Origin of the sequence: Pseudovibrio sp. WM33 (assembly GCF_001623165.1) — a bacterium.
In the GTDB taxonomy this organism is placed as follows: Bacteria; Pseudomonadota; Alphaproteobacteria; order Rhizobiales; family Stappiaceae; genus Pseudovibrio.
In genome coordinates this window covers 73,754-188,836 of record NZ_LMCK01000039.1, presented here as the reverse complement: position 1 = coordinate 188,836, position 115,083 = coordinate 73,754, and the positions used below count along the sequence as shown (strand labels likewise).

The window sequence follows — 115,083 nt, the reverse complement described above, 5'->3', positions numbered from 1 at the left end:
GTTTCCAGCGTACGCCCAATGCCAGAGCTGCTGGAGCAGATGTTCCGTGGCATCGGCATCGACATTGAGCTGGTTCAGGTTGATGATTCAGGCGTTTACGACGACACCTATCTGGCAACCGGTGAAGCGGATCTGTACATGGAGTTCGCCTCCAACAACAACGCAGACCCAACCTACCTGCTGTACAACCTGTTCCACTCCAAAACCCCGTGGGGCTACCAGTACACCGCGCCGGGTGGCAAACTGGACACCATCCTCGACAATGCCCGTCAGGCGCAGAGCCGCGAAGAAGTCATTGAACTTGTTCGTGAAGCACACCGCGAAATCGTGCAAACTAAACTGGCTGCTATTCCAATCCTGATGGTGCCAAACTTCAACCTGTCCCGTCCGGGTCTGAACATCCCAATGTTCGAGCATGCTGACTGGATCGATTACGGTCAGGTTACCCAAACCAAATAAGAGATGCGCAGCACAGATCATTGCAACACCATGATCTGTGCTGCCTTTTCACGAAAGATCAGCACATGAAGCAGTTTGTTTTCAAGCGCACGCTTTCGGGAATACCAACTCTGTTTGGCATGACCCTGATTGGTTTTTTAATCATCGGCCTCACCCCCGGCGATCCTATTGAGATGGAACTGCGCCGCTTGGGCGTGTCGTTCACCGCTGAGCAGGTGGAGGCATTGCGGGTGGAGTATGGCTTGGATAAGCCTCTGATTCAGCGCTACTTTATCTGGTTGCTGGACCTGTTCCGGCTGGATCTGGGCACCTCCATCGCTTCGGGCCGTCCTGTGTTGGAGCTGTTTAAAGAGCACTTGCCGATTACGGCGACGCTGTCCGTTCTGGCTTTCGTCAGCTCACTGGCTCTGTCGCTGGTGCTTGGCACCGTGACGGCGGTTTCACAGCGCACATCGGTCTCTACCAGCCTTTACGTGCTGACCATGTTTCTGGTCTCCGTGCCATCCTTTTGGCTGGCGCTGTTTCTGCTGGCAGTGTTCGCGCTGGGTTTGGGGTGGTTCAACCTGCTGCAATTCGGCAATGCGCAGGACCTGATCTTACCTGTGATCACGCTGACCCTTGGCAACGCGGCAGTGATGAGCCGGCTGGTGAGGGAGCGGATAATCGCTGTTATGAGCGAAGATTACATCCGCCTTGCGATTACTAAAGGCCTGTCCCGTAGAGCTATTCTGGGGCGCCATGTGTTCAAGTCCATTCTACCACCACTCATCACCAACTGGGCCATTTCCTTTGGTTCCCTGCTGGGTGGATCAGTGATCATTGAAAACATCTTCAACCTGCCCGGCTTAGGGCAACTGGCACTGCAGGCCATTGCGGAGCGGGATTTTGCGATCTTACAAGCTTATCTGCTGTTTATGGGGCTGGTGTTCTTTCTGGCGAACTTTGCGGCGGACCTGACGAACCATTGGCTCATGCCTCAGCTCAAGGAGGATGATCATGGCGTACGTTGATAGCGCAAAATCTATCCCCCTCTCGCGGGCGACCAACCTCTTCAGAGGCAAAACCACGTTTTTGCTCGGCAGCTTCTTTCTATCCTGCTTTATCGTACTGGCCATTGGCGGCGAGGCATTTGCACCCAACCCACCCAACCAGATTGACCTGCTGCACCGCCTCAGCGCGCCCAGCCTCACCTACCCGCTCGGCACCGACCATCTGGGCCGCTGCATCCTCTCCCGCCTGATGACTGGCACGGCGTTATCGCTTGGCACAGCGCTGACAACAGCTGGACTTATCCTCGCCATCGCTTTGCCAGTTGGCCTACTCTCAGCCCTCTGCAAAGGCTGGGTTGATGCAGTTTTGATGCGGATTGCGGATATCTTCCTCGCATTTCCCATGCTGGTGTTTGCCCTCGCAATCATCGGCTATCTGGGCGCGTCCCTCACCTCCGCCGTTATTGGCGTCGCCCTCGCCTGGTGGCCAAGTCTGGCACGTTTGGTCCGCACGCTAACACTCGACGCAGCCTCCAAAGAGTACGTTCTCGCCTCTCGCCAATGCGGGCAGAAGCCATTGAATATCATAGCAAAACACATCCTGCCGCAGATCCTGCCACCTCTACTGGTGGTCCTTTCTCTGGAGATGGCGGGCCTTTTGCTGGTGCTCTCGTCCCTCAGCTTCCTCGGCCTTGGCGCACAACCACCCGCTGCAGAATGGGGTGCCATGCTCAACGAGGCACGCCCCTTCTTCGCAGAGCGTCCAGGCGTCGTTCTGGCACCCGGCATCGTCATCATCCTCGCCGTTCTCAGCTTCAATCTGGTGGGCGAAGGCATCCGCTTTCAGCTGGACAAGAGGAAACCCTACAGATGGTAGATATCCCCCTTCTTCAGGTGCAAAACCTCACCATTTCCAACAGTGCCCAGAACAACGAGCCGCTGGTTGAAGGCGTCTGTTTTGATCTTGCGGCCAACCAGAGATTAGGTCTGATCGGTAAATCCGGTTGCGGTAAGTCATTGACCTGTCACGCGATTACAGGCGCGTTGCGTGCTCCTCTGGCAGCTTCAAGCGGGTCCATCCGGTTTCAAGGCAAAGACCTTCTGGCAATGCCGTTTGCTGAGAAACAGAGGATCAGAGGCATAGGCATCTTCTGCATTTTCCAAAGCCCCGGCAGTGCCTTACACCCCAGCTTGACCATTGCAACGCAGCTGCTTGAAACGGCGGGTAACGTCTCTTTGTTTGGGCAGGACGCTCAGCAGACCATCAGCCAGGCACTGGAGGCCGTCTCACTGCCTCAGCACTGCCTGAAGCAATACCCCAATGCCCTGAGCGGCGGCATGAAGCAGCGGGTTATGATGGCTATAGCATTGATTTTAAAGCCAACTGTCCTGATAGCCGATGAACCAACCACCGGTCTTGATGTCATCACCGAACATGAAACGCTAGAGGCGCTCAACGTGGTACAGCAGGAAACAGGCTCCGCTCTGCTGTTCGTCAGCCACGATCTGCGCATTGTCCGCAAAACCTGCACCTCCGTGCTGGTGATGGATGCTGGCCAGCTCGTAGATGCCTGCGACCTGAACCAGCCAGTCGCGCCAGATTGCCACCACGCCACCGCCGAAATCACCAGAGCTATGGAAAGGCTTCAACTATGACCATGGAAGCACGACATCTCTCCATCGCCTACGGCTCCACTCAGGTGCTCTCCGAAGTCAGCCTGACCCTGCATCCTTCCCGGACCACAGGTCTTGTAGGACGCTCCGGCTGCGGAAAATCAACGCTGGCCAAGGCCATGACGGGCATCATCCCGGCACCGCAAGAGACGCTATTTCACAACAACCAGATCTTCTTCCCCGACCTCAGCAAAACCGGAAATATCATCCACTACATGTGGCAGGACCCACTGGCGGCTTTAAGCCCTTTCTTGAGTGCGCTGGACTTAATCTGCGAACCGCTCAAAGCCATCCATAAGCTGCCCAAGGCTGAACGCCAGCGACAGGCACGAGACCTGTTAGATAGGGTTGGGTTGAATGCAACCTGCGCAGCCAAGCGACCACACCAGCTTTCCGGCGGTCAGTGCCAACGTGTTGCACTGGCACGCGCTTTGGCGGTTAAAGCACGCTTTCTGGTGCTGGATGAGCCGCTCTCCGCGCTGGATCTGGTGACGCAGGAGCAAATAACCTCCCTGTTGCGCAAGGTGCGGGCAGAGATGAACATGGGCCTCCTGATCATCTCACACGACCTGCAAACGCTGGCAAAACTGGCCGATGACATCGCGGTGATGGATGGCGGAAGGATCGTAGAACATAAGGAAACACAAGAGTTTTTCGCAGCCCCCGAGCATCAGCTATCTCGCCGTTTTGTCGAGATCTCGAAGTACTCAGCCCCTGCAGCTCTGACACAAACCCCTGCGAATATGCCCGCCTAACCCGGTTTAGGCGGGCATTGTTGTTTGTGGAGCGCTTCTTTTAGGCTTCACGCCTTCTCCGGCTTCCAGTCTGGCTGAGTATCAAAGACCGCAGCTGTTTCTGGCAGAGTATCCCAATGCGGTTTGTCGCGATCGAAGATGACAACCTGAATCTCCAAATCATCCGCGTTGTCCATGGAGCCGAGAGGGAGTGTCATGTGGTCAGGCGCCTTGGTATTACGGCCATAAATCGGACTTCCGCAGCTTGGGCAGAAGGCTTTGGTGACCTGCGAGCCGTTGGCGGAGGTATAGACATACTCACCCAGTTTGCCCGAGATAATCACCTGATCCGCACGGAACATGGCGCCAATCGTGTGGCCAGTACCACTCAGCCGGCGGCATTCCTCACAATGACATTGAGCCGTAACCACCGGATCACCCTCAATCTTGTAGGACACTGCCCCACACATGCAACGCCCGGATCGTTTCATCACGCTCATTACTCCACCAGTTCGCCAATCAATTCACACGCCATACCGGCGATGAGAGGGACAGCTTTTCGCATCATTTCTACAGCTTGCGGATTGGACGCATTACCCGCTTCCGCACGGGCCACAACCCCTTGAAGAATAGCAGCTAATCGGAACATGGAAAACGCGAGATAGAACTCCCAGTTCTCAATCTCGCTGAGCCCACGACGCATACAGTACTGGCGTACATACTCCTCTTCAAGCGGAATACCAAGTGCCACACGATCCAGCCCCGCCAACCCGCGCAGGCCTTTGAAAGATGGCAAACGCCACTGCATGCATTGATAGGCAAGGTCCGCTAGCGGATGGCCAAGCGTGGAAAGTTCCCAGTCCAGCACAGCCACAATCCGCGGTTCTGTGGGATGGAAGATCAGGTTGTCGAGCCGGTAATCCCCGTGCACCAGCGAGGATGTTCCGTCGTCCTCCACCATATTGGCTTCCAACCACTCCATCAGGCGGTTCATGGCTGGAATTATTGTAGTTTCAGAGGCTTTGTACTGCTTGATCCAGCGCCCGGTTTGCCTCTCAAAATAGTTGCCGGGCTTACCATAGTGCATCAGGTCAACGGCATTGGGAGAGACATCATGCAGCGCTGCCAACACGCGGTTCATCTCCGCAAAGATCGCCATACGCTCTTCGTTAGAGCATTCCGGCAATGAAGGATCCCAGAAGATCCGCCCTTCAACATACTCCATCACAAAGAACATTGTGCCGATTGGAGAATCGTCCGCAGACAGATGATAGGTCTTGGGCACAGGCACATCACTGCCCGCCAGAGCCGTCATCACCTGATACTCGCGATCCACCATATGGGCGGATTTCAGCAAGGTTCCCGGAGGTTTAGCTCGCATGACATAGGTCTTATCAGAGGTCACTAGCTTGTAAGTTGGGTTGGATTGGCCACCCGGAAACTTCTCAATCTCCAGAAGCTCACCAAACTCCGGTATCTGCTGCTTCAGATAGGCCTGTAGCGCTGGTTTCTCTAATGTATGCAAGGCGTTCGTCATGGGCTCCCCTCCTCCATGAAACATCCGGTTGCCTGACGGTTCCTCCGTCCCGTGAACAGTCAGGCTCCTTATCGGCTTTTAGGTTCAGGCGTTGGCCATTGCCTTTACCAGCTTGGCGACACCTTCCATGGCACTGTTCACCGGCTCCGCATCCGTGCGGTCAGCAATCCGGCCCCAGTTGGCAGCAATTGCCTCTGGTGTACGGTCATCCTCAGCCAAATGAATGCCTTGTGTTTCAACCATTTCGGCCAGTGTGTAAGTGCCGGCAGCGGCCACAAGCACCTTACGGGTTGGCGCAGCATCAGAGCACAGGAACACCACTGCAGGCGTGATGTTCTCTGGTGCCAGCATCTTCAGCGTGCCAGCATCCATGATTGTTTCTGTCATGCGTGTGCCAGCAGAAGGTGCGATGCAGTTGATGTGAATGTTGCTTTTTGTCCCTTCAAGGCCAAGCGTATTCATCATGCCCCAAAGGCCCGCTTTCGCAGCGCCGTAGTTCGCCTGCCCAAAGTTGCCATAGATGCCGGATGGAGATGTAGTCATGATGATGCGGCCATAGCCCTGCTCTTTCATCACGTTCCAGACGGCCTTGGTGCAGAGCGCTGCGCCATTGAGGTGCACGTCTACCACTTTGTTCCAGTTGGACATTTCCATCTTGGCAAAGGATTTATCGCGCAAAATGCCAGCGTTGTTGATGAGAATATCAACGCGCCCGAATGCTTCTATGGTGGCCGCAACCATAGCGTTGACAGCAGCCTCATCCGTCACATCTGCAGCGTTGGCGATTGCTTTACCGCCTGCTGCTTTGATCTCCTCGACAACAGTTTCAGCAGCGGTTGCGGACGAACCAGAACCATCAACAGAACCGCCCAGATCATTCACCACCACCGCAGCGCCGCGCGCAGCAAGGTCCAGCGCGTAAAGATGGCCAAGCCCACCGCCTGCGCCCGTAACAATCGCTACCTGACCGGCAAAATTTATCGTGTCCTGCGTCATGCAGCTACCTCCTCAAAAAACGTCATTGTCAGCCATTGTGCAACCAACGCGGGGCTTTCGACACCCTCAATCTCAATTGAAAGACCAAACTCCTGAAGGATCTGACCATCTCCCTTGCGGGTCAGATTATCCAGAGTGAAACGTCCCCGAATGCGCTTACCACTGGCAACGGGATGTAAAAAGCGGATTTTATTGAAACCATAGTTGATGCCCATGGTCCGCCCCTTCACATCCGGAAGGGTTTCTATGGCGAATTTGCTGGCGAGCGAGAGCGTGAGAAACCCATGGGCGATGGTACCGCCAAACGGAGTTTCAGCCGCGGCGCGCTCAGGATCCATATGGATAAACTGCTCATCAAAGGTCAGTTTGCCAAAGGTGGAGATCATATACTGATCCACCTCCACCCAGTCAGACAAGCCTATCTGCTGGCCAATCCGGGCCTCAAGTTCTTCTATGGTCAGTTCCATAAGCCCCTCACTGTCCAAACAAATTGGTGCCTGTGGCGATATGAATGCCACCATCCAGCGGGATCACTTCTCCCGTGACATAAGACCCGCCTTTGCCACAAAGGAAGAGCGTCGCACCCGCGATGTCATCAGGGTGCCCGATCCGGCCAAGTGGCACGCCTTTCCCAACATGCGCTGCTTTTTCGTCCGTGCCCGTTGCAAACGCTGTCATGTTGGATTGAAACGGCCCCGGTGCGAAGCCGTTGAATGTAATGTGTTCTTTCGCCAATTCTTTTGCGAGGATACGCGTCAGCTGGTGCACTGCGGCCTTTGAGGCTGAGTAAGAGTAAGCGCCATCCCCAATCGGCGTGGAGCCCATGACCGAGCCCAGATTGATAACGCGGGCCGGATCTTCCGGACGTCCGCTGGCTTTCAACTCCGGCAATAAGGTCTGGGTCAGATGGAACAGGCCTGCCACGTTGACATCCATCACCTTCTTCCACGCAAAATACGGGAAGGTGCCCAGTGGCTCACCCCAGGTGATGCCAGCATTGTTGACCAGAATATCAAGCTTTGGGCTGCGCTCACGCACAGCTTCAGCAAGAGCCAACACGCCCTCTTCAGAGCCAACATCTCCCTGAAACGCTTCAACAGATCCGGCAGCCTCCGGGTTGTTGGCTTTCAGGTTCGCATTGATCTCTTGTGCTGTCTTCTCAACCACGTCCAGCTTGCGCGAGCAGATGAAGACGCGTGCGCCACCTTCTGCCAGTGCAGTGGCAACCATGCGGCCAATGCCGGTTCCACCACCTGTTACCAGCGCTGTTTTGCCAGCGACACCAAACAGTTCATCAAGATATCCCATGAAGACACCCTACCTCCCATAGTGTTCTTCGATCTGCCACTGCATCTCACGCGACTTGATTCAGGCGTTTCTTCATTCAGATACCGCCACCCACGTTTTGGGGAGGCCACCTTAAACCAATGGTCAAGCGTGCTCATCTTCGCGCGCAGTTGACAACATACTCAGTAGTATGTTTCCGTATATCAACAGTTGTAAAGCAAAATTTTTAGCTCGTTTCTTTTGTCTCTCCGGCCTGGGATTTTGATTTTGTGTGGGAGCTCATGATCACCTATCCCTCTGATAATAAGTGGAATTTCCCCACGGGCCTGTAAAGATAAAAGAGCTCAGATGTCTTGGGAGGGTCAATCATGAGCGACATTTTATTAGCCGAACGTCCAGCTATGGACCTTGGGGTAAGCCAGCGTGTAGCGCCACTCATGGAACAAGTGCGCAGCATGGTTCGCGATGAAATCATGCCTCTCGAGGACGAATTTCATGATGAGATTCCGGTGGGAGACCGCTGGCAACATACTCCGCGGCAAACAGAAATTCTGGAAAGCCTCAAGGCAAGCGCACGCGCCAAGGGCCTTTGGAATTTCTGGCTGACAGACTCCAAGCGCGGCTACGGCCTCAGCACCGTTGAATACGCCTATCTGGCTGAAGAGATGGGCAAATCTCCTCTTGCACCAGAAGTATTCAACTGCAACGCCCCTGACACCGGCAACATGGAGGTGTTTGAGCGCTACGGCTCCGAGGCGATGAAAGAAACATGGCTGAAGCGTATGCTGGACGGCGAGATTCGCTCAGCCTACCTGATGACTGAGCCAGACCACGGCTCGTCCGACGCCACCAACATCCGCATGTCCTGCGTGCGAGATGGAGACCACTATGTGCTGAACGGCGAGAAGTGGTGGTCTTCTGGCGCTGGCGACCCGCGCTGTGCGGTCTACATCACCATGGTTCACACGCCAACGGACGGCACCAAGCATAAGCAGCACTCGATGATCGTGGTGGACGCCAACACACCGGGCATCACCAAGCTACGCCCGATGCAGGTGTTTGGTCATGACCATGCCCCTCACGGACACTTGCACCTGCGGTTTGAGGATGTACGTGTTCCTACTGAAAACCTGCTTTTGGAAGAAGGGCGCGGCTTTGAAGTGGCACAAGGCCGCCTTGGACCGGGTCGCATCCACCATTGCATGCGAGCAATTGGACAAGCGGAACAAGCGCTTGAGCTGATGTGTAAGCGCTCCATCAACCGCGAAGCCTTTGGTAAGCAGCTTTACAAACTAGGTGCAAACTTCGACATCATCGCCGAATGCCGCATGGAAATTGAGCAGGCCCGCCTCCTCTGCCTGAAAGCTGCATGGATGATGGACAATGCCTCCGCCCGTGAAGCGGCGTTCTGGATCAGCCAGATCAAGGTTGTTGCGCCGCGCATGGCACTCAAGGTGACGGATGAAGCCATGCAGATGTTTGGTGGTCAGGGTATCTCTCAGGATACCCCGCTGGCAACCAACTGGATGAACCTGCGCACCTTGCGCTTTGCGGATGGCCCGGACGCAGTGCACCGCAACTTCATTGGCCGCTCCGAGCTGCGCAAACATACTCAGGAAAAGATCTGATAGGGCGGGAGAGCCATCGCTCTCCTCATCCTTTGCATCTGCACTCCAAAACAGGGAGAACGCAATGACATCACTTGATGAATTCCGCATGGAAACAAGGGCTTGGTTGGAAGAGAACTGCCCGCAAGACATGCGCAAGACAGTCACCACAGAGAGCGACATCTGCTGGGGTGGCCGCAACTGGACCTTTAAGTCCGAAGCACAACAGCAATGGCTGGAGCGCATGGCCGAGCGTGGCTGGACCGTGCCAAGCTGGCCGAAAGAGTACGGCGGCGGCGGCCTGAACGGTGACGAGGCTAAGATCCTCAAAGAGGAGATGACGCGCATCAACGCCATGTCTCCACTGGAAAGCTTCGGTATCTGGATGCTTGGTCCCGCTCTGCTGAAATACGGCTCTCATGAGCAAAAGCTGCAGCACCTACCCAAGATTGCTCGCGGTGAAATTCGCTGGTGTCAGGGCTACTCAGAGCCTGGATCCGGCTCCGATCTGGCGTCAGTCCAAACCAAAGGCGTGGACATGGGCGACCACTTCCTCGTCTCCGGCCAGAAGATCTGGACCTCCTATGCTGATCAAGCAGACTGGATCTTTGCTCTGGTGCGCACTGAACCTGATGCGAAGAAACACAAGGGCATCTCATTCCTGCTGTTTGATATGGCCAACGAGGGTGTTTCCACCAAGCCAATCCGCCTGATTTCCGGCAGTTCTCCGTTCTGCGAAACCTTCTTCGATGACGTGAAGGTGCCTATGGAGAATGTGGTTGATGAGCGCGGCAACGGCTGGACAATCGCCAAGTATCTGCTGACCCATGAGCGCGAAATGGTCAGCAATCTGGATGCGATTTTTGGCGGTTCCGCTAGCCTTTATGAAACTGCGATCGACTCCATTGGGCTGGATGAGACAGGCCGATTGGATGACCCGCTCCTTCGTGCTGATATCGGGGAGTTCCTGATTGATGAAATGGCACTGACCGCACATCTGGCAGCTGCGAAAGACTTCCACCGTGCTGGCAACCAGCTGGGCGCCCGTTCTGCAGAGCTTAAGTATCTCGGCACAGAACTGAACAAACGCCGCCAGAGCCTCGTTGTACAGGCTGGAGGGCTGGAAGCCTTGTCTGGGCCGGAAGAGAACAACGGCATAGGCAACCAGTCTGCCTCGTGGCTGCGCTCCAAAGGCAACAGCATTGAAGGCGGCACCTCGGAGATCATGCTCTCCATCATTTCTAAGGCAGTGCTGCGCCTGCCATCACTGGGTTAAGGAGAGAAAATATGGAACTTTTCAGCTCTGAAGAAACCCTTCTGAAGGACTCAGCCTCTGGTTTTATGGCAGAAAATGCCTCGGTTCAGGCACTGCGTGATCTGCGCGACCAGAAAGAGGCTCTTGGCTTTAATCAGGAGCTTCACAAAACACTGGCCGACATGGGCTGGTTTGGCATGTTGCTGCCGGAAGACGCTGGCGGATACGACTTTGGCCACCGCGCTGCGGGCCTTGTGGCTGAGGAAATGGGTCGCAACCTGACGGCCTCTCCGTTCCTCTCCACCGCTGTTTTGAGCGCAATTGCACTGCGTCAGTCTGGTGGTGAGCATTTAAGCGAGTGGGGACCGAAGATCGCAACTGGCGACGCAGTCATCGCACTGGCCATAGATGAGGGAGCAAAGCACAACCCCTCGCGCATCAAAGCCACGGCAGAATCGGACGGCAACGGCTTCATTCTCAACGCCAGAAAACGCGCCGTGTTTGATGGTTACAATGCCGACCGGCTGATTGTTGTTGCAAAAACCGGCGAAGACACAGGGCTTTTTCTGGTAGACCCAAGCGCGGCGGAAGTTGCGGTAGAGCGCAACGCTATGCTGGACAGCCGCAATGCGGCGAACATTCAGATCAGCAATTTGCATCTGGATGGCAAGGATTTGCTGTGTCCGCTTGATAAGGGCGCGACTGTTCTGGAAGCCACGCTCCGCTCAGGTCGTTCGATTGCAGCTTCAGAACAACTTGGAGTTGCAAGAGAAGTTGCAGAGCGCACAACGGCGTACCTGAATGAAAGAAAACAATTTGGTGTTCCAATCGGCATGTTTCAGGCACTCCAACACAGAATGGCCGACCTTTATTGCCAGATTGAACAAACAGCTTCACTCATCTCTTCCGCGTTACGCGCAATAGATACAACCTCAGATAAGGCAGAGACTCTTTCCCGAGCAGCCAAAGCCAAGGTTGCTAAAGTTTCTCGCGTGGCAACAGAAGAAGCGGTGCAGATGCATGGTGGAATCGGTATGACCGACGAAGTTGACGTCGGATTGTTCATGAAACACGACCGGGTGTTAACAGAGATGCTCGGTGACAGTGCTCACCATATAGACTTTCTGCTAAAAACACGGGGTCTTTAGCTGTATAATCCGTAATTCTACTTGTGATTATTTCTAAAGTAACTTCATAATTAAAGCCATCTGGTCCACCCCTTTGGATCAGCGAGAGCCAGTCCGCAACAGCATTGCCCGGTGTTGCAGACTGGCTCTTTCTATTTTTGGCTAACCAAAACCATCTCAGATCTTCATACCCGGCATGTTGAGGGAGGATGTGTTTCCACCATCAACTGCGAGGGCCTGGCCAGTGATGAAGCTGGCATCGCGGCTGGCAAGGAAAGCGATTGTTGCTGCAACTTCAGTAGGATCACCGTGCCGACGCAGTTCCGCTCTTGAGCCGAGCCTGTCTTCTTTGCCAACACTGCGGGCGTGATCAAACACAGGTTTTGTCATGCCGGTCTCAATGAGCCCCGGACAAACCGCATTCACACGCACACCATGCTCGCCAAAATCACAGGCGGATGTTTTTGTAAAATTGATGAGCGCAGCTTTGGACGCGCTATAGGCATTGCCGCCAGCGCCGGCTCTGATTCCAGCAACGGATGCAGTATTCACAATAGAACCTTGACCTGAAGCCTTGAGCTGTTCGCGGGTGTACTTGGTGAATAGCATTGCGCCGAGTACATTCACCTCATAAACCTTGAGCCAGTCGCTGAAGTCCTCATGGCTTCCGCCCCACGAGCCTTCGCAGATGACCCCGGCATTGTTGCAAAGAACGCTTATACCGCCAAAGGTGTTCTCAACCGCATCCACACAGCTCTCAACCGCTTCTTCATTCGCAACATCAACGACATAGACCCGCGCACGGCAACCTTCTGGCAACAGCCCCGCGGTTTCATCAAGGCCGTCCTCATTCAGGTCCACCAGAGCGATCGCAGCTCCTTCTTCCGCCAGTCGGATCGCGGTCGCGCGGCCAATGCCGCTGCCTGCGCCCGTAATCAGGGCTGCCTGACCTGCAAATCTGGGTTGCATCTTCATTCCCTCCCGGTTTCCAGAACAACCTTGCCTATCACACGCCGCTCCATGAGGTCTCGAAGCGCCTGAGGAGCTTCTTCCAGAGAATAGCTCTTACTAACAGTTGGGTTGATTTTGCCTTCCTGGAACCATTTAAACAGCTCTGAGAAGTTATTCAGGTCCTTATCCGGCTCCCTCATGCGGAACGCACCCCAGAACACGCCCATAACGGCACAGCCCTTCAGCAGAGGCAGGTTGGTGGGGATTGATGGGATATCGCCAGCAGCAAAGCCTACAACCAATGCGCGACCATTCCAGGCTGTTGAGCGGAGTGCCTGTTCGAAAAGCTCTCCGCCAACCGGATCATACACAACATCAACGCCAGCCTTGCCCGTGATCTCCTTAAGACGCTCTCTCAGATCCTGCGTGGAATAGTTGATCAACTCATCTGCACCCGCTTTCCGCGCAGCTTCCAGCTTTTCAGCGGAACTGGCAGCGGCGATCACCTTGGCGCCCATGACCTTGCCCAGTTCAACAGCCGTGAGCCCGACACCACCGCCAGCGCCCAGCACCAGCAGTGTTTCGCCCGGTTGCAACTGCGCACGTTGCTTTAAGGCATGCATGGACGTGCCGTAAGTCATCGTAAAGCCGGCGGCAACATGAGCAGCCATCGCTTCTGGCCGCTTCATCACAGCTGAAGCCTCAACCACAACCTCCTCCGCGTATCCGCCTTGTTGCAGCAGAAGGGCCATCACGGGATCACCCGGTGCAAACTGAGTGACGCCCTCCCCTACAGCCTCAATTCTACCCGCAACTTCACCGCCTGGAACAAACGGCATTGGCGGCTTGATCTGATACTTACCCGCAATCACCAGCGTATCTGGAAAGTTGACGCCAGCAGCTTCCACCGCAATCCGCACTTGTCCTTTCCTCGGTTCCTTGCGTTCAACATCTTCCACACGCAGAGCTTCTGGTGGTCCGTATTCTGAGCAGACAACAGCACGCATGATTTCCCTCCCAAATCAAAACATACCCGTGAGTATGTTACGGAAACACAGTGAGCGCAACCACAACGCTAGGCGCAAGCCCCCTCCCCTCTCAGCAAACCTGAATAATTTGAGCAAGCCGCTTCGCAATCAGGAAACCACGGTTCATGGAACCTCTCCTTGTTCTCACCATCCGTTTACATGCAACAGCGAAGATATTCCCATGATGAGTGCTCAATCCATGGAAAGACCGGATGGCTGAACAGGATAAGCCCAGCTTAGCTGATGAATTCAAACGCCTGGAAAGCTCACCGGAAGGACTGACGGGATCAACCGCATCCAACCGGCTGAAGCAATATGGCCCCAACGCGCTGGAAGAAAAGAAGACCAGCAAACTGGCTCAGCTGCTTTTGACTTTCTGGGGGCCTATCCCGTGGCTCATCGAAATTGCGGCGATCCTGTCAGCCATCATCCAGCACTGGGCTGACTTCACGATCATCCTGTTTATGCTGATCCTCAACTCAGGCATTGAGTTTGTTCAAAGCAGCAAAGCAGCTGATGCGCTGGCGGCGCTGAAATCATCCATGGCGCTCAAAGCCCGTGTGAAACGAGACGGGAAGTGGGCTGACATTCCTGCTGAGGAAATCGTTCCCGGTGACATCATCAATCTGGAAAACGGAGACATCATCCCGGCAGACTGTATTTTGGAACGCGGACCATACCTTGCCGTCGACCAGGCAGCCCTGACGGGCGAGTCTCTCCCGGTCGATAAGCAGATCGGTGATGTCGCGTATTCCGGTTCAATCATTAAACAGGGCACCATGCAGGCACTTGTGGCTGCGACGGGTGGCAACACATTCTTTGGTAACACGGCAAAGCTGGTTCAGTCCGCGGGCAACATTTCTCATTTCCAGAAAAGCGTTCTGGGCATTGGCAAATTTCTCATTCTCGGCACGGCCTTGCTTGCTGCGCTCATCATCGTCAAACAGCTTTATCTGCAGCAGAGCATTCTGGGCATCATTGAACTGGTGCTTGTGCTGGTGATCGCCTCAATCCCGGTTGCGATGCCCGCAGTTCTATCTGTCACCATGGCTCTGGGTGCACTCACACTTTCCAGAAAGAAAGCCATCGTTTCGCACCTTCAGGCGATTGAAGAGCTGGCGGGGGTGAATGTGTTGTGCTCCGACAAGACCGGAACGCTCACCAAAAACGAACTCACGCTTGGCGAACCAATTCTGTTTGACGCGAAGAGTGAAAAAGAGCTCGTCGTCATGGCGGCCCTCGCATCCAGTACAATAGAAAAAGACGTCATTGATCACCTGATTGTCAGCAAGGCTGAACGAGGCGTTTTGGAGCTCTACAAGCAAAACACATTCACGCCGTTTGATCCCGTGAGCAAACGAACAGAAGCGGGCGTCTCTGGTCCAAGCGGAGCGTTCAAGGTCATCAAGGGTGCACCGCAAGTGGTCATTGATCTTTGCGCAAATGCACCGGAGGAGAAGGCCGCTGCCAGCAGTGCCGTGCACGAGTTTGCCGTCAAAGGCTTGCGCGCACTCGGCATTGCCAAGACCAACGAGAACCATGAGTTACGCCTGCTTGGGATCCTCTCTCTTTTTGATCCGCCCCGCGACGATTCCAAAGCTGTGATTGAAGAAACCCAGAATGCCGGAATCACCGTGAAGATGGTGACAGGTGATGATATTGCCATCGGCAGAGAGATTGCCGGACAACTGGGGCTGGGCACCTCGCTTGAAAGCGCCAGTCAGGTGTTCTCTGAGACAAAGGACATGGACAACCTACCAGCCAACATCCGCGAAGAGATCGTCAACGCAGATGGCTTCGCCCGTGTCTTTCCCGAGCACAAATACGGCATCGTCAAAGCGCTTCAACAGTCCGGAGACTACGTCGCCATGACAGGTGACGGCGTGAATGATGCCCCGGCATTGAAGCAGGCAGATGTGGGTATTGCCGTTTCAGGTGCAACAGACGCCGCCCGATCTGCCGCTGATCTGATCCTGACGTTGCCCGGTCTGTCCGTCATCACGGATGCAGTGATAGAGGCTCGAAAAATCTTCGCGCGGATGATCAGTTACGTTGACTACCGCGTGGCTATGACAATCAACCTGATGGTGTTCGTCTCAGCCAGTGTGTTGCTGTTGGAAGAGGTGCCCCTGACCGCCATCATGATTGTGATGCTCGCATTGCTGGACGACATCCCAATCATCACCATCGCCTACGACAACACAGAGGCCGCACCAGCCCCAATGGAATGGCAGCTTGGAAACATGCTGCGCACAGCAACGGTGCTTGGGCTCATTTCAGTTGTCGAGAACTTCGCCCTGATGATGGCCGCCCGGCATTGGCTGGAAGTACCTGCTGCGGAGTTGCAGAGCGTCATGTTCCTGCAGCTGGTTGTCGCCGGGCATTTGCTCTTGTTTGTCTGCCGGCATGATCACTGGTTCTGGCAGGCGCCACGCCCTTCGGCTAAATTGCTGATGGCAATTATCACCACGCAGTTACTCGCAGTTGTCATCTGTCGATCCGGTTTCCTTGTTCCCGCTATCAGCTGGGACTTGATCGGCATCGTCTGGGCTCAAGCTATCCTCTGGATGTTCGTGCTGAATGTTGCCAGAAAGCTCTGCCGCTAAAAGAAGTGCAACACGCTCTTTTACTCGCCACGCAGACAGACTAGATATAGAGCATTGTCCGCAATTGGAGTTGGCGCGTTGCCGAGCTTACCCCTTCCCTTTTTTACTGCCCTGTTTTTGTGTTTCATCCTGTTACGCCTCATGGTCGGGTATGGACGAAAGATACCGTCGCTGCTCGTGGCGACTATCAGCCTTTATGCAATTCAATCTGTCCTACTCGGTATCAAATGGGGGATGGGTGGGCTCCCCCTCTGGTCGCTCATAGGACTGGCGTTGTTATTGCCGCCCGCGACCTGGCTCTCATTCCTTCAACTCACTGATCGCCTTTCGAAGAAGGCTGTCGGCTGGACGATTGGCGCGACAGCTGCAACTCTTAGCTCTCTCACTCTGGCTCCCGGCTTCAACGCCCCGGTGCTGATTGATCTTACAAGTGTCGTTGTCTATCTCGGTTACGGACTGTTGTTCTTCCGGTCTGCAACGACCAGGCAGTGGGAATGGGCCAGTCATCTGCCCATCGATCAAATGCTCCCGGCACGCCAGACACAGCTGATCGCAGGCGCTATTTTCTCAACCTCCGCACTTGTTGATCTCGTCGTAGCGGCGGACTTTGCCGTGAACAAAGGGACCAATGCAGCAACCATCGTTGGCACTGCAAACCTCTTCATGCTGCTTGCACTGGTCACAATCGCTGTTCTGTTTACTCGCAAACCTGCGGCTACACCGCAGTTGCCAGAACCTGAAACAACGACCGCATCAGCCTCTGAAGAACAGATTGTGCTGGTCGAAGCTCTCGATCAACTCATGCAGAACGAGCATCTGTACCGGGATGAAAACCTCTCCCTCGATAGGTTGGCTCGCAAACTCCGTGTCCCGGCTCGCCAGATTTCGACAGCTGTCAACACAGTGCGTGAGATCAACCTGCCGCAATACACCAATGGGTTCCGAGTGGCTGAAGCCTGTCTGCTGTTAGAGACAACAGACAAGCCCATAACCACGATCATTTACGATGTTGGCTTTACAACGAAGTCCAACTTCAATCGCGAGTTCCAACGTGTCACAGGCAAGAGCCCGAGTGTATGGCGGAAGGAGAGCCGTATCGCGCAGAGTGTGGAGACGGCCTAAAAGATCTCTAGCAGAATGCTCGTGGCGTGCTTCCACCCCTTCGCCAAATTGATGCTGGACACGAGCTTCTCAACATTGATGCGGATGTTTTCCTTTGGAACATCTGCATCAAATTTCAGATAGACCGCAGCCATCTCTCCAACCAAATCGAAGCGCGAAACACTCCCGTCGAAATAGATGACAGACTTCTCTGAGGTGATAGCGAAGTCCTTAAACTGCCCCACAAAGTCGCCCGCTAATCTGTCCATATGTACGCTGATGTTCATCGAATTCGGCAGCCTGAGCGTCGCTGCGGGGTCGCACCACCCAAGCCTCCAGGACCCACGTCTTTCAAACTTAATGGTCATAAGACCATCTTCATTTTTGGATGTTGTAGCGGTTAGAGAGCAGCCTCTTGCATCGCTTGTATCAAGCTTGATGTCGCTTGAACTGCTATTACCTCCGACGATGCGCAGACCCAGATTGCTTCCTGAGATCTCGATTGAATGCACCCCTTCAGGGCTGAGAGTCTCAGAGGTTTCCATGCCTGATGAGAATGTCGCGTAAGCCGCAATCGCTATTACGCCAATCGCGATGAGGGCTTTGATGCCGTGCTTTGTTGCCATTTGATAACTCCATGGTTTGTCTGTTGGACCATGGGAGTTTGGCGGATTGCCTGCGACCTAGAACGCGATTTAGGACCAGAATAGCCTTCCTGAAACACGATGGAGGACTTAGTTACCCTCTATGAGCAGCGCCTTTACCGCCGCCCGCACGTCTGGCGGAAACGGGCACGCATGGCGAGCTTCCCTATCCAGATGCGCGCATACCAGTTCAGTGGTCGCAATCAATTTTTGCGTTTCAGCATTATGCATTTCATGGAGGATATAGAGCGTCTTTTCATGAATGTCCGTCACCCCTGATCGACACACAAGCAGGTCTCCCGCCAGCGCTTCGGCATGGTATTTCGTGGCTTGCTGAACTGCAGCCATACCCCTGTTGTACTCTCGAAAATAGGTCGCGCTTAGCCCGGCTTGTGAGAACAGATGCCAGTTGGCCTCATCGAACTTCTCGGTGTACCACTGAACATTCATGTGTCCCATATGGTCCAACTGATAGGGGTAAACTACACCGCGATAGGTCTCTATCAACGCTCTATCCTCACCTCCCGAAGGGCTCTAATTATTCTCTGACCCATTCCCAGGCCTTGTCGAGATTTGCCATATCGAAGTGCTTTTCACCTATGCCAAGCATGGCCGCAAACGGACTATCAATCGCGACGAGCCACTCCCAAATCTTCCGATCAGAGACGATTGCGATGCGATGAAAACTCTTGATGTGGGTCATCGCCCACTTCAAATCTTCGTAGCCAGCCTCGATGCCCCACTTCGCTCGGTCATTCAAAATCACCAGCACCCTGACATTCGCATGTTTGTCGAGGACGTTCTCAACCTGCGAAATCAGCTCCATTTCTTCGTTAAGATCGACCTTTCCATCCACCTCAAAACCGAGGATGTTCTCCGAACTTTCTGGGAGTTTTTTGATCATTCTGGCACCTCTTTTCCTGTCTGCATGCTACCTGAGCCACGCCTTCCATCCTATTTCATTCGGTGGATAGTTTCGACGTAAATTGGAAAACTCTCACCAATTCGAAAAGTTGACAGCTGTCCACTTTTATAAAAGTGTAACCGTTATCCGCAGGTGAAGCGATTAAGACAGTTGATTACAAATGTAATTTGAAAGCCGTGCCGGTACTCTCCATTCTAGAGATATCTAATAAATATCCCAAGGAGATCACTATGTTTCATCAAGCAGGAATGCACGGATTTCACTTTTTCCCATTCCCAATCACTCTTATTCTCTTGCTCGTAATCGGCTTTTTAATCGCCCGGTCCTACGGTTATTTCGGAGGTATAAACAGCGCCCGCAAGGCTGAACCTGAAGAGCCAAAGTCCCAAACTTCCGAAGCGCTAGACATACTCAGCAGACGTTTTGCGACTGGTGAAATAGATGAGGAAGAGTTCCAGAAGCGATCTCAGGTCTTGCGTTTAAACCTGTAACATCCCGCTAAACATCGGCACTCCTTTCATGCAACCTGAGTGCCGATATCCCTTCCAGACAAATGTTGTCAGTTGGCAACTCACGCGTATTCATCTCTGAAGAACCATCCGTTTGGTAGATCTAAAACCTGCACATCTCGCTCAAAGCCGATAAAACCGAGTATCAATCAGATGCTTTAGGCCCCAGCTTTCCCTTCATTCAGTCCCAGCCAACATACACAGCACACAACTCACTCAACAATCTGTCACAGGTTTCCGGCAGAGCTTTTTTCAGAGCACAGTCAGCTACTGTTGCTGTTTGCAACCACGTTTGCATCAAAAACAACGCAACTCTTGTTAAAGTGTAATAGAGGAAGCCTTTCAATAAACATATGCAGAAAGGACAATTTGAGAGTCATTGCCGGGGCTTCATAAATTATCTAATGCCTCCAATAGGTTGGGCCATAACTTAACCGACACCACGAAGCAGCTAGATCTCTAACTCAACCAAGTCCCAAGACATTTTGTTACATCTGATTTCTTGCGGAAAAGTCAGAGCTGATCCAGTGTTTGGACAAGGTTGAACGCGAACACCGCAGTCGCAATCGGCCGCACACTGCTGACTTCCCACGTACCCCAACACTGAGAAATCAGCAGTGTGCACCTTACAACTCAGTGCAAACTCATCCGGGCGACCATGTCTTACCTTCGAGCATTTTGGAACTCACCATTTACCTTCTGGTTTATCCTTGCGCTCCCGGGGTTAGCTATCATCGGAGAGCTTCTCCGTGAAAGCGACAAGTTGGAGCACCTTCTCCATCCAACTGGAGAGTTTGCCGCTCGTTTTCTGATCATAAGCCTCATGATCACACCACTGATGTTCCTGACAAACGGTCGACGCTGGGTGCGTTGGTTGATGGAACGGCGGCGCTATATCGGCGTAGCTGCGGCCTGCTATTCAGCGCTGCACGTTGCTATCTACTTGCTGGATAAGGGATCCCTTGGCCCTATCTTGCAAGACCTCGTCAAAATCGGAATCTGGACTGGATGGCTGGCTTCTCTCATTTTCATACCGCTCACAGTTACCAGCAACGATTGGTTCATCGCCCAGCTCGGGTCTAGATGGAAGAATCTGCAAAAACTTGTCTACGCAGCAGCAGTCCTCGTGTTCGCCCATTGGGTCCTGGTAGACTATAAAGTTGGACCAGCACTGGTGCATTTCACACCGCTTCTACTCCTAGAGCTCTACAGATATGTGCACGTCACCAATAAACGAAAAGAGCTTAAGCTCTCCGCCCACGCTTAAATCCCAAGCAAGCCTCCAACTAAGTCCGCTTCTTCCCAAAGGCGGGCTTTTCTTTGCTCTCCTTATGTAGTGAGGACAGTCCCTTCAATCGCGGGTAAGCTGCTGAAATGGAGGAGGGTCCATATATGACTACAACCGATTTTCAGAAAATAGAGAGCACAAGCCTTACACATCCAACGGCCTTGAATCTCAGCCTGCCAGATCCATTACCTGATGATATTCAGGAGCTTTTTGGGAAATGTCAGAGCAAACTCGGATTGATCCCGAACGTACTGATTGCCTTTGCACATCGACCAGAGAAGCTCAGGGCGTTTTCTCAGATGTACAACGAGCTCATGCTTGGGGATTCTGGCATTTCCAAACTGGAACGAGAGATGATCGCCGTCACCGTTTCGTCGATCAATTCCTGCTGGTATTGTCAGGTTGCCCATGGCGCTGCTGTTCGGGAGTATTCCAACAAGCCGGAACTGGGTGAAGCTATGGTGATGAACTATCGCTATGCCGATTTGACTGACAAGCAGCGCGTGATGCTCGACTTTTCTACAAAGATTGCGAAGACGTCCTCTGAGATTGTTGAGGGTGACCGGCAAGGCCTTCGGGATGTTGGGTTCTCGGAAGAAGATATCTGGGACATTTGCGAAGTCGCGGCCTTTTTCTCCATGTCCAACCGCATGGCCTCTGCAACAGGCATGCAGCCCAACCCAGAGTATCACTCCGCAGCACGATAGTCTGAGCAGGGGAGGGGAGTTTCAGCTGTCAACTCAGCTTCAAAAAAGTTGACAGCTGTCAACACAGAAAGGCCTTGCCAGTGAATGAGGAGAGGAGTATATCGTGTATCGACGATATACGGAATCAACGATGACAGAAAACACCTGCGTTACGGAATTTGCACCTGCCTCTTTAAATGAAGCAGAAGAAGAAAAGCTCGCCGTCCAGGCCAAAGCCCTGGCACATCCAGCGCGTGTCCGCTTACTGAAGATTATGGCGGCTCAACCCGGCTGCGTCGGTGGTGATCTCGTGAACTCTATCGGTCTGGCGCAATCCACTGTATCCGAGCATCTTCGGATCTTAAAGGATGCAGGCTTCATACTGGCGGAAGTACAGCGCCCGCGCATTTGTTATTCAGTCAATCGGTCTGAGTTGAAGAACTTCAACTTCCTCTTTGAGAGCAGCTTCAAGCTCTAAAATTTGTCGAAATTCATCGTCTATCGACGATAGGCAGGAGAAATCATGGGAAATTTTGAACGCTACCTCTCAGTCTGGGTAGGTCTTGCAATGGCACTGGGGGTAGGGGCCGGCCTCCTTCAACCTGGCCTTTTTCAGATCATCGGTGACTTGCAGGTCGGCGGGATCAATCTGGTCATCGCGGTTCTGATCTGGCTTATGATCTATCCAATGATGGTGCAGGTCGAGTTCACCGAGGTTCGCAATTGCTTTGTGAAACCTAAGGGACTCATCGTAACACTAGCTATGAACTGGCTGGTGAAACCCTTCACCATGGCAGCTCTGGCCGTGCTGTTCATGCGCCATATCTTTGCGCCGTTCATTCCAGCAGATCTGGCGGATCAATACATCGCAGGCATGATCTTGCTTGGCGTTGCTCCATGTACTGCAATGGTGTTTGTCTGGTCTTATCTAACAAAGGGCAATGCAAGTTATACGGTGGCACAGGTTGCAACCAATGACTTGATTATGATCTTCGCTTTCGCGCCAATCGCGGCGTTTTTGCTGGATGTCTCAAACATCATTGTCCCATGGGATGTACTGCTGGTTTCAACCGCACTATTTGTTGCGTTGCCATTGGGGGCAGGGTGGTTGACCCGGCTCGGTCTCAAAGACAAAGAGCACCTTTCTTCATTCAGTGCAGGGATGAAACCATTCTCGATTGCAGGTCTGGTGGGCACGGTGTTCTTGCTGTTTGGTCTTCAGGCGGACAACATCATTTCATCACCAGCAGACATCGTTCTCATCGCGATTCCGCTTCTCATCCAAACTGTCCTGATTTTCTTCGTCACCTACTTCTGGATGCGGAAGTGGCGTCAGCCTCACAATGTTGCAGCACCCGGCGCAATGATTGGTGCGTCCAACTTCTTTGAGCTGGCCGTCGCTGTGGCAATCAGCTTGTTCGGCGTCACCTCCGGAGCTGCCTTGGCAACCATCGTTGGTGTACTGGTTGAGGTGCCGGTGATGTTGGCACTGGTCTCTTATGCCAACCGGACACGCGGTCAGTTCTCTAAAGACGATCAGGTCCCGGCTTCAACAGCCCATTCCAAAACTTAAGCGTGAGGGCAGGGGAGTGATCTCCTGCCGTTCGTCTCTCTTGGTTTTTCGTTCTTCTCTGAGTATGCTCATGGTCTATTGCACCAGTTATTTTATGAGCAACTTATGACCCCCAACAATATTCCCGTTCTCAGCAACGGCGTTTCCGTTTTTCTTTTCGACCTGAATGCAGAGGAGCCGCAAGTCTTGCTTATGCGCCGCGCTGATACTTTGCTCGGCGCCTGGTGTCAGGTCGCAGGCAAGGTTGAACCAAATGAGACCGGCTGGGAAGCAGCATTACGAGAGGTGAAAGAGGAAACTGGTTTGGTCCTCACCGAACTCTGGTCTGCTGATCTGTGTGAAGAATTTTATGTTCCAGAAAAGAACATCATCCAAAAACTGCCAGTGTTCGTGAGCTTTGTTTCCAGCGAAACGCCAATCACCATCAACGAAGAACACGATGCCTATCAATGGTTTTCGTTTGATGATGCCATGGAGCTCTTCAGCTTTCCCGGCCAGCGCCGCGTTCTTGAATATCTCCATGCCGAGTTCGTAACACGCAAAGCAAGCCCACATCTTCGGATCGAGTTACCTGCACTTCAGAATGAAGAGACCAGCGAAGTTTTGAGCTCCTGACACTCCACATTCTCTCTTCATGGAAGTGCCGGAACTCTGGTGGTATTCAATGCTGAACGAACTCATTCTTCTGAGACACGGTGAAAGTGCGCACATGCTGGAAGGTGTTGTGGGCGGTTGGACAAATTCGACACTTACACCTCTCGGCGTCACTCAAGCAAAGCAAACTACGAAATGGATAACTGAGAAAACCGGAAATGAGTTTACTAAAGTCCGGCAATTGCGTGAATTGAACAACGGCGTGGCAAAGGACCTCTCAAAAGCATGGTTGATTACGTAGTTCCCCATGACCCCAAATGGAAAAATGACTTCTGCCATGAGGCTTCTTTGATCAAGGAGGGGCTAGGCAGAATTGATATTGAACTTCATCATATCGGCAGCACCTCAGTGGAGGGTATCCTTGCCAAACCAATCATTGACTTATTAGGTGTTGTATCTGATGTGCATGCGCTCGATACAAAGAGCGACGTATTCGAAGGTCTCGGATATGAGATCATGGGTGCGTATGGTATTGATGGTAGACGGTATTTTCGAAAGATGGATGGGGCGGGGAAACGAACACATCATCTTCATATCTATGAAACAGGATCGCCCCACATTGAGCGGCACCTTGCATTTCGTGACTACCTGATCGCTCATCCAAGCAAGGCGGCTGAATATTCCAATTTAAAGGCGATGCTAACATCAGCGGATACCGTTACATGGGATTCCTATTTGGACGGTAAAGAGCCCTTCATTCTCGCCACCGAGCAAGAAGCACTCGAATGGTTCAGATCGATATGAACTCGCGTTAATCTCCTGTTTCTCGCCCAGTCAGTAAGCGCGCACACCAACACCACACTTGCGGATCCATCTACCCTATCCGCAAGAAACCGGCATTGCAGACCCTTACCCCAGAGCCAGGCCATAAAGCGACTTGTGCAGGGCGAGTTTTCCGTCCTTGGCGCGGTCAACGCAGGCGCGGAAGTAACCCGCCGGCCGCGAAATCCCTTCAGGATCGCGCAGGGTCTTTTCAACCGTCACGACCAGAACCGCCGCCGCCATTTTTTCACCCAGCGTCACAACCGCTTGTTTCCAGCCATCTTCGGACAGGCCAATTGCTAAACGAAGCTGCTCGCCAGACTGCGCAAGTTCAAACCAGCTTGAGAACTGCATGCCCAGCATTTCCTGGGTTTCCGTTGTTGCGCTATCAATCAAACCAATGGAAATAGCAGATAAATGCTCACTTAAACCGTTATCTAACTGACCAGATTGCCGAGATTGCAATTGAGCTGGAGCGTTGGATTTGGCAGAGAATTTGCTTGATTGATCTTTTTCAAGAGCAATCTTCGAAGCTTCGTTAGAAGCGGAGTTGTTATTTAAGGAGCCATCGTTAGATGGCTGCCGTATTTTACTATTTATAGGAGTTTGATGGGTTGTAATATTATAAGGGGTGACATCAATGTCATGGTCGCTTGACATTTGGGCATATTCATTGAAATCAGCGGCTGTTTGCTCATCCCTCGCGTTCTCTTCTGCAAGCTCTTCAACAATCAGTTCATAGAGTTTTGAGATCTTATCTGCGCGCTCCAGAAGCAGCATTGGCGTTTCCATAATGGCAGAGAGTTCTTCCAGGAACACTGTGCAATCCACGCCTTCGCTTTGTCCGGTACGGCAAGCGTCAACGATTGCGCGAGACAACCGATTAACAGTGCGCTTTGCTTCCTGCTCTGCCCGCACACGTGCCTGAAACTCTTCCCCAATCCGTTTGATCTCGTCGATACGCTGACGGGCTGGCGAAAAGTCAAAACCATATCCACGGTCAATCTCACCACTTGCGCCATTGCGGTAGATAAAACGACGACCTGTTGAACTGTCGCGGTATGCCAGTATGCCCACCTCAACCAGTCGCTTAAGTGCACGGATCACGGTGCGCGTGGAGCGGCACACGTATTCAGCCAACTTGTCATTGGAGATCGCGACCAGTGGACGGCGGTCCTGTTTCCAGTCATCTGCCCGTGTCAGGCCGATCAGAATATCGAGAATATGGTAGGCGGTACCATCGATCCCCAGAGCAGGGGCCGCCTTTTTTAAGGTGATCGCCACCTCGGCTTTTGTTGTTTTGACGATGTCATTCGCCATTGCCAGTCGCTGGCTTTCCAACATGCCGGGTGTCATTTTGCGAAAGGACGCAACACCGGTGCTTTGCATAGCTAACCCATTCACCGAGGGAAGACCCAAGGTGTTATCCAAGTAAGATTGGGGATTGAGCGCCCGAAAAAGCAAAAATGCGCCATAAAGGGTTTCAAGAAAGCATTGCTGACTTGATTCGCACCGCGCGTTCGTCGTAGGATGATCGTGCTAAAGATGGTCCTCGACGAGTGCTCTTCACTCTCTTGGGCGACGATTTTGGGGCCTTGCTGATTGCCGTCAGCAGGGCCTTTCGTCATTCAGGGGTTACACCATCAGGCATCCTCCCCCTTCGTGTCTTCAAATTTGGCAATCAAGCCCGGCAGCTCTTTCAGCAAGAAGGAGCCAAAGTCACTCTGCGTTTTGCTATCAACGGAGAAGACGGTTGCTTTGCCAGTGTGCTTGACGAGCACATGCTTGTTTCCAAGCCATTCAGAAGATTTCGCGGCACGGGTATGAGCTGCAACAGCAATCTCACCAGAAGAGGACGCAGAACCTGCCTCCATCTCGCTTGGCGTTTCCTGCAGCAGCTGCAACACTTCGCTAAACCGCTCATCGCTGTGCAGCTCTATGAATGAGTCCAGCGCAAACAGCGAGGCAATCGCTTTTTCGTGGTTTGGCGCCAGCTGGCCCTCGTGGAAGAAACTTGCCATCTCTTCCCAACGTGGCCGCCCGATTTTTGGGGCAGGCCCAATCACACGCAAAAACTCCTCAGGCATGGTTGCCGCCAGCTTGCGGAGTTTGGAAACGAGAGACTTGTCTTTGCCAATGGCTTTGACAATAAGCGTCTGCGGGTAATCTTGCGCAAGGCGGAAAACGAACAGGCAGGTTTCAATGAAACTCAGGTCTTTCCGTTCGTGATTTTCCTGGCCTTGAGCCACCAGCAATTCTTCATCAGAGAGCGGTTTTATGACACCGCGGACGGGCTTGCCCAAAGCGCGGCAGGCTTTCCAACGACGGTGGCCATAAGCAATCTGGTAGATGCCATCTTCATCTGGCGCAGGACGCACCAGAATTGGCACTTGCTGTCCGGTCTCAGCAATAGACTCTTTGAGCGCCTCAAATGCCGGATCAAACGCAACTTCCATACGGTCCGCAACAAAGGAGGGTTGAACCTGTTCCGGGTTCAGTTCCACCACATTGTCAGAGGTCGCCATTTGCGTGTTCAGCGTTTTCAACTCTTCACGCAGTTTGTCGCGTTCGTCCTTGATCAGGTTGATCTCGGCTGCGCCAATAGCACCGGACGACAAACGGGGGCGCGGCGCTGTTGCATCTGCAACCATGCCTGCCATACCGCCGCCTGAAAACAGCGTGTCTAATGCGTTTTTCCGGTCCTTAGCTTTGTTCATAGTGTTCGACCCCAAGAGCTGCGGAGAAGATCTTCAATTTCACGGTTTACCGAATCCATGGATTCAAGCGCACGCTTAAGCGTTTCGCGGCCAATGGCTCCCGGTTCCAGTTCGTAAAGCGATTTCTTTTCAAGGCCCGCATTGGCAACCGCGGTGGATTCCAAAGCTGGCGATGTCAGCACATCCTCACCAAAGAGGGCACGTAACAAGCCAACCACACGGGTTTGCGGGCTGTCATTTGGATTGTGACGGGTCACAAGGAACCGCATCCAATCCAGATTCATTTCGCCGCCATTGTTCTCAATCACAGCCATCAGGTCAGAACTCATGCCGAGGAACTGGTTACAGCTTGCAAGGTCCAGCATCTGCGGGTGCAGCGTGATGAGCAATCCGGTGGATGCAAACAGCGCGCCCAGAGTGAGGAAGCCAAGCTGTGGCGGACAATCGATCACAACAACATCGTAGCGATCATCAACTTCGTTCAGAACGTTGCGGATGCGGCGGAAGAAGATATTTTCGCCGGTAGACGCACCAGAAGCGATCGCGGTTGGAACGATGTGTTCGAACTCAGCCAGCTCAAGGTTGGCCGGAACCAGATCCAGATTGTCAAAATAGGTCGGGCGGATCACGTCACCCAGTGTCCGGCGGCCTTCATCATAACGCAGAGCACCAAACAAGGTGCAGTTTGGCTCAACATCAAACTCAGGCTGCACACCAAACATCGCAGAAAGCGAGGCTTGCGGATCAAGATCAATCGCGAGCACACGGTAGCCGCGCAGAGCCAGATAATGGGCAAGATGCGTGCTGGTGGTGGTTTTTGCGGAGCCGCCTTTAAAGTTAGCGCATGCAATCACCTGCAGTTTTTCACCGTCGCGACGGCGCGGCAGGATATTAACGGCTTCATCGCCCTTTTTACGGGCGGCAAGCACTTCACGGATCGCGTTGATCTGCTGCAACGTGTAACTGCGGCGGCCATTGGCAAGACGGGTTGGCGTCGGGCCTTCTCCGTCCAGATCCAGCTGGCGAATGGTGCTTTCAGAAACACCGATAAGACGGGCAACATCGACAGAAGAGAACGAGCGCAGCAATTTATGCGCTTCAGGCGGATAAAGTTCTTGTCTTAACCGGTGCAGCTGGCCAGAAAGGAGCTGCGAATAACGGGAGATCTTCTCAGACGGAGTTTCCTCACGCAAAAGAGTGTTGTTGCCGTATTCCACTTCGCTTAGCCCTCAAACGGTTCTAGTCATCTACAAACGGAAAGTGCGCCCATATGGCCCGTGTTTGCGTCGAAAGGGTAACCAACCTGTAGTTCAGTTCAATCCCTTTTTGGTTAATCCTCATTAACACTTATGATCATCGCCTCTCCGAGAGACATAATATCTATTATTTTCAATAAGTTATGCTGTTTCAAAAACTCAAAAACGAGGCGTGCATAAAATCGACAAAACAACCGATCCATTTCTCCAGAAACATATTCATGCGTCAGCTCGCTCCGACTCAATCATCCAGCTCCTGATTCTCACGCCTCCTCACTGATCAGTAACACTGCGTGAGGCAGGGGGGATAAGTTTTCTGAAACACCAGAGATAAGCTGAGCAATTCATCGCGTATTGGGGGGAGACATTTTGCGATCTATAAGTGATTTCCACTTAGAGCGTTGCTAATAGTTTCTGCCGTTTATACGCGAGGAAATGAGCCTACAGAGTATAGTTGAGAATATTTTATTAAAATGGCGAATAAACTCCATTTCTGTTCATCAAACTCTAAGTAAGTCTGATTCATATGCTCAGTGAATAAGACCGCACATACACATTTTTGTAAAAATAATCGATAATTCGACATTATTTTCCATAAAATACTCTTGTTTTATTGGAAAGTTATGTCATTCCTACGCAATTTCATTGCTTTTATAGTTCAGATATTGTTTTACAATTGATGTAATAAGAAGGCCAATTCATATTTGCAATTTAACTTGGTCGGACAAGAAAACAAATGACATAGTTTCCATAGCTACGAAAAGAAACGCCGAATTGCATAGATAATAATTGTAAGGCAGATAACTTTGAAAATAGAGGATACCTTAGAAAGAGCCGTAACATCGGTCATTGCACAAAACGTCCCGTCATCCGCCTCTCTCATTGACAGGGCCTACGCGCACCTGCGGGCGGCAATTTTGTCTGGCCAGCTTGAGCCGGGCAGTAAATTGCGCATTCGCGAGATGTGCAGCACATTTGATGTTGGGCCTACACCTGTACGCGAAGCACTTTCCCGTCTGGTGTCTCAAGGACTGGTTGCCACCCAATCTCATAAGGGATTTTATATTCCAGAACTTTCGCAAAAAGAGTTTCAGGATATTATTGATCAGCGCCGCCTTCTTGAAAGCGCAACGGTAAGAACCGCCGTTGAAAAGGGCGACGCTCAGTGGCGCGAAAGCGTGCTGGATGCCTACCATGCACTGCAGGAAATTGAGCGGACATGGCAAGCGTCACGGCGTGATTTCTGGAATGAATGGGAAGAAGCCAACCGCGTATTTCATATGACGTTGGTTGCGGGAGCAGGCTCCAGTTGGGCAAGCCGGTTCCTGCATATGCTTCATGACCAGTGCACCCGCTACCGCGCTGCAATGCGCCGTGCCGGGTTTATTTCAGAAGGCGTTCAGGATGATCACACTCAGCTGATCAATGCTGTGCGCACTGGGGACGGTGAACTGGCCGAGCAAACGATCAAAGCACATGTTGATCGTCTACCCGCTCTTTGCATGCCATCCTAGAGCGCGTTCCGTTTAGTTGGTTTCAATCAAACGACAAGAATTCGCTCCACCAAAGATATTAGAGCGCGATGCGTGAATGTTAATGAACGCAGCGTGCTCTAATGGCTTGATATATTGAAATTATTGTCGGTGAGAGGCTTGGTCTCCCACCGCAATAGCCGGGGAGTGATCCAGAATTGCCTCTGGTGAGCGCAAACGCTGCCAGGTTTGATGAGCATCGGCCTGTGCAGTGATATCCTCATACCCAAGCGCGCTGTAAAACTTCAACGCAGGCTGATTAATGCGGTGCACTTTCAACTCATGCTTGCAGCCATAATTTTCCAGCAAAAACTGAAGTGCCTGTCGCCCGAACCCTCGTTTGTGGTGGGCGTAGTCTATGTACAGCGAATGCAGGAAGTGCTCTGGCGTGAAATACCCAATGAAGCCGATACGCTCTCCTGCATACTTCAAGACCCAGACATCTTCCCCCTCAACAAGGCTTTGAAACTGGCTGGCATCTACGAGGCTGGTGTAATCATAGGCAAACGTCCGGCTCGCCACGCTCTCATAGAGCGCAGCGAGCACGTCGTGGTCGTCAGATGTGTAGGGCAGGATTTGGAGCAAGCCTTGCCTTCCGTGTTCAGGGTCAGGCTTTACTGGCCGTCCAGACATTCTGGTGGCAAAACTTCCGTTTTGTTCTGCGAATCCAGGAAATGATCGAAGCTGTGGTTACTCGCCTGCGTTTCAACCTGCTCATAAGCGGCGCGGGACTGAGAGACCATCGCGTCCTGGAACTTCAGACGCTCACCAGACAGCGGCATCGCTTTCAGGTGATCAGACTGATTCTTGGAAAGATCAGCGATGAAGCCGGTGTAAGAGCCCTTCTGCTTCACGCCTTTCAAAATTTGAGCGGATGGAGTGAGCTCAGGATTGTCCAGCTTGGCCGCTTGTGCGTTCACAGCATCTGTATGGCCTGTACCGCCGTACACTTCATCCATGATTTGAGCTGTCAGACGCATGTCATCAAGAACCTGATGGCCCGCTTCACGCAGTTCCATACCACCATCGCCATAGGCTGGTAGCATCAGGTTTGGCAGACGACCCTGCCAGGCAACCATGCGCTGCTGATCATTGAGCGCCTGCTGCTCTCCAGAGGAGATACATGGAGATGGAGCAAGGGTCATGTGGGTCAGGAAGGCATTGAGGAAATGAGCCTGCTGTTCACAAATCCCAATTGGATTGAGCGGATTGATGTCGAGGGAGCGCAGCTCAATGTATTCGACACCACGGCGACACAGCGCAGCAATCGGGCGCTCGCCTTCCTTGGTGTTTCGCTTAGGCCGCGCAGAGCCGTACAGCTCATTTTCAAGCTGCAGCTGATGCGTGTTGATCTGCTTGTAATCGCCTTCTTCCGCCACACCGATTTGCTCGTATTGGCGCACAGACGTTGCAAGAGCACCGCGCAGGCCCTCAATGTAGTCGCAAAGAGAGTTGTAATGAATGTCCAGCTCGCTCTGCACGACGCTGGTGTAACCCAGATCGCTCATGCGCAGAGACGTTGCATATTCGCCGAAGTAAGTGTCATCACCCAGCATGGAGAGCGTTGGGTGCGGAGATGCCAGATAGCTTTTGTCAACGGCAGGAGAAGCACCAAACAGGTACAGCACCAGCCAGCCATGACGCTGCAGGTTACGGATCAGGCCGAGATACCCTGCACTGCGGAAGTCCTGAAGGCTTCCGCCGGAGGTACACTGCTCATGAAACTCCTGCCAGAGACCATCGGAGATTGAGAAGTTGTAGTGAATCCCGGAGATCGTCTGCATACGCTTGCCATAGCGATGCGCCAATCCCTTGCGGTAGAGCGTTTTGATCTGCGCCGCATTCGAGTTTCCATACTCCGCAATGCGGATCGTCTCATCACCGGCGATTTCCGGCGGCATGGACGCATTCCACAAATACTCACCAGCATCCGTTTTACGCGCCGCAAAAGCTTGTAGTTCTTTCAGAAAATCAAGGCTTTCTGCAACAGAGTGCACAGCAGGTGTGATGAACTCCACCTGAGCCTCAGAAAAATCTGTCGTGATAAATTTGTGCGTTAGCGTTTTACCCAGAGATTCCGGGTGATCACGCAATGACATAAAGCCATCTCTGCCAACACGCAGAGCTTCTTTTTCGATCCCCACGCGGAGTTCAGCAAGACCTTTTCGTACTGCGCTATTTTCCAACAGCTTCAGCGTGGCTTCACCTAATTTTGTCATTCTCGTTCCGTTAATCTGCGCAAAACGGCTATATGGGCTCAAAGTATCCTTGTGCACCTTTCGGTTCACTCTCTCATAGATACTTCCTAATTTCGTGGATGCAAGAGTACAAAACCTGTCGAATTTTCCTTAGTGTTTTATGCGCAACTTCCATCATTAATGCGTGAACCAAGTTCAATTCGAGAATAAAATTAAACTGAGAAAATGAAGAAATTACCTGTCTGACTATCAACATACCAACAAGATGTATTCCTTAACCCACTTCAATAATCAAAAAAAATATACTTTCGTAAAGCACCACCTATCCACGGCCTAAACTGCTGATTTCCCACAAAAGCGTTGGATTATCTTCACCCGCAAAGACATAGGACAGGAAACGGCACACTTGCATGCACCGAAATACAATCCTCTCGTTCATAAATAAACGGAGCATTCCTAAACCGCCTTACAAAGTTCGTGTGCATTTTGAACACTCTATCTGATATTTCGAACGCCGTGCATCACGCTGCAGAGCCAAAAGCTTCCATTAAAACCTTACTCAGCATCTAAACTTTGCTTGCTTTAAGCTGAAGACTTCTAAGTAAAATCACTGTCACTCACCCCACATAAAACAGCGTGTTCCTTGCGAGTATTATCGAGAATTATGGCGTGTCTGCTTGCAAAATCTTCAGTGGATGCAGAGTTGGATAACTCCTTGTCTTTCGGAGAGGCCACCACCGCTCCTCACCATTTTTGAGGTTATCAGCAAAACAACCTCAGCAATTCTTATGGGTGTCGTCATTTGCATGTGCCCGTTACCTTTTGCAGATCGACCTGAAGAGGCTCACGACTTGCAAATCAAACGCCCTTTAAGCACTCTCGCAATCACTCTTCCCCTCTTGGCAGGGTGCGTTTCTGATGAAGAGCGCCTGCCACAGGCCTATTCGCCCACCATCGAGATTCCGCAGGGGGCAACGCTGATTACGGTCAACACCACGCCTGATGGTGCCTTCTGTTTTCTGGAAGGGTATCGGTCATCTATCTTTGTAAAGCACACGCCGGGCCCAATGGTTGTACCTGCCGGATTTGAGAGCAGAAACCTGATTTGCGAGCTGAAAGGCTACAAAACCACACAAGGCGCCGTGCTTCCCGGCCCACCACCGCCAGATGGTGACAAGATCATCATCCAGCGTGTCTTCATACCGGTTGGTGTGACTGTTCCAAATTCCAGCCCCGCAGGCGCTGTTGTGCCAGATGGCTTTGTTGGCACCTACCGCCGCTAACCCAGCACCGCCTCATAGCGGTTTTTAAAGTTGGCTGTGAGGTAATTCATCAATTCGCGCACCCGATGCAGTTGGTGGCGTGTTGGCGGGCTCACCAGCCACAACGGTGTTGTCTGCTTCCACCCAGAAAGCATTTCCGTCAGCTCGCCGCGTTTGATCAGCGCATCGGTGTAAACATCCGCAAGGCGCGCTATGCCCAGGCCCGCCGCAGCCGCCTGACACATAACCCGGCCATTTGAGATCTGAAATCCTTTCTCCGCCTGCACCACAATGCGCTCCTGCCCGCGCGTAAAAATCCACTCCTGCACACTGCCAGAGATGAAAGGAAGGCCCTTCAGATCGGAGGGATGGCAGATTTTTGAGTGCGCAGCCACAAAAGAAGGGGAGGCCACATAGCGTGTTGTGATGGTGTGCAGTTTACGAGCGATCAAGGTGCTGTCTTCCAGATCCCCCATCCGCAACACAAGGTCATAATCCGTCTCCAGCAGATCTTCCCGAATGCTGGAAAAGTCCAGCTTCACTTCAATCCCCGGATTGGCGTGCTGATACTCAATCACCAGCGGCGCAATAAGTTCCTCACCAATCAAACCACCCACGGCATTCATACGAATGGGGCCGGTCAGGCTGTCTGTCGCCTGAGAGGCAAGATCAGATGCGTCTTCAATCTGCTTCACGCCAGTGCGGCACATTTCGTAATAGCGCTCACCAATCTCGGTCAGGCGCAGTTTGCGGGTGGTTCTAAACAGCAGCTGCACATCCAGTTGTTCCTCCAACTGGCTCACCTGTTGGCTTAAACTCGCTTTTGAAAGACCCGTTTCATCAGACGCTAAGGTAAAGCTGCCATGTTCCGCCACAGCTAGAAACGAGCGCAGGCCATTCCAGTAAATATTGTTCATCTCAGCCTAACAATCATTTTGGATTACCCATGTTTATCAGCGTGATCATTTTTGTACAATCGCCGCAACACAACGCAAGTTCATCTTGCTCAAGAAAAAGCTAACCAGGCAGGAAAACAAAATGACAAAGCCACTTATCATTATCACTGGCGCAAGTTCAGGCATTGGCGCAGCGATCGCGACATCTTTCAGCGCTGCTGGTCATCCTCTTCTTCTTCTTGCCCGCCGGGTTGAGCAGATGGAAGCTCTGGGTCTTCCAAACACACTGTGCCGCGGTGTTGACGTAACCAGCCGTGAGCAGCTGATTGCAGCTGTGAAGGAAGCAGAAGAAAAATTCGGTCCAGCAGACGCAATCGTCAACAACGCTGGCTGCATGCTGCTGGGTGATCTGTCCGTTCAGGATCCGGCCGAATGGGACCGCATGATCGACCTGAACGTGAAGGGTGTTCTAAACGGCATCCACGCTGTTCTGCCAGGCATGAAAGCGCGTAAGGGCGGCTCCATTATCAACGTCAGCTCCATCGCTGGCCGCAAAACTTTCCCGGCCCACGCAGCTTACTGCGGCACCAAGTTTGCCGTTCACGCCATTAGCGAAAACCTGCGTGAAGAAGTGGCAGCTGACAATGTACGCGTCATGACCATTGCTCCAGGCGCTGTGCAGACTGAATTGCTGTCTCACACCACCTCTCAGGAAATCATTGACGGTTACGAGCAGTGGAAGAAAGAAATGGGCGGCGTGCTTAACCCGCAGGACGTGGCAAACGCTGTGCTGTTCGTTTACCAGCAGCCACAGAACGTCAACATCCGCGAAGTTCTACTTGCAGCAACAGGCCAGCCTGCATAACGCAGAGCAACCGAGTTTTTGCAGAAGCCGGCTCTCCCGCAGAGCCGGCTTTTTCTTTGGAGCGAACGCTTGTCAATTAGACTCCGCTTTAGGAGTTTGGCACGTCGCTCAAGTGACGGGCAATTGCCTGAAACAGCGCGATCGACTTCATCTTCACCATCTCCTTATCGCGTTGATAAGAGGGATAGGTCGAGGTCTTAGCGATCACCACATTCCGAGCCGGGTTGATGTAAAGGAACTGGCCGTGAATGCCGATGGCGGTGAAATCACCCTGATCGGATTCCAGCGGCAGCCACCACTGGTATTTATAACCAAGCGGAGAAGGGCTCTCCGGATTGTTATAGCCCGGCATCAAGCGCGGCTCATCCGGCGTGACTGATGTGTTGATCCACTCTTCAGACACGATGCGCTCGCCTTTGTGGTTCAATCCGCCACGCTCCAGCACCATCCCAACCCGCAGCATATCGCGCAGGCGAATATTCACCCCGCCAAAGACAACCGGTTCACCTTCCTGATCCACCATGATTTCTGCAGAGGATTCTGCGCCAATCTTGGACCAGAGCTTTTCGTTGAACCACTTTTTGTAAGGTTTGCCAGTCGCTCCACGCAGCACCCAACCCACAACATGCGTATCAATGGAAGAGTAGCGATTGTAGGTTCCCGGCTCCAGCTCACGCGGCACATCCTTGGTGAACTCATCCTGAGAGCCTAGCAGGATTGCAACGACGGACTGGACGATGTCAGAATTCAGATCAGCGTAGTTCTCGTTCCAACGCACACCCGACGACATTTCCAGCACGTCTTTCAGACGAACCCCATCGTAAGCCGTTCCCTTGAGCTCCGGGACATACTTGACGACCTGATCTTCCACACTGTCGATCAGCCCTTCATCCAGCGCTACCCCAACAAGAATGGAGGCCATGGATTTGGACACCGACATCTGAATGGCATGGGTTTCAGCGGTGTTGCCGCGATCATAGTACTCATGGATCAACTTACCATTGTGCATGATGGCAAGGCCGGTGGTGTGAGAATCCAGAATGTAATCTGCCGTAGAGGCTGCCTCGCCCTTGTACATAAAGGTTGCTGGCATCGGCGAAGCCTGATGCGCCCGAGGCAACTCATAGGTCTCATTTGGCGCTTTTACCGAGGTACTGGAATACTCTTTGTAAAGCGATCTGAATTTCTGATCGATGTTCTCAGGTTTGAATGCATCCGCATAAGCCATCACGGCGCGGATCTCGGCAATGTCTTGCCGGAAGTAAAAAGCACCCGCTGCCAACAGCAACACAACAGCCAGAACACCCCAGCCAATCTTCTTCAACATGACGTCCCCCCATTCGCGGTGAAAGGTCAAAACCTCCAGAGCGAACCCAAACCTTACGCATAGGTTAAGCGCTTGTAAAGCGAGCCGCTGGCAACTTAAGAGCGGTGTATTACCCAAATAAACGCAATTAAAACATAATCGCTCACACAACCTTTGCGGGTTTCCTGTTTAATGCAGCCGACCTTCTTTTCTCCAAGTGGTGGGTGCAACTGACATGCAAGCAAAAGCAATAACAACACTTATAGCATTGGGTTTATTCGCATTTTCAACGGGTTATGGCACCGCGCAAATCAACAACTTTGCTGACGACCCGGTCACAAACGAAAACGCCAATCCTCTGAAGTCCGAATACCCCGACATCGTGAGCCCGGTTTCTGATTGTCCCGATATTGCAGAAAAATACCGCACAGGCGGCGCTGGCTCCGATCCACTGGGGTATCCGCCGAATTTTGGTTTCACCAACATGTCTGCTGCCGATCAGGAGGCTTGCATCAAGGAAATCAACAAGGATGGCAACATCAATGAGAAGCAGGAAACCCAGGAAGAGGACAATATCCTACAGAATTGAAGACGGGCGTATGCTTCTATAAGATATTGTTATTGCAGCGGTAAATAGATCTCGACAACGAGATCTTCAGGAGCGGTGTTGGTTGGGCTGTTCCAAAACACCTCATAACACGGGTGGTCCGCGGCCTCTTCACCTGAGTTCGGCAGCCACACCCCATAAAGGTAACAGAAAGCCGCCTGCAAACCTGCATACGGCCCCTGATGACGCAGCACAGCACAGCGTCCAGCTGGAATACTATGTGCTTCAAGTCCCTCAGTATTTTCAAACTGCGGTGGAACAACTGCACCCACACGTGAGCGTAATTCATCTGGTGGGACGATTGAAGGATCGTCATAATAAATGCCAACAAACGGCCCACATTTACGGATCACACCACGAGAAGACAGCATTGCCGCCAATTTGCTATACACAACTCCCATGTCAGAATAGGAACCGCGATGGCAAAGGACCTGCAAGCTCTTTTCAGGCACATCTCTAATTTCAACTGGATGCATTGAAAAGATACTGTTTTTCTCGGAGGCAATCTCAGGAGCCGCGCTTTTATTTTCACGGAACTGGCCGGGTGCAACGCCATACTCTCCCTTAAACGCACGAGAAAAACTCTGTGCACTCGGGTAACCATATCTCTCCGCAATCTCGGTAACAGCTTGTTTTGTCTGGATAAGATCTAACGCAGCCCTGTTCAACCGAATGCGACGTATTGAGCTCGCCAGCGTTTCACCGCGCATGCTCTGGAAAACACGATGCCAGTGAAAGCGCGACATGCAGGCGACATCAGCCAAAGCATCAAGGCTTAGATCTCCATCCAGATTTTCATAGATATATTCAAGAACACGCAGCATTCGCTTCTCATAGGCTGCCTTGTTCTGCTCCACTTTCACGTCCCGTTTCCTCTGCCTGTCATCATTTCCACCCTTACAACACAGAGGGGCTGAACATATCTTGCTATCTTGACCTTAGAGCAGGCACGCAAAGCTGATTCATGAACAAACTCAAGTCATCTTTACTAGCGACTTGCTTTGAGTAGTTCCACCTATTGCTGAATTCTCATGTCAGCTCATCTTACACGCTTTCTTTCAGAAACTGACAGTTCTTTGAGCTCCGACGGTGATTTAGTCACTTTCACGAGTAAATTTCTGAAATTTTACTTATAAAATGGTTGCTTTTCGGGCCTTGGCTCGGATAAAGCGGAGGCAACAATTGGCCAAGTATCGGGCTATGGCCTAATCAAAACAATCTAAGGATTGCAAATGACCGACGCAGCGTTGGCCCCAGCTCCTGTGCTTGATCAGGAAGCCAAGACCGAATTTCCTATTCCAGCAAACGTATTTGCTGAAAAAGTAGTGTCCGTTAAACACTACACTGACCGTCTGTTTAAATTCCGCATCACGCGCCCAAGCTCTTTCCGTTTCCGTTCTGGCGAGTTTGTTATGATCGGCCTGCCAAATGCTGAGAAGCCGGTTTTCCGCGCTTACTCCATCGCAAGCCCATCCTGGGACGAAGAGCTGGAGTTCTTCTCCATTAAAGTTCAGGACGGTCCGCTGACTGAACATCTGCAGAAGATTCAGCCAGGCGACACCGTTCTTATGCGTAAGAAGCCGACCGGCACGCTCGTAAATGACGCCCTGATACCAGGCCGTCGTCTTTACATGTTCTCTACCGGTACTGGTGTTGCTCCGTTCGCATCCTTGATCCGTGATCCAGAAACCTATGAGAAGTTTGAGGAAGTTATTCTGACCCAGACTTGCCGCGAAGTGAATGAACTCACCTACGCGAAGGAACTGGTTGAGGAAGTGAAGAACGATCCACTCGTTGGAGAGTTCGCAGCTGGTAAACTGCGCCTGCACACAGCGGCGACCCGTGAGCCATATCCTTGTCAGGAACGCATCACCACTCTGATCGAAAATGGCAAGCTTTTTGAAGACCTTGGCGTGCCGAAGCTGGATTCTGCGATTGACCGCGGCATGATCTGTGGTTCTATGGAAATGATCAACGACACCAAGGCGATCCTTGAAAAGCATGGCCTTGAAGAAGGTTCCAACGCAGCCCCATCCACATTCGTGGTTGAGCGCGCATTCGTTGGCTAAGCCTTTTGCTTCAGAATTTTGCGAGAAGCCCGCTGTTCATTCAGCGGGCTTTTCTTTTGTCTGCACTTTGCAATCTATGCCTCTTCCGTCACCTTCATTGCCTCTTCAAGCACTTGATTAAAGCGATCAAGTGCCCCCTCAAAACGACCGAAAGTCAGATGCGTGTTGGCGCCGGAGGCAAACCCTTGCTGAATCTCTTCGCCTAACTCAAAATCCTCAGTTAGAGTCGTTGAGGTGATCGCCTGATTGCGGACCCAATGCTTCTGCATTTCATCAGTTTGCGGCATAGAATTCGGGACCAGTGTCGCCAATCGCACCCGCGTACGGTCAACGGCCAGCGGTTCACAATGCACCCAAACGATATGGTCTTGCTGAACAAGCAGCTGCGTTCCCGGCAAGACAGAATAGATGATGTTGGCGTGCTCACGAAGTCTCCATTCTTCCTGAGGTTTATCTCTCAGTTCAAACAGAGTGATGCGCGGCAACACGGACCGCATGTTCCCTCCCAACATCTGATAACTGGACAGGTTCTCCGGGAAATACGGGCCAATTGTTTTGCGATGGGCTACGCGGAAATGATAGGCCTCGATCCCGCCTTCAATCAGCGGCTTCCAATTGGCAGCAATTTCAAAGGTTTCTTCAACCGCAATCCGGTGATCTGCAAGCCCCAGCCAAGACAGGTCATCAGAGAGCGGAGCGAGGCTCTGCTGGATTTCCTGCACATTTGTGGCATTCGGATCAGCGATAATCCAAATAAAACCATGGGCTTCCAGAACTGGAAGTTCCTTTAGGCCATATTGAGAGCGATCCAGATCCGGAAAGCCTTGTTGCTCCTGCGGCACCGCTACCAAGTCGCCTTGGTTGGACCATGTCCATGCATGGTACGGGCAGGAAAACCTTTGTTTACAGCCAGTTTCATCTCTCACCAGCTTAGCACCACGGTGGCGGCACACGTTGAGAAACGCATGAGCTTTGCCCTTGGCATCTCTGGTCAGCAGAACAGGCAGTCCGGAAACGGATCGACTAAGGAAAGCGTTTGCTTCTGACAGTTCTGCTGATTGCGCAGCGGCGACAGGCTTGCTGCGAAACAAAGCGGTCATTTCCTGAGCAAAGCGATCAGAACAGTTGTAACGCATCACCGGGGAGTGCGTGACTTTTTCATCCAGAAACTTTTCATTTCTGGCATCCAAACCAAGCAACTCAGCAATCAAGCTAATTTCTTCATCCCGTGTCATGGCAAACCCTCCACTTACCGATCGGTAAGTATAAACTTACCACTTGGTAAGTTGTCAAGTTTATCCTATACAGATGGAAAGGGAGCAGGATTTGGATCAGCACGCAGAAAGCCCCAGAACACGTTACATCACAACGGCAAGCGCGGTCTTCGCACAGAAGGGCTATCACGCCGCGAGCCTCGCAGGCATCGCAGACAGGCTTGGCGTGACCAAACAGGCACTGCTTCATTTCTTTGGCTCAAAGGCTCGGCTTTATGAGGAGGTGCTGAGCGCGCTTTCTGATCGGCTGCTGCGCTCAATCGAAAACGTCGAGGGGACTACGCCAGAAACCAAGTTACGCACATTCTTCCTCCAGCTCTCAGAGGATGCACTTTGCAATGTGGAGGACACGCAGCTGGTCGCCCGAGCTCTGCTGGATGCCCAGACCACCTCCGAAAACTGGCCAATGAAACCATTTCTGGATGCTCTGGGCGCGCTGGCTCACAAGACGAAGCGATGGTCAAAAGCCTCAGATGCTGAGCTCTTTTGTTGGATTTACCGGCACATCGGATCGATCCAACATTTTGCTATCTCACAGACCACACTCAAGGGCATGTACGGAAAAGAAGCTTTCGACGTGCTCAAAGAGACGCATCAGGCACAGCTCCGTGCGGCACTTGCTGATCTGGAGAAAGATCCGGTTTAGCCGTTCAACTCAAGCCGCTCGTGAATTTGAGCAATCTCATCTTTCCATTGCACTTGTAAGTGAGGGGACTGCCGGTTAGGTCGCCGCGACAGATCCGCTTCCATCAGCGTTTCCAACTCAATCAACCGCTCTAGCAGTTCATCTTCCCCGGAATGATCTGTTTCAGGTGCCGTATCCTCAATCGTCGTCTCAACAGCAGGTTGCTCAATGGCAGCAGCTTTGACGGCTTTCACCTGAACTCCTGCGATCAACGCATACGCGGCATCCACATCGTTTACTTCCTGCAGACGCCCATTTTGCACGACCCAGAACCGGTTACACGTCGCTTCCACCAGATGCCTGTCGTGCGAAACCAACAAGAAAGAACCGTTAAACGACTGAAGTTGGTTTGAAAGCTCATTACGCCCGTAAAGATCCAGATGGTTGGTCGGCTCATCAAGCATCATCAGGTTGGCCTGCACCTGAGACAGAGAGACAAGCAACAAACGCGCACGCTCACCGCCGCTCAATTGAGAGACTTTCTGCGATAGTTGATTGTATTTGAACCCAGCCGCAATAATGGTCTTCTCGCAATCAGGAACTCGCAGATCCACCCCAAGAGCCTCTCCGACTGACACCATCCCCTCAACCAGATTAGCTTCCCCTGGAAGCTGTTGAAGTGTCTGATCATAAAACGCAATCCGGCATCGCGGATGGACTCGCACGTCGCCTGCATCGCTCGCCCGCTTCTCCCAGCAGCAGCGCAACAGGCTGGATTTACCCGTCCCGTTCGCGCCCATAACCGCAATCCGGTCACCGGGCCGCACAGCAATGTCATCGACGTTGTATAGGAACACATCCGCCACAGGCGGCGTCACGTTCAGGTCGTTCAACTGAACCAGCCGGTCGGCCTGAATTTGCTCTCCAGCAATGGAAAGGTTCCATGGATAAGCCTCGACGGCATCAGTCTGGTCGTCCTTCATGCGGTCAACCATCTTTTCCATGGACTTGGCTTTGCGTGACAGGTCCTCGTTGTCGAACGTTCGCCCCCAATCCGCGAGGCGTTTGGCACTGGCCTCAACGCGCTTGATCTCTTTTTCCTCAGAGTCACGTCGTGCGATACGTGCTTGGGTCAAAACTTCATGTTCTGCCAGAGCCTTCGTGCAGGGCAGGTCAAAGGCATTTAGTTTGCGATCCTGAAGAATCCATGTGCGATTGGTGACGGAATCGAGCAATGTTGCATCATGTGAGATCATTAGAAAGCTGCCCTTCCACGATTTCAGGAAGCTTTCGAGCCACATGATTGTTGGCAGGTCCAAGTGGTTGCTTGGCTCATCCAGCAGCAACAGGTTCGGCTCTGTCATCAAAGCACGTGCCAGCATGAGGCGTGTCATCTGACCACCACTGAGATCCTTACAAAGCACTGTGGACTGGTGAGGCTCGAACCCCATTTCCGGCAGCATCACATCCACCTTCCAGTCCATCCAGTCGCGCTTATCCTTTGGCAATGCTTCACGAACCGCCTCAGCCAGCGTCAGTTCCATCAGTTGTTTGGGAAGATGCTGCTCAACACAGGAAACGACAGCAGCACGGGAGACCGAGATGCTGCCCTCGCTAGGCACACCGCGACCAGCAAGGATGTTGAGAAACGTCGACTTACCGCACCCGTTGTGGCCTACCAGCCCAATCCGGTCGCCTGCATTCAGCCCGAAGGACAGGTTTTCAAACAACACACGCTCAGGCGACTGCTGCCACAGACCACTGCCGGTTATCAATGGATTGCTACTGGACTTCGCCACGGGACCGTGCCTCCCAACACATAAAACACTAGGAAACGGATTAGAGAAAAATTACGGAGCTTCCAAGAGGGCGAGAGGTGTAATACAGCAAAGGCACTTCAACTTAAGGGAGAACAGAGGATTTCACGTCACACATAATCACAAAAAACAGTGTGAATCCCTTGAATAACCGCCGCAAACTAGGGGATCTTGCTCACATGCGGTTTGCAGAGCTGTTCTACATTGCAGAAAAGACAGACGGCGTGTCACTGCCATAAATTCCTGGATTTGAAAGAACAGAAACCTCACATGACGACCTCTATGCAACACTTATCAAACCCCAAGCAGAGCATTGGAGTGGTATTCTCTGTTGCCGCATCCGCGCTTGCTCTTACAGCTGCAATTGGCCTTGCCTATCTTGCAAATCCGAACCCGGCTTCAAAGCTGCATCTTGCCAACACTGAAGTCTCACATTGCACCGTTGCCGGTGCTACAGCTGTGTTGGGTCTTCGTGGTGAATGGAACTGCATTGCTGCGCAGTGACCACGAGTTTACTTTGAGTTCTGCGCTCGCATCTCATTGTAGGCTTTTGTAAAGCCGGTGGCTGAAAAGTTGATGCCAACCTTTTTGCCTACTCTGGACATCATCACAAATCGTCCTTGATCTTTTGCAGCTTTCATCGCGTTGATGAAGGCCTCTTCGGTTTTGCCTTCAATCACACAGCCTTGCGCCATACAGCGATTGACCCGCGCAACCGCCTGAAAATCACCAATGTTCACACTAACACCCGGAGCCAACAGAAAATCGAGCGGCAATACATATTGCACCATATCGCTCTTTTCTTTTGGACTGTAGGTGAGTGTCATCAGCAGAATATTCTGGCCACTTTCATTATGAACCACACGCTGTTTAATCTGGCAGCTCATGCCATTCACGGCGGGGTCATAACACTCCAGCATCCAGTCTCCGTGTTGCTGCGTGGTGACCTTGGGACTGCTGGCAACAGCCGCATCGCCTTTGGGGGCTGATTGAGCAAAGCCCGGCGTAGCACCAAGAAAAGCAACAACTCCCAGAGCAAGAGCTGCAATTGTACGAAGGGGAAAACCAAAAATCTTCATTTGAATATCTTGCTTGCAACCATAACGATAGGACTGAGTTATCTATCTCACCAAACTAGTTTTGTTGCAATATTGGAGATTTGCGGGAGGCCTTTTGGAAAGAGCCCCCTGTTTTCCCTAGGGATTTGAAATTATGAAATCTGGAAAAATCAATTACATCGAATTGCCAGCTGTTGATCTGGAAGCCGTAAAGGCGTTTTACACCAATGCACTCGGTTGGACTTTCGAGGACTACGGCCCTGACTACGCTGCCTTCAATGATGGTGACTTCAATGGCGGTTTCTTCAAGGCAGACCTGTCGTCCTCCACCGCAAGCGGTGCGGCGCTTGTGGTGCTTTATGCCGAAGATTTGGAAGCTCTGCAGGACACACTGGTGAAAAACGGCGCAAAAATCTACCGAGAGATCTTCACCTTCCCGGGTGGGCGCCGGTTCCATTTTCTTGACCCGAACAACAACGAGCTTGCTGTGTGGTCAGACAAATAACAGGCGAAGGCATCGCTGACCTGCAATATTAGTGGGGGTGAATTGAGGGATTCACCCTTCTCTATGAATAGGCGTAGCTTCCAAGCGAAATCCAGTTTCTCAGGAGATTCGCGTGCGGTTCGCCAAAGCATCAGACGCCGGTCAGTTCAGCCCCCTCAGCTCTAAAGGGGCTTCCCTCGGAGCTATCATTGCATCTGCAGTGCTCCTCGCCGGATGCCAATCCAATGTTTTTGGACCCGATCCGTCGAACCCTCCTTCTGATGCTTATGTTGTTTCTATTGAAACCAAGCCATCTGGCGCGCAATGCATCTTGGATGGGTTTGCTGAAAACCTGCACGTGAAAAGCCCCGGCCAACTCGTCATTCCAAAGGAATACAAAGACGCGCAAATCGTGTGCACAAAGGAAGGCCACGAGGAAGTTCGCGATGACTGGTACCCCGGTGCGGGCGTAGAAATGCCGACAGTCTCCTGGGTCAGGACACTTCCGAAGAAACAGTAGTCCCTGTCATTTGAACATATTAGCAGCGCTTAGGCGCTGGCTTCAGCTGAGGTCGTGTATGACAACGCGATCTTTTCTGCTTTCTGCACCCTTGCGCCAATAACCACCAGCACAAGTGCGATTCCGCCAAAAACACAGAACGCAAAGGACAATGGCAGCAAGGTTTGATCGTAGAAACGGCCAACAATCACAGAGAGGATGAGCGCAATAAACGTGGTGGTCGCGCCAACCAATGTTGCAGCCAGGCCAGCGATATGCCCGAGTGGTTCCATGGACATGGCGTTCAGATTTCCGTTCAACATCGGCTGACAAAAGAACGCCAGCGAAAGATAAGTCATGAACAACCACAAATCAGGCGTGGTATCAATGAGGAGCAGATACATCGCAAAGCTGAGGCTGGTGACAATCTGAATTGTCAGCGCAGCACGGCACATGTTCTGCAAGCCGATACGTCTGACAATACGGCCATTGACGATGGACGCCATGCCAAACACGACGGCAATTCCGGAGAAATAGAGCGGGAATGTTTCGTGGACGTTGAAAATATCTGCAAACATCGGCTGAGCAGTGCTCAGATATGTCATCATCGTACCAAAAACAAAGCCTGAAGCCGCGGTGTAATACAGCGTCGCCTTATGGCTTACGACTTCTTCAAGACCTTCCCAAAGCACCCTGGGCGTGATTACCCGGCGATTTTCCGGTTTCAGTGTTTCCGGCTGACGCATTGCCAGCCAGATGCAGCCAACAGACGCCATAATCAGCATGATGACAAAGATCGCCCGCCATCCCGCAGCAAACAGGATGCCTTGACCAATCAACGGCGCTAATGTGGGCACAATAATAAACACTGCTGTTACAAACGACAGGATGCGCGCCATTTCCGCGCCGACATATTTGTCACGAACAATCGCCATAACAACTGTGCGGTGAGCACTGGCTCCGACACCTTGAAGCAGACGTCCGAAAATCATCATTGGCAGTGATGTCGCCGTGGCTGCGAGCACGGCACCAATTGCGAAAACAACAGACCCCGCATAAACCGCAGGCTTTCTGCCAAAGCGATCAGAGACGGGGCCAAAAACAAACTGCCCCAGGCTTAATCCAAGAAACAGCGCAGAAATGATGAGCTGGACGTTGTTGGAATTTCCGACATTCAAATCTTTGCCGATGACTGAAAACGCTGGCAGCACGGCGTCAATCGAAAGCGCAGTCAAGCTGGTCAACGTAGCCATGAGGGCAACAAATTCAACCGTTCCCAGGCTCGCACCTGCGGTTTTCGGAGAGTCCGACATCTGGATATTCCTGTTTCAATCCTGGCAGTTTTGCGGGTTTATTTTTAAAAACCCAACACCATGGATCTACCGCGATTGCGGCAAAGTCTGTGGGAGCAATATCTTTCACCTATCAGGCAACAAACGTGAAATCAAGAAATGAGATGAATTGTAATCAATGACGTTCCTTGAGGAGTTAGCACCGAGAATGTCTTTAGTGCGGTTACTTGTGCGAGAGCCTCGCGTCAATTTTGATCCCCTTACGGATCTTTAAGAAGACACTAGGATTCGTGATGTTATTACTCTCCCATATTTGGGGGTATTATGATTTCGATTGACCGTTTTAGAGGCGCACTCCTCACAACAATTCTTGCTGGTCTGGTTTCCATTCTTCTGGCAGTCATTATTTTCCGCATGATTGGGGAGCAGCCAGAAACCAACTCTTACGCCTTACTTGCAGAGGCTTTTTTGCGAGGCCGCTTTGAGGCTTCGCGCTGCTTTGATCTGGACTGTGCGCTTTTCGAAGACAAGATCTTTGTCATATTCCCCCCTATACCAGCCTTAATCGCTCTGCCATTTGTGGCACTGTTTGGTGTAGGGTTTCATCATTTTATTGCTCTGGGACTGATTTGCTTCCTCATTACCGGTTTGGTGTGGTGGCAAATTACGCGCAACTACCAGACGGACTACCGACTGGCTCTATTGCTTGTCGCAGCGTTTCTTTTTGCAACACCGCTGCAATACACCGTGCTCCGCGCCGATGGTGTCTGGTTCTTTGCGCAAGCCGTTGCTGCAATGTTGACGTCACTGGCACTCTGGTCAGCGCTCATCAAGAGAAATGCTTGGCTTGTGGGATTGTTTATCGGCCTCGCATTTCTCACCCGGCAGATGATCATTCTTTACATGCCGTTCTTTTTTGTTCTGATGACGCCACCGGACAGGACCATCTTTGCAATCAATGCTGAGAGTATTGGGTGCCTGCTCAAACTCGCAATCTTTCCTGCAATCGCAATAGGCATCTACTTTGCTTACAATTACGCCCGCTTCGGCGATCCTATGCAAACTGGGTATGCGTACATCTTCCCACCAGAATGGGACGCTCTGGGTGATCCATCTGCGTCATGGATTGAGGATCGTGTTCAAGAGCTGGGCTTGTTCCATCGGGATTATCTGCTCTTCAACCTGATCTACTTCTTCGTGCAAGGGCCGGATGTAGAGTTTTCAGGCAAATACCTGACGCAGATGAGCGGCTTTGGCGACAAGGGCATAGCGCTCTTCATCGGCGCTCCCTTCTTGCTTTACTTCTTCCTCGCCAAATGGAACCGGGAATACCTTTTTGCAGGGCTAACAATCGCTCTCATCGCAGGAGTGACACTGTTCTACCACTCCAACGGCTTTTCTCAGTATTCCGTGCAGCGCTACGTGCTAGACTGGCTCCCGCTCATGATGCTCTTCGTTGTGCGCACCGTGCGACAAGACAACATGGGGATCTTCGCGATGCTTGTGATGCAAGCCCTGTCTCTCAACGTCGCCATGCAAGCGCTTGCTTTTGCGGCAAACGGTTGAGCCAGGTTCTATCGGGCTTTGCGGAAAGTGATCACCTTATGACCCATATAGTTCGTCACCGCTCCAACAGCGATGGCGACGCCATGTGCGAGTGCTTGCGCGATAAAGAGCGGAAGGGTTGTCATGAGCATTGCGTTTAAGCCAACAGACAGCCCAAGCACGATAAGAGCTGAGAAGAGATTCACTCCAAGAAAGATCAGTATCTGCCGTCTGATGCTCTCGGACTTCTGCGCCCCTACAAATACAAAATGCTTATAGAGGGTGTATCCGACACTCATTCCGATGAAATAGGCCAGCAACACCGCCAGCCAAAACGGCATGAATACAGACAGTGCAATCCGCAAAAGCCAGTTTACAAAGGCAGCAAAGCCACCAGCAAACAGAAATCGGACAATCTGCCTGAACTCTGGGCTGGTGTCATAAGAAGATTTCAGCGCAGCAAGGCGAGCGGCAACCATCAGACCAAATAACCTCCGAACCAAGCGAACACAAACAGGATGGCAAGAACACCGCCAAGCACAAGGCTCTGCTTATCCTTCAATGCGAAGACAACGGGATCATCGTTCAGTTCCAACCTCTGGCATTTTAACCAGACCCGGCCAAGCCAAAGGAACAGGATGGGTGGCATTCCCCACAAAAGCATTGATGCGGAGTAAAAGTCTGCATTGAATGCTTCATTGGTCAGGTAAAACACCATAACCAGCGTTGCAGCCAATCCACTCGCCGACCCCAGCGCAAGGAGAACGGGCAAATCTCTGTTGCGATATCCACGGCCCGACATCTCTCCATTTGTGCCAGCCTCCACATGACGGCCAAGCTCCGTATGGCGTTTTGCCAACGACAGCGAGAGGAATAAGTACATGGAAAAGACAAAGAGCCATGGGGAGGGCGGCACATCAACCAGCGTTACACCAACCCCAAGACGCATTGTGAACAACACGGCCAGAACAGCGGTGTCGAGCAATGGTACGCGCTTCAAATAAAAGGAATAGGCAACCGTTGTTACCAAATAAGCGAAAAGCCCCGGTACGACGAAGGGCCCTAACATCGCCGCGATAGCAAAGCTCAGGGCAAACCCCAAAGGGATAGCCAGCATTGCATGGGCAATCTTCAGCTTGCCCGATGCCAACGGCCTTGCCTTCTTGCTCCAATGCTGACGATCTGCTTCAAGATCCCAAAGGTCATTCAACAAATAAGTGGAGCTTGCAAGAATGCCGAGAGCCACAAAGCCCAGTACCGCACTCGCCCATGCTTCAGGGTTCAAAGCCTGACCACCCAGAATAAGAGGCACAAAGAGCAGTGTGTTCTTTGCCCACTGGTGGAGGCGTAAACTCTTCAGGAGAGGCCGAAAAAAACCATCAGGTCTTGCAAAGGTCTTTTCTACCTCCCCACATCGCATCGCTTTTTGAGATAAACTGTCGGAAGGGTGGACGATTAAGGAGCGGACAGCGCTTTTAAAGACAGGCAGATCGGAAATACTATCACCAGCATACGCAAAACCATCCGGAAACCTTTGTTGCAGATAACTCGCTTTGTTGCCTGATTTCAGATTGATCTTGCCGTTGCTGGCGTGAACTTCATTAACAAAGCCGAGCCGACTGGCAACTGCGATAGCCAGAACTTCATCAGCGGCAGTCGCCATATGAACGTCACGTCCTTTACCAGCTTCTGCACGAGCATAGGCAACAACATCTTCGTTCAATGGTAGATTATCGATTTTTAAATCTACGCGAATGGCCAGTTGCTGTTTTACATAGGCGCGCCCGCGAAAGAGCCAATAAAAAACAACGAATAAATTCAAAGGGTTTGATTTGAGGAACAGAATGAGTGCTTCATAAAAGCAGTCCGTTCGTATCAGCGTGTGATCAAGATCTAATATAAGCGGGAGTTGTAATTCAGGTTCCCCCGACCTCTGAAGTCTCTGAATATCTTCCATATGCCCCACCCGAAGACTCTGCCCTACAAAGAGTATGGGTTATGAATACCTAACTAATTACTCTCAAATTTGGTTAATAGTGACTCCGAATGATTCAGATGTTTTTCCTTGGAAATTTTATTGGACGCAAAACTACTTAAAAAGCTTGCAAAGCCTAGGATTGTGCAAGCTTCCTAGCCAAACGATCTAGCTACATTTCCCCCAGGATATGATGCAGCGAGCATTTCTTGCGAAGAATACAATTGAATAAGAGAGAAACTACGTTAGAGTGCGTACCGGGAAATGCGTATCTGCCAGCAGTGAGGGGAACTGAGCATAAAGCCACTCGTGGGGAGCTGCTAATGGGCGAAATAATTTCTATTTTGCGTTGCTCTCAGGAAAATATGCAATTTTTTGGGTTTGCCCTTCAGTTGAGGTGAACTCCAATTCCTATTGAGATAATGTATTCAAATCGGCGCTGTTGGGGAACAGGCGACCGATGTAGTGAGGAGATTCCTAGATGAAATTCAGCAAAAGCTCTCTTTTGGCGAGCGTGGTCGGCACCGCATTGCTATCTACATCTGCATTTGCTGCGGGTGTTCATCCAGAAACAGGCGAGAAACTCGCCGACGACCAGACATTTACATACCGCGTTCTTGATGAGCACTCTTCTGTCGATCCGGCTATTGTAGAGGACGTCTCTGGTTCTGAACTCGTTCGCAACCTTTTTGAAGGTCTGTACAACCAGGACAACCTTGGCAATCTAGTTCCAGGTGTTGCTCTAAGCCACACCGTTTCTGATGACAACCTGACTTATACTTTCAAGCTGCGTGACAATGCGAAATGGTCTGATGGTAAGCCTGTAACAGCAGGAGACTTCGTGTTTGGCTGGCAACGTGCAGCTGATCCCGCGAATGCCTCTCCATATGCTTGGTACATGGAGCTCATGTCTCTGGAAAACGCAGAAGCAATCATTGCCGGAGATATGGAAGTTTCCAAGCTTGGTGTGAAAGCGATTGATGACCATACATTGGAAGTCAGACTGACACAGCCTTTGCCTTACTTCGCTTTAATGACAACACATGCAACAACTTTCCCTTCACCAAAGTGGGCTGTGGAAGCACATGGAGCTGAGTGGATCAAGCCGGGCAACATCGTATCCAACGGCGCATACAAACTGGAAACACACGTTCCGCAGGAAACTGTCAGCATGGTGCGCAACACCAATTACTGGGATAATGAAAGTACCATTATCGACAAGGTTGAAGCCCTTGTTATGAATGATGAAAACGTTGCATTGACCCGTTATCTTGCTGGTGAAACCGATCGTACAGAAGCACCTGCTGGTCAGTTCCCACGTCTGAAAAAAGAATACCCTGATCAGGCGGTTGTCTTCCCGCGCCTTTGTTCTTACTACTACACGTTCAATGTTTCCGATTCAGGTCCTGAAGAGTTCAAAGACGTTCGGGTTCGTAAGGCTCTGGCATACGCAATTGATCGCCGTGTGATCACCGACGCTGTTATACAGGGCGGCCAGTTCCCAGCCTACACCTTTACGCCTGCTGTAACTGCTGGCTTCGAAGTTCCAAAGGTGGACTTTGCTGACTGGTCTCAAGCTGAGCGTGACGCAAAGGCGATGGAATTGCTTGCGGCAGCTGGTTACACCAAAGACAATCCGCTTGAGTTCGACATGGTCTACAATACTTCTGAAGCCCATAAGAAAATCGCGATCGCGATGACCCAGATGTGGAAGCAGAAGCTCGGTGTTAAAGTCAACATGAACAACATGGAATGGAAAACGTTCCTGAATGAGCGTGGTAACCAGAACTTTGAGCTTGCTCGTGGTGCATGGTGCGGTGACTACAACGAAGCGTCGACCTTCCTGGATCTGATGGATTCCGGGTCTGGCTACAACGACGGCAAATTCAACAATGCCGAAGTTGACAAGTTGTTGGCAGATGCAAAATCCTCTACGCAGCCACAGGCTAATTACACACGTATTGAGGAGATCATGGCTGCAGAAATGCCTGTTATTCCGATCTATCACTACACCAATACGTTCATGATGAACGCTCAGTTGAAGAACTGGCCAATCAAAAACGCTGAACAAAACTGGTATGCGAAGAATCTTTACAAAGTTGCAAAGTAAACCAGCAATCAAGAGCACCGGTGTTTCTAACATCGGTGTTTTTGCATGTTTTTGTTGCTGAAACACCCGTTCTTCATACGAGACACTAATAACAATGCTCAGCTACATCCTACGAAGAGTAGCCATCGCAATACCAACATTGCTGCTGCTCATAATAATCTCATTCCTGCTCATGCATGCGGCTCCCGGTGGCCCATTCACATCCGAGCGTCCGCTCCCTCCTGCGGTTCTTGCTAATATTGAGGCCAAGTATGGCCTGAATAATCCAATATACGTTCAAATCATCAATTATATTGGTGGAATCATTACAGAATTCGACTTCGGCCCATCCTTTAAGTACAAGGACCGAAGTGTAAATGACATTATCGCACACGGTTTCCCAGTCACACTGACTTACGGCTTCCTGTCGTTTGCAGTCGCAGTCATTGTTGGAGGCGCGCTAGGTATCGCAGCAGCGCTCAAACAGAACAGCTGGCTTGATTACTTTGCCGTTGGTGTTTCTATCGGTGCACAAGTGCTACCTAACTTTGTTATGGCACCTATCCTCGTCCTCGTGTTCACTCTGTGGCTGGGCTGGTTGCCTGGTGGCGGCTGGAACAACGGACAGTGGAACCACCTGATCCTTCCGGTGATCGCACTTTCGACCAGCTACATGGCATCAGTCGCGCGTTTGACGCGGTCCTCCATGCTGGAAGTGTTGCATACCAACTTTATCCGCACAGCAATGGCTAAAGGCCTGCCGTATAAAGTTATTATCTTTAAGCACGCGCTTAAGCCTACATTGCTGCCAGTCATGTCTTATCTCGGCCCTGCGTTCGTCTCCATGATCACAGGTTCCGTTATCATCGACATGTACTTCTCAACCGGTGGTATCGGGCAGTTCTACGTGAACTCAGCACTCAACCGAGATTACGCTGTGATGATGGGCATCACGATCCTCATCGGTGGTCTCACCATTCTCTTCAATCTCATTGTCGATATCCTGTACGCTTGGGTCGACCCGAAGATTAGATACTGAGGGCTGAGCACATGATGGTAGATGTTCAAAAAATGGAGCAGTTGGCAGACAATCTGGCTGTTCAAGAAGAAGTGCAAGGGCGTTCTCTCTTTGCGGATGCCCGCCGCCGCTTTCTCAAAAACAAGGCTGCAGTAGTCAGCCTGATTATTTTGTGCGCCGTGTTGTTGTTCTCAATCTTCGGTCACATGATTACTGCCTGGTCCAACGAAGAGATCGATTGGGGCATTCTGGGACAGATCGCTGAGCTCGGTGCGCCAAGCATAGAAAACGGTCACTATTTTGGTACAGATCAACTCGGGCGCGATCTGTTCGCTCGCGTGGTCCAAGGAACACAGGTCTCACTGATGGTGGGTATCGTTGGTGCCTTGATTGCTGTGGTCGTTGGTACATTGTACGGTGCAATTGCGGGCTACACCGGCGGTAAAGTCGACAACGTGATGATGCGTATCGTCGATATTCTGCAGTCAATTCCTTACATGTTCGTTCTGATCCTGCTGCTGGTTGTCTTCGGACGTTCAATCTTCATGCTATTCGTGGGTATCGGCTTGATTTCCTGGCTCGATATGTCTCGTATCGCACGTGGACAGACGCTGACGTTGAAGAACAAAGAGTTTGTTGAAGCTGCAATCGCGACTGGCGTAAAACCAATCACGATCATCCTTCGCCATATCGTCCCGAACCTGTTGGGTGTTGTGGTTGTGTACTCAACCCTACTGGTCCCACAGATGATCCTGACCGAGAGCTTCATTTCGTTCCTTGGTCTGGGTGTTCAGGAGCCTAACACCAGCTGGGGTGCGATGATTGCTGAGGGCGCTGGAGCAATGCAATATGGCACGTTGTGGCAGCTGGCATTCCCAATGTTCTTCTTCATCATCACTCTGTTCAGCTTTTTCTTTATCGGCGACGGTCTGCGCGATGCGCTTGACCCTAAAGACCGGTAGGAGGTGAAATCGTGGCACTCTTGGATATCCAAAATCTACGGATCACCTACGACACTCCGGACGGAGTAGTAGAAGCCGTAAGAAACGTAAACCTACAGATCGACAAGGGCGAGACCCTCGCGATCGTGGGTGAATCCGGCTCTGGTAAAAGCCAGACGGCCTTCGCGACCATGGGGCTTCTGCCTCACAACGCGCAGGTCTCCGGGTCGATTAAGTATCAGGGTCAGGAGATCATCGGGCTTTCTCATGAGGGAATGAACAAGCTTCGCTCCAATGAGATCGCGATGATCTTTCAGGACCCAATGACCTCCCTGAACCCGTATTTGCGCATCTCGGACCAGATGGCTGAGACGCTCATTTACAACTCGCCAGACGGCAAGCGCATGAAGAAGAAAGATGCGATTGCTGAATGTGTGCGGATGCTCGAAGCGGTGAAGATCCCGAATGCGAAAAACCGCATTCATCTTTACCCGCATGAGTTCTCCGGCGGTATGCGTCAGCGTGTGATGATCGCAATGTCTTTGCTGTGTCGTCCAAAGCTGCTGATTGCAGATGAGCCGACAACCGCACTGGATGTGACCGTTCAGGCACGTATCATGGATCTGCTGGTGGAACTTCAGGAAGAGTTCCACATGGCGATTGTTCTCATCACCCATAACCTCGGCATCGTCGCAGGCTCCTGTGAGCGCACCATGGTGATGTACAAGGGTGAGGTGATGGAGCAGGGCTCTACCGTCGATATCTTCGGCAAGCCGAGCCATCCATACACGCAAGGTCTGCTAAGCGCCGTTCCACGTCTGGATCAGGACGAAGAACGTCTGGTTACGCTGGACCGCAGCTTTGAAACCCAAATGGCGGAGGGCTGATTTTGAGCACGAAAGAGCCAATCTTATCCGTTCGCGACATGCGGGTGGAATTCAAGATCAAAAAGCAAAATGCTTTGCCTTGGCATCAGCCAGACATTCTGCGCGCGGTTAAAGGTGTTTCCTTTGATCTGGCAGAAGGGGAAACCCTTGGCATCGTGGGTGAATCCGGCTGTGGTAAGTCCACTCTTGCCCGTGCGATCATTCGTATGATCCCATCTCAGGGCGGCGAAGTGTTCTGGCAGGGCCGCGACCTGATGAAGATGAACGAGAAAGACCTTCTGGTGACCCGCAAGGAAATCCAGATGATCTTTCAGGATCCTCTCGCATCGCTTAACCCGCGCCTGACTGCTGGCCAGATCATCGCGGAACCGCTGAAAACGCATTATCCGAACACATCCAAGGATGAAGTGAAGAAGCAAGTGCGTGAGCTCATGGAGAAAGTTGGTCTGTCCGCACGGATGATCAACCGCTATCCGCACGAGTTCTCTGGCGGACAGTGTCAGCGTATCGGTATTGCGCGTGCCTTAATCACAAATCCAAAGCTGATCATCTGCGACGAGCCTGTTTCTGCGCTCGACGTATCTGTTCAGGCACAGGTGGTGAACTTGCTGATGGATCTGCAGAAAGAGCTTGGTCTGTCTCTGCTGTTCATTGCGCACGATCTGAGCGTGGTGAAGCACATCAGTAACCGCATCATGGTTCTTGAGTTTGGTGACATCGCTGAGATCGGCGAAGCACACGACGTGATCCACAATCCGCAGAGTCCTTACACCAAAGAGCTGATCAATGCGGTGCCGATCCCTGACCCTATTGCGGAACGCAAACGCATCGCAGAACGTCGTGCGTTTGAGGCAAAAGCCTAAAAGAATTTGTATCCTAGATACAACAGACGGCGGGGCAAATGCTCCGCCGTTTTTTTATGTTTTGCATTTGAAGATTGACGCTGCCACATTGCGACTCCAACTAATTATATCTGCCCTTCAAGGCCATCATTATGCGCGAAACTCATAAAGGCTCCTGCCTGTGCGGGACCGTTCAATTTCAGATTCAAGCCACGTTCAAGAAGTTTTATTTCTGCCACTGCAGCTATTGTCGCAAAGGAAGCGGTTCCGTTCACGGCTCCAATCTCTTTTCCTTTGATGCAGACTTCGCCTGTACCAGTGGAGAGAATTCCATAAAGTCCTACAATGTGACGTCCACCCAGCACCGCAGAAGCTTTTGCGAAGAATGCGGCTCTCCAGTGCCGACACATGACCGCGAAAACAACTTCCTCGTTGTGCCTGCCGGGTCACTGGACACGCCTGTCGATACCCAGCCGACTGCGCACATCTTCATGGCCAGCAAGGCGAGCTGGGATGATCATCTGGAAGACGTCACGAAGTTTGATAAGTTCCCTGAGTAATCCTAGGCTTTGTCTGTAGCCTGTTCACTCTGCAGGCCTTTCTGCTTCCAGTCCATCCAGAACATTAGCCCCATACCGACCAGAAGCCCCCAGAATGCTGCCCCAATGCCAAAGAAGGATAGGCCGGACGCAGTGATCAGGAAGGTCAGAATGGCGGGCTCACGACTTGGCACGTCTTTCAGCATGCCCTGAACCGAGACGGTGAGTGTTCCAATCAACGCCAGTCCGGCAACTCCGCCAATCAAAATGCGCGGTGCCAGTTCAACCACACCGACAAACCCGGCAGAAAAGATGCCGAAGATGATATAGACAACTCCTGCAATCACTGCGGCCCAATACCGCTTTGCAGGGTCTTTGTGAGCATCTTCATTGGCACATATGGCAGCTGTGATGGCAGCAAGGCTGATCCCGTGCCCACCAAATGGTGCGCTGAGGACTGAACCAACGCCTGTCCAACTGAACAGTGGTCCGGGAACAGGTTGATACCCAAAGGAACGCAGGATCGAGACACCCGGAATATTCTGGGAGGCCATCGTCACGATGTAGATCGGTATTCCAATCCCAATCAAAGCAGAGAGTGAGAACTCCGGCATGACGAACACGGGAGCTTGCACCAGTTTCAGCCAGCTAAGGCTGGAGGTATCTGCATGGAAATAAAGCACAACAAGGAACGCTAAAAGCGCCGCAGGAACGGCCAGTAACTTGTTGATCTGTCCCGCAACAAACCATGCCAATACAACAGGCAAAGCTAGAGCTGGGATCTCAGCCACCGCCTCAAAGGGAACGAGACATAGCGGCAGAATGACACCTGCCAGTATGGCTTGGGCCAGAGTAACCGGGATCAGGCCAACAATGCGGCCCAGGGGCTTCCAAAGCCCAGTTATGACCACAAGTACACCTGCAAACACAAAAGCACCGACAGCTGCTGCAAATCCGCCTTCTGGAAGACCGGAGGTCGCCAACAACGCGGCACTGGGTGTGGACCAGGCGACGGAAATGGGAACACGCTTCCACAAGCTGAAGCCGATACCGCAAATCCCCATGGCGATGGCAAGTGCCATAAGGCCAGAGGTGGCTTGTTCCGCGCTTGCACCAACACCGCTCAATCCATGCAACACAATGGCAAATGAACTGGCAAACCCAACAAAAGCAGAAAGAATACCAGCGCTGGTCGCACTAGCTGAAAGGGAGGAAGACATTAAGGCCCTGCAACAAGCTGTTGGCGTGAACCTCTCAAATTTGGGGAACAGAGAAGCCGCGCGAGGCGTGAGAAGATCTACGGGTAATGCTAACAGCCATGCCGCTGTGAGCAAACCTTCAACCAGCACATTTATTTGAATTTTGCTCAACAAACACCTGTGAGCTTTCATACCGTTGAAAACATTGCAATTTATCGGGGCCCAATTTTCGGGAGAGGTTTTTCAATATTTACGTCAGAAGGCAGGCTGATAGGCTTTTCCAATCTTTGGCGGTATTGCGGATTGGCCTCATGTTCTCACTTGATGATCGGCGCAGAATTCTTGTGACAGGAGGTTCAGGCTTTCTGGGCTCTTATCTCAGTGAGACACTTTTGGAGGCGGGCCACGAAGTGCTGTGCCTCGATAACTTCTTCACTGGCACCCGCATGAATGTGGAACACCTGCTGGACCACAAACGGTTTGAGCTTTTACGACACGATGTGTGCCAGCCACTGTTTGTTGAGGTCGATGAAATTTATAATCTGGCGTGTCCGGCTTCTCCCGTTCACTATCAGTTTGACCCTGTGCAGACCACCAAGACCAGCGTGCTCGGTGCCATCAATATGCTGGGGCTGGCAAAGCGGATTAAGGCTAAGATCCTGCAAGCTTCCACTTCAGAAATATATGGCGACCCGCAGGTTCACCCGCAACCAGAAGAGTACTGGGGCAACGTGAACCCCATTGGAGTACGCTCTTGTTATGACGAGGGAAAACGCTGCGCAGAGACGCTGTTTTACGACTACCACCGCCAGAACAACATCAACATTAGGGTTATGCGGATCTTCAACACCTATGGCCCACGCATGCACCCTAATGACGGGCGCGTGGTTTCCAACTTCATCATGCAAGCACTGACGACCAAGCCGATCACACTGTACGGCGACGGCATGCAAACCCGTTCTTTCTGTTACCGCGATGATCTGGTGGACGGGATGATCAAACTGATGAACGCGCCAGACCACATTTCCATGCCGGTCAACATCGGCAATCCCAAGGAATTCACCATCAAGCAACTCGCAGAGCTTGTGCTGGAGCTAACCGGGTCCAAATCCCGGATCATCAGGGAGCCTCTACCTCAGGATGATCCGCTCCAGCGCAAACCTGACATCACCCGCGCCCGGGATTATCTGGGCTGGCGCCCAACCACAGAGCTGCGCGAGGGCCTGGTCAAAACAATCCAATTCTTTGAACAGCTTATGTCCAAGCAAGGAGAGACAGAGGCAAAGAAGCTTATGCCTGCGGAGTAGGGTAGCTCTTTGGCAAATGTAGTTTTCTACCACCCCATCGGGTGATAGTCGCTGAAGAAGCCGCCGTTTGGTCCGGCTTCTGGCAGTGTGGCCAGCCATATCCCAGTTTCGGCACCTTGCTCCGGTGTCCGTGGCGCAGTTTCGCCGCCCATTCGGGTTGCGACCCATCCAGGGCACATGGAGTTGATCTTTACGCAGGACGGCAGTTCGCGTGAAAGCGCAAGGGTTAAGGCATTGAGCGCTGCTTTAGCCACCCCATAAGCGCCGGGGCCAGCTAATCCTTCAGTGAAAGCCCCCCAGTTGGAGCTCATGTTCACAATGCGCCCGTATTGCCTGTCGATCATAGCTGGAGCAGCGCGACGGATCAGGTGATAGGGACCATGCACCATCACCTGCATGCTTTGTTCAAACTGTGCAGGGTTTTCCAGCATTGGCTCTTCATAGAGCACTCCCGCGTTGTTCACCAAAACATCAATAATTCCAATATCATCAAAGGCTTGCTCGATGGATCGCAAGTCTGCCACGTCCAGATGCACATGCCCGCAGTCAAGCTGCTTGGCAGCCTCCGCGCCTGCCTCCGCATTCCGCGAGCCAATAATGACCTCAAGGCCTTCTTTTTTCAGTCCTTTCGCGATGGCATACCCAATGCCCCTGTTACCACCGGTAATCAACGCACGTCTGGCCATCTGGCACCTCTGTTCAGTTCACACCAACATTCACTTGGAATTAAATAAGTAATTCATTTTCATATTACCATCAAGGTTCACCAATCAGAAAATGATCTGGGTCTTTTCCCTCATCAAAGTCGTAGGCAAAGCGGAAGGGTTCTGGATTAAAGTACTCGCGATAATACTGAATTTTGCCATGAGGTACGTGGAACAAGCCGCCATAAATCTGGTTGTATTCCCGTCCTGTGGTCAGAATCTCGACCTCCCCCGTAAACTCCGCAAAGACCCATTCAGGCGACATCATCGGGTAGAATTTCAGATTGGAGGTGAAATCCGCTTCTCCGGCATTTTCCGGCCACGCGCTGTAGTGCTTGATCAGGTTGGCCTTGCCTTCCACCACATCCGGAAAGCCATCAGGCGAGTAGGGCATATCTTGCACTGCCTTTTCCGACCAGACATCGGCAAGCGCCTCCATATCCTTATTTTCCAAGGCTTTAAGGAATTTAACGACAGCAGCTTGCGCCTTGCGTCGTTTCAGGAAAGCAGGTGGATGAGCTTTGGCTCTGCTCTTGGCTGTCTCCAATATATCGCCATTGCCATTCTCACTCTTCAGAACAAAACTATGCTTGAAGATACGCCAGTGATTACTGCGCTTATGCAGGCGGAACTGATAGAGGCCCTCGACCTCCCAAACCTTGTCACCAACATACAGCTGCCCCGCAACCGAGCACGAGGCGTTGGCGATGTCTTCCTCGATGCGGATATTGAAATCATTGAGAGAATGGCGCATCAGATCGAACCCCGGCAGCAGCTCTGCCCAGTCCATCAACTGTTGTTCCCGTGTCTTCTTATGCGCTGTGCCACCAAGCAGCGAGCTGTAATCCATCTCCACGTGGTCGCTATAAAGCAGGCCAAGGCTCTCATAATCCCCCCGATCAAAACAGTTCACAACGCCTTCCAGCACCGTGGTTATGGCGGCGGTGTCTTTTGCTGTTTCAAGGTCGGACGGGTCGCTCATCAAAGATCCTGTTCAAAGCGTGGAAAGGAAGTGTTCAGCGACAGCTTCCAAAGCCCGATCAATGGGTTGGGTCTTGTCATAAAAGTCAAACTGGCTGACATCCTCAAACCACAACGTGGTCGCCCGGTCACCCATACGCCGCGCAAACTCCTTGGCACCTTTGGGGATCGCGGCAGCCTCACTGTGCACAATCAGGGTTGGTTGATTTTGCTTGTCCGCCGTGTGCACACCATCAAACGTCAGCCATGCTTCCCACGAGGCCAGATTGAACTTGTTGTCAAACTCCGGGATTAGACCGCGGTCTTCCTCAGTGTAGTACTCCACGTCAAACATCAGTGCGGTGTCATCAACTTTACTCGCGGCTACGATGTAGCGCAGCTCATCATGGGTCAGCGCATCGCGGCCCACCTTCATCAAATTGCTGACGCCTTCCACACCGCCGTAAACCTCTGAGATAATTTCCGAATTATGAAGCCATGGAGCAACAAGTGCCAGTGAGTGAACGTGCCGGTTTCCACCTGTTGCAGCGCTCATGTACCCTGCTGAAGCACAAATCCCCAATCCGCAAATCCTGTCCGGATTCACATCCGGGCATCGTCCCATGAAATCAATAGCCGCGCGAATATCATCCGTCTTGCGGACAGGGTCTTCCAGATACTTGGTTTTGCCATCATGTGCAGAAAGACCCCAACCCCGAAAATCGAAAGCCAGCGCTACAAAGCCACGCATGGCGAGCTCAGAGGCGTAGAGACCTGCCATCTGCTCTTTCACTGAAGTCCACGCTCCGGTGACCACAACTCCAGGAAGCTTGCCGTGCGGTGGTCTTTTCTTCGGGAGGTAGAGATCTCCATGCAAGACTTCACCGTGACACTCAAATTCCACGGTCCGTACTTCAACCTTGTCCAGATTATTACCCAGCTTCTTCCTCTCAGGCATTGGCTGATCCTTGGTTCTTTGCGCAACTGTTGAAGACTAGGATCAACCAAAGACCAGAACAGGCCTTTAACAGGCAACATGGGCTTGTCTGCATCGTAAAAACGTAGCTGCACGAACACTGCAAAATCGCTTAAACTCCTAGCAGACCAGAGCCGGACGCAAGGTCACTCGCACAATCCATTGATTGTAATTTAGAATTAGCTAAATTATATATTGCTTTCTTAGCCGGCTACTCCCATATAAGCCGTGTTGCATAAACTAGGCCTGAGATGAACGAGAAAGTCGCGCACTGGAATGCGGTTTATGATGCTCGCGAAGAAGAGTGCCTGACCTGGTATGAGACCCAGCCAACACTGTCTTGTCAGCTCGTCACCCAGCATCTCAAACTTGGCGAAGCATTCATTGATGTGGGTGGTGGCACCTCCAAACTGATAAGCATACTGCACGCTGCAGGCTATGGAGCGCTTGCCTTTCTCGATATCTCATCTGTTGTTCTGGAAGCTGGCAAAGAGCGTCTTGGCGGTGTTGCTGATGATGTGGAGTGGATCAACGCAGACATTACCACCTGGACACCAGAGAAGACCTATCAGGTTTGGCATGACCGGGCTGTCTTCCACTTCCTCACGGAGATTGAAGACCAGAAAGCCTATGTAAACGCGTTGGTTAAGGCTGTTCCCGTTGGTGGCACTGCAATCATCTCCAGCTTTGCTGAGGATGGTCCAGAGAAGTGCTCTGGTCTTCCTGTGCAGCGGTACTCTTCGCGCACACTTGCCGCAAAACTTCAGGCGCTTGCGCCGGGTGTCTTTGCGCTGACGGATGCACAAACGCATACTCACATTACGCCAAAGAAAAACCAGCAGAATTTCCAGACAAGCGTGTTCGAGCGCGTTGCGTAATATGTAAAAGACCGACTTGAGAACCCTGTAAGCCCCTATTAGAACGGCGGAATTCAGTAAGCGACCTATATTTATCAGAAATCATAGATGGCGATTTACCATCATCTTGGCAAAATGTTGTCCCATCATGTGTTTCTAATCAGACTGCTTGCAGAGTTGAGTATGTAGCAGGCAACGATTTGGGAAAGAGGCGAATTATGAGTGATACAAACAGGTCCCACTCCGACTATTCAGAGGACTTCCTTGTACCTGCTTCCAAATCTTCCATTCTCGAAGCCGCTATAACCTGCTTTGAGAAGTTCGGTTACTTTGAGACCACTTACGCTGATATCGCCGCTAACGCTGGCCTGAAGGTAAAGGATGTAACGCAGGTCTTTCCCACGAAAGATCAGGTACTTGCTGAATACATCACCACCTATGAAGATGCCCTGCGCATTCAGTTGGATGACCATGATAAGGACGAGGAAACACAGCTGCAGCAGATTTACTTCATCTGCAAAACAGCGCTGATTTTCCTGCGCACTCACAGGGTGATCACCGCCATCTGGTTTGAATTCTATCGCCACAACGTGGCCAAGGTGGTTCTGCGCCGCTTCTTCGGGCAGATCAAAGCCCGGCTTTCTGATCTGGTCAAGGAAGGCATAGAGCAGGGTAACATCAAAGAGAAAGACGAGCACGACGTGGTGGAAGCTATAATCGCTCTCGTCGAAGGGACTTTGATCATTTCCCGTCTTGAAGAGTCGACTGACTTCGAACAGCGCTTCGACAATTCATGGGCGATCATGGAAGAGGGGCTGCGGGCATAACTCAGCCCCGGCCTTCACCCCAATCATAAACAATCCCCGCTAGCTCACTCAGGGAATTACCCGCATTGAAGTCCTTGTGAATAGACGTCATAAGGGATATTCCGAAGTGGACTAGACGACCGGTCTATTTTTAATTAAAACACACCTTATGAAGATGAAGAAAAGCGAAGCCACAAGACAGCACATCTTGGAAACCGGGCGTAAGTTGATAGCAGAGCAGGGTTTTTCCAGCATGGGCCTGAGCGTACTGTTAAAAACCGCCGGAGTTCCGAAAGGCTCATTCTATCATTACTTCGAATCCAAAGAGCATTTCGGCTGCGTATTGGTTCAACAATATATAAATGAGCGCATGAAAAACTTGAATGGGATGTTTGAAACCGACGCGCTGACCATGCGAGAAAAGCTGTTCCAATACTGGCAATTTTGGGAGAATTGCCAGCACTCTGGGGATGCATCCAAGCATTGCTTGATCGTAAAGCTAAGTGCGGAGGTTGCAGACATTTCTGAAGACATGAGAACACTACTGGCCAAGATGAATTCCAGCATCGAACGACGTCTTGGTGACGTTATCGAAGCTGGCGTTCAGGAAGGTTCTATCGCTCTGATACTGAATGCGAGAATGACAGCTCAGATGCTTTACCAGATGTGGCTGGGTGCGAGCCTCATTGGAAAAGTCACACGAGATAAGAAGCCTCTCCAGAAAGCACTGGAGGTTACAGAAATAATGCTGCCTGCTGCATAAAGCCATCAATCCCTAAGAAACCTAGTCCAACAGACGTCAGACACAAAATCTAAGGTGAAGATATGAAAGTCTTCTATGACACAGACACTACAGCTGAAAACGGACGCTCCGGCACATTAACGTTGAGCGACGAAGCTGCAAAAATTCGAGTGACTCCTCCAGGAACTGAAGGTGCAGGCATTACGCCGGAAGAACTCTTCGCGATGGGCTATGCCTCTTGTTTTGAGTATTCGTTGAAGATGGTCTCTGGGCACAAAGAGTACCCACTGGACTTCATCGATGTCCGAGCCTCTGGCAGTGTGGTAGAAAAAGACGAAGGCGGCTTTGTGCTCGACATTGAGCTGCATCTGGAATTCTCCGGCCTGACCCGTGAACAAGCCGATGATGTAATTCAGGCAGCTAATTCTCTCTGCCCGTATTCCAATGCAATTTGTGGCAATGTGGACGTGCGTGTCTACACCAAGCTGAATTCATAAAGTAATATAATCACAAAGACTTACTTACATTAATTGAGGAACCTGAAATGCCACAGAATACCGAAGTGAACCGCCAGATTGTGCTGGCGGAACGCCCTGTCGGGGCTCCAACATCCAAAAACTTCCGTCTTGAAGAAGCAGCGATCCCGACACCAGGTGAAGGCGAAATACTGCTGCGGACGGTTTATCTGTCTCTGGACCCGTATATGCGCGGTCGAATGAGCGATGCCAAATCCTATGCAGATCCCGTGGAAATTGGCGATGCCATGGTCGGCGGTACCGTGTCTGTGGTGGTGAAATCCAACCTTAAAAACTTCAGCGAAGGCGACTGGGTGGTGAGCCTGGGTGGTTGGCAAGACTACTCAATTTCCAATGGCGAGATGGTTTTCAACCTTGGCAAAAAGCCAGCAATGCCGTCCTGGGCACTGGGTGTCATGGGCATGCCGGGTTTCACCGCCTACGCAGGCCTGTTGGAAATTGGCGAGCCGAAACCGGGTGAAACCATTGCAGTTGCAGCGGCCTCCGGCCCAGTTGGCGCAACTGTTGGACAAATCGGCAAGATCAAAGGTTGCCGCGTTGTTGGCATCGCGGGCGGTGCGGAAAAGTGCAAGCATGCCGTTGATAACCTTGGTTTTGACGTCTGCCTTGACCGCAACTCTCCAACCTTTGCGCAGGACCTGAAAGCGGCTTGCCCGGACGGAATTGACGTTTATTTTGAGAACGTTGGCGGTGCAGTGTTTGACGCGGTCATGCCGCTTCTCAATGCAAATGCCCGTATTCCGCTGTGTGGATTGATCTCTCAATACAACGCAACAAGCCTGCCGGACGGTCCGGACCGTATGGGCATGCTGATGGGCACATTGCTGGTGAAGAAGATCCGCATGCAGGGCTTCATCATCTTTGACAGTTTCCCAAATCTTTACCCTAAATTCGCAGCGGATATGCAGCAGTGGATTGCAGAGGGTAAAGTAAAATACCGCGAGCAAATGGTAGACGGTTTGGAAAATGCGCCGGAAGCTTTCATGGGCCTCCTCGAAGGCAAGAACTTCGGCAAACTCGTCGTAAAAATCGGCGACTGATCTCAAAACGAGAATAACAAAAACAACACGAACACCAATGCCACGGCACTGGTGGCTACTCCCCCTATGCCTGCTGAAAGGTAGATCACAATGAACGTGCTTATGGTCCTCACATCCCACGATAAGCTGGGCAACACAGGCGAAAAGACCGGCTTCTGGCTGGAAGAGTTCGCTGCACCTTACTACGTCTTCAAAGACGCTGGCGCGACAATCACTCTGGCCTCTCCTGCTGGCGGCCAGCCTCCGCTGGATCCAAAAAGCGACCTGCCGGATTTCCAGACTGCCGCAACTGACCGCTTCAAGGCCGATGCAGCCGCAAATGATGCTTTGGCCAACACCGTAAAGCTGGACAGCGTTTCTGCCGATGCATTTGACGCTGTGTTTTACCCGGGTGGCCATGGTCCGCTGTGGGATCTGGTAGACAACACAGCCTCCATCTCTCTGATCGAGCAGCTGTATTCCGCTGGCAAACCTGTCGGCGTTGTCTGTCATGCCTCTGCCGCATTGGTCAACGCTAAGGCGGCAGATGGCTCTGCGCTGGTTAACGATAAGAAGGTCACCGGCTTCTCCAACACAGAAGAAGACGCTGTGCAGCTGACTGACGTTGTGCCGTTGCTGGTGGAAGATGCCTTGCAGGAAAAAGGCGCTATCTACGAGAAGGGCGCAGACTGGGGCTCTTTCATTCTGGAAGATGGCAATCTGATCTCCGGCCAGAACCCGGCTTCCTCTGAAGCTGCAGCAAAAGCAATTCTTGCGCGCATGAGCTAACCCTCTAGCATCCCTCATTATGAGAACCGGTACGGAGTTATGCTCTGTGCCGGTTTTTTGTGCCCCGTCGGCAGGGGGAATAAACCTGCACAGTCCGGTTTGCGTTGCTATGTGCGTTGGTTTGCGTTCTTTACGTTTTGCGTGCGTTGCAAAGTAAAATAAGCCACTCTTACGCAGTCTGCCTGGCGCCCAGCAGGGCGTTGATCACCGCACCCATCTTTTCCGAATAATCCTTCGCATCCGCAGAGGTGATAAAGACCCCATTGGCAGCCAGCAATTGATGATTTTCTTTGAGCTCAGCTCCATTCTTGACATTTGGCGTCAAAATTATAATATAACGCCATATGTCATCATGATGTTGAACTGGTTTGACGAGAGGGAAGATGCCTAGTCTTCGTAAGATTGAACAACCTCTGGCACCCGGTGGGCCGAAGTTTACCGAGGAAGAAGTGCATGCCATGCAGCGTGCGGTGATCAACTTGTTTGAGCGTTGGCAGCTGACGGATGAGCAGGCCACCTTGTTGTTGGGAGACATTGCCAAGCGCACCTATCAACGTTGGAAGACGAGACACTATGGTCGTGTCAGCGTAGACCTTGCAGCGCGCCTGTCCAACCTGCTTGGCATTCACAAGGCGCTTCGCTTGCTGTTCAGCGACACCAACCGTGGGTATGGTTGGGTGAAACGCGCGAACCATGACTTTGGCGGAAAGTCTGCTCTTGAGATCATGATGGGCGGACAACTCACGGACTTAATGCGCGTGCGCAGATATCTCGATGCGCAGCGAGGCAACTGGTGACCACATTAACTTTGGTGGAGACGGACCTGAAAGCTCCTGAAACACATGTCAGTTGGCCCAAGTATTATCGTCTGGTCAACTCGGCTTCCCCACCCATAGATTTGTTCGAAGACATTGCCGATCCGGCAGACTGGGAACTTTTGGCCGCTGCAGAGAGCCGCACCAATCCGCGCCTTGCAGAAACCATCGGCAATCTGGACCTTGTCCCTGTTGAGCGACGGGTCAATGGAACGGGCTCATCCTATCTGATGGCGCCGTTCACCCATGCCTCTCCTGACCGGACTGGTCGCTTCCATGATGGCTATTTCGGCGCGTTTTATGCAGCCAAGTCTTTTGAAACCGCACTATTCGAGACCGTTCACCATACCGGAAATTTCTATGCTGCCACACAAGAGGCGCCGGGGTGGATTGCGCAGATGCGCGAGTTGATCGGCAGTGTTGATGCAAAACTTGCTGACGTAACTGATCCCCGTTTTGACGTTCTGCTCCACCCCGATGATTACAGCGCCTCTCAGGTCTTCGCTCGTAAGCTGCTGGAAGATGGCGGCGAGGGCATTCTCTACCCAAGCGTACGCGACCAGGGCGGCTTATGTATTGCCGCATTTTATCCCGATGTGGTGGAAGCACCGCTGCAGGCCCGGCATTTCAGCTATCACTGGAGCGGTCAAGCGATTGATATGATCAAGGACCTGAACTCAGGCGAAGTTTTCGAGATCGCTGATTAACGCCAACACCCTATAAAATAAGCAAGATTTTCCACGTAGATTCCCTTGCGTCAAAAAATGTAGTTTTGCGGCTTTTATTTCCAGAAAGAACAGCGCCACGCAGGTTTGAGCCACTAGCATCACACTATTGATTTTATAAGGACAATAATTGTGAGCTTTTTCAGCAGTAGCGGCGGAACCTACAGCTTCTCCAACTACAGCGTTGCAAAGTATATAGGCAATGCGTCGTCGTCGATCAGCACTCGTGTCAACCAGAGTGTTTTGTCGCTGGATGATGAGTCGAAAGACAAGACAAAGACGCCTGACCTTAAGCCAACCCCGGATGCTGCTGTTGATGCGCGCGCCAAGCTGACCGATCTTTATGGCGACCTTGATACGACCTCCAGCAAGTACAAGGATGACATCGAAGCGTTTCGTAAGGATATCTTTGATGACCTGGAGTTTGACCGCGAAACCCTCCACCAGATCGCCAGCAATGAAAACGGCTATTTCTCTGATGAAGAGATAGAAGCCGCAAAGCAAGTGATGCAAGAGCAGCTTGACGAGATCCTGAAGAAAGACGCTCCCGAGGATGGACCAACTGCCGACAATTATCTGTCTCTTTTGAAGTATCTGGAGGAAGAAACCTCCGCAGAAGAGCAAAAGTCCTTCGAGTGGGCAGAAAGCAAAGCCAGCGCTCAGGCCGCTTATAAACGACTATCCGGTGGTAAGGAGAGCGACCTCTTTTCAAATGGTCCGGTCGTCAACTTGCTCACCAAAGCCCATGAAGACCTGTTCGACGCGCAGAAAACCAATCCTGACGCAAAACTGGAATCCATGTCCGCTTACGATTCCGCTCAGTACCAGTGGGAACGGAACAACAACAGCTACGACGCTTACACCTCACCGGATGCCTGGTGGAAGTAGTTTTCAGCAAAACCTGACACCCCTGCCGCAAACAGTGGCAGGGATCAGCCAATGCGCTGGCACTGAAGAAGCATAGGGACGTCCTTGCCCCAGAAGTCGATGAACTCTTCCAGAAGGTCAATCCTGTATGGCTTTGCCCCTAGTAACTTCCCTGCTTCTCAATGAATGCGTCTGCTCTATGTTGTGCTTGGGATAAATCTTGAGGCGAAAGTAACTTCGCTACACGATCCATAATTTGCGCAGCTTTATCATTTCCATTTGCTTTGGAAATCGAGAACCAGACATATGCGCTTGTGATGTCCTGCGGGACTCCTTCTCCATTGGCGTGTATTACACCGAGATTATATTGCGCATTGGCTTCGCCCTGTTCAGCAGCTAGACGGTACAACTTCACAGCCTGCGCATAACTTTGCGACACACCTCTTCCATCCACGTACATGTCTCCAAGGTTCTTTTGTGCTATCGCCTCCCCCTGCTCCGCAGCTAGGCGATACCACTTTAAAGCTCGCTCATAATCCCGCGGCACACCCTTTCCCTCGGCGTACATGACTCCGAGATTAGATTGCGCCATAGCGTAGCCTTGTTCCGCAGCAAAATGTGACCAATTTTGCGCTTTGGTATAGTCCCGCTCTACACCTTTCCCTACAAAGTACATGACCCCGAGATTGTATTGCGCAACAACCTCTCCTTGGTCTGCGGCCCTTTGGTACCACTTTAAAGCTTGCTCATAATCCTGCCGCACACCCCTTCCAGCGTCGTACATCCCCCCGAGATTAGTTTGTGCTGTAGAATAACCCTGATCAGCAGCTCGCCGGTACCATTTTAAAGCTTGCGCATAATCCTGCCGCACGCCTCTTCCGGCATCGTACATGGCTCCGAGGTTAGATTGCGCCATGGAATAACCTTGATCAGCTGCCCGCTGGTACCATTTTAAAGCCAGCGCATAATCCTGCCGCACACCTCTTCCGTTTTCGTACCTGATTCCAAGATTGTATTGCGACCTGACATTGCCCTGATTGGCTGCTCGTCGATACCACTTTAAAGCTCGCTCAGTATCTTGCTGCACGCTCAGTCCCTCAGCGTACATGAAACCAAGATTGTGTTGAGCCTTGGCATTGCCGTTTTGAGCGGCTTCGTGGATCGCTTGAAAACCACTGTCTTCAAAAGAAAGAAGAAAATTGAGCCCGAACAAAATGGCGAAAGCCCAGAAAAGTCCTATCAAAGATCGCAACAGCATGCTGCACTCCAAATTCGAGGCCATTAATCTAAAACTGAGTTCGTTAACCCAACAGATGGCAGGTTAAAACGATATTCCACTGACCTTGCAACTGTTTAGCACAAAGTAGCAATAAGTAATGTCATTTGAGCTCACCTCGTGAATCAACTAGAGATTGAAAATGACAGAGTTTGGGTCGTTACTTCTGTAGTGATTAGTTACTTATCTAAACTATGCATTTCAACCAAGGACCACTCAATTCCACTCTTCTGGCATTTGATACGGTTAGCCTGAATTACACCGGCAACCTCATAGATCGCGGTACATACAAAAATGGCCCGGTGATGAAACCAGGCCATTCTTTTGAAAACTGTGTTTTCTCTTATTCAGCCGGGGCTTTTTCCACGCCCTCAGGCTCATCATCTTCGGAGAAGAACTCCTTAGTGAGCTTGAAGACAATCGGGCTGAGAAGTGCCAGCGCGATCAGGTTTGGAATAGCCATCATCGCATTCAGCGTATCAGCCAGCAGCCAGATGAAGCTCAGCTCCGCAGTTGCACCGAAGTAGATCGCAACCACCCAGAGGATGCGGTATGGCTTGAGCGCACGAGGCCCAAAGAAGAAGCCAACGCATTTCTCGCCGTAAAAGCTCCACCCCAGAATGGTGGTGAATGCAAACACCGAGAGCGAGATCGCAATCAGGTAGCCACCAACACCTGGCAGAGATGTTTCGAATGCCAGAGAGGTGAGCGCTGCACCGGAGGAGCCAGAGGTCCACACACCGGATGCCACAATCGCAAGACCAGTGATGGTACAAACGATGATGGTGTCGATGAACGTGCCGAGCATTGCGATCAGACCCTGATTAACAGGGCTCTTGGTTTCAGCAACCGCGTGAGCGATTGGCGCAGAACCCAGACCAGCTTCGTTAGAAAAGACGCCACGGGCAACACCAAAGCGGATCGCAGCCCAAACAGCAGCACCAGCAAAGCCACCTTCAGCAGCAGTGGAGGTGAATGCCTGAGCAAACACTGTCTGCACAGCAGCACCGATGGAATCGATGTTGATGATCAGAACAACAAGGCCAGCTGCGATGTACGCAATAGCCATGAACGGAACCAGCTTGCCGGCGACGTTACCAATGCGCGTTACTCCTCCCAGAATAACAGCAGCGGTGAGTGCCATCAGGACAACAGCCGTTGCTTGTGCCGGAATGCTGAAGTTCTCATTCAGAACGTTCGCAACACTGTTGGCCTGCACGCCGTTACCAATGCCAAACGCAGCAACAGCGCCAAATGCAGCAAAGGTTGGTGCAAGCCAGTACCACTTACGGCCAAGACCGTTTTTGATGTAGTACATTGGGCCGCCAACGAAGTTGCCAGCGTTGTCGCGCTCACGGTATTTCACCGCGAGGACAGCCTCGGCATACTTGGTTGCCATGCCCACAAGAGCAGTCATCCACATCCAGAAGAGAGCGCCAGGTCCGCCCAGGAACACAGCCGTCGCAACGCCTGCAATGTTACCTGTTCCAATTGTAGCTGAAAGAGACGTCATCAACGCATTGAAGGGGCTGATTTCACCACCACCTTCGCCTTGGCGACCTTTCCAGAGCAGGCTAAAGCCCGTGCCCAACTTAAAGATGGGCATTAGTTTGAGTCCGATCTGGAGAAAAAGTCCTACCCCGAGAATGGCTATAAGCATCACAGGGCCCCAAACGATAGAATTGATTTCGCCTAGGATATTCGTCATTGTTTCCATGGTTAGCCTCCCACCATGATTTTTATTATGATTTAGTTTACATCCTCGGCATGCATAGGGAATACATCTACAATAGACCTATTTCAAACTTTTCTATTGTTTTTCAATTAGTTAATTTGAAAATACGTAGTTTACCTACGGTCATCACGAAAAATTTTGGTGAAAATTTCGCGTCTGACGGGCGTAAATTATCGTTTTCAACCGACCACCCGGTACAGTTTTGGAAAATCCATCCCCGGATTCGTAACTTATGAGCACATTCTGATTAACCAAGATAAGAGAGTTGCGGTATTGCCCTAAGGGCAGGGGAAAATTACTCCTCCCGATAGATCTCCTGCTCGGTAAACTCCCAAAATCTCGTCACCGCGCTGTTGCTGGGTGTTGTCGGCAAGCGGGTGAAGAACAGGCTACGCGGGGCAGGGGGATCAAGCGGTAAAACTTTCACACCATCCAGATCCTCAGGCAGCGCAAGTTCCGCAATAATCGAGCATGCAAGACCGGATCGTACGACTGCCAGAATGGATGTGATCTGCTGAATGGAGTGATCCACGCGTGGGTCTGTATCTGACCGGCCAAACCATTTCCGCACCAACGGCTCACTACCGCCCTTAGTCATAATGAAGGGCTGCTTTTGAAAAGCTTCGGCGTTCATGTGCTGCGGCAGATCCATATCATCTGCAGTGATCGCGACAAGTCGGTCACAGGCAATGGGCAGACTCTCGAACTCCTCATCACCATCTAGTCCCGGGACTACGGCCACATCCACCTCACCGCGTCGCAAAGCTGCGATGATTTCCTGATCCTGCGCCTCGCGCAGCTCCAGCGCGATACCGGGGTAGTGGCGTGAGAAGCGCTTCATGACATGAGGCAGGAGCCGTGTGGAGGCGGAAGGGCCTGAAGACCCGATGCGCACGCGCCCGCCTTTGTTCTGGCGCAGATCGTTGATGCTGGCCAGTGTGTTCTCTTCCGCCGCCTGCACGCTCAGGGCATATTGCGGATCAGCTTGCCCTCATCCGTCAGCTGTACTGGTTGAGAACCACGACGGAGCACCTTTACGCCAAGGCGCTTTTCGAGCTCTGCAATAGACTGGCTGACGGCAGACTGGCTCACCCCCAATTGATGCGCTGTTTTGGTGACGGAGCCAACCGCCTGCAACAAAGGCAGAGCGCGCACGGCAAGCTCTGGCAAGCGCATTGCAAAAGAATTGAGGCCATCAGGCTTGGTCATTAGGTATCACCGCATATTATAAGCTTAGCTTATTATTTTATAGTCTCCCATTAGCCTAAGACATAGCAGCAGGAAAGACCAGCCAAACCGTCAGGGAGAGCGCACATGGGGATCGCGATGGCATTGCTGCCAAGTCTGGGCTTGCTGGCTTTGGGCGGCGTGTTTGGCAAACGTCTGGATCAGGCCACATGGCGCGGCATTGACACGCTAAACTTTCAGTTGCTGTTCCCAGCCTTGATGTTTTCCGCCGCAGCAGCTCGCCCCATCAATCTGGATGATGCAGCCATCATTGGATTGGGCACCTGGGGTATTTTAGGGGTTGGGCTGCTGTTGGGGTGGATGTTGCGCCCGTTTGGGCCAGCACGGTTTCTGGATTTTGCCGCTGGCTGGCAAACGGCCTGGCGGTTTAATACGGCCATCGGGTTTGTAGCGATCAGTGCGCTGGATGCGGACAGTGCCTCGCTTATGGCCATCGCCATTGGCTTTGCGGTGCCAATGGCAAACCTGATGGCGATAACGGCTCTTTCCATGGGCAAAGGTCTTGGCCTGCGCAAGGCTGCGGGAAAGGTGGTGCTCAATCCATTCTTTCTGGCAGCCCTTAGCGGTGTTGCGGTGGGTTTGAGCGGATATCCGCTTCCCTCAGTCCTTTCGGAAGGTCTCAATCAACTGGCTCTGGCCGCCATCCCCTTAGCATTGCTGGCGATTGGAGCGACACTTGATTGGCAAGGACTGATGAAGCTGGATATCTATACGGGTGGGTTGAACTCCATAAAGCTGTTGGCCTTGCCCTGCATCGCCTGGTTTATGGTGCACAGCTTTGCCATTCCCAAAGAGCAGGCCTCTGTGCTGGTGCTGTTTGCTGCTTTGCCCACCGCATCAGCCGCCCATGTACTTGCCGCTGCCTTTGGTGCGGACTGCCGGCAACCGGCCACGCTGATCGCCCAGTCCACCTTGCTCTCATGCATCAGCCTGCCGCTTTGGATTGCCTTGCAAACCGGATAAGAAAACGGGCCCTGCGGTGAACCGCAGAGCCCAAGCCATTAGATAAGGAAGGTCATTCGTCATCTATGAGCACATGATGCTCATTTATGCGGCTTGTTTGAAAGCCGTAGGCTTAAATTCCAGAACCCAACAGGCTTCCAGCTTGTTTCTCTTCCATGGCAGGAAGGAGCGGATGCGGTACTTCACCTGACGAAGTTCCAGATAGTCCGGCAAGCTTGCACCGGGGCCAGCAGATTTCTGAATTAGATCTGCCCAATCCCGTGCCAGCTTGGTTGGTTCTTCGACGATTTGCATTCCGTCGCTCTTTTCTCCGGTGGTTTTGGAGATCAGCTGCTTGTAAACGGATGGGTTCAACAGAGCCTTCAAGGCACCACTCAAACCATGCAGATCTTCACCAAAGGCCTGATCATCTTCGTCAGCGATGTTACCGGCATTTTCCTTGTCTTGATCTGTTGGCTCATTCAGCACAACACTGCTGGCTTCTGTGGTGCCGTGTTCAACTTCCTTGATCACGACATTGTACTGATCCTTCTTGCCACCTTCCATCGGTGTGATTTCAACCTGGAACATGGCTGACCAAGGTTGTTCCTTCGCCCATTTCAGGATCTTGCGGATAATTGTGCCGTTGCTCATCTTGGCCATGACTTCCTTCATGGCATGGTCCTGCAAGCTGCTGATCGCATCATGTGCATTCCCATAGCTTTGCAACAGACCGTCACCCTTGGAGGTAAGGAACTCGTCCAGATGCCCTCTCTTGTCCTGAATGTCGCTGCTCTTTTGTGACTGATCTTCTCGCAGATCAGACATATTGAGAGCCAGATCGCCCAGATCACCTGCAATAGCTCGTGGCAGATTGTTGATTAGGTTAACCTCGGCAACAGTGTCAGAGGTTGGTTTTTGTTCCACAACCCAGGCCGTCTTCACGGTGTCCGTGTTGGAGAAGAAACCCTTCTTGATGTCGTGATAGCGGATTTGCTTCAAAGTCATGTAATCAGGCAGCTGATCACTGATATCCCGGCCACTTGCCTGTGCGCGGGCGAGGGTTTCACCCCAGTTCATTGCCAGATCACTTGGCTTTTCGACAAATGGCACATCATCATTGCTGGCTTCACCCGTAACCTTGGTGGTCAGGGCCTCCATCATTTTTGGTGAGCGCAAGCCGTTGAAGATCAGCTCAGGATTGGCCATGAGCTTTTCTTTGGACAGATTTCGCTGTGCCAGATCAGTGCTGCTGTCGATACCCAGACCGTCAGTGTCTTCATTTCCCGCAGCGCTGTCGCGCAGCTGCGCTTCAATGTTGAAGAACTCACCCTTGGTGGTGATGTCGATATCAACCAGCTTTGCCCATGGCTGGGTGGCAACCCAATTCATGGTCTTGCGGGGGCTGTTGGTCTGGGCAAGGTGGTCGTTGACCATGTTCTTCGCCATCTTTGCAAGGCCGGAGGCTGCCTTCAGGGCTCGGTCGTTCTGCTCTGCCAGTTCATCAACGGCAGAATCCACGGTCTGACCAAAGCTGATGGCAGACTGAACGTCGTTTGTGGTGTTCAGTGCCATGCCCAATTGCCGGGCAACGGCCATACGGTACTCAACAACTTCCTGTTCAATTTCTTCCAGCTTTTGTCGCTCACTGTCAGAAACTGCATTTTCCTTCGCATTGTCGATGGTGTCGCTCATAGCCTTGCCGAAGGCATGCTGGCGGTACAGCTCATTGACATCTTTGACGAGAGCATTCCCGAGCTTGACCATATTCTGGCTCATAAACACCAGCATTTCGCGGTGGGCCGGGGTCAGCTGCTTAGGGTTGGAGTTGGCTGCATTCTGCAGGAACTCATTGAAACGGGGATCGTCCGCCTGACTGTCAAAAATTTCCTTAGTGACGCTCCGGGACTCATCCTTCAGCTCTTTTTTCAGATCACGGGTGAACTGCTGCTTGACCATTTCATCAGCTTTTTCCTGAGGCATGCCCAGAACATCTTTTACATGATGCTCCCATTTGGCGGCTGAAGGGTCAGCATAAGCTGTTGCGAGAGGGTCTTTTAAGAAATCCTCTTTCTTCTGCTGGAAGGTGCGCAAGCGGTCTAGCCGCTCACGAAGCGTGTCGGATTCCGGCAGGCCAATTTCCTCAAAGACAGCATGGACCGGCATTGGCTTTTCGCCAGCGGGCCGTTCTGGAGGTGGGGTGTCGACGACGACATAGTCGCTCAAATCCGGTTCAGCAGTTCCATTGCGTTGGTCATGATTACCATGAACGCCATTGACCTGCTCGTTTGAGGTTCTTGCTGTACGATTGGGTTGGTCCCCGTTTTCCTCGGGGAAGTTCCAATGCATGTTCTGGTAGACTGCCTTGGCCCAATCGTGCTGTTCAGCATTCAACTTATTTACAGGCATGACACGTCTCCTGCTAACTAAGTTTTGTTATTGGCTAATAAAGTTGTGCTCCTCCTATCCGTTTATTTTAAGGCACGGAATCGACTTTAGTATAATAAGTTAAGATTGATTAAACCGGTCTATTCAAATGCAAGCGGTCTAAGCATTTAAACTGACAATACCGATCACGTTTTCCCAAAAACATCAATCACATCTGCTGATAGCGCAATCAGTGAGCGGGTGCCCAATTCGCCCGGTTTGCAACACCAGCCCGTTCAAATTTGCGGTTTATTTGAGGGACTGAAACCGCCTGTTTGCAATGAAATCTGCTTAGGATCTGCGCGAAATTGCAAACTAGAAAGCTCATGGATGTTGTATCTGACGTCACGCATGCGATTTTCTGACCTGAGCGAGCAGCAGGTGCTGGCGCTTGCCATCTCGTCAGAGGAAGATGACGCCCGCATCTATCGGGGATTTGCAAAACGACTGCAGGATGATTACCCCGGAACCGCCGCCGTCTTTGCCGATATGGCCAATGAAGAAGACCAGCACCGGATTGCGCTGATCGAACTGCACCAAAAACGCTTCGGCGACACCATTCCTCTGATCCGCCGCGAACATGTTTCCGGATTTTATGCCCGAAGCCCGCTCTGGCTCTCCACCCAACTGACGCTCGATCAGATCCGCCATATCTCCGAGAACATGGAGACGGCCTCGCGCACATTCTATGAGAACGCAGAGAAGAAGAGCACGGATGCAGATACACGGCGCTTGCTGGGCGACTTGGCAGCGGTGGAAGCTGATCACCAGAACAAAGCCCGCACCTTGTCACAAACTCATCTGGCCTCAACAGGAGAGCAAGAGGAAGAAACCGCACACCGCAAGCTGATCCTGACCCTGATCCAGCCGGGTCTTGCCGGGTTGATGGATGGCTCCGTCTCCACTCTGGCCCCAGTTTTCGCCACAGCCTTTGCAACAGGCAACACATGGACCACGTTTCTTGTTGGCCTTGCAGCCTCCATCGGCGCGGGTATTTCCATGGGCTTTACGGAGGCTGTCTCGGATGACGGGCAGATTTCCGGACGAGGCTCGCCTGCCTTGCGCGGCGTTGCATCCGGCGTGATGACAGCTCTTGGTGGACTGGGCCACACCATCCCGTACCTGCTCAGTGATTTTTGGGTGGCCACGTTCATCGCATTTTTCGTTGTGGCGGTTGAGCTCTGTGCGATTGCGTGGATCCAGAGCAAATACATGGAAACGCCGCTCTTGCGGGCGACGTTTCAGGTTGTTCTCGGCGGCTCACTGGTGTTTGCCGCCGGTGTCATTATCGGCGGTGGTTAGACCTGCTCCGCTGGCCAAGGTTATCGCAGTAAGCTATGAGATGATAACGTCTTGCATGCAGCCTTTAATCCGTTCAAATCAAGCAATTTCCGCTTGTTTAGAAGCGCTGGCGATTGCGCGCAGGCTACTCATTTCTGAGGACGTCGGCGAGGCGCCGGACGGCAAACGAACTCCCGGCAAAGTGCAAACATCAAGCATTTCCTTCACCACACCTCTAAACCGAATCCATTCCACCACATCCCCTGTGGCAAGGTTGATGACCTGCACGCCGCACCATGGGTCTGCATCGCGTTTCTTCAACTCCTCATCCAACGGCAGGCCTTTGAATGAACCGTCACGCGGCAGGGAGAGGCCAACGATGGCATGATTGTTGTGAAACGCCAGTCCACGTGCAAACCCCGGCAGGAAACAGCGTGGCTGAAATGTGCCGCTGGCAAGGTCAATAGTGCCAAGATAGCCCGTGCCTGAGTTAACCACCCACAGCTCACCCTCATGCCAACGCGGTGAGTGCGGCATGGAGAGTTTTTCGGTAATGACTTCATTACTGGTAATATCGATCAGACAGCCGCCTTCCTCCCGACGGTCCCGCCACCCGTTGATCACATCTGCCCGGCTGACCATGGTCACATAAGCTGGTTTGCCATCCCTAAGCGCAATGCCATTCAGATGACATTGATCCTCAGCAGCGTGTTTGGAGATGAAGTCAGGTGTCCACCAAGGGGCAAAGGAGTGGATGGGATGCAAGGTCGACAAGCAGGAGTACATGGTGTTTGCGAACACGATACCACCATCGTCTGTGACCACGATGTCATGAATATCCAGATCACCCGTCGTATGCGCCACACGAGGTACATAATACTTGTCTGCATCCCCAACGCGTTGATCGTCCTCCAGAATATTCTCAAACCGGATCACCTGTTTGGCCGTACCAAGGATCAACCGTTGTGGTTCTGCCCAAAGGCCCATAGCACGACCCGTGCCGATGGCATGAAAATGAATACCGCCACTGGGTTTGACGCCAACCAGAAACAGCTGCCCTGTTTGATAGGAGGAAATGGCAAGCCAGACCTGATTGGTGCTGAGCCAGATCGCCATACCACGAGAGCACGAGATATCGTTGGGCTCCAACCGCGCCACTGGCTCTGCATTTTGCGCAGGGTTGTGTGTTGAACCAGCCATCTCATCCGCTTTTAGATTACGCTTGCAACAATCTGGGACTATAGGCCCATCCCGCAGGAGGGGCCTCAGCGAGTTATGAGGGCTCGATATCTACGAGGCTTAGAATTTGATCGTAAAATCTAACTCGATGACATGAATGGTCGCGTTGTCACCAAACTGACCATTGTATTCTGCGTTTACAAAGAGGTTGTCAGCAGCGCGGGCATCAAGCCCAACTTCCAGCTCAAATGCATCTTGAGAAATCGACGCCCCATCCACCCCAAAGGCAGTGCTGCCCGCAAAGGCCAGCAAGGCCGAAGGATCAACATCTCCATAGGCGTGGCGCCAGCTGAGGGAGGCACTGACGTTGAACCAGTCATGGACATTATAGGCACCCCCGCACACCCAGATTGGTGAAGGTGCTGTCAAAGCAGCCACCCTGCTTGGTTAAGGCCGCAGTTCCGCCATCCTCTGCGAAGCCATCCGTGTGCACGTCGATGTATGAGACCCCTAGGAATGGCTCAAACGCGAACGCATCCATGACGGGAATCTCATAGTTGGCCTCAGCATAAAACTGCCAGCCGCGGCCTTTATAGCTGCTGTGCTCGCGTTCATTGATGGTCGAGAAATCCACCGTTCGCGCGCCTTCAAGGAAGTGCCAATTGTAGATGCCTGCCAGAACAAACCCGATATCTTTAGCAACCGTCTCCCCATAAATGCCAATAGACCATGTGGTTGCTGAGCCGCTGGAGGAGCGGGCATCCTGCTTCACATTTGTGCGGCCATATCCACCAAGCACGCCTGCAAGCGTTTCCTCGGCAAACTCCCGATCATACCCAAACAGCAAACCGCCCAAACTGTTATCTAATGACGCCGTATCGCTGGTGCCAAACGTGTTGGACCACGCACCGTAACCAATACCCCAGAAGTCGTTCCGCCGATCTGCTTCCAGATCTGTCGGATCCTCAGGCGCAAAAGCTGCGGAGATGGAGCCAAGCGATGCATCAGCATTGAGGATACGGTTGTTGATCAATGTCATCCGGCGATAATTGTTCTCTACCAGCGCACCTTGAATGGAGGCATAGGTTTCGCCGGAAAGATCATCATAAGCCGCACGCGCCTCAGCTCCACTGGAAAGCCCAAGTATTGCCTGTGGGAGGGGCGCGGAAAGAGGCATACTGTCCAACCCAACACAAGCCACGGAGCGTTGGTTCTCCGTATCTGCAAACCCGCAAAAATTGTCTACAATGGCAGTTGCTATCAGGTTTACGAAGTTTGCACCGTAGGACAAACTCCAATCAATAAACAGCGTGTCTTCGACACTATCAAAAGTGCCTGTAACTCCTCCGAGCACTTCCAGAATCGTAAATGTGCTCCCTGATGTGAACGTGGCACCAGTGGTCGAAACAACACCTCCCTGCAAATTTGCAGAGCCCGAGATATCCAGCACATCCCAGTTGCTCATGCTGGAATCGAATGTAACGAGCAATGACCCGGTTGCTTCATTATCAAAATCACCTGTTATCACGGTGCTCTCGATACCGCTTTCGCCACCCGGAGAAATAAGACCGGCGTTTGTAAGCACGTTACCTGCCCCAAGAACAACCGAGGTTCCTGAGTTAAAAGTTGCCCCACTCAGGTTGTTGAAGGCGTTGGTGCCAGCATCCAGATCAATGCCATTGGTTGACGTCAGCGTGCCGGAGTTGTTGATGGTATCATCTCCGCCTCCTCCCTTGATGTCATCCGCCACACCAGTGATTGAGTTGGTGCCGTTCAAGGTAAATGTGGTGGCACCCACAGTTTGAATGTTGATACCAAACGACTGTGCATTGATGGTGCTGTTGGTCAGGTTGACCTGAAAGGTACTCGCAGGTGCAAGGCCATCTGAAATCAGTATCCCATCCGAGCTTGTGCCATTGGCATTGATCGTTCCGCTATGAGTTACAGTGGCGGTGTTCTCGGAGTACACCATGATACCATACGCGGCGTTGCCGCCTGTGGTGATGGTACCATTTTGGTCGATCGTGACAGCCCCAACGCCGCGAGCGCGTGCAAAAATACCGCGCGAGTCGTTACCAGCAGTGGTCAACGTTCCGACATGCGTGATGCTTACTTCTTCCGTCCCATCAGAACGCGCAAACAAAGCTGTACTTGATGTGTCCGCTGTATCGACATTACCGGTCTGCGTGATGGTTATGGCACCTGTACTACCACCTTGCGTGGTCGCATAGATCCCTTGAGCATACATATTGCCAGTCGTGGCAATATCACCAGTATGGGTGATCGTAATCTCTTCAGACAAAACAGCTTCGATACCTCGGCTGTAATAACCATCCGTTGTAATATCGTCAGTATGGGTGATTGTTACGGCATCAGCGTTCCTCACATCAACACCAGAGGCGTATTGGCTTATTGTCTGAATACCACCCATGTGCGTGATGGAGACATTCCCGCCACCGGGATCTACCTCAATTGCATTCCGGCCATCTGTCGAGATGATAAAATCACCTGTATCAATGTTGATCGTGATATCGCCGTTGGATTCAAATAAAATGCCTGAAAGAAAAACGGAGGGTGTGATGTTTGTCGTGACGTTTTCGATGATCAGATTAGTGTAAGTTCCTCCCGCTCCCCCGTCGATATCAACCCCAACTGACAAGTCACCCGATTGATCCGCTGACGGAACATTGAGGTTGGGGCGACACAGATTGCGCACGCGCTGGCATGATTGCCACGCTCGGCAGCACAATGATGGCCGTGGAAAGAAGAAGAGATTGATAGAAGCCACCAGAACACAACAACCGTGCCGGCTTGAAAGGTGTGACGCCGCCGCTCATTTAAACCCTTAAGACTACAAAAACTAAGGCACTTAAATCTCTCGAGATACGCCGAGTACTTGTCTCTTTCGTCTGACAGTGTGCAACTATGCTAAACAGATACACGTCAACAGGTTCACCTGAACTGCGAATGGATGCCATTGATAAGCGCAGACAAGCGATTTCGTTAACAAAGAGTTAAGAAGGGGCAGTAGCGAGGCATACTCTTGTCACAAGCTTTGAAAAGTGGGGGCACCGGTTCAGCTGGATTCAACTGACGAGGGACATAAGAGATTCTTAGCGGAGTCAAGCTGTAGAACTTACCCTTACATGCATGCGCTGAGCATATTGAGGACGCTCCAGAGACACTATTGCGCCAGTTCAATACGCGTTTTGCAGGCAATAAATGCTTCGTAACTCACTGTAGAACCGCAATTTTTGGAGTCATCAGTGGAAAGCCACTTAAACTCACATCACATATCAGTGAAGGTGCCTAATCAAAACAATCGATAAAGCATTCATTAACCTCTCTTCGTCTAGGGGATCTCCCTTATATTTGCTTAGGGGAGAGCATCATGTCATTTCTAGGAAGAGTTGCAGGCTATGTGTCTGCTGCCGTTGTGTTGGGGCTGACCTCATCTCCCTTGAGTGCTGCAGACATCAATTCGCTGAAAGAGCAATATCGCCGACCATTGGAAATTCCGTTTCCGGAGAGCGCACCATATTCTCCGCAGATGGCAACGCTTGGGAAGATGCTGTTCTTCGATCCTCGCTTGTCTGGCAATAAAAACATCAACTGCGTCAGTTGTCATAACCCATCCTTTGGTTATGAAGTGCCTGTTCCGACTGCTGTTGGGTCAGCCAACACTCTGCTTGGGCGTCAGGCTCCAACAGTCCTCAACGCTGCCTGGGTTGCACCTATGTTTTGGGATGGCCGTGCCGAGACGTTGGAAGAGCAGGCCGCTGGACCGATCACCAATCCGGAAGAGATGGACGGCAAGTTTGAAGCCATCGTCGAGATCCTGGATGAGATCCCCGGTTACAACAAATGGTTTGGCCTTGTCTTCCCGCAGGATGGCATCACACGCGACACTGTGCTGACCGCAATCGCCACGTATGAGCGCACGGTTGTTTCCGGCTGGTCTCCGTTTGACCGTTGGGTTGAAGGAGACGAGGGTGCGATCTCAACCTCTGCAAAACGTGGGTTTGAACTGTTTAACAGCAAAGGCAATTGCGCAGTCTGCCATAGAGGATGGAACTTCACGGACAACAAGTTTCATGACATTGGCACACCAACCGAAGACATTGGCCGCGGGCTTTATGAGGAAGACAATCCCAAAGCTCAGTTTGCTTTCAAAACTCCGGGCCTGCGCAATCTGACCTACCGTGCGCCATTCACTCACAATGGCAGCATTCCTGATCTGGAAACCATGATCGCGCATTACAATGCTGGCGGCATTGAGCGTCCATCCCGATCCGAGCATGTACGTCCGCTTGACCTGTCTGAACGGGAAGTTCAGGACCTCAAGGCATTCCTTGTTTCGCTCACCGCCGAGCGGACTGAAACACCAATGCCAACGCTGCCAAACTAAGGACCGGATCCATGACTATTCGCAGTAAAATCTTCATTCCGATCCTGAGCCTCATCATTGTCGCTATGGCGCTGATGGCATTCCTCGTCTGGCAGGCAGCCGAAGGCCGTGAAAATCTTGGTCGTGTAACGCTGAAAGCGCTGGAAGCACAGCGCCTTTCCTTCACCATTGTCAACCACTTCGAGCATGCCAAAGAAGTTGTCGATACAACTCTGGCCATGACCACTTTCATTGAGCCTGAAGAATTTCGCCGCGAGTTCAAAGACATCAACGCGTCTCTGGGTATGGACATTGAGGAGACGTTAGAGGTCGCGCTCAATGACGAGATGCAGCAGGCCGTTGTTTCAGCGCAGACCAGCTTTAAAAACTGGAGTAAAGATGCGGCTATCCTGCTGGGTATTACACCATCCCGCATGATCCCGACCAAAGAGAAGATCGAGCGCCACAATCAGGCACTTCGGGCTTCCATCAACGCGATTGTATCATCCACCGTTACCGCCAGTCAGTCAGCACTTGCGCAGGCCAATGCGGATGCACGGCGGCTGAACATCATTTCCCTCAGCTTTGCGTTGATCGCAGGTCTTGGCGGACTTGGCTTTGCTCTCTGGCTCGCCAACAGCCTCAGCAAACCAATCGTCTCGCTCACCTCCAAGATGGATGAGCTTGCTTCCGGTGCAGTTGATGTGGACCTTAATCTTGCCGCCCGCAAGGATGAAATCGGCAAGATGCAGGACGCGGTCATGGTGTTCCGAGAGAACGCAATCGCCCGACGTGAGCTGGAAGAACGCGCTAAAACAGAGCGCTCCCGCGAGCAATCGCGCCAACAACAAAAAGAAGAGGTTGTCGAGCAGTTCCGCGTGGTTCTGGAACGCAATGTATCCATGCTTTCTAACCAGTCTATGGAAATGCGCAGTTCCTCTGAGCGCTTGTTCGACGTTGCCAATCAGGCAACCCAGCAAGCCAACAGCGCAGGCGAAGCCTCTGCCAGTGCGTCACAAAACGTAGAGACCGTTGCAGCGGCAGCGGAGGAGCTGTCTGTTTCTATTCAAAAGATCTCCAGCCAATCCACACGCGCCAACACGCTGGTGACGTCCACCTCTGAAATCGCGCAGACCACGGACAACGAAGTCATTGCCCTTGCGAAGTCCGCTGAGCAAATTGGCACCGTTCTCAACCTCATCCGCGACATCGCCGAGCAAACCAACTTGCTGGCGCTCAACGCAACCATTGAGGCTGCGCGGGCAGGGGACGCGGGCAAGGGCTTTGCGGTGGTGGCAACAGAGGTGAAAACCCTGGCAAGCCAGACAGCGCACGCCACCGAGGAAATCTCAGCGCAGATCAACGGTATTCAGAGCTCCACTCGCAGCACCGTCGAAGCCATTGGCTCTATCACGGCGGCAGTGAAAGAAATCAGCGAGCTGACCTCCTCAATCTCTGATGCCGTTGAACAGCAGCAAATGGCAACCGCAGAGATTGCCGAGGCCGTTCAGGCAGCATCCGACGGAACTGCATTGGCCGCCAGCAACGTTGTTTCTGTCAGCGGCGCAATCAACGAAACAACCACTGAAGCCGGAGCAGCCAACAAGTCTTCAGCCTTGCTGGAGCAAGTCACCAACGACCTCTCCGCCGAAGTAGACACCTTCCTCACCCGCATCGCAGAAGAAGACACCCAACGGGCTGTCCGAGCTTAAGCGCAACACATAAAACCTGAACTGCTGTAAAAGGCAGTTCAGGCCCACTATGCTGCTCACCCATCGCACCCAAAACACAAATTCCACCTGTGTTACAAATCCGTACAATTTTTGGGTTGCGTGATTTCCATATTAGAATATTAGAAAATAATAATTAATAAGTCACAGCAGAGGTGGTCCTGTGACCCATCACAATGCGCCAAACGAAGATTTGCCTTTGGAAGACACGGGCATTTCGTCTATTTCGGGTAATGCTCGTAAGGGCTTGCCATTCAAGCGGATTATTCTGCTTGTCCCTGTCTTCATTGCTATCATGTTCACTGGTGGTGTCATGGGCATGTACTTCCAACCCGCTGGCCTACGCCTGTTTTATGAGATGACAGGGCTAGAGCCGGGCGGTGGAAGCAATCAGAAAATTGCCGTTCCAATCAACACGACAGTGACCAAGGAAGACATCAAAGCGCTGGAAGCAGGCGCTGTGGTGGCACTTGGTAAGCTGATCCCGCGGGACGGCGTTTCTACCATCGCTTTGCCATTCGGAGCAGGGGATGCCCGCATTGCTGAGTTGCCAATCTCAGTCGGTGATTGGGTTGAGACAGGCACTGTGCTCGCCTTGTTGGACAATCGCCCTTCACTGGAAGCCAGTGTTGAGGCAGCCAAGGCGGAAATCGCGGTTTCTGAAGCTTCCCTCCGGCAGGTGCAGCTCTCTATCACAGCCAGCCAGGTGGAGAACGAAGCTGATCTCAACCGCTCCAAAACCAACGCGGATCTGGCACAGGCGGAACTGGAGCGCACCAAGTCTCTGTTTGCCCGCAAGGTTGTTACACAAGCGCAACTGGACCGCGCAGAAGCTGAGGCTGAAAGCGCTTTACTGGATGTAACTCGCAAGGTGGCAACCTTGCAGCGCTACAGTGGTTCAGCCGATCTCTCTCAGGCGGATGTAGAACTCGCCAAACGCAAGTTACAATCTGCTGCAATCGCTTTGCGCACCGCTGAAGTAAACCTCGAAAAATCTGTTGTCCGTGCACCGTTTGATGGCACCGTGCTGGATCTGTTGGTGCAACCCGGTGAGCGCCCGTCTTCTGCTGGCCTCATTGAGTTTGGCAACACCCGCGAAATGACTGCGGAAATGGAGATTTACCAGAACCAGATTGGCCGTCTGAACATTGGCGATGCCGTTATATTACGCGCAGAAGCTTTGACGCAGGAACTGCGCGGAACGCTGACAGAGATCGGGCTGATCGTCGGACGACAAAACATCATTAGCGTAGACCCCGCCGCAAACACGGATGCCCGTGTGGTGACAGTTGTTGTGACGTTGGACGAGACATCATCTGAACTGGCGGCGAACCTCACCAACCTGGAGATCCTCGGATACTTTCAGCCAGTAAACGATGGGGCAGCGAAGTGACCCGTTTTCTCACATGGATGCTGGGCCGATTGCCTATTGGTTGGTTGCAGCTGACGCACAACAAAGGCCGCTTTGCCGCCGCACTGACTGGGGTGGCTTTTGCCAACGTGTTGGTGTTCGTGCAGCTCGGCATGATGGGGGCTCTGACTGGCTCCACTTTGCAGCCCTATGAGCTGTTTGAGGCGGACATTCTGATTTCCGCATCTGATGCCAAGTCTCTCACCGAAGGCGGCAATGTTGCTCGTGTGCACATGCTGCAAGCGCTGACCCTGCGGGAGGTCGCAGCAGCAGCTCCTGTTTACATTGCCAAGGTGGACTGGCGCGTGCAGAAAGACCAGATCGCTGGTTTGCAATTGGTTGGGCTTCCCATCGAAGCCATTGATTTCATGGCTCCGGTCCTACGCCCTCAGTTTTTGCAGTTGGCTTTGCCCGATACTGCACTGGTGGACCGCAAAACACGCGGTGGAACAGAGGAATTCTTCAACTCACTTTCACCTGAAACACCAGCTGTGTTTGAAATGAACAACCGTCAGATCAAGCTGATCGGCACCTTGCAGATTGGCGCTGGGTTCAGTGCAGATGGCAATTTAGTGATGTCTGACCAGAGCGTCCTGCGGCTCTCACCCTCCCGTAGTTCCGGAGCACCAGACCACATCTTATTGAAGGTGCAGGAAGGTGCTTCTGTTGAGCGGACAGTTGAACTGCTGAAGCAGGTATTGCCTACAGATACCTTGAAAATCCGCAGTTTCGCCAAAGCAGCATCCGACGAACAAGCCTACCAAACCTCAGAAAAGCCAGTGGGCATCATCTTCGGGTTTGGCACCATCATCGGCGTGCTGGTGGGCATCGTCATAGTATATCAGGTTCTCAGCACGGATGTGGCCGATCACCTGAAGGAGTATGCAACCTTCAAAGCGATGGGGTTTAGTGAAGGGTTCTTCCTCAGCATCATCTTTGAGGAAGCCATGGTCCTTGCGGTGCTTGGGTTCTTCCCCGGGGTGTTTGCTGCCATGGGCATTTACAAGATGCTGGCATTGAAATCCGGTCTGCCGGTGGGGCTCACTCTGGCGCGAGCGCTCATTGTCTTCCTCGGCACGTTGGCCGCCTGTGCACTTTCTGGAACCATTGCAACGCGTCGATTGGCTCATGCTGATCCAGCTGACCTGTTTTAGGAGGCGCAGATGATGTCATACACACCACATGCTCCAATCAACGTCTCCGGTCTCAACCATTGGTTTGGCGAGGGGGAAGCCCGCAAACAAGCTATATTCGACGTTAACTTCGAGATCGAAAAAGGCAGTTTGACCGTGCTGATGGGTCCGTCCGGGTCCGGCAAAACCACGCTATTGACGCTCATGGGTTGCCTACGTGATGTACAGAAAGGCCAACTCGCCTTACTGGGGCATGAACTGCACAGTGCAGACGAGACGATGAAGATCATGTTGCGGCGACGCCTTGGCTTTATCTTTCAGGCGCATAATTTGCACGAAAGCCTGACGGCGACCCAGAACGTACTGATGGGGTTGCAGGTTCACCAAAACGGCGTGAAGGCAACCGTTGATGCGGCACAGCAGGAGAAGGCTGCGCGGCATATGCTCAGCATTTTAGGTTTGGAAGATCGCAGTGATTATCTGCCCGCCCATCTTTCCGGCGGACAGAAACAACGCGTTGCTATCGCGCGCGCACTGGTTTCCTCACCAGATATCATCTTTGCAGATGAGCCGACGGCTGCTCTGGACAAGGACACCGGGCTAACAGTGGTCAAGCTGCTCAAAGAGCTGGGAGAGAAGCGTGGCATCACCACGGTGATGGTTACTCATGACAACCGTATCCTGCAATTGGCAGATCGTATTCTGACCATGGATGAGGGGCATCTGGTTGAGGAAGCTGTGCCTGCATGATCTCTCAAACGAATACATGCAAGCGCCCGTTACACCTTGCGACAAACTATTACAACATTCCCGTTGAAGCGATAGTTGGCTCAACTATTCCAACCTCAAGCAAGCTCAAATCATTCTTATACGGGTATATACATAACTAGAACAAGCAAAGACAAGAAATAGATAATGGCAGCCAATGCGGCGCCAGAAGATTTATTTCAGATAGAACAATCAAAACAAAAACACCCCCATCAAATACTAGGCAATCACCAAACACGGAGAAATCCATGCGTAAACTATTGATCACTGCGCTGGTCGCTATGACTGCAACTTCAGCTTTTGCAGCAGACACAACCAAAGACGACGTCGTAGAAGCCCGCCGCGCTTACTTTACTCTGCTTGGGCATGATATGGGCGCTTTGGCAGCCATGGCAAAAGGCGAAGTTGAGTACAGTGCTGAAAAAGCAAAAGCGGCTTCTGGCAACATGATGACTGTTGCCAGCTACAATGCAGCTGGCCTGTACACTCCAGGCACATCCAACGCCGACCTGCCGGGCAAAACCCGCGCCCTTCCGGTGATCTGGGAAGACATGGCTGGCTATCAGGCCAAGGGAAAAGAATTCTATCAGGCACTTGTTGCATTGAATGATGTCGCTGGCGAAGGTCGTCCTGCATTGGGCAAAGCACTCGGCAAACTTGGCGGCACCTGCAAAGGCTGCCACAAAGAATTCCGCGCGAAGGACTTCTAAAAATGACGGTAGCGAGCGCTGATCATTCCTTGGAAACGCAGAAGAAAACAGGAGCCCCTGTTTGGGACCTACCACTGCGCCTGTTCCATTGGCTTTTCGCAGGCAGCGTTGCCGCCGCGTGGGGTTTGGGCAAGTTTGGGCCAGACGTTATGACGCTGCATTTTTGGTTTGGCTATGCAGTGCTCGCCCTCATTGCATTCCGACTGATCTGGGGTTTCATTGGCTCAGAGACAGCTCGTTTCTCAAGCTTTGTTTACAGCCCCAAAACGCTGTTCTCCTACATCGCAAAACTGCCAAAACGGCAGGCAAGCAACTGGAAGGGACATAACCCGCTTGGCGGCCTGTTCGTTTCCTTTTGCTTGGAGTGATTGGAGCGCAGGCAGCACTGGGTCTGTTCGCAGATCCGGAGGATTACATCAATGTTGGGCCATTGGCCTCGTGGGCGGGGATAGACAGCGCCCGCACTGCATTGGCGTGGCATGGCATATTAGCCCGTGCAACGCTCATTCTGGTGGTTCTGCACGTGGCAGCGATCTTCTTCTACCGTTTGTGGAAGCGGGAAGATCTTGTCACCCCTATGATCAAAGGCTCTCGAAAAGCCAAGTGATCTTCGCAATAATCAAGCCAGGGCAGCAACATCTGCTCCGGCTTTTTCTTTGCCTAAGAGGTTTCAGTTTCCAGTGCCTTAGCCGTCCGCTTGATCAGCGGTTCCTCAATCGGGTTATTTTCTATCATCCAGGGTTTGTAGCTGATCTCCGGATTGCTCGCCCGCTTAAGCACACTCGGATGAACGTGCGGTTGCCCGCGTTCTCGTGCGTTCATGTCCAGCCGCGGCCACATTCTTTGCTTCACTTTGTAGATGTACTCAAAGATGCCTTCACGCGGATTGTGGATCGTGCCTGTCTCATCCGGATTCAAATTAGCAACCAGCGCTTTGCGACTGCTTTCATGAATGCGCAATCCATTTCGTTCTGCGTGCTCCAGCATCCAATTGAATGTGATGTCTGAAAGTCGGGAATCCTCATAGCCACCGCCAATATCAGTGTGCACACCTGCAAACCAGGTCTGCTGCATGATCTGGTTTGGCGCTGTACTCTCATTCCACAGGACAGGATGGAACACCTCACGCTCATCATCAATGGATAGGGCCTGGTAAGCATTCTTCACGGCTGCAGGCAATGTCAGGTCATGGAACTCATGTTTGAAGCCGGGGAGCTTATTGATGGCAGCGGAAAGGGATTTCCATGGCAAGCCAAGCGCTGCGACCGTATCCCACACGCCGATAAACTCAACATCTGCCCACATATTGTGGTGCTTTTCGCGAAATTCCTGTGCTTTGGCTTTTCGCGCATGACAATCACTGATCTGGTAAATCTTGTAGGCTTTGGCGATCAGTTCTGGTCGGGATTTTGGCAGGATGCCGAACATCTCGATGAAGCCTGCAAGGCTACGCACAGTGGTGGCGCCGCGGCTGAAGCCGAACAGGTAGATCTTATCCTTGGCCTGATAATTCTCGAAGATAAACTGATAGCATTCCATCAGGTTCTTGCTGATGCCAAGCCCGGTCGCATTGCCCAGTAGACGCGTAACACGAGAGCGGTGCGCTTTCGTGCCCAATCCGCGATCATAAAACAGCACTTGCCGTTTGGTTCTGTTTTCGCAAATCCTGAAGAGCTTATAGACGTTCGTGTCCGGACCTTCGCCGCCCTCCTGACCGGTTCCGTCTGAAAACACCACTATGTTCTTTGCCATGGCCAACCTCCCAAAACTGCAGTGTCACTTAAACTTAATCAGCAAACGCAGGTAAGTACAGCTTATGCGAGTACCCACACTTCATGCACCCCACACATTCTCATGAGCCAAACAAAAAGAAACCCGGAGAGGGGGATCTCCGGGCTTCTGTTTTAGAAGAGAGGGTTCGGATGGAGGTGGCCGTCCTAGCCCTTATGCTTCTGGCAAAAAGGCCAGCCCCTCTTCTTTGAGGTGGATGAAGGCTTCTGCGCCTGTTGGAATAACCGTTGCACTCAGGTTGTGATCAATGGCGAACAACTTGCCAAATCCAGTGTTGAGGGAGTACTGGATCTGGTTGCCGAGATAAGCTGCGTAAGCAATGCCCGCAGCGATGCCATTGGTCCCATCTTGTGTAACGGTGATGCCTTCTGGACGGATCGCCAGCTTACCGTGCTGACACGCTGGACCAGAGTAAGGCAGAACAACAGAGGCCCCACCAACTTTCAGTGAAACTGTGCCTTCACTGAAACCTGCAATCTCACAATCCACCACGTTTGCATCACCAATAAAGTCCGCAATAAATGCAGAATTCGGCTGGTTGTAGAGCTCTCGCGGAGTACCAGACTGTGCAATCTCCGCTTTGTTCATCACGATGATGCGGTCAGAAACAGCCATCGCTTCTTCCTGATCGTGCGTCACATAGACAGCGGTCAGGCCAAGCTTCTGCTGAATTTCGCGGATCTCTTCACGTACATGACGACGCAGTTTCGCATCAAGGTTGGAAAGCGGTTCATCGAGCAACAGCACTTCCGGTTCCAGCACAACAGCGCGAGCAACTGCCACGCGCTGCTGCTGACCACCGGAAAGCTCACTTGGCAGGCGCTCGCCGTAACCAGCCAGACCAACCATCGCCAAGCCTTCTTCTGCTTTGGCTTTGGCTTCCTTGGCAGGCACCTTATTGACGCGCAGGCCGTAGGACACGTTGTCGACCACGCTCATATGCGGAAAGAGCGCGTAGGACTGGAACACCATGGACACGTTGCGGTACGTCGCCGTTAGATGCGTGACGTCCTTGCCTCCGATGAAGATGGTGCCTTCAGTTGCGGCTTCCAGCCCGGCGATGAGACGCAGAGTGGTGGTTTTGCCGCAACCACTTGGGCCCAGCAGAGTGACAAGCTCACCCTGCTGGATTTCTAGGTTGAGAGGCTTCAGCGCGGTGACAGAACCGTATTTTTTGACGACATCCCGGAACTGTACAGAGCCTGCTTTTTGCATAATAGACATGATTTACTCCAGAAACTCTAGGATTAAGCTGAAGCCAGCTCTTTGTTTTTGTTTGAGGTTTGCAGACGGTTCTGACGACGCAACTTGCGCTGCCCAATGACGACCTGCAGCAGCAGGATTGCCACGAGCATGGTGATGATCAGCACAGAGGAGTACGCAATCGCGATGCCGTACTCACCATGTTCAACACGGCCCACGATGAACGAGGTTGCCATGTTGTGGCGCGCACTCACCAGGAAGATCACCGCACTCACAGACGTGATGGCACGAACGAAGCTATACGCCAGAGCTGCGAGGATTGCAGGCCCCATCAAAGGCAGGATCACTTTGCGAACAGTGGTAAAACTGTTTGCTCCAAGCGTGATGGAAGCTTCATCAAGGCTCTTATCAAGCTGGGACATCGCCGCGATACCACCGCGCACACCCACTGGCATGTTGCGGAACACAAATACGATGATCAGGATGATGCTGGTGCCAGTCAGTTCAATTGGTGGTGTGTTGAAGGCCATGATGTAAGCCACACCAATCACAGTGCCCGGAATTGCAAAGCTGAGCATTGTGCTGAACTCAAACAGGTTCTTGCCAGCAAACTTTTGACGCACCAGCAGGTAGGCAGTGAGCAAACCAACGACAGCGGTGAGTGGAGCCGCGATGGTGGAGATGGTGAGCGTGGTGAAGTAACTGTCCCACGCCACACCCGTCCAGCGGATACCGTTGTTAAAGCTGACAGAGAATGCCCGAATGTAGTGATCCAGCGTGAAGGTGTTGTCATAACCCCAAAGCTTCACGAAGCTGCCGAATACGATCATGGAATAGACGACGGCTGTGAACGCTGCCCATGGCAATGCAAAGCCGTAGCATGTCCATTTAAGCGCAGAGTTCAGCGGCGAATGCTGGCCGGAGTCAGCCTTGCCTGTCACAGTCGCATAGGATTTTTTGCCAAGCCACAAGCGCTGCGCCACGAAGGCAGACAGGGTGAGCATGAGCAAGACGACAGCCAGAACAGCCGCTCTGGATGGGTCAGCCACAGCACCGACAATGGCAAAGTAAATCTCAGTAGACAGGACGTTGAAGTTGCCACCCAGCACCAACGGGTTGCCGAAGTCGGCGATACTTTCAATGAAACCAAGCAAGAAGGCATTCGCCAGACCCGGACGCATCAGAGGCCATGTGACGTTCTTGAAGGTCTGCCACTGAGTAGCGTTGAGGGTTTGAGAGGCTTCTTCCATGGAAGGGCTGACGCCCTCAACCACACCGATGAGTACAAGGAAGGCAATCGGCGTAAAGGAAAGCAGCTGCGCGAGATAAATGCCAGAGAAACCGTAGAGCCAACGGCTTTTCGAGATGTCAAAAACATCATGCAGCACATCTGTCACTACACCAGCGCGGCCGAACATGAGGATCAGCGCCAGACCAATCACAAAGGGAGGAGTGATGATTGGAATAATGGTGAGAATGCGCAGCAGCTTTTTCGCAGGAAACGCGGTTTTGGTCGCGACCAGCGCAAAGGCAAGGCCGAGGAGGGTTGTACCAGCACCGGTGAGCACTGCGAGGAAAACAGAGTTCCAGGCCGGACCACAGGTTTTGCCGCCAGCAAGGCAGGCAAGGCTCCAGATATCACTGGAGAAGAAGCGTGTGAAGAAGGCAGTTATGTCGATGCTGCCATCTGACACTTGAAAGGCGCGGATGAGGATTTGGGAAACCGGATAGAAAACAAAGGTAATCACCAAAGCAATAATGAGGCCGATGCTGCCAACGATGAACGCATCACCGCGGCCCTGACCAAGACCAGAAATGCTTGTGGTGAGGATAAAGAGGAGAGCCCCAGCGGTGATCATCGCCCCAGAGCCAAAGCCAACCTGACCTGCTGCCGCTGAACCGAAGTTGAGGGCATCAGCGAACAGTTCCGGCCCGACTCTGCCAATTGCAAAGCCCTGCGCAAACAACAGAGCAAGGCCTGTCATAGACAGAATAACAAGGGCCTTTGCCCGGGTTCGCTCATCTTTCAGCAAAGCAAACGACAGGCCGATACCGACGAATGCCAATGCTAATGGAACAAACCACCAGCGGCCATAAAGCAGAGCTTGGAAGAGGGCAGGTGCGGCGTCTTCGCTAAGGAACTCGCTGAACAACCAGCTAAAAGACCAAAAGCCGCTTTCTACTGAGTACCAGGGAAATATGCAAAATCCCACTATTCCGGCGGCGAGCCAGAGCGCAATTGTCTTTCGCATGATGTTGATCCGAGAGTTTTGTATTGGCGCGAGCGCGAATACGATGCAACGCGTATGGGGTGAAGGGCGGACAGAGAATAAGCCCGCCCTTCAACGCTCGATTTACTTAGTGAGAAGCGTTTTTAACTTCTTCGTTCCAGCGCTTCAGCAGGCGCTCACGAGTGGAACGCTCACCATATGTTGCAAAATCGTAGTCGATCAGCTTGATGCTTGCCAGATCTGGGGACTCAGGAGCAACGGATGCTTTGGAGTTGGAAGGAACCTGGAAGGACTTCACTTCAATAGAGCGGGACTGAACTTCTGGACGCAGAGCGTATTCTACAAACTGTTTTGCCAGCTCAGGGTGCTTTGCACCTTTGATCACGCTCACAGCGCCAACTTCGTAACCAGTACCTTCACATGGCGCCACGATCTTCAGCGGGAAACCGGAACCTGCCAGCTTAACCATGTCATGCATGAAGCCGATAGAGATGGTGGTTTCACCGCGAGCAGCAGCTTTACTTGGTGCCGAACCAGATTTTGTGTACTGGTTCACGTTCTTGCCGATTTCAGTCAGCAAACGGTAGGCTTCATCTTCACCGAACAGCTGAACGAAGGTTGCCAGCTCAGTGTAAGCAGTGCCGGAGCTGTTCGGGTTCGCAACCTGAATTTCGCCGGTGTACGCAGGGTTTGTGAGGTCTTTCCAGCAAGCTGGAGCAGGCAGGCCGCGCTCTTCCAGAACTTCAGCGTTATACGCAATGCCAAGTGCGCCAGCGTAGATGCCAACAGTGCCGCCGTTTGAGATTTTGTGCATGTTGGATGCCCAACCCAACAGGTCGCTGGTATCAACGCCTGGATCCTGTGTCAGGCCCTCAAATGCTGCGATCAGGTGTGGATCGCCAGTACCGCCCCACCATACGTCAATCTTAGGGTTGCTTGCTTCTGCACGTACCTGAGCGAGTGTTTCGCCAGTGCTTTTGCGAACCATCAGAACTTCATTACCGGTTTCATCCTCAAAACCGCGTGCCATCAGCTCACACCAGTCCTGCTCAGCACCGCAGACCATGTTGAGTTCTTCAGCAGAAGCTGTTGCTGGAAGTGCAGCAAGAAGGCCAACAGCAGCAAGACCACCTAAAAGAGCGTTTTTCATTATCTTCTCCCAAGTCTAAACGCATGTAGGTGTAACAACTTACAAGTACACCCACATAATCCCATAACTTGATTAGAAAATTACATGAAACATCAAAGGAGTGCTTATGATTTACAGTTAAGTATGTTCCTATTTAGCAGATATATATTTTAAATGTTACATTTATTACAGAAATGAGTTACATATGAAATATTAGAATTATTGATGACAAGGCACTTTCCCGTGCATTGTCGCCGCAATCTGAAGAAAATCAAAAACGACCTCCAAGTATGCGTCTGGGAGCATGGTACGGGTTGCGAGGAAGGTTACTTAAATGACCGAGAGTTGGGATGGGTCACCCTCAAAGGTAGCTGTCGTTGATGACGACCCGGCTATTCGCGAGGTCTTGCAGGAACTGCTGCATGAATACGGGTTTCAGGCACTGCCATGCCACGGAAGCAAAGAGCTTATCGCGCTCATAGAGCTGGAAAACCTTGATCTGGCAATCATAGATTTGAAGTTGGATGGTGAAAGCGGCATGATGCTCGCTCAACGCCTGCGAACATCCTACGATTTTCCTATCATCCTACTCACCGGCACAGGTGATGAAGTAGACAAGATCGTCGGACTGGAAACGGGTGCTGATGATTTTCTGATGAAGCCTTTTAATCCGCGCGAACTGATCGCTCGCATTCGTGCCGTTCTGCGCCGTTACAAGCGCAACGTTCCTGCAGAACCGGAGCCCACAGTCGCGCTCGCTGCACCTCAAGCTCCCAGCGCTGGGATCATTCCTCTCGGTGAACTCTCTTTCATCTGCGATGAGCGGCGGTTGCTGGACAAGAACCTATGGGAAATTAGCCTGACCAATTCTGAGTTACGCCTACTGGAGTTTCTCATAGAGAATCCGAACCGCCCGATTGATCGCGTAGAACTGCTGGAGTATTTGGGGGGCGATCTTTCCCGCTATATGGACCGCACCGTCGATGTTTTGATCCTGCGTTTGCGCCGGAAGATTGAGGCCAATCCATCCAAGCCGGTCTTCTTGCAGACCCGCCGCGGCAAAGGCTATGTCTTCGCACTGGATGAAGCCGCTGTAGATCTGCCATGACCCTTCTGCCCCAACGCTTGAAAGCTCTGCTTTCCATCAAAACACGTTTGCTGGCAGCCATCACGCTGCTGACTTTTGCAACACTGTTTGCAGGATCGATCGCTTGGTATTGGCTGGACCAAGCCAACGTGAAACTCGTTGGGCACTACCAAAAAACCATTGAAGCAATCGCAAGCTCACTCCAACTGGCTAATAAATCGGCAGGTCTGGTGAGTTCAGCTCCCTTCATCCTGAATCTTTCCTCGGTCTATCAGATCGAGAATGAAGGCTCTCGCTTGCTTGTTGAGCTGAGTAAGGCAGAACAGCAATATCGAGACAATTTCCCACTTGCACGGCAACAGGGCAGTCTCGGGCGTTTTCTGCCGCAAGTGCAGCAAAACCTCTCGCTCATGCGCTCTCAGGTGGCTGTGCTGGTCAACGCAGCCCAGCAAATCAGCGAGTCTGAGGATCGGGTCCGCACCCTGCTTGTTGATCTCACTAAGATGGAGCGCCTCGCAGTCAAGAACTCCTCTACGTTCTACCAGAATGTAGACGAACGTGAGGCGTGGCAGGGGATTGGACAAGCAGCTAATCTGCTGATTTCCGCAGCTCATGTGACCGATTTCCTCAGTCTGGGCGAGCTGCGTCGCCGCTATCATCTGCAGATGGTCGAGCTGGAAGGCGTATCAGCCCCTGAGGTTCAGGAGGCTGTTGAAGTTCTGAAGACAATAGCAGAGGACAACGCAGGCCTTTACGCTATTCGCCATCTGGCAATGGCAGGACAGCTGGAAGCTCGCAACGCGCTTTTCAAAATCAAATCCAGCGCGCAAATGATCAACCAGCTGGTGGCTGAATTTGTACGTCTGTCCGGCAACGAAATCGCCAAACAACGGCAGGAAACATCCTCCTACATCTCTAGCGCACAGCTTGTTGTTCTGCTCACAGGCATCGCAAGTATTCTGCTGGCTTTAATGTCGGCACACTACATCGCCGGATATGTAACCAAAAACATCAACCGCATCTCCCACGCCATGTCCAGTCTGGCAAAGGGCAATCACACCACCGTACTCCCACGTCCTGCACGGCAGGATGATGAGATCACGCGGTTGTTGCACTCTTTCCGCATTTTCCGCGCCAACTCCATTCGGTTGCGCCGCATTTATGGCCAGTTACAGCGTAAGACAGAGCTGTTCGAGACCACCTTTAACTGCATTGCTGAAGGGCTGGTTCTGACCAACGATGCCCATGATATGACAGCCTGGAACCCGCGGCTGGCAGAAACGCTTCGCATCAGTGAGGCAGAGATCGATACGGCCAAAGACATTCGTGTGCTCATCCAGAACTCAGGGTTCAGATGGAAGGATGAAAACGTCCGCCCACATGGCACGCGCTTTCGCTTTGCAGAACTGATAGATGATGACGGAATCCTGATCGAAGTGCGCAAAAGCCCGCTACCTGAAAGTGGCGCAGTCTGGTCATTTTCTGATGCAACGGACCGTCGCTTTGTTCAGGAACAGGCGCAACAAAAACAAAAGCTGGAAAGCCTTGGGCAGCTGACGGGTGAAGTGGCCCATGACTTCAACAACATCCTGACCAGCATCTCTGGCAGTGTCGGAATAATTGAGCGTAAAAGCTCCAAACTCATTGATCTGAAAGGCAACATCCAGCGCATTCACAGCGCGGTAGAGATGGCCACCAACCTGACACAGCGCTTGCTTGCCTTCGCCCGCAAACAGCACCTTGAACCAGAGGTCGTTGAGATCAACCATCTCATTGAGAGTGTGGCTGAGATCATTTCCTTGAGCATCGATGAACGGATTGTCCTGACGACAGATTTACCGGAGGACGCAACCTATGTGCGCATCGATCCCGGTCAGCTGGAAAGCGCAATGCTGAACCTTTGCATCAATAGCTCCCATGCCATTTCAGATGCAGGCACCATCTCTATTCATGTCGTCGTCAATGGGTCAGAGAGCGTTTCCATCAATGTGACTGATGACGGATGCGGCATGGATCAGGAAACGCTGGAACGCGTTTACGAACCTTTCTTCACCACCCGCCACACGTCTGCAGGGTCTGGACTTGGGTTGAGCATGGTGTTTGGTTTTATCAAGCAATCCGGCGGGGAAATGGGCATCACCAGCGAGAAGGAAGAGGGGACAACAGTGACCCTCGTCATTCCGCAGGCACCGCTGGAAGATCTGGCACCCACCACCGCGATTACGTTTGACCAGCCTCGCCGCATTGTAGTGGTTGAGGATGATCTACAAACCCTGTTGCGCGCCAAGACCATGCTGAAAGAGATGGGGCTCATCTGTATCGAGGCCAACAGCTACGGCTCCGCTAAAGTGCTCATTGAGAACGGAACCAAGTTCGACATTCTCTTCACAGATGTTCAGCTTGAAGATGGCAAAATCGGATGGGATCTGGCTGAAGCCAGCATCAAAGCCTGCGCAGACCAAAAAGTGGTCGTCACCTCTGGTCGTTTCCCCAAAGCACTGGAACCACAAACACAAAGTCTAGAGCGAATCACACGACTGGCTAAGCCTTACAGCAAGGAGCAACTGGCAGAAGCTTTGCTCAGCCAGATAAAGCAGTTTGAGGCTGCTGACTAGGGCTATGCATCAGTGCCTGTTCTCTGCCCAAAGCGCATCAATAAATTGGTGTTGATCACAACCTGCATGACAAGCCTGCGAGAGAGCATAACACCGAGCATCATGGCAAAACTCTCTGTCTTTCATACTGCAGCCCTTGCCAGCTGATACTGCGTCGCCGCACTCAGGCGCAAAGGCATTTGAAACAGGACCTTCAGAAAGGTCGGTTTTCTTCGGTTCAAACAATCTCGATAAAGAAAGCATAGTCAGTTGCCTTTATTTTACGAAGTTTTCGCGGAGAACCACGGGCAGGAAGTGGATCAGGTATAGAGTGAAAGCGAGCGCAAACAGGCTCCAGGCCAGTGATATTACATCCAGATCTGGGAGAAGCAGTGGGCCGAGCGAACGGACCAGACAAGCACTTATGAGGGAGAGGATCGCGGCTCCAAGCAGCTTGGAAAGCTTCAGCGAGTACCCCGCATGCCGCAGACCCGCGATGGTCAAAACCATAAAGGTCGCCAGAGATAAACCGCCGATGAAGATCATATGCTGACCAGAAACGTAAGAACCAGCTGACAGCAGTCCCAGCAATCCGCCAGCCTCCAAGGCAAAGCCAACTCCAAAGAACCAGTAAACCAGATAAAGCGCTTTTGCGAAGAAAGTTCGTAAAGCGCCAGCCATATGCCAGTCCTGCAGGATGTTGAGCACTGCACAGGCAGACGCCAGCGCCAGCCATCCTTGCAACGCATCAGAAACACCCAACACCTTGGCAAGAGTAAACGCAGAGATGCAGAACATCGCTGCACGCCTCATTGGTGGGCGCGGAACAAAAACGGCGCCATCATCTCGCGTGGACAAAGCATCATTCACAATCACCATGGAAACAGGTGCAAGTGCGGTGAGGACCATCAGGACAAACGCACCCTCCGCAATCGCGAGCCCTTGATTGAGAACGCCAATCTGCGTGTACTCCCAAAAGCAAACAAGTTGCGCCACGCAAAGCAGAAGCACCGGCCACATGAGATGGCGCATCTTGGCACGCCAGAGCCTTGGCAAAATAACAATCAGTAATGCTGCAGGAAGAAGAGCCTGAACCACAAAGACAACAGTTGGCGAAAGCACGCCAAGCATCCAGAAAGCAACGCGGCCCGCTAGCCAAAGCGCGCCAAGCCCCACCAATTGTGCGCCTGCAATTTTTGGTGTGTTTGACCAGGAGGGGACAGCAGTGGTCAAAAAGCCTGCCATCGCACCCGTGAAAAAGCCAAAGAACATCTCATACTGATGGAAGAGCAGAGGATCTGCATCCAGTGGCACTGGCAACACATCAGCAAGCACAAGCCCCCATACGACGATGGAGAACACCGCATAAAGCGCTGACAGCGGAAAGAAGACGCGAAACCCTTCAGAAAACACCGGAGCATCAAAAAAAGAAACCTGTTGTGCAGGCACATGGGAAAGCTCAGTCATACGAGTTGCTCCCAATTGCTCATGTTGAACAGCTGCGCAATCCGATCATCTGCCAGCAAGCTCGCCTCAAGTTCCAAAAGGTTTCGACGCGTACGCTCGGAACGAGCCAGTGGCACTTCATATTCCTTGGCAAAATGACCCGGATTCGGCGCCATGACCAAAACACGGTCGCTCAAAGCCAAAGCCTCTGTCACATCGTGAGTGACCATCAGAACGGAACACTGTTTCTCATCAACTTCATGCAACACCAATCGGTAAAGATCGCGGCGGCGGCCAATGTCGAGAGCGCTAAACGGCTCGTCTAAAAACAGCAGATCAGGTTCTACCGCGAGCGCACGTGCCAACGCTCCACGCTGACGCATGCCACCGGAGAGCTCTGAGGGATACTTGATCAGATCATCCTCAGTGAAACCCATGGCATAAGCGACGGCCCGTGCTTTCTTCATACGCTGGAACTTGGAGAGCTTTTGTCCCTGAAGACCAAAGCTGATGTTGTTCAGAAGGCTCTTCCATGGCAACAACCGGTGTTCCTGAAACAGGATCGCCGTTCGATCTGCAGTGCTTGAAATCTTCCCAGCACTTGCCTCAATCAATCCCGCTGCGATGCGCAGAAAAGTCGACTTCCCGCAACCGGATGGACCGATGATGCTAACAACTTCCCCTTTTTTCAGCTCCAGCGCACTCGGTGCCAGTGTTTGCTGCAAAGGATGGTAGCGGTGGCCTTCCACTGAGACAGATAAAACGGATGGCTTTGTCTCTGCTGCGCCTCTTGGCACAACGGAGAGCAGGGGAGCTGCATCATTCAGCATGCTTCCAACCCTCCACATAATCTTTGACAGGGTTGAGCAACATACCTTCGATGACCAGCAGCAGACCAACAACCACAACAATCCACGCCATGGTGGACGCGGTATCGATATTGACGCGTGCTTCAGCAAGGCCAGCACCAATGCCACGCGTGCTGGAGAGAAGCTCTGCCATCACCACCACTTTCCAGCTCAATCCCAACGCTGTTGCCCATGCCGGAAAGAGGTAGGAGACAATCTGCGGTGCCTGCACGTGCCAGAACCGTTGCACCGGCGGCACATGAAAACTTTGTGCCATCTCATCCAGCTCCTTCTCCCGCATCCGCACGCCTTGCAAGGCTCCTGCGAAAATGAGCGGGATCGTTGAGATGAACACTGTAAAGATCGGCGTGCCGTCATCGCCGCCAAACCACAGCAGCGCAAGCACGATCCATGCAATCGGCGGCACCCCAAGAGCCACGGTAATAAACGGCTTACAGAGTAGCGACAGTGTGTTGGACCAACCGGCTATCAGGCCAAAGAAAATACCAAAAGCGCTGGCAAGCAGAAAGCCAGCAAAGGCCCGCTTGGCAGTGATCAGAATGTATTCGAGCCCGGATGGCAAAGCGACAAGATCCACCAACCGGCTCAATGCTTCCAATGGCGCAGGCAACACCAAAGACCCGAAGGTCTCAAAACCGACTTGCCAGAGCGCGAAAATGAGAAATACCCCCGCCAGAGTGCCCCAACCACTCCAAAGTTTACTCATTAACGTCGATAGCATGTGATGGATCATCAGGTATTTCTCGTTGTGTGTTGGGCTCAGCAGATCAGGTGACCGTAACCTTTGCGCAGCCTGCCAAGCCTGCTTCGCTACAGATAGAAGTCTGCGTTCGGCAATTTTCCGCCAATGATGGATGGGTTCTTTTCCGCCAGAATGGAGTAGAACTGCTCCAACTCGGCCTGAATGTCTTTGGCACGCTCTGCTGTTAGATGCGTATGCGGAATGGACTTGGCGATCACAGGCGCAGGAAGCGTGATGCTTTCAGATGCAACAGCCGCCGCTTCCTTGGGGTTTGCCTTCACCCACTCAGTGCCGGTGACACAGGCTTTGTGGAAGCCTTCAATCAGCTCTGGCTGCGCATTGAGAAGATCTTCATGCACCATCATACCTGCCATCGGGAAGCGACCTTCGCCGCCCGTCACAGACGCCCATTCACTGGCCAAATCGATAGAACGATGGATCGACTTACCCATCTTTTTGCCTTTGACCATACCCGCTGTCGCAGCCGGCTCTGGCAGAACGCAATGCTTGATACGACCTGAGAGCAGAAGCTGTAATGCTTCAAACGGGGTGCTGACATAGTGCAAGGAATAGTCTTTGCCCTCAGTCAGCCCGTTTTGTTGCATGACGCGACCAAACACCAGATCCGGCATATCATTTCGAAAGAACATGCCGATCTTCTCACCGGCCAGATCCGCAGGGGACTTCACAGAACCATCATAGCTGAGCACATAAAGCATGCCCCAGGTCATGATGTTCAGCATCTTCACGGGAAGGCCTTTGTTGGCAAGGTTCGCGGCAACATAAGACGGGGTGCCCGCCAATTTCCAGTCACCGGAAACGAAACCAGCGCGCAGGACATCTGGTGACTTGTAAACGGAGAAATCTACTTTCTCTGTAAAGTCAGAGAGCAAGCCTTTGTTGGCAATGTAAGACAACACGACAGATGGCCCCACTGGCGGACCATGCAGAGCCAGCGCCGGATTTGCCGCTTGTGCCACGAATGGCAGCGTACTACCCAGAGATGCTGCAGCAGTAAACACTGCAGTGTGCGAAAGAAAAGAACGACGTGTGATCATTTTTGAGTTTCCATCGAAACGAGATAGAAAGCGAACAGCTCGCAAATGCGAATGAATTGCAACTACTGTAGATCACGAACATTCCTTCGCTTATTTGACAAAAGTCAATAACCTGAAGATTAAATTCATATTAAGGCAATTTAGCCTACAAAATCCCACTTAGAGCCTCCAAGATGCGCAGGAGCATTGCGCGACTATTTCATAGTTTCCCTGAATTTTAAGTTCAAAGCACAAAGCTATCAAGGGGATGAGCTTGCTCATGTAGGGTAGGCTCAAAGATACCCAAACTGCACGAAATCAAGTTAACCTCTCTTGCGGTAAATGTGCAAAAACACATTCCTCATAATAATTGTGCGCATTCGCCGCAGGGGTAACCTTGCGTAGATCAAACCAGTATTATTACAGTTTGATATGAGAGTTTTCACATAGCTGAAAAAACAGAAGCGCAAGGAAGACCCCAGATGAGAATTGCTTACACCCTACCAAAAGGGAAACTGGTGCTGACAGAGCTTTCCGAGAAACTTCGGGAAAACGGCATACGGACTTGCGGTATTGTGCAGGCAGATACGGTCAACGAAGATCGCCATCGCTGCGATATGGACGTTCTGGTCCTGCCAGACGGGCCACAAATCTCCATCACCCAATCCCTTGGCAAGGAGTCTTCCGGCTGCCGACTGGACACATCAGCCCTCGCGCAAGCTGCAGGCGAAGTTACTCAGCGGATCAACGAGCCGTTTGACGTGTTCATCCTTAACAAGTTTGGTGAGCAAGAGGCCAATGGCAGCGGATTTCGGGATTTGATCGTGAAGGCGCTAGAGAGCGGAGCGTCCGTTCTCGTTGGCACCAACCATATCAATATCGACGCTTTTAAAGAATTCTCCGGCGGTATGGCGGAATTTGTTGAGCCAAACGTTGCTGATCTCACAGCTTGGGTTGAGAATCGCTAGGCATTGATAACGCGGATCATTCGCCATGGCCTTTGCTAATGATCCTCTCTATTCCCAATACGTAAGAGTGGTAATTATTCTTCACCTCTTTGCAACGCAAAGAGTTTTGAGGAAATAAGCTCACGGCGCTGTTGATCCTGCCCAAGGCGGAAAGATGTCTCCACGAAATCAATGTGCCGATGCGCCGCCTCTTCAGCCTTTGCGCCATTTCGCGTGAAGATAGCCCTGCCGATCTCCTCGTGCTGGTCTAACAGTTGCTCCCCAGTTCCATCAATCGAGCGCAAGAACTCGCGATTATAGAAGACACCCTTCTGCGTCAGTTCATAGATGGAAGACATCATATGAATAAGCATGGCATTGTGACCCGCATCCACAATCGCCAAATGAAACGCGATATCATTCTTCTTTGAAGCAATATCGTCGCCATTGGCCTGCGCTTCCCGTAGGTTTACGAGAATAGCCTCAAGTCGCTCAAGATCCAGTTTGGTTGCACGCTCAGCAGCCAGACGAGCTGCAAATCCCTCCTGAACCCGTCGATATTCAAGGTAGTCATAAAAAGCCGTCTGATTGCGGCTGATCAGATTGATCAAGGCAGGGCTCATAGCTGCACTGATGAGAGGCGCTATGAACGATCCTTCACCGTGACGGATAGCAATGAGATTGGAATCTTCCAGCCGCTTCAGCGCTTCACGAACCTTCGGACGAGAGACACCCATACGCTCAGAGATATCTCTTTCTGAAGGTAGCTTCGTCCCCTCTTTCAGCACACCGGCTAAAATGAGTCCCTCAATCTGCTCAGTTACAGAATCCACCACTGTATCGTGGTCGATAGGCTCAAAAAGATAATCTACAGATACCATTTTACACTTCCTGCCGGTCACAATTCCAATATTGGTCGATTTTATTTTCCAATTCAAGGGGAAGAGCGCCGAGAGCCACAATATTGATATATCAAAGCATGTATTACGCACTAATACGTTGTTTTACAGCGAATTTTCTATCCCTTAGGTATGCAAACCCAATAATTCTACGCATCCACACCATTAGTATTTGCCCGCGTGTCAAGCCCGAAAAACGGCTAAAACGGCAAAATATATTTCTTGATTTATTTTAGAGGTCAATATTATTTACCATTAATCAGCTGCTTGGGAGGACAGCGCAAAAGCGCGTTTAGCAGCCGAATGCCATTTGGAGGAAACATGAAAAAATCTGTCTTAAGCCTTGCTCTCGCCGCCTCTGTAGCTGCCTCGGTGCTCGCAGCTCCTATCGCAAACGCAGCCGACAAGCTGCTGCTGAAGACACCAATTGCCTTCTCTACCTCTCTGCCAGGTTTGGGAAGCCCAATTCCTCGTGTCGCTGAACAGCTGAAGCTGATGTCTGGCGGCTCCATCAAAATGAAGGTGTATGAGCCGGGCAAGTTGGTTCCACCATTTGAAATTCTCGACGCTGTTTCTTCAGGCAAAATCAATTCCGGCTACACAACGGCTGGCTATTGGGCTGGCAAAATTCCTGCAGCTCCACTGTTCTCAGCCGTTCCTTTTGGCCCGGAAGCTGGTGAATATGCGGCTTGGCTCTACTACGGCAACGGCCTGTCCCTGTACCAGGAAATGTACGATCAGGCTGGCTACAACGTAAAAGTTCTGCCATGTGCGATCATCGCTCCAGAGACATCCGGCTGGTTCGCTAAGGAGATCAATTCTCCTGAAGACCTGAAGGGTCTGAAAATGCGCTTCTTCGGCCTTGGCGGTAAAGTTATGCAGAAGCTTGGCGTTGCAACTTCTCTGCTGCCAGGCGGTGAAATCTTCCCGGCGCTTGAGAAAGGCGCGATTGATGCGACCGAATTCTCCATGCCTGCCATTGACGCACGCCTCGGCTTCCACAAACTGGTAAAGTATAATTACTTCCCAGGTTGGCATCAGCAGGCGACCGTCTTCGAACTGCTGATCAACAAAGACGTTTGGAACAAAGCAAGCGACACTCACAAAGCGATCATTGAGAACGCATGTAAGGCATCTGTTACCGACAGTTTTGCTGAAGGTGAAGCGATCCAGCACGAAGCTCTGCTCGACAACGTCAACAACAACGGCGTTCAGATCAAGCAGTGGTCTCCTGAAATGCTCGACGTGTTCCGTTCAACATGGAACGACGTTGCTCAGGAAGAAGCTGCAAATGATGCATTCTTCGCAAAGGTTCTGACTGACCTCAACCAGTTCCGCGATAACTACAAAATCTGGAAAGAAAACGCGTTCCTGCCGCGTAAGTAATAAAAACTTGGGAGCGGCTTTTCCTTGCCGCTCCCAATTCTACTATTGGCCTCAGCCTTCCAGACCAGATAGTTGCGGCGTTGACCTGCAAGAGTGAATGCTATGATAAAAAATCCTCAGGACACTTCAGATCCAATTGAGCTCTTTGAAGAAATTCTCGAGCACGAAGACACTGACAAACAACCCATAGCCGTTGCACTGGATCACTTTGTAAAAGGCGTTGGCCACGTTGTAATGTGGGCCAACCTGCTGCTGATCCTTGCAATCGTCACTCAGGTAACAATGCGTTATCTGTTTAACTACAACTTCCCTAAGCTTGATGAACTTCAGTGGCACATCTACGGTCTGGTGACCATGGTGGGCATCTCTTACGCGCTGGTCACAGATAGCCACGTAAGGGTGGATTTGCTGCACATGCAGCTGAGCCCGCGGACACAACGTTTCATTGAAATCATCGGCATTTCTGCGCTTTTGGTTCCTTTCATCTACCTCATGGTGGATCAGGGTTACGACTATTTCTACGACAGTTTCCGCGTGAGCGAACGCTCCTCCAGCCCAACTGGCCTGCCTGCGCGTTGGGCACTCAAAGCAGTCATCCCGCTAAGCTTTGTTCTGTTGGGAGTGGCAGCACTCGCCCGCCTTATCCACGACGTTCACGCAATCTGGGTCGACAGTGAGAGCGAGCGGAAAGGGAAGGGCATCCGCCTGATCCTCCTCGCATTCCTTGGCTTTGCTATTGTTGCGTATGGCTTGTCTTTCCTCGTCGAGACCACTGAAGAGAAACTCGTCATCGCGATGTTCCTGAGCTTTATTGCGCTGCTCTTTTCCGGTTACCCTGTTGCATGGGTTCTGGCAGGCGTAGGCATTGCGTATTGCGGTCTGGCTTATCTGTTCGACAACGACCATATGGCCTGGACTGGCCTTGAGAGCACTTTCACCGGCCTCGACTACCTGACATTGGGCGCAACCGTAAACCGTGTTTACGCGACCATGTCCAACGCTGTTCTTGTCGCTCTGCCTATGTTCATCTTCATGGGTCTGATGCTGGACGAAAGCGGCGTGGCCGAGCGCTTGATGACCTCCATGCAGAAGCTGTTCGGTACAGTGCGTGGTGGTCTCGCAATCACAGTAACGCTCATCGGCATCATCCTTGCTGCCTCCACCGGCATCATCGGTGCTTCTGTTGTGCTGCTTGGTGTGCTGTCTCTCCCATCCATGATGCAACAAAAATACTCCAAGTCACTTGCGGCTGGCGTGGTCTCTGCCTCCGGGACACTGGGCATCCTCATTCCGCCTTCCATCATGCTGGTAATCATGGCAGACCAGATGGCACTGTCCGTTGGTGACCTGTTCATGGCGGCGGTGTTCCCTGGCGTCATCATCGGTATGCTCTACCTCGTGTATATCTTCGTGATTGCCCTGATCAAACGCGATGCAGCACCAGTGCCGGAAGGTGCGAAGGCACCAGACTGGCACGCCATCAAAGACGTAATGATTGCAGCGCTGCCAACCTTGTTGCTGATCCTTGCCGTGCTGGGCTCTATCTTCGCAGGCCTGACCACGCCAACAGAAGCTTCCGGCATCGGTGCACTCGGCGCAACTCTACTGGCACTCGGCTATCGCAAACTTACATTCCGCAAGCTGGTCAACGTGCTGAAGTCCACCTTCAACACCACCGCTTACATCTTTGCCATCTTCCTCGGCGCAACCATCTTCTCCTACGTCCTGCGTGAGATGGGCGGTGATGCGCTGATCGAAGAAATGGTGGCTTCCACCGGCTTTGGTGCCAACGGAACAGTCCTGTTCATCCTGTTCATCGTGTTCCTGCTTGGCTTCGTGCTGGATTGGATTGAGATCACACTGATCGTGCTGCCTCTGATGCGTCCAATCATCAATGGCCTTGGCCTCGATATTGGTGGCTATGGGGTGATTGATGAGCCTGCACTGATCTGGTTTGTGATCCTTGTGGCTGTGACCCTGCAAACCTCGTTCCTGACACCGCCCGTTGGCTTCGCCTTGTTCTACCTGAAGGGCGTGTGTCCGCCCGAGATCAAACTGACAGACATCTACCGCGGTATCATTCCGTTCGTGCTGCTGCAGTTGCTGGGCCTGATGCTGGTGTACTTCCTGCCACCATTGGCCACATGGCTGCCATCCGTCGCCTATTAGGATGCCGAGATGAACAACGCAGAGCTGATCAAGCAGTTTGAGAAAGTCGTTGGCACTCGCCACGTTCTCAGCGACCCGAAAAAGACAGAGCGGTTCCGTAAAGGGTTCCGCTCTGGAGAAGGGGAGGCGATTGCAGTCGTACGTCCCGGCACACTGCTAGAGCAGTGGAAGGTGCTGCAAGCCTGTGTTGCGGCAGACAAGATCGTCATCATGCAAGCCGCGAACACCGGACTGACGGAGGGCTCGACGCCAAAGGGGACGTATGAGCGCGATGTGGTGCTCATCAACACCAACCGGATGACACAGATTCAGGCTCTGGACGACGGTAAGCAAATCATCAGTTTTCCCGGCTCTACTTTGTTTGATCTGGAGAAAATGCTGGCTCCACTGGGCCGCCAGCCACATTCAGTGATCGGCTCGTCCTGCATTGGTGCCTCCATCATTGGCGGTGTATGCAATAACTCTGGCGGATCGCTCATTGAGCGCGGCCCGTCCTACACCGAGCTTTCTTTATTCGCTCAACTCAACGCGAATGGTGAACTGGTTCTCGTCAACCATCTCGGTATTGAACTTGGCAACTCAGCTGAGGAAATCCTGAGCAATCTGGAAAGTGGCAATTACGTTCCAGCGGATGTGAAGGGCACCAACCAGAAGGCATCAGACAGCGAATACCACAGCCGTGTTCGCAATGTGGATGCTGCCACACCAGCGCGTTTTAATGCGGATAAACGCCGTCTTTATGAGGCCAGCGGCTGCGCAGGTAAGCTTGGCGTATTTGCTGTTCGTCTGGATACGTTCCCCAAAGCGGGTGCTGAAAAGACTTTCTACATCGGCACCAATGATCCGGCAGAACTGACTGAACTGCGCCGCCATATCTTGTCGCACTTTGAGAGCCTTCCGGTTTCAGCAGAATACATGCACCGCGAAGCCTATGACATCTCAGAGAAGTACGGCAAAGACACCGTCGTCATGATCAACCACCTCGGTACAGATCGACTGCCAACTTTCTTTGCTCTGAAGGGCGCGGTGGATGCGTATCTGAACAAGATCAGCTTCCTCCCAAAGAACCTGACGGACCGCTTCATGCAAGTGCTTGCGAAGGTTTGGCCGGATGTTCTGCCAAAACGCATGTCTCAGTATCGCAGAGATTATGAACACCATCTCATCCTTAAGATGAGCGACGAGGGCATTGATGAGGCGGGCGCCTTCCTGAAGGATTTCTTTGCATCTCGTTCAGGTGACTTCTTCGCTTGTGATGCGATTGAAGGCAAGATGGCCGCACTTCATCGCTTTGCTGCTGCAGGTGCTGCAATCCGTTACAAAGCAGTGCACGAAGATGCTGCGGAAGACATTCTTGCGCTGGACATCGCATTGCGCCGGGATGATCGCAGCTGGTTTGAGCAATTACCCGCACATATCAAAGACAAGCTAATCCACCGGCTCTATTACGGCCACTTCATGTGCCATGTGCTGCATCAAGATTACATCGTGAAAAAGGGTGTAGATGTGGCAGCCCTCAAGCAGGAAATGCTTGAGATACTAGACACACGTGGTGCGGAATATCCGGCGGAACACAATGTCGGGCATATCTATAAAGCCAAACCGGACCTAGTCGAGTTCTATAAGTCCATAGACCCGACAAACAGCTTTAATCCGGGTCTTGGAAAAACGTCCCGTTGCAAACATTATCATTGACACAAAGGCCAGAGTATCCGCTCTGGCCTAAACTCTTTTGGTGCTTTCACGTGCTGAAATTGTGTAGCTCAAATCAACAATCGGAGTAGAAGGCACACCTTCTTCGCCGATCACCATTGCCCCGGCAAGCCGACCAATCTCTCGCAGTGGAGTGGTTACCGAGGTGATACTTGGAACGGTTTCTGATGAGATGCCCAAATCATTAAAACCGCAAATGCCGAGTTCGTCCGGAACCTTGATACCTCGGCGCTGACATTCAAACAGCACGCCGACAGACAAGTCATCATTGTTGCAAAAGACTGCGTCGCACTCAGGAAACTGTGACGTAAGTTTATCCAGCAATGTTGCACCCAGCCGCACGTTGGAGGGCTTGTTCGTTACCGCTATACATTCCTCTCGCAACTCGCCATTGTCGCTGATCGCTTTTTTGAAGCCAGCCAGACGTTTCAGAGAGCGCGGGTCCATCTGCGCGCCAATGAAGCCGATGTTTTTGTAACCCGAATCGATCAGATGTTGCGTCGCCGTCTCTGCGGCCTGATCATGCGAGAAACCAACAATCATATCGATGGGTTTCGGACTGATGTCCATAATCTGCACGACAGGAACGCCTGCATTCTCAAGCATCTGCCTGGTTTCATCAGTTTGCTCAAGACCAGAAATGATCACGCCGGAGGGAGTAGGGTTCAGGAATGATCGCAGGATGCGCTCTTCTTCCAGTGAGTCGTAATTGGTGTAACCGATCTGCATATTAAAGCGTGATCCGTGCAACGCATCGCTGATTCCGCCAAGCACGTCAGTGAACACGTTGTTGGAGATGGAAGGGACCATAACCACGATGGAACTGGACTTATTTGACGCAAGAGTAGAAGCAGACTGGTTCGGCACATAGCCAAGTTTTTTCACAGAAATTTCAACTTTCGCGCGCAATGCCTCGGACACCTTTTCCGGTGAGCGAAGTGCGCGGGAAACTGTGATTGCGCTAACGCCAGCTTCTCGTCCAACATCTACAAGCGTTGGTTTTGGCATCAAAAAATACTCCCTATTCCTGAGCGCCTTTGTAGATATTTCAGATACCTCTTGCAAAATGATTGCGCAATCATTTATGATCAAATTCTCTTAGGAGGAAAATTAGGGCCGTGGAAGACTATAAAAAATCAGTATTTGTCGTCATGGGTGTTTGTGGGGTCGGCAAAACCTCAGTGGCACGCGTTTTGGCTACGTGTTTACCGGCGACCTATGTCGAGGCAGATGATTTTCATCCTGAAGGCAATATTGAAGCAATGGGCCGGGGGCATCCGCTAACGGATGACATGCGCCGACCTTGGCTGAATGATCTTTCGCAAGCGATCGTTGACTTAAACAAACAAGAAGCAACACCTGCTGTTGTTGTTGCGTGTTCCGCCCTTAAGCGGTCTTACCGTGACATCATCCGCACTTATTTGCCTCATGCCTGTTTTATCTTCCTTTCAGGATCAAAAGATATCATTCGCGAAAGAATGCTCAACCGGCAGGATCATTTCATGCCACTTGAGCTGCTAGACAGCCAGTTAGAAATCCTGCAGCCCCCGTCTTTAGACGAGCTGCACATCAACGTCGACGTGAGTGGCGCTAAAACTGACATCATCAATCAAATTTTGCGTCAAATCATGCCGGAAACTGTGGCCTAAGGCCGCCAACATCGAATACTCTTCAGGGAGGTACTGTGAGTATGAAGTTTTTGAAATTTGCAGCTGCAGCAGTGATTGCAGCATCCACTGCCACAACGGCACTTGCAGCAGATTATTCTCTGCGTTTCCAGTCATCTGACCCAGCTGGCAACCCAAACTTTGAACTTCAGCAGGCTTGGGCAGCACGTGTTGGCGTTCTTACCAACGACCGCGTTAATATTGAAATGCTGCCAGTTGGCACCATCGTTCAGCACACTGAAACTCAGGATGCTGTTGCAGCAGGCATCATTGACGGTCACATCACTGACACCTCTTACTTCACCGGTAAAGATGCAGCCTTCGGTCTGATCGCAAACCCGGTTGGCGCATACGGTTCTCCATCCGAAATGCTCAACTTCATGGAGTACGGCGGCGGCAAGCAGCTGATGAACGAACTGCTGAACCCATATGGTCTTCAGTTCATCGGCGCGAGCACTCCGGGGCTCGAAGCCTTTATCTCCAAAGTTCCTCTGGACGGCGTTGATGACCTGAAGGGTCTGAAAATGCGTGCACCAGAAGGTCTGGTACAGAACGTATTCGCTGCAGCAGGCGCAGCACCTGTGAACCTGCCTGGTTCTGAAGTGTTCACCGCGCTGGATAAAGGCGTGATCGACGCAGCAGACTACACAGTGTTCTCAACCAACCACCAGCAGGGCATGCACGCTGTAGCAGGTCATCCGGTGTATCCAGGCTTCCACTCCATGCCATTGGTTGAAGTTTCCATGAATAAAGAAACATGGGACAGCATGCCAGCCGACATTCAGGCAATCCTGGAAATGTCTGTGCGTGATTACGCACGTGACATTACTGCTCAACTATCCATGCGTGATGCTGTTGCAGTGGCAGAAGCTATTGCAGATCCAAACATCACCGTTCACAATTGGTCTGCAGAAGAGCGTGCTAAGTTCCGTGCAATTGCACGCTCTCAGTGGGAAAAAGTTGCTGCGAAATCTGATAACGCAAAACGCGTTTACGCGGTACTGTCTGCTTACCTGAAAGAGCAGGGTCTGCTTGCTCAGTAAGCTGATTTAAATCGCGTGAAACATACCGGACCGTCAAATTCCCCGACGGTTCGGTACCTAGCGGGGAGGCAGGGTGAATGTCAGATCACGAAGAAAAAGACGCTGGCCAAAGAGCCATACCTGAAGCGGGTCTGTTCGGGCGCATAATAGCAAAACTCAGCACACTCTTTTCACTTGCAATCGTATCGTCTGCGGCAATTCTGATTTTTGAAGTCGCAATGCGGTATCTGTTTAATTCACCAACCATTTGGGCCCACGAAACCGTCATCTTCCTGACGGCGACAACATTCCTGTTTGGTGGTCTTTACTGCGCATCGACAAACAAACACATCCGTGTGGTTCTGATTTACGATGCACTCTCTCCCGAGCTTCGGCGTGTCTTTAACGTTGCTATCTCCATTGCCTGTGCACTCGCCAGCGCCTTGTTCTCCTGGGCAGGCTGGCTCGTTGTAAAACGCGCAATCTGGACACCCGCCGGCGATTTCCGTCTGGAGACCTCCGGCTCTGCATGGAACCCGCCAACACCAGGTCTGCTAAAGCTGTTCCTGCTTGGTATCCTTATTCTCATGTGCCTGCAATTTGCAATTCTGGCCGTCAACTACGCTAAGAAAAAATGACCGATTTACTCATCCTGATCCCGGATTTCAAAGCTCTGGGCATCGAGCTGGCTACGGTTCTGATGTTCGGCTCATTGCTTCTGCTGCTGCTGACGGGCATGCCTCTTGCTTTCGTCACACTGCTTGTTGCTCTCATTTTCGCACTGGGCTGGTTCGGCCCAGGCGCTGTGCCGCTGATCGTCAGCCGCATCTTCAGCTTTGTGAATTCCTTCGTTTTTGTCTCCGTTCCCATGTTTGTGCTCATGGCCGCGATCCTGGATCGATCGGGCATAGCCAAGGACCTGTTTGACGCCATGCGCCTCGTTGGCGGGCGTCTGCGCGGTGGCATCGCCATCCAGACGCTTCTCGTGGCTGTTGTTTTGGCGGCCATGTCCGGCATCATCGGTGGTGAAGTTGTTCTGCTTGGAGTGATCGCCCTGCCGCAAATGCTGCGTCTTGGCTACGACCGCAAACTTGCGATTGGTGTATGCTGTGCAGGTGGCGCTCTGGGTACAATGATCCCGCCATCCATCGTACTCATCATTTATGGCCTGACCGCCAGTGTCTCCATCGGCGACCTTTTCACGGCAGCGTTCTTCCCGGGCCTGATGCTAGCAGGCATGTACGCAGCGTATATTCTGATCCGCGCCTATTCCAACCCTGAAATCGCGCCAATACCAGAAGCTGGCGAGATCCCAATCGCTGAAAAAATGCGCCTCCTGAAAGGCTTGTTTCTTCCGATCCTCGTTGTGGTGTTCGTTCTTGGCTCTATCTATGGCGGCATCGCGAGTGTGACTGAGGCTTCTGCCATCGGTGTGCTCGGCGTAACCATCTCAACCATCATCCGCCGCGAGTTCTCTGTCAGCCTCATCATGGGGGCAGCTAAGCAGACCTTATCAACTGTTGGTATGATCGTTTGGATTGGAGTAGGGGCCTCTGCACTGGTCGGCGTGTTCAACTTGATGGGTGGTATCCGCTTTGTTCAGGCGCTGATCACAGGTATCTCCGACGATCCAACCGTCGTGATCCTGTTCATGATGCTCATCCTGTTCGTGCTTGGCATGTTCCTGGATTGGGTTGGCATCGCACTGCTTACCATGCCGATCTTCGTGCCAATCGTCTCACAGCTTGGTTACGATCCAATCTGGTTCGGCGTTGTCTTTGCCATGAACATGCAGGTCAGCTTCCTGTCGCCACCATTCGGACCCGCGGCCTTCTACCTGAAGAGTGTGGCACCGCCCGATATAAGTCTGGGCGAAATCTTCAGAGCACTGCTGCCTTTCATCATGATCCAGATCGCAGCCGTCGCCCTGCTGATCATCTTCCCCGGCATCGCAGTCAGCTAACAACAATAACCACACTGAAAAAAGAGCCTGCGGCCACCACCGCAGGCTCTTTTACTGTTTAAGCCTATGTGCTTCTGGCAGTGACCCACTGCTGCACAATCTTTATCTGCCCTCTCAGCTGCTGCTCTGGCGGTCTTTGTGTTTGGTCTAATTGTTCACTCTTAATCTAGTGATCATGGCCAAAACATTCCTTTACTCAAATCAACCGAGCTGCCCAAAAGGCTTCGATGGGGAACAATCGATCAGATTTTTATTGGAATAACGCGATGAGCAGGATGTTGAACAAGTCCTCCAAAGAACGCTGAGTGGTATTGATTCATTAAAATTACATGGAATTTATCTTCTTGACACACTCAGAGCCCACGCCGATCAATAGTTAATTGAACATAAATTAGGCGTGCTCGGATTCGTCATTTAGATGAGGAGAAGCAGGAAAATTCTTATTCTGAATTTGGTATTCAGTGAGACACAGCTCACCTACTTTTACATCGTGTTGCAAGGAATTCTCATCAGACTTTCACCTCTTGCTGATTGCTCGTGTAATCCGCGCGATTAATCACGAAGAGGTTCATTCTTCATCAATTTCACAAGTTAAAACAGATATATGGAAGAGTTACTCATGCCATTTCACATTACAGGCGGCAAGCAGCCCGGCACTGATGACAGTACAACAT

110 protein-coding genes and 1 pseudogene (1 of these 111 running past the window's edge) are annotated in these 115,083 nt (G+C 52.0%); 65 read left to right on the top strand and 46 right to left on the bottom strand.

What is annotated here, in order from left to right:
• The 5 genes from PsWM33_RS08655 to PsWM33_RS08635 form a co-directional block, all read left to right on the top strand.
• A protein-coding gene (locus tag PsWM33_RS08655; RefSeq protein ID WP_063299947.1) for an ABC transporter substrate-binding protein crosses the window boundary here: on the top strand, positions 1-459 show its 3' end. 1,098 nt of this gene lie to the left of the window's left edge; the window shows 459 of its 1,557 coding nt (coding positions 1,099-1,557); its start codon lies beyond the left edge, outside the window; it ends in the stop codon at positions 457-459.
• 65 nt (positions 460-524) lie between these two features.
• The gene (locus tag PsWM33_RS08650) at positions 525-1,469 is read left to right on the top strand and encodes an ABC transporter permease (protein WP_063299924.1); all 945 of its coding nucleotides are present in this window, start codon (positions 525-527) and stop codon (positions 1,467-1,469) included.
• The gene (locus PsWM33_RS08645; protein WP_063299923.1) at positions 1,456-2,325 is read left to right on the top strand and encodes an ABC transporter permease; all 870 of its coding nucleotides are present in this window, start codon (positions 1,456-1,458) and stop codon (positions 2,323-2,325) included. Before PsWM33_RS08650 ends, PsWM33_RS08645 begins: the two co-directional genes overlap by 14 nt.
• On the top strand, positions 2,319-3,104 hold the full coding sequence (locus PsWM33_RS08640; RefSeq protein WP_063299922.1) for an ABC transporter ATP-binding protein: 786 nt from the start codon (positions 2,319-2,321) through the stop codon (positions 3,102-3,104). The genes PsWM33_RS08645 and PsWM33_RS08640 overlap by 7 nt, the downstream gene beginning before the upstream one ends.
• Complete coding sequence (locus PsWM33_RS08635; RefSeq protein WP_063299921.1) at positions 3,101-3,877, top strand: ABC transporter ATP-binding protein; 777 nt, start codon at positions 3,101-3,103, stop codon at positions 3,875-3,877. Before PsWM33_RS08640 ends, PsWM33_RS08635 begins: the two co-directional genes overlap by 4 nt.
• 47 nt (positions 3,878-3,924) lie before the next feature.
• Here the strand turns inward: PsWM33_RS08635 and PsWM33_RS08630 are convergent, their stop codons facing one another.
• The 5 genes from PsWM33_RS08630 to PsWM33_RS08610 form a co-directional block, all read right to left on the bottom strand.
• Positions 3,925-4,347: a GFA family protein gene (locus PsWM33_RS08630; protein ID WP_244276674.1), complete on the bottom strand. Its 423-nt coding sequence runs from the start codon at positions 4,345-4,347 to the stop codon at positions 3,925-3,927.
• Positions 4,348-4,355: 8 nt separating this feature from the next.
• Entirely contained in the window at positions 4,356-5,393 is a 1,038-nt protein-coding gene (locus tag PsWM33_RS08625) for a phosphotransferase family protein (RefSeq protein WP_063299920.1), read from the bottom strand.
• An 84-nt stretch (positions 5,394-5,477) separates the two neighbouring features.
• A complete protein-coding gene (locus tag PsWM33_RS08620; protein WP_063299919.1) occupies positions 5,478-6,389 on the bottom strand; it encodes an SDR family NAD(P)-dependent oxidoreductase in 912 nt (303 codons plus the stop codon).
• Entirely contained in the window at positions 6,386-6,856 is a 471-nt protein-coding gene (locus PsWM33_RS08615) for a MaoC family dehydratase (protein ID WP_063299918.1), read from the bottom strand. Before PsWM33_RS08615 ends, PsWM33_RS08620 begins: the two co-directional genes overlap by 4 nt.
• 7 nt (positions 6,857-6,863) lie before the next feature.
• Positions 6,864-7,697, bottom strand: a complete 834-nt coding sequence (locus PsWM33_RS08610) for an SDR family oxidoreductase (protein ID WP_063299917.1) — start codon at positions 7,695-7,697, stop codon at positions 6,864-6,866.
• Between the two features lie 347 nt (positions 7,698-8,044).
• On the opposite strand from PsWM33_RS08610, the gene PsWM33_RS08605 reads away from it, so the two are divergent.
• From PsWM33_RS08605 to PsWM33_RS08595, 3 genes are all read left to right on the top strand, one after another.
• Complete coding sequence (locus PsWM33_RS08605) at positions 8,045-9,304, top strand: acyl-CoA dehydrogenase family protein (RefSeq protein WP_244276672.1); 1,260 nt, start codon at positions 8,045-8,047, stop codon at positions 9,302-9,304.
• A gap of 64 nt (positions 9,305-9,368) precedes the next feature.
• Positions 9,369-10,559, top strand: a complete 1,191-nt coding sequence (locus PsWM33_RS08600) for an acyl-CoA dehydrogenase family protein (protein ID WP_063299916.1) — start codon at positions 9,369-9,371, stop codon at positions 10,557-10,559.
• 11 nt (positions 10,560-10,570) lie between these two features.
• On the top strand, positions 10,571-11,686 hold the full coding sequence (locus tag PsWM33_RS08595; RefSeq protein WP_063299915.1) for an acyl-CoA dehydrogenase family protein: 1,116 nt from the start codon (positions 10,571-10,573) through the stop codon (positions 11,684-11,686).
• Positions 11,687-11,842: 156 nt separating this feature from the next.
• Here the strand turns inward: PsWM33_RS08595 and PsWM33_RS08590 are convergent, their stop codons facing one another.
• Both PsWM33_RS08590 and PsWM33_RS08585 read right to left on the bottom strand, forming a co-directional pair.
• Positions 11,843-12,634, bottom strand: a complete 792-nt coding sequence (locus PsWM33_RS08590) for an SDR family NAD(P)-dependent oxidoreductase (RefSeq protein WP_063299914.1) — start codon at positions 12,632-12,634, stop codon at positions 11,843-11,845.
• Between the two features lie 2 nt (positions 12,635-12,636).
• Positions 12,637-13,623 (bottom strand): NADPH:quinone oxidoreductase family protein, encoded by a 987-nt coding sequence (locus PsWM33_RS08585; protein ID WP_063299913.1) that lies wholly within the window; start codon positions 13,621-13,623, stop codon positions 12,637-12,639.
• A gap of 233 nt (positions 13,624-13,856) precedes the next feature.
• On the opposite strand from PsWM33_RS08585, the gene PsWM33_RS08580 reads away from it, so the two are divergent.
• The gene (locus tag PsWM33_RS08580) at positions 13,857-16,250 is read left to right on the top strand and encodes a plasma-membrane proton-efflux P-type ATPase (RefSeq protein WP_063299912.1); all 2,394 of its coding nucleotides are present in this window, start codon (positions 13,857-13,859) and stop codon (positions 16,248-16,250) included.
• Between the two features lie 78 nt (positions 16,251-16,328).
• Positions 16,329-17,372 carry a helix-turn-helix domain-containing protein gene (locus PsWM33_RS08575; protein ID WP_063287981.1) on the top strand — a complete coding sequence of 348 codons (1,044 nt, stop codon included), beginning with the start codon at positions 16,329-16,331 and terminating at the stop codon, positions 17,370-17,372.
• On the opposite strand, the gene PsWM33_RS08570 is transcribed toward PsWM33_RS08575, so the two are convergent.
• The 3 genes from PsWM33_RS08570 to PsWM33_RS08560 form a co-directional block, all read right to left on the bottom strand.
• Positions 17,369-17,977 carry a hypothetical protein gene (locus tag PsWM33_RS08570; protein ID WP_063287839.1) on the bottom strand — a complete coding sequence of 203 codons (609 nt, stop codon included), beginning with the start codon at positions 17,975-17,977 and terminating at the stop codon, positions 17,369-17,371. The genes PsWM33_RS08575 and PsWM33_RS08570 overlap by 4 nt on opposite strands.
• Before the next feature lie 108 nt (positions 17,978-18,085).
• Entirely contained in the window at positions 18,086-18,502 is a 417-nt protein-coding gene (locus PsWM33_RS08565) for an acyl-CoA thioesterase (RefSeq protein ID WP_063299911.1), read from the bottom strand.
• 31 nt (positions 18,503-18,533) lie between these two features.
• On the bottom strand, positions 18,534-18,899 hold the full coding sequence (locus PsWM33_RS08560; RefSeq protein ID WP_063299910.1) for an STAS/SEC14 domain-containing protein: 366 nt from the start codon (positions 18,897-18,899) through the stop codon (positions 18,534-18,536).
• A gap of 251 nt (positions 18,900-19,150) precedes the next feature.
• Here PsWM33_RS08560 and PsWM33_RS08555 point away from each other — a divergent pair, with 251 nt between their 5' ends.
• The 8 genes from PsWM33_RS08555 to PsWM33_RS08520 all read left to right on the top strand — a co-directional run bounded on the left by PsWM33_RS08555 (position 19,151) and on the right by PsWM33_RS08520 (position 24,374).
• Complete coding sequence (locus PsWM33_RS08555) at positions 19,151-19,411, top strand: SHOCT domain-containing protein (RefSeq protein WP_153039703.1); 261 nt, start codon at positions 19,151-19,153, stop codon at positions 19,409-19,411.
• A gap of 676 nt (positions 19,412-20,087) precedes the next feature.
• Positions 20,088-20,696: a sulfite oxidase heme-binding subunit YedZ gene (locus tag PsWM33_RS08550; protein ID WP_063299944.1), complete on the top strand. Its 609-nt coding sequence runs from the start codon at positions 20,088-20,090 to the stop codon at positions 20,694-20,696.
• A gap of 125 nt (positions 20,697-20,821) precedes the next feature.
• The gene (locus PsWM33_RS08545) at positions 20,822-21,424 is read left to right on the top strand and encodes a peroxidase-related enzyme (RefSeq protein ID WP_063299943.1); all 603 of its coding nucleotides are present in this window, start codon (positions 20,822-20,824) and stop codon (positions 21,422-21,424) included.
• 130 nt (positions 21,425-21,554) lie between these two features.
• On the top strand, positions 21,555-21,881 hold the full coding sequence (locus PsWM33_RS08540) for an ArsR/SmtB family transcription factor (protein WP_063293012.1): 327 nt from the start codon (positions 21,555-21,557) through the stop codon (positions 21,879-21,881).
• Between the two features lie 45 nt (positions 21,882-21,926).
• Positions 21,927-22,976 (top strand): ACR3 family arsenite efflux transporter, encoded by a 1,050-nt coding sequence (arsB, locus tag PsWM33_RS08535; protein ID WP_063299908.1) that lies wholly within the window; start codon positions 21,927-21,929, stop codon positions 22,974-22,976.
• A 105-nt stretch (positions 22,977-23,081) separates the two neighbouring features.
• Positions 23,082-23,591: an NUDIX hydrolase gene (locus tag PsWM33_RS08530; RefSeq protein WP_063299907.1), complete on the top strand. Its 510-nt coding sequence runs from the start codon at positions 23,082-23,084 to the stop codon at positions 23,589-23,591.
• A gap of 49 nt (positions 23,592-23,640) precedes the next feature.
• Positions 23,641-23,871, top strand: a complete 231-nt coding sequence (locus PsWM33_RS08525) for a phosphoglycerate mutase family protein (RefSeq protein ID WP_193778379.1) — start codon at positions 23,641-23,643, stop codon at positions 23,869-23,871.
• Complete coding sequence (locus tag PsWM33_RS08520) at positions 23,856-24,374, top strand: GrpB family protein (RefSeq protein WP_063299905.1); 519 nt, start codon at positions 23,856-23,858, stop codon at positions 24,372-24,374. Before PsWM33_RS08525 ends, PsWM33_RS08520 begins: the two co-directional genes overlap by 16 nt.
• Before the next feature lie 105 nt (positions 24,375-24,479).
• Here the strand turns inward: PsWM33_RS08520 and repC are convergent, their stop codons facing one another.
• From repC to repA, 3 genes are all read right to left on the bottom strand, one after another.
• A complete protein-coding gene (gene repC / locus PsWM33_RS08515) occupies positions 24,480-25,781 on the bottom strand; it encodes a plasmid replication protein RepC (protein WP_063299904.1) in 1,302 nt (433 codons plus the stop codon).
• Between the two features lie 254 nt (positions 25,782-26,035).
• Complete coding sequence (gene repB / locus PsWM33_RS08505; protein WP_063299902.1) at positions 26,036-27,109, bottom strand: plasmid partitioning protein RepB; 1,074 nt, start codon at positions 27,107-27,109, stop codon at positions 26,036-26,038.
• Positions 27,106-28,326 (bottom strand): plasmid partitioning protein RepA, encoded by a 1,221-nt coding sequence (repA, locus tag PsWM33_RS08500; protein WP_063287827.1) that lies wholly within the window; start codon positions 28,324-28,326, stop codon positions 27,106-27,108. The genes repB and repA overlap by 4 nt, the downstream gene beginning before the upstream one ends.
• Positions 28,327-29,171: 845 nt before the next feature.
• On the opposite strand from repA, the gene PsWM33_RS08495 reads away from it, so the two are divergent.
• Positions 29,172-29,879 carry a GntR family transcriptional regulator gene (locus tag PsWM33_RS08495; RefSeq protein WP_275078552.1) on the top strand — a complete coding sequence of 236 codons (708 nt, stop codon included), beginning with the start codon at positions 29,172-29,174 and terminating at the stop codon, positions 29,877-29,879.
• Between the two features lie 120 nt (positions 29,880-29,999).
• Here the strand turns inward: PsWM33_RS08495 and PsWM33_RS08490 are convergent, their stop codons facing one another.
• Positions 30,000-30,530: a GNAT family N-acetyltransferase gene (locus tag PsWM33_RS08490; RefSeq protein ID WP_082826931.1), complete on the bottom strand. Its 531-nt coding sequence runs from the start codon at positions 30,528-30,530 to the stop codon at positions 30,000-30,002.
• Positions 30,512-32,116 carry a glutamate--cysteine ligase gene (gshA, locus tag PsWM33_RS08485; RefSeq protein WP_063299901.1) on the bottom strand — a complete coding sequence of 535 codons (1,605 nt, stop codon included), beginning with the start codon at positions 32,114-32,116 and terminating at the stop codon, positions 30,512-30,514. The genes PsWM33_RS08490 and gshA overlap by 19 nt, the downstream gene beginning before the upstream one ends.
• Positions 32,117-32,901: 785 nt before the next feature.
• Here gshA and PsWM33_RS08480 point away from each other — a divergent pair.
• The gene (locus PsWM33_RS08480; RefSeq protein ID WP_153039914.1) at positions 32,902-33,378 is read left to right on the top strand and encodes a hypothetical protein; all 477 of its coding nucleotides are present in this window, start codon (positions 32,902-32,904) and stop codon (positions 33,376-33,378) included.
• On the opposite strand, the gene PsWM33_RS08475 is transcribed toward PsWM33_RS08480, so the two are convergent.
• Complete coding sequence (locus PsWM33_RS08475; protein ID WP_063299899.1) at positions 33,375-34,274, bottom strand: LysR family transcriptional regulator; 900 nt, start codon at positions 34,272-34,274, stop codon at positions 33,375-33,377. The genes PsWM33_RS08480 and PsWM33_RS08475 overlap by 4 nt on opposite strands.
• A gap of 121 nt (positions 34,275-34,395) precedes the next feature.
• On the opposite strand from PsWM33_RS08475, the gene PsWM33_RS08470 reads away from it, so the two are divergent.
• Positions 34,396-35,118: an SDR family oxidoreductase gene (locus PsWM33_RS08470; protein ID WP_063299898.1), complete on the top strand. Its 723-nt coding sequence runs from the start codon at positions 34,396-34,398 to the stop codon at positions 35,116-35,118.
• Between the two features lie 88 nt (positions 35,119-35,206).
• Here the strand turns inward: PsWM33_RS08470 and PsWM33_RS08465 are convergent, their stop codons facing one another.
• Positions 35,207-36,445 carry a serine hydrolase domain-containing protein gene (locus PsWM33_RS08465; RefSeq protein ID WP_063299897.1) on the bottom strand — a complete coding sequence of 413 codons (1,239 nt, stop codon included), beginning with the start codon at positions 36,443-36,445 and terminating at the stop codon, positions 35,207-35,209.
• 214 nt (positions 36,446-36,659) lie between these two features.
• Between PsWM33_RS08465 and PsWM33_RS08460 the strand changes: the two genes are divergently transcribed.
• Positions 36,660-37,013 carry a hypothetical protein gene (locus tag PsWM33_RS08460; RefSeq protein ID WP_063299896.1) on the top strand — a complete coding sequence of 118 codons (354 nt, stop codon included), beginning with the start codon at positions 36,660-36,662 and terminating at the stop codon, positions 37,011-37,013.
• Between the two features lie 29 nt (positions 37,014-37,042).
• Here PsWM33_RS08460 and PsWM33_RS08455 read toward each other — a convergent pair whose 3' ends face one another.
• The gene (locus tag PsWM33_RS08455; protein WP_208991786.1) at positions 37,043-37,888 is read right to left on the bottom strand and encodes an AraC family transcriptional regulator; all 846 of its coding nucleotides are present in this window, start codon (positions 37,886-37,888) and stop codon (positions 37,043-37,045) included.
• Positions 37,889-38,263: 375 nt separating this feature from the next.
• Between PsWM33_RS08455 and PsWM33_RS08450 the strand changes: the two genes are divergently transcribed.
• Positions 38,264-39,100, top strand: coding sequence for a ferredoxin--NADP reductase (locus PsWM33_RS08450; protein WP_063287820.1), 837 nt, complete (start codon positions 38,264-38,266; stop codon positions 39,098-39,100).
• 74 nt (positions 39,101-39,174) lie between these two features.
• On the opposite strand, the gene PsWM33_RS08445 is transcribed toward PsWM33_RS08450, so the two are convergent.
• On the bottom strand, positions 39,175-40,335 hold the full coding sequence (locus PsWM33_RS08445; protein WP_063299895.1) for an aromatic ring-hydroxylating oxygenase subunit alpha: 1,161 nt from the start codon (positions 40,333-40,335) through the stop codon (positions 39,175-39,177).
• Between the two features lie 91 nt (positions 40,336-40,426).
• Between PsWM33_RS08445 and PsWM33_RS08440 the strand changes: the two genes are divergently transcribed.
• Positions 40,427-41,020, top strand: a complete 594-nt coding sequence (locus tag PsWM33_RS08440; RefSeq protein ID WP_063299940.1) for a TetR/AcrR family transcriptional regulator — start codon at positions 40,427-40,429, stop codon at positions 41,018-41,020.
• Here PsWM33_RS08440 and PsWM33_RS08435 read toward each other — a convergent pair.
• Positions 41,017-42,798 carry an ABC-F family ATP-binding cassette domain-containing protein gene (locus PsWM33_RS08435; RefSeq protein ID WP_063299894.1) on the bottom strand — a complete coding sequence of 594 codons (1,782 nt, stop codon included), beginning with the start codon at positions 42,796-42,798 and terminating at the stop codon, positions 41,017-41,019. The genes PsWM33_RS08440 and PsWM33_RS08435 overlap by 4 nt on opposite strands.
• Positions 42,799-43,098: 300 nt before the next feature.
• Between PsWM33_RS08435 and PsWM33_RS08430 the strand changes: the two genes are divergently transcribed.
• Positions 43,099-43,320 (top strand): hypothetical protein, encoded by a 222-nt coding sequence (locus tag PsWM33_RS08430; protein ID WP_208988009.1) that lies wholly within the window; start codon positions 43,099-43,101, stop codon positions 43,318-43,320.
• A gap of 8 nt (positions 43,321-43,328) precedes the next feature.
• Here the strand turns inward: PsWM33_RS08430 and PsWM33_RS08425 are convergent, their stop codons facing one another.
• Positions 43,329-43,895, bottom strand: a complete 567-nt coding sequence (locus PsWM33_RS08425; RefSeq protein WP_063299893.1) for an invasion associated locus B family protein — start codon at positions 43,893-43,895, stop codon at positions 43,329-43,331.
• A gap of 130 nt (positions 43,896-44,025) precedes the next feature.
• Here PsWM33_RS08425 and PsWM33_RS08420 point away from each other — a divergent pair, with 130 nt between their 5' ends.
• Positions 44,026-44,379, top strand: a complete 354-nt coding sequence (locus tag PsWM33_RS08420; protein WP_063299892.1) for a VOC family protein — start codon at positions 44,026-44,028, stop codon at positions 44,377-44,379.
• 112 nt (positions 44,380-44,491) lie between these two features.
• Positions 44,492-44,878: a hypothetical protein gene (locus PsWM33_RS08415; protein ID WP_063299891.1), complete on the top strand. Its 387-nt coding sequence runs from the start codon at positions 44,492-44,494 to the stop codon at positions 44,876-44,878.
• A 29-nt stretch (positions 44,879-44,907) separates the two neighbouring features.
• On the opposite strand, the gene PsWM33_RS08410 is transcribed toward PsWM33_RS08415, so the two are convergent.
• Complete coding sequence (locus tag PsWM33_RS08410) at positions 44,908-46,170, bottom strand: multidrug effflux MFS transporter (RefSeq protein ID WP_063299890.1); 1,263 nt, start codon at positions 46,168-46,170, stop codon at positions 44,908-44,910.
• A 303-nt stretch (positions 46,171-46,473) separates the two neighbouring features.
• Between PsWM33_RS08410 and PsWM33_RS08405 the strand changes: the two genes are divergently transcribed.
• Positions 46,474-47,715, top strand: coding sequence for a glycosyltransferase family 39 protein (locus tag PsWM33_RS08405; protein ID WP_063299889.1), 1,242 nt, complete (start codon positions 46,474-46,476; stop codon positions 47,713-47,715).
• Between the two features lie 8 nt (positions 47,716-47,723).
• Here PsWM33_RS08405 and PsWM33_RS08400 read toward each other — a convergent pair whose 3' ends face one another.
• Positions 47,724-48,173 carry a GtrA family protein gene (locus PsWM33_RS08400; protein WP_063299888.1) on the bottom strand — a complete coding sequence of 150 codons (450 nt, stop codon included), beginning with the start codon at positions 48,171-48,173 and terminating at the stop codon, positions 47,724-47,726.
• On the bottom strand, positions 48,173-49,651 hold the full coding sequence (locus tag PsWM33_RS08395; RefSeq protein ID WP_082826930.1) for a UbiA family prenyltransferase: 1,479 nt from the start codon (positions 49,649-49,651) through the stop codon (positions 48,173-48,175). Before PsWM33_RS08395 ends, PsWM33_RS08400 begins: the two co-directional genes overlap by 1 nt.
• Positions 49,652-50,150: 499 nt before the next feature.
• Between PsWM33_RS08395 and PsWM33_RS08390 the strand changes: the two genes are divergently transcribed.
• The 6 genes from PsWM33_RS08390 to PsWM33_RS08365 all read left to right on the top strand — a co-directional run bounded on the left by PsWM33_RS08390 (position 50,151) and on the right by PsWM33_RS08365 (position 56,006).
• Positions 50,151-51,779: a peptide ABC transporter substrate-binding protein gene (locus tag PsWM33_RS08390; protein WP_063299887.1), complete on the top strand. Its 1,629-nt coding sequence runs from the start codon at positions 50,151-50,153 to the stop codon at positions 51,777-51,779.
• Positions 51,780-51,873: 94 nt separating this feature from the next.
• Entirely contained in the window at positions 51,874-52,797 is a 924-nt protein-coding gene (gene oppB, locus PsWM33_RS08385) for an oligopeptide ABC transporter permease OppB (protein WP_063299886.1), read from the top strand.
• 11 nt (positions 52,798-52,808) lie between these two features.
• Entirely contained in the window at positions 52,809-53,738 is a 930-nt protein-coding gene (locus tag PsWM33_RS08380; protein ID WP_208994471.1) for an ABC transporter permease subunit, read from the top strand.
• 11 nt (positions 53,739-53,749) lie between these two features.
• Positions 53,750-54,604 (top strand): ATP-binding cassette domain-containing protein, encoded by an 855-nt coding sequence (locus tag PsWM33_RS08375; protein ID WP_063299885.1) that lies wholly within the window; start codon positions 53,750-53,752, stop codon positions 54,602-54,604.
• 2 nt (positions 54,605-54,606) lie between these two features.
• The gene (locus tag PsWM33_RS08370) at positions 54,607-55,467 is read left to right on the top strand and encodes an ATP-binding cassette domain-containing protein (protein ID WP_063299884.1); all 861 of its coding nucleotides are present in this window, start codon (positions 54,607-54,609) and stop codon (positions 55,465-55,467) included.
• Between the two features lie 131 nt (positions 55,468-55,598).
• Positions 55,599-56,006, top strand: a complete 408-nt coding sequence (locus PsWM33_RS08365) for a GFA family protein (protein WP_063299883.1) — start codon at positions 55,599-55,601, stop codon at positions 56,004-56,006.
• A gap of 2 nt (positions 56,007-56,008) precedes the next feature.
• On the opposite strand, the gene PsWM33_RS08360 is transcribed toward PsWM33_RS08365, so the two are convergent.
• Complete coding sequence (locus tag PsWM33_RS08360) at positions 56,009-57,205, bottom strand: benzoate/H(+) symporter BenE family transporter (RefSeq protein WP_063295841.1); 1,197 nt, start codon at positions 57,203-57,205, stop codon at positions 56,009-56,011.
• Positions 57,206-57,495: 290 nt separating this feature from the next.
• Between PsWM33_RS08360 and PsWM33_RS08355 the strand changes: the two genes are divergently transcribed.
• On the top strand, positions 57,496-58,491 hold the full coding sequence (locus PsWM33_RS08355) for a UDP-glucuronic acid decarboxylase family protein (RefSeq protein ID WP_063299882.1): 996 nt from the start codon (positions 57,496-57,498) through the stop codon (positions 58,489-58,491).
• 26 nt (positions 58,492-58,517) lie between these two features.
• Here the strand turns inward: PsWM33_RS08355 and PsWM33_RS08350 are convergent, their stop codons facing one another.
• From PsWM33_RS08350 to PsWM33_RS08340, 3 genes are all read right to left on the bottom strand, one after another.
• Complete coding sequence (locus PsWM33_RS08350; protein WP_063299881.1) at positions 58,518-59,177, bottom strand: SDR family NAD(P)-dependent oxidoreductase; 660 nt, start codon at positions 59,175-59,177, stop codon at positions 58,518-58,520.
• Between the two features lie 70 nt (positions 59,178-59,247).
• Positions 59,248-60,177 carry a nuclear transport factor 2 family protein gene (locus tag PsWM33_RS08345; protein ID WP_063299880.1) on the bottom strand — a complete coding sequence of 310 codons (930 nt, stop codon included), beginning with the start codon at positions 60,175-60,177 and terminating at the stop codon, positions 59,248-59,250.
• 12 nt (positions 60,178-60,189) lie between these two features.
• A complete protein-coding gene (locus tag PsWM33_RS08340) occupies positions 60,190-61,113 on the bottom strand; it encodes an alpha/beta hydrolase (RefSeq protein ID WP_063299879.1) in 924 nt (307 codons plus the stop codon).
• Positions 61,114-61,382: 269 nt separating this feature from the next.
• Here PsWM33_RS08340 and PsWM33_RS08335 point away from each other — a divergent pair, with 269 nt between their 5' ends.
• The 10 genes and pseudogenes from PsWM33_RS08335 (at position 61,383) to PsWM33_RS08295 (ending at position 68,308) form a co-directional block, all read left to right on the top strand.
• Positions 61,383-62,009 carry a class I SAM-dependent methyltransferase gene (locus PsWM33_RS08335; protein ID WP_063299878.1) on the top strand — a complete coding sequence of 209 codons (627 nt, stop codon included), beginning with the start codon at positions 61,383-61,385 and terminating at the stop codon, positions 62,007-62,009.
• Positions 62,010-62,206: 197 nt separating this feature from the next.
• Positions 62,207-62,815: a TetR/AcrR family transcriptional regulator gene (locus PsWM33_RS08330; RefSeq protein ID WP_063299877.1), complete on the top strand. Its 609-nt coding sequence runs from the start codon at positions 62,207-62,209 to the stop codon at positions 62,813-62,815.
• Positions 62,816-62,963: 148 nt separating this feature from the next.
• Positions 62,964-63,113: pseudogene (locus PsWM33_RS28660) on the top strand (TetR/AcrR family transcriptional regulator); the annotation flags it as partial.
• 51 nt (positions 63,114-63,164) lie between these two features.
• Positions 63,165-63,557 (top strand): TetR family transcriptional regulator C-terminal domain-containing protein, encoded by a 393-nt coding sequence (locus PsWM33_RS08325; RefSeq protein WP_244276673.1) that lies wholly within the window; start codon positions 63,165-63,167, stop codon positions 63,555-63,557.
• A 62-nt stretch (positions 63,558-63,619) separates the two neighbouring features.
• A complete protein-coding gene (locus PsWM33_RS08320) occupies positions 63,620-64,033 on the top strand; it encodes an Ohr family peroxiredoxin (protein ID WP_082826929.1) in 414 nt (137 codons plus the stop codon).
• Between the two features lie 47 nt (positions 64,034-64,080).
• Positions 64,081-65,112 carry an NADP-dependent oxidoreductase gene (locus tag PsWM33_RS08315; RefSeq protein WP_063299875.1) on the top strand — a complete coding sequence of 344 codons (1,032 nt, stop codon included), beginning with the start codon at positions 64,081-64,083 and terminating at the stop codon, positions 65,110-65,112.
• 90 nt (positions 65,113-65,202) lie between these two features.
• Entirely contained in the window at positions 65,203-65,880 is a 678-nt protein-coding gene (locus PsWM33_RS08310) for a type 1 glutamine amidotransferase domain-containing protein (RefSeq protein WP_063299874.1), read from the top strand.
• A gap of 458 nt (positions 65,881-66,338) precedes the next feature.
• Complete coding sequence (locus tag PsWM33_RS08305; protein ID WP_082826935.1) at positions 66,339-66,677, top strand: MbcA/ParS/Xre antitoxin family protein; 339 nt, start codon at positions 66,339-66,341, stop codon at positions 66,675-66,677.
• Positions 66,674-67,402: an RES family NAD+ phosphorylase gene (locus tag PsWM33_RS08300; protein ID WP_244276671.1), complete on the top strand. Its 729-nt coding sequence runs from the start codon at positions 66,674-66,676 to the stop codon at positions 67,400-67,402. Before PsWM33_RS08305 ends, PsWM33_RS08300 begins: the two co-directional genes overlap by 4 nt.
• A gap of 150 nt (positions 67,403-67,552) precedes the next feature.
• Positions 67,553-68,308, top strand: coding sequence for a hypothetical protein (locus tag PsWM33_RS08295; RefSeq protein ID WP_208994470.1), 756 nt, complete (start codon positions 67,553-67,555; stop codon positions 68,306-68,308).
• A 139-nt stretch (positions 68,309-68,447) separates the two neighbouring features.
• Here the strand turns inward: PsWM33_RS08295 and PsWM33_RS08290 are convergent, their stop codons facing one another.
• The 4 genes from PsWM33_RS08290 to PsWM33_RS27970 all read right to left on the bottom strand — a co-directional run bounded on the left by PsWM33_RS08290 (position 68,448) and on the right by PsWM33_RS27970 (position 72,507).
• Entirely contained in the window at positions 68,448-69,545 is a 1,098-nt protein-coding gene (locus PsWM33_RS08290) for an SEL1-like repeat protein (protein WP_063299871.1), read from the bottom strand.
• A 361-nt stretch (positions 69,546-69,906) separates the two neighbouring features.
• Positions 69,907-71,223, bottom strand: coding sequence for an alanine/glycine:cation symporter family protein (locus PsWM33_RS08285; protein ID WP_244271742.1), 1,317 nt, complete (start codon positions 71,221-71,223; stop codon positions 69,907-69,909).
• Between the two features lie 370 nt (positions 71,224-71,593).
• On the bottom strand, positions 71,594-72,259 hold the full coding sequence (locus PsWM33_RS08280; RefSeq protein ID WP_208994469.1) for a LysR family transcriptional regulator substrate-binding protein: 666 nt from the start codon (positions 72,257-72,259) through the stop codon (positions 71,594-71,596).
• A gap of 2 nt (positions 72,260-72,261) precedes the next feature.
• On the bottom strand, positions 72,262-72,507 hold the full coding sequence (locus tag PsWM33_RS27970) for a helix-turn-helix domain-containing protein (RefSeq protein ID WP_208994468.1): 246 nt from the start codon (positions 72,505-72,507) through the stop codon (positions 72,262-72,264).
• A gap of 105 nt (positions 72,508-72,612) precedes the next feature.
• Here PsWM33_RS27970 and PsWM33_RS08275 point away from each other — a divergent pair, with 105 nt between their 5' ends.
• The gene (locus PsWM33_RS08275; RefSeq protein WP_057462430.1) at positions 72,613-73,509 is read left to right on the top strand and encodes an AEC family transporter; all 897 of its coding nucleotides are present in this window, start codon (positions 72,613-72,615) and stop codon (positions 73,507-73,509) included.
• Between the two features lie 84 nt (positions 73,510-73,593).
• Here the strand turns inward: PsWM33_RS08275 and PsWM33_RS08270 are convergent, their stop codons facing one another.
• Positions 73,594-75,897, bottom strand: a complete 2,304-nt coding sequence (locus PsWM33_RS08270; protein WP_063299870.1) for a hypothetical protein — start codon at positions 75,895-75,897, stop codon at positions 73,594-73,596.
• Positions 75,898-76,266: 369 nt separating this feature from the next.
• Between PsWM33_RS08270 and mbfA the strand changes: the two genes are divergently transcribed.
• On the top strand, positions 76,267-77,217 hold the full coding sequence (gene mbfA / locus PsWM33_RS08265; protein WP_244276670.1) for an iron exporter MbfA: 951 nt from the start codon (positions 76,267-76,269) through the stop codon (positions 77,215-77,217).
• Positions 77,218-77,295: 78 nt separating this feature from the next.
• Here mbfA and PsWM33_RS08260 read toward each other — a convergent pair whose 3' ends face one another.
• The 3 genes from PsWM33_RS08260 to PsWM33_RS28650 form a co-directional block, all read right to left on the bottom strand.
• Positions 77,296-78,396, bottom strand: a complete 1,101-nt coding sequence (locus PsWM33_RS08260; RefSeq protein ID WP_063299868.1) for a TIGR03032 family protein — start codon at positions 78,394-78,396, stop codon at positions 77,296-77,298.
• 99 nt (positions 78,397-78,495) lie between these two features.
• Positions 78,496-78,804, bottom strand: a complete 309-nt coding sequence (locus PsWM33_RS28655) for an autotransporter domain-containing protein (RefSeq protein WP_208994467.1) — start codon at positions 78,802-78,804, stop codon at positions 78,496-78,498.
• Positions 78,761-81,034: an autotransporter outer membrane beta-barrel domain-containing protein gene (locus PsWM33_RS28650; protein WP_208994466.1), complete on the bottom strand. Its 2,274-nt coding sequence runs from the start codon at positions 81,032-81,034 to the stop codon at positions 78,761-78,763. Before PsWM33_RS28650 ends, PsWM33_RS28655 begins: the two co-directional genes overlap by 44 nt.
• Before the next feature lie 732 nt (positions 81,035-81,766).
• Between PsWM33_RS28650 and PsWM33_RS08250 the strand changes: the two genes are divergently transcribed.
• The 8 genes from PsWM33_RS08250 (at position 81,767) to PsWM33_RS28640 (ending at position 89,121) form a co-directional block, all read left to right on the top strand.
• The gene (locus tag PsWM33_RS08250) at positions 81,767-82,783 is read left to right on the top strand and encodes a cytochrome-c peroxidase (protein ID WP_063295801.1); all 1,017 of its coding nucleotides are present in this window, start codon (positions 81,767-81,769) and stop codon (positions 82,781-82,783) included.
• Positions 82,784-82,794: 11 nt separating this feature from the next.
• On the top strand, positions 82,795-84,474 hold the full coding sequence (locus PsWM33_RS08245) for a methyl-accepting chemotaxis protein (RefSeq protein ID WP_063299867.1): 1,680 nt from the start codon (positions 82,795-82,797) through the stop codon (positions 84,472-84,474).
• 181 nt (positions 84,475-84,655) lie between these two features.
• Positions 84,656-85,885, top strand: a complete 1,230-nt coding sequence (locus PsWM33_RS08240; protein ID WP_063299866.1) for an HlyD family efflux transporter periplasmic adaptor subunit — start codon at positions 84,656-84,658, stop codon at positions 85,883-85,885.
• On the top strand, positions 85,882-87,057 hold the full coding sequence (locus PsWM33_RS08235; protein WP_063299865.1) for an FtsX-like permease family protein: 1,176 nt from the start codon (positions 85,882-85,884) through the stop codon (positions 87,055-87,057). The genes PsWM33_RS08240 and PsWM33_RS08235 overlap by 4 nt, the downstream gene beginning before the upstream one ends.
• Before the next feature lie 9 nt (positions 87,058-87,066).
• Positions 87,067-87,786, top strand: coding sequence for an ATP-binding cassette domain-containing protein (locus PsWM33_RS08230; RefSeq protein WP_244276669.1), 720 nt, complete (start codon positions 87,067-87,069; stop codon positions 87,784-87,786).
• 266 nt (positions 87,787-88,052) lie between these two features.
• Complete coding sequence (locus PsWM33_RS08225) at positions 88,053-88,514, top strand: c-type cytochrome (protein ID WP_063299863.1); 462 nt, start codon at positions 88,053-88,055, stop codon at positions 88,512-88,514.
• 2 nt (positions 88,515-88,516) lie between these two features.
• The gene (locus PsWM33_RS28645; protein WP_208994465.1) at positions 88,517-88,882 is read left to right on the top strand and encodes a cytochrome b/b6 domain-containing protein; all 366 of its coding nucleotides are present in this window, start codon (positions 88,517-88,519) and stop codon (positions 88,880-88,882) included.
• Positions 88,879-89,121 (top strand): cytochrome b/b6 domain-containing protein, encoded by a 243-nt coding sequence (locus tag PsWM33_RS28640; protein ID WP_208994463.1) that lies wholly within the window; start codon positions 88,879-88,881, stop codon positions 89,119-89,121. The genes PsWM33_RS28645 and PsWM33_RS28640 overlap by 4 nt, the downstream gene beginning before the upstream one ends.
• Positions 89,122-89,174: 53 nt before the next feature.
• Here PsWM33_RS28640 and PsWM33_RS08215 read toward each other — a convergent pair whose 3' ends face one another.
• The 4 genes from PsWM33_RS08215 to PsWM33_RS08200 all read right to left on the bottom strand — a co-directional run bounded on the left by PsWM33_RS08215 (position 89,175) and on the right by PsWM33_RS08200 (position 94,889).
• Positions 89,175-90,266: a DUF2235 domain-containing protein gene (locus PsWM33_RS08215; protein ID WP_063299862.1), complete on the bottom strand. Its 1,092-nt coding sequence runs from the start codon at positions 90,264-90,266 to the stop codon at positions 89,175-89,177.
• 192 nt (positions 90,267-90,458) lie between these two features.
• Positions 90,459-91,529, bottom strand: coding sequence for an ABC transporter ATP-binding protein (locus tag PsWM33_RS08210; protein WP_063299861.1), 1,071 nt, complete (start codon positions 91,527-91,529; stop codon positions 90,459-90,461).
• Positions 91,530-91,552: 23 nt separating this feature from the next.
• Positions 91,553-93,760 (bottom strand): ABC transporter permease, encoded by a 2,208-nt coding sequence (locus PsWM33_RS08205; RefSeq protein WP_063299860.1) that lies wholly within the window; start codon positions 93,758-93,760, stop codon positions 91,553-91,555.
• Positions 93,761-93,866: 106 nt separating this feature from the next.
• Positions 93,867-94,889, bottom strand: coding sequence for an ABC transporter substrate-binding protein (locus tag PsWM33_RS08200; protein ID WP_063295794.1), 1,023 nt, complete (start codon positions 94,887-94,889; stop codon positions 93,867-93,869).
• 313 nt (positions 94,890-95,202) lie between these two features.
• On the opposite strand from PsWM33_RS08200, the gene PsWM33_RS08195 reads away from it, so the two are divergent.
• Together PsWM33_RS08195 and PsWM33_RS08190 are read left to right on the top strand one after the other, a co-directional pair.
• Positions 95,203-95,976 (top strand): response regulator, encoded by a 774-nt coding sequence (locus PsWM33_RS08195; RefSeq protein ID WP_063299859.1) that lies wholly within the window; start codon positions 95,203-95,205, stop codon positions 95,974-95,976.
• Positions 95,973-98,570, top strand: a complete 2,598-nt coding sequence (locus PsWM33_RS08190; protein WP_063299858.1) for an ATP-binding protein — start codon at positions 95,973-95,975, stop codon at positions 98,568-98,570. Before PsWM33_RS08195 ends, PsWM33_RS08190 begins: the two co-directional genes overlap by 4 nt.
• A gap of 255 nt (positions 98,571-98,825) precedes the next feature.
• Here the strand turns inward: PsWM33_RS08190 and PsWM33_RS08185 are convergent, their stop codons facing one another.
• The 4 genes from PsWM33_RS08185 to PsWM33_RS08170 form a co-directional block, all read right to left on the bottom strand.
• Positions 98,826-100,016: an NnrS family protein gene (locus PsWM33_RS08185; RefSeq protein ID WP_063299857.1), complete on the bottom strand. Its 1,191-nt coding sequence runs from the start codon at positions 100,014-100,016 to the stop codon at positions 98,826-98,828.
• Positions 100,013-100,825 (bottom strand): ABC transporter ATP-binding protein, encoded by an 813-nt coding sequence (locus tag PsWM33_RS08180; protein ID WP_063299856.1) that lies wholly within the window; start codon positions 100,823-100,825, stop codon positions 100,013-100,015. Before PsWM33_RS08180 ends, PsWM33_RS08185 begins: the two co-directional genes overlap by 4 nt.
• Positions 100,815-101,570, bottom strand: coding sequence for an ABC transporter permease (locus PsWM33_RS08175; protein ID WP_208994462.1), 756 nt, complete (start codon positions 101,568-101,570; stop codon positions 100,815-100,817). Before PsWM33_RS08175 ends, PsWM33_RS08180 begins: the two co-directional genes overlap by 11 nt.
• Before the next feature lie 104 nt (positions 101,571-101,674).
• Positions 101,675-102,664, bottom strand: a complete 990-nt coding sequence (locus PsWM33_RS08170) for an ABC transporter substrate-binding protein (protein ID WP_063299855.1) — start codon at positions 102,662-102,664, stop codon at positions 101,675-101,677.
• Positions 102,665-103,125: 461 nt separating this feature from the next.
• Here PsWM33_RS08170 and PsWM33_RS08165 point away from each other — a divergent pair, with 461 nt between their 5' ends.
• Positions 103,126-103,611 (top strand): DUF2478 domain-containing protein, encoded by a 486-nt coding sequence (locus PsWM33_RS08165; protein WP_063299854.1) that lies wholly within the window; start codon positions 103,126-103,128, stop codon positions 103,609-103,611.
• Positions 103,612-103,685: 74 nt separating this feature from the next.
• Here PsWM33_RS08165 and PsWM33_RS08160 read toward each other — a convergent pair whose 3' ends face one another.
• Positions 103,686-104,471 carry a FadR/GntR family transcriptional regulator gene (locus PsWM33_RS08160; protein ID WP_063299853.1) on the bottom strand — a complete coding sequence of 262 codons (786 nt, stop codon included), beginning with the start codon at positions 104,469-104,471 and terminating at the stop codon, positions 103,686-103,688.
• Between the two features lie 339 nt (positions 104,472-104,810).
• On the opposite strand from PsWM33_RS08160, the gene PsWM33_RS08155 reads away from it, so the two are divergent.
• The 3 genes from PsWM33_RS08155 (at position 104,811) to dld (ending at position 109,739) form a co-directional block, all read left to right on the top strand.
• The gene (locus PsWM33_RS08155; RefSeq protein ID WP_063295813.1) at positions 104,811-105,875 is read left to right on the top strand and encodes a TRAP transporter substrate-binding protein; all 1,065 of its coding nucleotides are present in this window, start codon (positions 104,811-104,813) and stop codon (positions 105,873-105,875) included.
• A 102-nt stretch (positions 105,876-105,977) separates the two neighbouring features.
• Positions 105,978-108,044, top strand: coding sequence for a TRAP transporter large permease subunit (locus tag PsWM33_RS08150; RefSeq protein WP_063299852.1), 2,067 nt, complete (start codon positions 105,978-105,980; stop codon positions 108,042-108,044).
• 9 nt (positions 108,045-108,053) lie between these two features.
• A complete protein-coding gene (gene dld / locus PsWM33_RS08145; RefSeq protein WP_063299851.1) occupies positions 108,054-109,739 on the top strand; it encodes a D-lactate dehydrogenase in 1,686 nt (561 codons plus the stop codon).
• 27 nt (positions 109,740-109,766) lie between these two features.
• Here dld and PsWM33_RS08140 read toward each other — a convergent pair whose 3' ends face one another.
• Positions 109,767-110,765 (bottom strand): LacI family DNA-binding transcriptional regulator, encoded by a 999-nt coding sequence (locus PsWM33_RS08140; RefSeq protein WP_063299850.1) that lies wholly within the window; start codon positions 110,763-110,765, stop codon positions 109,767-109,769.
• Positions 110,766-110,875: 110 nt separating this feature from the next.
• Here PsWM33_RS08140 and PsWM33_RS08135 point away from each other — a divergent pair, with 110 nt between their 5' ends.
• The 4 genes from PsWM33_RS08135 to PsWM33_RS08120 all read left to right on the top strand — a co-directional run bounded on the left by PsWM33_RS08135 (position 110,876) and on the right by PsWM33_RS08120 (position 114,409).
• Positions 110,876-111,406, top strand: a complete 531-nt coding sequence (locus tag PsWM33_RS08135; RefSeq protein WP_063299849.1) for a gluconokinase — start codon at positions 110,876-110,878, stop codon at positions 111,404-111,406.
• Positions 111,407-111,447: 41 nt separating this feature from the next.
• Positions 111,448-112,467 carry a TRAP transporter substrate-binding protein gene (locus tag PsWM33_RS08130; RefSeq protein WP_063299848.1) on the top strand — a complete coding sequence of 340 codons (1,020 nt, stop codon included), beginning with the start codon at positions 111,448-111,450 and terminating at the stop codon, positions 112,465-112,467.
• 77 nt (positions 112,468-112,544) lie between these two features.
• Positions 112,545-113,084 (top strand): TRAP transporter small permease subunit, encoded by a 540-nt coding sequence (locus PsWM33_RS08125; RefSeq protein WP_063295783.1) that lies wholly within the window; start codon positions 112,545-112,547, stop codon positions 113,082-113,084.
• Entirely contained in the window at positions 113,081-114,409 is a 1,329-nt protein-coding gene (locus PsWM33_RS08120; protein ID WP_063299847.1) for a TRAP transporter large permease, read from the top strand. Before PsWM33_RS08125 ends, PsWM33_RS08120 begins: the two co-directional genes overlap by 4 nt.
• Positions 114,410-115,083: the final 674 nt, after the last annotated feature.

Bases quoted from the DNA above. Each gene is read 5' to 3' on its own strand.
- PsWM33_RS08650 (WP_063299924.1), top strand. From the start codon at position 525: ATGAAGCAGTTTGTTTTCAAGCGCACGCTTTCGGGAATACCAACTCTG.
- PsWM33_RS08645 (WP_063299923.1), top strand. From the start codon at position 1,456: ATGGCGTACGTTGATAGCGCAAAATCTATCCCCCTCTCGCGGGCGACC.
- PsWM33_RS08640 (WP_063299922.1), top strand. From the start codon at position 2,319: ATGGTAGATATCCCCCTTCTTCAGGTGCAAAACCTCACCATTTCCAAC.
- PsWM33_RS08635 (WP_063299921.1), top strand. From the start codon at position 3,101: ATGACCATGGAAGCACGACATCTCTCCATCGCCTACGGCTCCACTCAG.
- PsWM33_RS08630 (WP_244276674.1), bottom strand. From the start codon at position 4,347: ATGAAACGATCCGGGCGTTGCATGTGTGGGGCAGTGTCCTACAAGATT.
- PsWM33_RS08625 (WP_063299920.1), bottom strand. From the start codon at position 5,393: ATGACGAACGCCTTGCATACATTAGAGAAACCAGCGCTACAGGCCTAT.
- PsWM33_RS08620 (WP_063299919.1), bottom strand. From the start codon at position 6,389: ATGACGCAGGACACGATAAATTTTGCCGGTCAGGTAGCGATTGTTACG.
- PsWM33_RS08615 (WP_063299918.1), bottom strand. From the start codon at position 6,856: ATGGAACTGACCATAGAAGAACTTGAGGCCCGGATTGGCCAGCAGATA.
- PsWM33_RS08610 (WP_063299917.1), bottom strand. From the start codon at position 7,697: ATGGGATATCTTGATGAACTGTTTGGTGTCGCTGGCAAAACAGCGCTG.
- PsWM33_RS08605 (WP_244276672.1), top strand. From the start codon at position 8,045: ATGAGCGACATTTTATTAGCCGAACGTCCAGCTATGGACCTTGGGGTA.
- PsWM33_RS08600 (WP_063299916.1), top strand. From the start codon at position 9,369: ATGACATCACTTGATGAATTCCGCATGGAAACAAGGGCTTGGTTGGAA.
- PsWM33_RS08595 (WP_063299915.1), top strand. From the start codon at position 10,571: ATGGAACTTTTCAGCTCTGAAGAAACCCTTCTGAAGGACTCAGCCTCT.
- PsWM33_RS08590 (WP_063299914.1), bottom strand. From the start codon at position 12,634: ATGCAACCCAGATTTGCAGGTCAGGCAGCCCTGATTACGGGCGCAGGC.
- PsWM33_RS08585 (WP_063299913.1), bottom strand. From the start codon at position 13,623: ATGCGTGCTGTTGTCTGCTCAGAATACGGACCACCAGAAGCTCTGCGT.
- PsWM33_RS08580 (WP_063299912.1), top strand. From the start codon at position 13,857: ATGGCTGAACAGGATAAGCCCAGCTTAGCTGATGAATTCAAACGCCTG.
- PsWM33_RS08570 (WP_063287839.1), bottom strand. From the start codon at position 17,977: ATGGCAACAAAGCACGGCATCAAAGCCCTCATCGCGATTGGCGTAATA.
- PsWM33_RS08560 (WP_063299910.1), bottom strand. From the start codon at position 18,899: ATGATCAAAAAACTCCCAGAAAGTTCGGAGAACATCCTCGGTTTTGAG.
- PsWM33_RS08555 (WP_153039703.1), top strand. From the start codon at position 19,151: ATGTTTCATCAAGCAGGAATGCACGGATTTCACTTTTTCCCATTCCCA.
- PsWM33_RS08550 (WP_063299944.1), top strand. From the start codon at position 20,088: ATGTCTTACCTTCGAGCATTTTGGAACTCACCATTTACCTTCTGGTTT.
- PsWM33_RS08545 (WP_063299943.1), top strand. From the start codon at position 20,822: ATGACTACAACCGATTTTCAGAAAATAGAGAGCACAAGCCTTACACAT.
- PsWM33_RS08540 (WP_063293012.1), top strand. From the start codon at position 21,555: ATGACAGAAAACACCTGCGTTACGGAATTTGCACCTGCCTCTTTAAAT.
- arsB (WP_063299908.1), top strand. From the start codon at position 21,927: ATGGGAAATTTTGAACGCTACCTCTCAGTCTGGGTAGGTCTTGCAATG.
- PsWM33_RS08530 (WP_063299907.1), top strand. From the start codon at position 23,082: ATGACCCCCAACAATATTCCCGTTCTCAGCAACGGCGTTTCCGTTTTT.
- PsWM33_RS08525 (WP_193778379.1), top strand. From the start codon at position 23,641: ATGCTGAACGAACTCATTCTTCTGAGACACGGTGAAAGTGCGCACATG.
- PsWM33_RS08520 (WP_063299905.1), top strand. From the start codon at position 23,856: ATGGTTGATTACGTAGTTCCCCATGACCCCAAATGGAAAAATGACTTC.
- repC (WP_063299904.1), bottom strand. From the start codon at position 25,781: ATGCAAAGCACCGGTGTTGCGTCCTTTCGCAAAATGACACCCGGCATG.
- repB (WP_063299902.1), bottom strand. From the start codon at position 27,109: ATGAACAAAGCTAAGGACCGGAAAAACGCATTAGACACGCTGTTTTCA.
- PsWM33_RS08490 (WP_082826931.1), bottom strand. From the start codon at position 30,530: ATGTCTGGACGGCCAGTAAAGCCTGACCCTGAACACGGAAGGCAAGGC.
- gshA (WP_063299901.1), bottom strand. From the start codon at position 32,116: ATGACAAAATTAGGTGAAGCCACGCTGAAGCTGTTGGAAAATAGCGCA.
- PsWM33_RS08480 (WP_153039914.1), top strand. From the start codon at position 32,902: ATGTGCCCGTTACCTTTTGCAGATCGACCTGAAGAGGCTCACGACTTG.
- PsWM33_RS08475 (WP_063299899.1), bottom strand. From the start codon at position 34,274: ATGAACAATATTTACTGGAATGGCCTGCGCTCGTTTCTAGCTGTGGCG.
- PsWM33_RS08470 (WP_063299898.1), top strand. From the start codon at position 34,396: ATGACAAAGCCACTTATCATTATCACTGGCGCAAGTTCAGGCATTGGC.
- PsWM33_RS08465 (WP_063299897.1), bottom strand. From the start codon at position 36,445: ATGTTGAAGAAGATTGGCTGGGGTGTTCTGGCTGTTGTGTTGCTGTTG.
- PsWM33_RS08460 (WP_063299896.1), top strand. From the start codon at position 36,660: ATGCAAGCAAAAGCAATAACAACACTTATAGCATTGGGTTTATTCGCA.
- PsWM33_RS08450 (WP_063287820.1), top strand. From the start codon at position 38,264: ATGACCGACGCAGCGTTGGCCCCAGCTCCTGTGCTTGATCAGGAAGCC.
- PsWM33_RS08445 (WP_063299895.1), bottom strand. From the start codon at position 40,335: ATGACACGGGATGAAGAAATTAGCTTGATTGCTGAGTTGCTTGGTTTG.
- PsWM33_RS08430 (WP_208988009.1), top strand. From the start codon at position 43,099: ATGCAACACTTATCAAACCCCAAGCAGAGCATTGGAGTGGTATTCTCT.
- PsWM33_RS08425 (WP_063299893.1), bottom strand. From the start codon at position 43,895: ATGAAGATTTTTGGTTTTCCCCTTCGTACAATTGCAGCTCTTGCTCTG.
- PsWM33_RS08410 (WP_063299890.1), bottom strand. From the start codon at position 46,170: ATGTCGGACTCTCCGAAAACCGCAGGTGCGAGCCTGGGAACGGTTGAA.
- PsWM33_RS08405 (WP_063299889.1), top strand. From the start codon at position 46,474: ATGATTTCGATTGACCGTTTTAGAGGCGCACTCCTCACAACAATTCTT.
- PsWM33_RS08400 (WP_063299888.1), bottom strand. From the start codon at position 48,173: ATGGTTGCCGCTCGCCTTGCTGCGCTGAAATCTTCTTATGACACCAGC.
- PsWM33_RS08395 (WP_082826930.1), bottom strand. From the start codon at position 49,651: ATGGAAGATATTCAGAGACTTCAGAGGTCGGGGGAACCTGAATTACAA.
- PsWM33_RS08390 (WP_063299887.1), top strand. From the start codon at position 50,151: ATGAAATTCAGCAAAAGCTCTCTTTTGGCGAGCGTGGTCGGCACCGCA.
- oppB (WP_063299886.1), top strand. From the start codon at position 51,874: ATGCTCAGCTACATCCTACGAAGAGTAGCCATCGCAATACCAACATTG.
- PsWM33_RS08380 (WP_208994471.1), top strand. From the start codon at position 52,809: ATGATGGTAGATGTTCAAAAAATGGAGCAGTTGGCAGACAATCTGGCT.
- PsWM33_RS08365 (WP_063299883.1), top strand. From the start codon at position 55,599: ATGCGCGAAACTCATAAAGGCTCCTGCCTGTGCGGGACCGTTCAATTT.
- PsWM33_RS08360 (WP_063295841.1), bottom strand. From the start codon at position 57,205: ATGTCTTCCTCCCTTTCAGCTAGTGCGACCAGCGCTGGTATTCTTTCT.
- PsWM33_RS08355 (WP_063299882.1), top strand. From the start codon at position 57,496: ATGTTCTCACTTGATGATCGGCGCAGAATTCTTGTGACAGGAGGTTCA.
- PsWM33_RS08350 (WP_063299881.1), bottom strand. From the start codon at position 59,177: ATGGCCAGACGTGCGTTGATTACCGGTGGTAACAGGGGCATTGGGTAT.
- PsWM33_RS08345 (WP_063299880.1), bottom strand. From the start codon at position 60,177: ATGAGCGACCCGTCCGACCTTGAAACAGCAAAAGACACCGCCGCCATA.
- PsWM33_RS08340 (WP_063299879.1), bottom strand. From the start codon at position 61,113: ATGCCTGAGAGGAAGAAGCTGGGTAATAATCTGGACAAGGTTGAAGTA.
- PsWM33_RS08335 (WP_063299878.1), top strand. From the start codon at position 61,383: ATGAACGAGAAAGTCGCGCACTGGAATGCGGTTTATGATGCTCGCGAA.
- PsWM33_RS08330 (WP_063299877.1), top strand. From the start codon at position 62,207: ATGAGTGATACAAACAGGTCCCACTCCGACTATTCAGAGGACTTCCTT.
- PsWM33_RS08325 (WP_244276673.1), top strand. From the start codon at position 63,165: ATGAAAAACTTGAATGGGATGTTTGAAACCGACGCGCTGACCATGCGA.
- PsWM33_RS08320 (WP_082826929.1), top strand. From the start codon at position 63,620: ATGAAAGTCTTCTATGACACAGACACTACAGCTGAAAACGGACGCTCC.
- PsWM33_RS08315 (WP_063299875.1), top strand. From the start codon at position 64,081: ATGCCACAGAATACCGAAGTGAACCGCCAGATTGTGCTGGCGGAACGC.
- PsWM33_RS08310 (WP_063299874.1), top strand. From the start codon at position 65,203: ATGAACGTGCTTATGGTCCTCACATCCCACGATAAGCTGGGCAACACA.
- PsWM33_RS08305 (WP_082826935.1), top strand. From the start codon at position 66,339: ATGCAGCGTGCGGTGATCAACTTGTTTGAGCGTTGGCAGCTGACGGAT.
- PsWM33_RS08290 (WP_063299871.1), bottom strand. From the start codon at position 69,545: ATGCTGTTGCGATCTTTGATAGGACTTTTCTGGGCTTTCGCCATTTTG.
- PsWM33_RS08285 (WP_244271742.1), bottom strand. From the start codon at position 71,223: ATGCTTATAGCCATTCTCGGGGTAGGACTTTTTCTCCAGATCGGACTC.
- PsWM33_RS27970 (WP_208994468.1), bottom strand. From the start codon at position 72,507: ATGACCAAGCCTGATGGCCTCAATTCTTTTGCAATGCGCTTGCCAGAG.
- PsWM33_RS08275 (WP_057462430.1), top strand. From the start codon at position 72,613: ATGGGGATCGCGATGGCATTGCTGCCAAGTCTGGGCTTGCTGGCTTTG.
- PsWM33_RS08270 (WP_063299870.1), bottom strand. From the start codon at position 75,897: ATGCCTGTAAATAAGTTGAATGCTGAACAGCACGATTGGGCCAAGGCA.
- mbfA (WP_244276670.1), top strand. From the start codon at position 76,267: ATGCGATTTTCTGACCTGAGCGAGCAGCAGGTGCTGGCGCTTGCCATC.
- PsWM33_RS08260 (WP_063299868.1), bottom strand. From the start codon at position 78,396: ATGGCTGGTTCAACACACAACCCTGCGCAAAATGCAGAGCCAGTGGCG.
- PsWM33_RS08250 (WP_063295801.1), top strand. From the start codon at position 81,767: ATGTCATTTCTAGGAAGAGTTGCAGGCTATGTGTCTGCTGCCGTTGTG.
- PsWM33_RS08245 (WP_063299867.1), top strand. From the start codon at position 82,795: ATGACTATTCGCAGTAAAATCTTCATTCCGATCCTGAGCCTCATCATT.
- PsWM33_RS08230 (WP_244276669.1), top strand. From the start codon at position 87,067: ATGATGTCATACACACCACATGCTCCAATCAACGTCTCCGGTCTCAAC.
- PsWM33_RS08225 (WP_063299863.1), top strand. From the start codon at position 88,053: ATGCGTAAACTATTGATCACTGCGCTGGTCGCTATGACTGCAACTTCA.
- PsWM33_RS28645 (WP_208994465.1), top strand. From the start codon at position 88,517: ATGACGGTAGCGAGCGCTGATCATTCCTTGGAAACGCAGAAGAAAACA.
- PsWM33_RS08215 (WP_063299862.1), bottom strand. From the start codon at position 90,266: ATGGCAAAGAACATAGTGGTGTTTTCAGACGGAACCGGTCAGGAGGGC.
- PsWM33_RS08210 (WP_063299861.1), bottom strand. From the start codon at position 91,529: ATGTCTATTATGCAAAAAGCAGGCTCTGTACAGTTCCGGGATGTCGTC.
- PsWM33_RS08205 (WP_063299860.1), bottom strand. From the start codon at position 93,760: ATGCGAAAGACAATTGCGCTCTGGCTCGCCGCCGGAATAGTGGGATTT.
- PsWM33_RS08200 (WP_063295794.1), bottom strand. From the start codon at position 94,889: ATGAAAAACGCTCTTTTAGGTGGTCTTGCTGCTGTTGGCCTTCTTGCT.
- PsWM33_RS08195 (WP_063299859.1), top strand. From the start codon at position 95,203: ATGACCGAGAGTTGGGATGGGTCACCCTCAAAGGTAGCTGTCGTTGAT.
- PsWM33_RS08190 (WP_063299858.1), top strand. From the start codon at position 95,973: ATGACCCTTCTGCCCCAACGCTTGAAAGCTCTGCTTTCCATCAAAACA.
- PsWM33_RS08185 (WP_063299857.1), bottom strand. From the start codon at position 100,016: ATGACTGAGCTTTCCCATGTGCCTGCACAACAGGTTTCTTTTTTTGAT.
- PsWM33_RS08180 (WP_063299856.1), bottom strand. From the start codon at position 100,825: ATGCTGAATGATGCAGCTCCCCTGCTCTCCGTTGTGCCAAGAGGCGCA.
- PsWM33_RS08175 (WP_208994462.1), bottom strand. From the start codon at position 101,570: ATGAGTAAACTTTGGAGTGGTTGGGGCACTCTGGCGGGGGTATTTCTC.
- PsWM33_RS08170 (WP_063299855.1), bottom strand. From the start codon at position 102,664: ATGATCACACGTCGTTCTTTTCTTTCGCACACTGCAGTGTTTACTGCT.
- PsWM33_RS08165 (WP_063299854.1), top strand. From the start codon at position 103,126: ATGAGAATTGCTTACACCCTACCAAAAGGGAAACTGGTGCTGACAGAG.
- PsWM33_RS08160 (WP_063299853.1), bottom strand. From the start codon at position 104,471: ATGGTATCTGTAGATTATCTTTTTGAGCCTATCGACCACGATACAGTG.
- PsWM33_RS08155 (WP_063295813.1), top strand. From the start codon at position 104,811: ATGAAAAAATCTGTCTTAAGCCTTGCTCTCGCCGCCTCTGTAGCTGCC.
- PsWM33_RS08150 (WP_063299852.1), top strand. From the start codon at position 105,978: ATGATAAAAAATCCTCAGGACACTTCAGATCCAATTGAGCTCTTTGAA.
- dld (WP_063299851.1), top strand. From the start codon at position 108,054: ATGAACAACGCAGAGCTGATCAAGCAGTTTGAGAAAGTCGTTGGCACT.
- PsWM33_RS08140 (WP_063299850.1), bottom strand. From the start codon at position 110,765: ATGCCAAAACCAACGCTTGTAGATGTTGGACGAGAAGCTGGCGTTAGC.
- PsWM33_RS08130 (WP_063299848.1), top strand. From the start codon at position 111,448: ATGAAGTTTTTGAAATTTGCAGCTGCAGCAGTGATTGCAGCATCCACT.
- PsWM33_RS08125 (WP_063295783.1), top strand. From the start codon at position 112,545: ATGTCAGATCACGAAGAAAAAGACGCTGGCCAAAGAGCCATACCTGAA.
- PsWM33_RS08120 (WP_063299847.1), top strand. From the start codon at position 113,081: ATGACCGATTTACTCATCCTGATCCCGGATTTCAAAGCTCTGGGCATC.